Source organism: Oerskovia sp. NPDC057915 (genome assembly GCF_042887685.1).
Taxonomy (GTDB): domain Bacteria; phylum Actinomycetota; class Actinomycetes; order Actinomycetales; family Cellulomonadaceae; genus Oerskovia.
Genome location: NZ_JBHVOS010000004.1, coordinates 1 through 113,629, shown reverse-complemented (window position 1 = coordinate 113,629; position 113,629 = coordinate 1). Strand labels below are relative to the sequence as shown.

Below are 113,629 nucleotides of genomic sequence, written 5' to 3'. Positions count from 1 at the left end.
CACGGCCCCCTCGCCACCTCGGACGCCCACCTGGGCGACTCGATCGCGGTCGACGGCGTGTGCCTGACCGTCACGGGCGTCGGACCGGACGGCACCTTCACGGCCGACGTCATGCCCGAGTCTCTGCGCCGCACCGCCCTGGGCGACCTGCGCCCCGGGTCTCCCGTGAACCTCGAACGGGCCGTGCGCGCCGACACGCGCCTGGGCGGGCACATCGTGCAGGGCCACGTCGACGGCGTCGGGGCCCTCGTGAGCCGGGCCCCGGGGGAGCGGTGGGACGACCTCGTCCTGTCCGCACCCCCGGGCCTGACGCGCTACGTCGCGGAGAAGGGCTCGATCACCGTCAGCGGCGTGTCCCTGACGGTGACCCACGTGGACGACACCTCGTTCGGGGTGTCCCTGATCCCCACGACGCTCGAGGCCACGGTCCTCGGCTCCCTGGCCCCCGGGGACCGGGTCAACCTCGAGGTCGACGTCCTCGCGAAGTACGTCGAGAGACTCCTCACGGCCGGTACCACCACCCGCCTGGCAGACCCGGACGGTCGGGCGCTCGCGGGCGCCGACGAGCCCGCGAGCGCCAACGGCCCGGCGGGCGCCCTCAGGGCCCGCGCAGCACAGGAATGAGCACCACCATGAACCCCCAGCCCGACGCCGGCCGGCCCGGCGAGGCCACCCCCCACCCGCCCGAGCACCCCGGGCACGTGCGCACCGGCACCATCGAGGAGGCCCTCGACGCGATCCGCGCCGGGCGCCCCGTCCTGGTCGCCGACTCCCCGGACCGCGAGAACGAGGCCGACGTGGTCTTCGCGGCCGGGACCGTGACCCCCGAGTGGGTCGCCTGGACCATCCGGCACTCCTCCGGCTACCTGTGCGCGCCCATGCCGGCGGCGCGGGCCGACGCCCTGGACCTGCCCCTCATGGTGCCCCACAGCCAGGACCCCCGGCGCACGGCCTACACGGTCACGGTCGACGCCGCCACGGGCGTCACGACCGGGATCTCCGCCGTGGACCGGGCCAGGACCCTGCACGTCCTGGCCGACCCCGCCTCGGGCGCGGTCGACCTCATCCGTCCCGGGCACGTCCTGCCCCTGCGCGCCGTCCCCGGCGGGGTGCTGCACCGTGCCGGGCACACCGAGGCGGCCGTGGACCTGGTCCGCCTGGCCGGTGCGGGCGAGGTCGGCGGCATCGCCGAGCTCGTCAACGACGACGGCACCATGATGCGGCTCGACGACGCGGCCCGGGCGGCCGAGGACGCCGGGCTGGTGCTCATCACGATCGCGGACCTCATCGCGTGGCGCCGCGAGCACGACCCCGCCGTCCCCGAGCAGGACACCCAGCCCACCACCGCGCCCCGCGTGCAGGCCACGAGCGTGGCCGACCTGCCCACCGCGCACGGGCACTTCCGCGTCCACGGGTACCGTGACCTGCGCACCGGGGCCGAGCACGTGGCCCTCGTGCCCGTCGCCGTCCCCGCCGGGGGAGGTGCCCCGACCGGCCCCGGGCAGGACGGTGCGCCCCCCGCGCCCCTCGTGCGCGTGCACTCCGAGTGCCTGACCGGGGACGCGTTCGGGTCGCTGCGCTGCGACTGCGGCCCCCAGCTCCAGGCCTCCATGGAACGCGTCGCCGCGATGGGCGGGGCCGTGGTGTACCTGCGCGGGCACGAAGGACGCGGCATCGGCCTGCTCGCCAAGATCGGCGCCTACGAGCTCCAGGACGCCGGGTTCGACACCGTCCAGGCCAACCTCGAGCTCGGCTGGCCCGTCGACCGGCGCGAGTACGGCGCCGCGGCCGCGATCCTGCACGACCTCGGCCTGGACCGCATCACGCTCCTCACGAACAACCCCGCCAAGGTCACCGGGCTCGCCGCGCACGGCATCGACGTCGCCGACGCCCACCGGCTCGAGGTCGGGCACGGCCAGCACAACCACGGCTACCTCATGACCAAGAAGGTCGCCATGGGCCACCTCCTGGACAGCCTCGAGATCACCCCCGACCACACCACCCCCACCACGAAGGAGAGCGACCGATGAGCGGCGCAGGAGCACCCCAGATCACCGTCGACGGCAGCGGGCTGCGGATCACCGTCGTGGCCGCCAGCTGGCACACCGAGGTCATGGACGGCCTCCTCGCCGGGGCCCGCCGGGCGCTCGCGGCCGCGCACGTCACGCACGTCACCGAGATCCGCGTCCCCGGGTCGTTCGAGCTGCCCGTCGCGGCCGCACGCGCCGCCGAGCACGGCGCGGACGCCGTCGTCGCGCTCGGCGTCGTGATCAGGGGTGGCACCCCGCACTTCGAGTACGTGTGCTCGGCCGCCACCACCGGCCTGACCGACGTCTCGGTCCGCACCGGGGTGCCGGTCGGCTTCGGGGTGCTCACGTGCGACGACGAGCAGCAGGCCCTCGACCGGGCGGGCCTGCCCGGGTCGCGCGAGGACAAGGGCGCCGAGGCCGTCGAGGCGGCCGTCGCGACGGTCGTGGCGCTGCGCGACCTGTGAGCACCCGCTGACGGCGCACGGCCCGACGGCGCGGTGCGCCCCTCGACGCACCGGTCACCGAGGGGCGCACCGCGCCGCCCGGTGACCGGTGGGCGGGACAGGTCGGCCCACCCACCGCGGGGCGACTACCCTGGTCGGGTGAAGACGTTCGAAGGGCTGTTCGCCGAGCTCACCGAGAAGGCCACCACCCGACCCGCCGGTTCCGGCACGGTCGCGGAGCTGGACGCCGGTGTCCATGCGATCGGGAAGAAGATCGTCGAGGAGGCCGCCGAGGTGTGGATGGCGGCCGAGTACGAGGGTGACGACAAGACGGCCGAGGAGGTCTCCCAGCTCCTGTATCACGTGCAGGTGCTGCTCCTGGCCAAGGGCCTGACCCTGCAGGACGTGTACAAGCATCTGTGAACCCGGCCAGGTCCGGGTCCAGGGGGAGGCGCACGGAGGCTCACGCCACCGGGTCGCTTCCCTCACGCATGTCCGTCGTCCGCAGTCGTCCACCGTCCGTCCCTGCGCGCCCGCCGTCGCCGGCGCGCCGACCGGGTGATCGGTCGCCCTGACCGCCCCGTCCCCCCGAACTCCCCAAGAAACGCGAGGACCCCGTGCTCCGCATCGCCGTTCCCAACAAGGGCTCCCTGTCCGAGCCCGCCGTCGACATGCTCCGCGAGGCCGGCTACCGCCAGCGCCGCGACACCCGTGAGCTCGTGCTCGCAGACCCGGACAACGACGTCGAGTTCTTCTTCCTGCGCCCCCGGGACATCGCCGTGTACGTCGGCACCGGGACGGTCGACGCCGGCATCACCGGCCGCGACCTGCTGCTCGACTCCGGCGCCGAGGCGGTCGAGCACATGCAGCTCGGCTTCGCCGGCTCCACGTTCCGCTACGCCGCCCCCGTCGGCACCATCACGTCCCTCGACCAGGTCGACGGACTGCGCGTGGCCACGTCCTACGAGGTCCTGGTGGAGAACCACCTGCGCGCCAACGGCGTCACGGCGTCCGTGGTCCACCTGGACGGCGCCGTCGAGTCCGCCGTCCAGCTCGGCATCGCCGACGTCGTCGCCGACGTCGTGTCCACCGGCACGACCCTGCGCGGAGCCGGCCTCGAGGTCTTCGGCGAACCCATCCTCAAGTCCGAGGCCGTCCTGATCCGCCCGGCCTCCGTGACCGACGACGCCGTCTCCGCAGGCCTGGAGACCCTCACCCGTCGCCTCCTGGGCGTCCTCACGGCCCGCCAGTACGTCCTGATGGACTACGACGTGCCCGCGCACCTCGTCGAGGCCGCAGTGGCCCTCACGCCGGGCCTCGAGTCCCCGACCGTCTCACCGCTGCACGACCGCGACTGGGCAGCCGTGCGCGCCATGGTGCGCCGCGACCAGACCAACAAGCTCATGGACGCCCTCTACGAGGTCGGGGCACGCGCCATCCTCGTGACCTCCATCCACGCCTGCCGCCTCTGAGCCTTCCCTCCAGGGGCCCGCAGCCCCCGGGAGGGAGCCAACGGACCGGGCCGGCCCGACCGGCCCCCTACGCCCCGAGGAACCGGTCGACAACACCCACCGCCCGGGTACCACGCGTCAGCGCGTCGGTACCCGGGCGACGTCGTCCCCGGCCGCTCGCGTGCCCGACGCGGGCGGGGAAGCAGGTCACGGGGTGCTCGCCGCGCCGGGGACCGTGCAGAGGCTCTCCTGGTGGAGCACCACCCGCGAGCATGGACCGCTCCCCGGAACGCTCGGGCAGGGACAGAGGGAGGATAGGAACGTGAGCAGCAACGTCGCACCACCCCCCGAACCCCTGACCGGCGACCCCTACGCCACCTTCCGCCCACGCTGGGGCACCGCCGCCGCCTACACCGCCGCACTCGTGATCCTCGCCGGCTGCACCTTCGTCGCCCTCGTCGCGACCGGCCCCGGCACCGACTCCGGATGGAACAAGGCAGCCACCATCGGCGTCGGCGCCTTCTGCGCCCTCGTCCTGTGGCGCCTCGGCCAGGTCCGCGCCACCGTCACCCCCGAGCACCTCACCGTGCACAACATCGTCTTCACCCGCCACCTCGACTGGCCCCAGGTCGTCTCCGTACGCTTCGGCCCCGGCGACCCCTGGGTACGCCTCGACCTGTCGGACGGCAAGGCGCTCGCGGTCATGGGCATCCAGCGCGCGGACGGGGCCCGGCGCAGCGAGAACGAGGCGGCTCGCCTGGCGGCCCTCGTCGCAGCCCACGGCGAGGCGCACGAGGACTGACGCGACGCCGTCGGGCACGGTGCGCCGCTCCGGTGCGGCACACCACGATCCCGACGACCCGACGAGGAAGGGCCCCCGGAACCAGGTGGTTCCGGGGGCCCTCTCGTCGTGCTCAGCAGGCCCGTTCAGGACCCGACGGTGCGCTCAGCGCTCACCGGCGCGGAACCGGGGAGCCTTGCGCTCCCCGCCACGCTCGCCACGCTCGTCGTAACGACCGGCCGGGCCGTGACCCGAGTGACCACCCGAGTAGCCGCCCGAACGAGGCGCCGAAGCACCCGCACGCGGGCCACGAGCACCCTGAGGCGCACCCTGGTCCACCTGGATCCGCAGCGACTTGCCCGCGACACGGGCACGCGAGATGCGGTCGATCGTGGCGGCGTCGAGCGGCGTGGCGATGTCCACCAGCGAGAAGCTCGGGAAGATGTCGATCTTGCCCAGGTCCTTGCCGTTGAGGCCGCCCTCGTTCGTCAGCGCGCCGACGATGCCCGACGGCTGCGCGCCGTGCGTGTGCCCGACGGCCAGACGGTAGCGGGTACCGACGGCGTCACGACGGATGCCGCGCTCCCCGCCACGCCCACCCTCACGGGGGCCGCGCGAGTCACGCTCACCATAGGGGCGCGACTCGCGCTCACGACGGGCGTTCTTCGCCTCGGCACGCTGCGCCTCGAAGAGCTCCTGCTCCTCGCGCGCCTTGGGGCCGTCGTCACCGACCGACAGGGCGACCAGCACAGACGCGAGGTCGATCGGGTCGATGCCCGACTCCGCGACGTGCGCCGCGACCAGGTCGCGGTACATCGACAGACGACCGGCAGCCTGACGCTCGGCGACCTGCCCGAGGATGCGACGAGCCTTGTGCGCGGAGACGTCCGCGGGGGAGGGCACGTCGACCTCCTCGAGGCTCGCACGGATGGTCTTCTCGATGAACTTCAGACGGTTGCGCTCACCCGGGGTCACGAAGCTCAGGGCCTCACCCGTACGCCCCGCACGCCCCGTACGGCCGATGCGGTGCACGTAGGCCTCCGGCTCGCCCGGCAAGTCGAAGTTCACGACCAGGCCGATGCGGTCCACGTCCAGGCCACGAGCCGCGACGTCCGTCGCGACCAGCACGTCCAGAGCGCCCGAGCGCAGACGCTCGACGATCTTCTCGCGGTCCTTCTGCGCCACGTCACCCGAGATCGTCGCCGCCGAGATGCCGCGCTCGACGAGAGCCGACCCGACCTCCTCGGCCGCGCCACGGGTACGGGTGAACACGATCGCCGCGTCGGCGTCCGACGTCGCGAGGACACGCACCAGGGCACCCGTCTTGTGACGGAACGGCACCACCGAGTACGTCTGGCGCACCGACGTGACCGTCGAGGACTGGCGCGTCACCGCGATCTCGACCGGGTCGTTCAGGTGCTGGGCGGCCACCCGACGGATCGGGGCCGGCATCGTCGCGGAGAACAGCGCGACCTGACGCTCCTTGGGAGCCTGACCGAAGATCTTCTCGACGTCCTCCGCGAAGCCCATGCGCAGCATCTCGTCCGCCTCGTCCAGGACGAGGTAGCGGATGTCGTCGAGCACGAGGCTGCGACGCTCCAGGTGGTCCATCACACGGCCGGGGGTACCGACGACGATCTGGGCACCGCGCTGCAGCGCACGCTGCTGAGGCTGGTACGGCGACCCGCCGTAGACCGCGACGACCTCGATGCCCGGCACATGCTTCGCGAACGACTCGATGGCCTCGGCCACCTGCATCGCGAGCTCACGGGTCGGGGCGAGGACCAGGCCCTGGACACGACCCAGGTTCGGGTCGATCGCAGCGAGCATCGGCAGACCGAACGCGGCAGTCTTGCCCGTACCGGTCTGGGCGACGCCCGTGATGTCGCGACCGGAGAGCAGCGCGGGGATCGCACGCTCCTGGATCGCGGAGGGGATCGTGAAGCCGAGGTCCGTCACGGCCTTCAGGATGTTCGAGGGCAGACCCAGGTCTGCGAACGTGGGGCCCGACTGCTCGGCCGGAGCCGGCGTCTGGGCGGCCTCGACCTGGTCGAGGGCGTGCGAGGGCGCAGAGGTGTCAAGAGACATGGAGATGTGTTCAACCGTTTCGCTGAGGGTGGGAGTTACGCGTGGTCGCCAAGTCGGCTCTCCACTGGCCGCACTCCCGAACACACACCGGTGACTCGCCCGCGCAAAGACAGCGGCGGGCCACACTCACACGAACACACGGGAACAGCGACGAACTCCAGATTGTGCCGCCAGTCTACGCGACACCCGCCCTCGAGGGAGAACCTCGGCCCGGTGACGTCGAGCACAGAGCCCTCCCCGCCAGGGCAGCGGCACGGTCGGACGCACCGACGCCCCAGAGGCAAGCCTCTGTCACGCACGCCACCCACGGGCAATACACCACGAACCGGAAGAACCGACCACAACGCCCCGCCCGAACCCCCGAAATGCCAGCACTCCACACCCACCCGGCCCTAGGATGGCCCACCGTAGGATGAAGACAGCAACAGGACGCACGAGACGCACGGAGCAACGGACGGTGGGCGTGGCAGCAGATCAAGAGGTCAGCTCACGCATCCTCACGATCCCCAACGTCATCAGCCTGCTCCGGCTCGCCCTCGTCCCCGTCTTCGCCGTCCTCATCGTCCGCGGCAACGACGAGTGGGCGCTCGCGGTCCTCGCGATCTCCGGAGCCTCCGACTGGCTCGACGGCGTCCTCGCCCGACGCCTCGACCAGGTCACCAAGCTCGGTCAGATGCTCGACCCGGCGGCCGACAGGCTCTTCATCCTCGTCACCCTCGTCGGCCTCGCGTGGAGGGACGTCGTCCCGCTCTGGGTCCTCGTCGTGATCCTGCTCCGCGACGTCACCCTCCTGTGCCTCCTGCCCGTCCTCACCCGCCACGGGTACGGCCCCCTCCCCGTCAGCTTCGTCGGCAAGGCAGCGACCTTCGCACTCCTCTACGCCTTCCCGCTCCTCCTGCTGGCCGAGGCCCCCGGCGCCCTCGGCGCGACCGCCTCCATCATCGGCTGGGCCTTCACCGGATGGGGGATCGGCCTCTACTGGCTCGCCGGCGTCCAGTACATCCGTCAGACCCGTCAGCTCGTCGCACCCCGCACCGACCCCCAGGAGACGGCCGCAGGATGACCTCCGCCCCCCGCAACGACGCGCACGGCTCCCGGCACGGGAAGCCGGCCCTCGACGCCTCCATGACCCTCCTCACCGAGGTCATGGACCGCCCGCTCGACGCCGGATACGCGGAGGCCGCCGCACGGCGCGCCGCCGGGGACGAACCACCGCGCAAGACCCGCACCTGGATCCTCGTCACCGCGCTCGCGATCCTGCTGGGCTTCGTGACGACCGCAGCGACGATCGACCTGCGCGCACCCCAGGGCGCCGCGATCGAGGCGCGCAAGGTGCTCGAGAAGGAGATCCTGAGCCGGCGGGACGACGTCGACGCACTGTCCGCGCAGGCCACGGCCCTCAGCGAGGAGATCGACACCCTGCAGACGGACGCCCTCGCCGACGTCGACCCCGTCCTGCTCGAGACCCTCCAGACCGACGGCGTCGCCAACGGGTCGATCGCGGTCACCGGACCGGGGCTCGTGATCACGCTCAACGACGCTGCGGCGGGCGTGGGCGCGGACGACCAGTCCCACAACAAGAAGGTGCAGGACGGCGACCTGCAGCGCGTGGTCAACTCGCTCTGGGCCTCCGGCGCGGAGGCCATCGCGATCAACGGGCAGCGCCTCACGCCGCTCAGCGCCGTGCGGAGCGCGGGCGAGGCGATCCTCGTGGACCTCCAGCCCCTGATCGCCCCCTACAAGGTCGAGGCGATCGGGGACCCCGCCACGCTCGAGACCGAGTTCGCCCGCTCGGCGGCCCCCGGGTACCTGAGCACCATCAGCTCGACCTGGGGGATCCAGTACAGCCGGATCGCGCAGAGCAAGCTCTCGTTGCCCGGCAACGGGATCCAACGTCTGTTCTACGCGCACGCCGTAGACTCCACGGCAGCCACAGGTGACGAGCCTGCGGCGCCGACCGGGCAGGACGGCGCGTCGACGGGGGAGACGGAGAGCCCCGCGTCGACGACCGGTCCCACCGGAGCCGACAGTTCACTCGCAGGGCAGGAGAGCACGGAATGATCGCAGTCGTCGGACTGGTCCTCGGAGTCGTGGCGGGGCTCGTGCTCCAACCCACGGTCCCCGTCGCCCTGCAGCCCTACCTGCCCATCGCGGTCGTCGCGGCGCTCGACGCGCTCTTCGGCGGCCTGCGCGCCATGCTCGACGGGCTCTTCAACGACAAGGTCTTCCTCGTCTCGTTCCTCTCGAACGTGGTCGTCGCGGCGCTCATCGTGTTCCTCGGAGACCAGCTCGGCGTGGGTACGCAGCTCTCGACGGGCGTCGTCGTCGTCCTCGGGATCCGCATCTTCTCCAACGCGGCCGCGATCCGTCGGCACCTGTTCAAGGCGTAGGTGACGCGATGACGACGAGCCCGCCCCCCGAGGGCAACGGTCCTGCGGACCCCGAGACCTCCGAGGCCCCCGAGGAGGCTGCGGTGCCCGTGACCGACGTCCCCGCCGGAGGGACGGAGCACCTCGACGAGGACGCCGCGGCGCAGACCGCTCCGGCCGCTTCGACCGCTTCGACCGTCGACACGGAGGAGACCGGTCCCGGCGACCCGTCCGGTCCCGACGTCGAGGAGGCTGCGGCCGAGGCGCCCGTCGCACCAGGTCCTGCCGCTGTGCCTGAGGCACCTGCTGCGCCCTCCGTGCTTCCCGTGGTGCCCGCCGCGCACGACGCTCCCGACCGCGCCGCTCCCGGGACCGGGCGCGGGGAGGCCGCGCGGGACGACGCGCCGCCGATCGACGGTCCGATCGCCGACACGGTCGCCTCTGTCGCCTCTGTCGCCTCTGCCGAGGCGACACCCCCCGCTCCCGACATCACCGACGTCGCTCCCGGCGCCGGGAGCGAGACCCCTGCCACTTCTCGGGCCGCGGCTGCTCCGCCCGTGGGACCGGACAGGCCGCACGGGCGGCACGAGGCGAGCGGAGACGCTCCTGCCACGCCCGCGGCGACGCCCACCGGCTCCTCGGGCGGCTGGGCGAAGCTCGGTCGCGCCATGAGGCCGACGGTCACCCGTTCCCAGCTTCTCGCCGGTCTCCTGTGCGCCCTGCTCGGGTTCGCGCTGGCCGTGCAGGTGAGCCAGACGCAGGAGCAGCAGCTCTCGTCGCTGCGTCAGAGCGACCTGGTCCGCCTCCTGGACGACGTCACCCAGCGCGCGAACGATCTCGAGAGGCGCGTGGAGGGGCTTCAGGACACGCGTGACGAGCTGAGCTCCGGGTCCGGGCAGCAGCGCGCCGCGCTCGAGCTCGCCCAGCGTCAGTCGCAGACGCAGGGGATCCTCTCGGGTCGCCTGCCCGCGGAAGGCCCGGGGATCACGCTCACGATCACCGAGTCCGACCAGCGGATCCCCGCGAGCAAGCTCTTCAACATCCTCGAGGAGCTGCGCAACGCCGGTGTGGAGGTCGTCGAGGTCAACGGGGTCCGCCTGGTCACGAGCAGCTACTTCGAGGAGACGAACCGGGGGATGGTGGTCGACGGGCAGAAGATCTCGTCCCCCTACACGTGGCAGGCGATCGGCGACCCGTCGACGCTCGAGACCGCTCTCGAGATTCCCGGCGGAGCGATGTCGTCGGTCCGCAACGAGGGCGCAGACCCGAAGATCACCCAGGAGGACCTGATCACGATCTCGTCGACGCGTGAGCCGGAGACCCCCGAGTTCGCGACACCCGTGCCCGCAGAGGGCGGAAGCTGACCCCTCGGGGGCTCGTGACGTGGGCGGATACTTTTCTCCGACCCGCCCGGCGGGGTAGGTTGGACGGGTTGGACGGGTATTGCCCGCATCCCCACCCTCAGGAGGGGCGCGCGGGAGCGTGCTGTACCTTTCAGCCCAACGCATTTTGCTCTGAATGCGTCAAAACTCCCGAGGAGGCGAGATGACCACTCCAGGTGAATCTGCGGAGCCACGCCGGGGAGGCAGCGACACGACCGTCACGTTCGGGCGGATCGAGCTGCCGATCGAAGAAGGTGCGCAGCCCGGAGGCCTGACCGCCGAGGAACAGGCTGCGATCTCGGCGTTGCCGCGCCACTCTGCGCTGCTCGTGATGCAGCGCGGCCCTTCGGTCGGCTCGCGCTTCCTCCTCGACGCCGAGCGGACCGTCGCCGGCCGGAGCGAGCACGCGGACATCTTCCTCGACGACGTCACGGTCTCGCGCAAGCACGCGGAGTTCGTCCGGGACGACGATCAGTTCGTCGTCCGTGACATCGGCTCGCTCAACGGGACCTACGTCAACCGCAACCGCGTGGACGCCGTGGCTCTGGTCACTGGCGACGAGGTGCAGATCGGCAAGTACCGCCTCACCTTCTACACCAGCCCCGTCCTCGGGCAGCCCGTGGGGTCGGCGGAAGGCGCGGCAGAGCACCCGTGAACCAGCCGGCACGCTCCCCGTGGGGACATGAGAACCGGTTCGACGGCACGGGCGCGCTGACCGCACGACCGACCGACGAGGACGACGTCGAGCAGTCCGCCGAACCCTGGCCGCAGGGCATCTCGCGACGCGCCACGATGCGTATCTCGGACGTCCTGCGCGCCTTGCGCACGGAGTTCCCCAGCGTGAGCCACTCCAAGCTCAGGTTCCTCGAGGAGCAGGGGCTCATCGACCCGGAGCGGACACCGTCGGGGTACCGGCAGTACTCTCCGGCTGACGTCGAGAGGCTGCGGTACGTCCTGCTCGAGCAGCGCGACCGCTACCTGCCGCTCAAGGTCATCAAGGAGAACCTCGCTGCGCTCGACGCCGGCGAGGTGATCGAGAACCCCGCTCTCCGGCTGGCGGCGAGCGACGGCGAGACCGAGACCACGACCGTCCGGCAGCGGTACACCGTCGAGTCGCTCGCGAGCGCCGCAGGGGTGGACGGCTCGCTGGTCGAGGGGCTGATCTCGGCCGGAGTCCTTCGTCAGGCCCCGGGCGGACAGCTCGACGCGTGGTCCCTCGAGGTCGTCCAGCTCGCGGCAGCGCTCGGTGAGTACGGGATCGAGCCGCGTCACCTCCGCCTGCTGCGCACGTCGGCGGACCGTCACGTGGGCCTGGTCGAGCAGGTCGTCGCCCCGTGGCGCAGCCAGCAGTCCTCCTCGGCGCGCGCCCACGCGGGAGCCCTGGCCGGTGAGGTGGGGGAGCTCTTCGCCAAGCTCCACACGGTGTGGCTCCGGCAGGGCGTGGGAGACCTCACGAGCTGAGTCGCACCCGTGCGTCCTTGGACCGCACGGACATGGGGACGTACGGTCCCGGGGCCGGGCGTGCGCCTCCTCCTGACGGACTGCGCCCGCCGTCGTACGGTGGACGGGTGAGCAACGAGGTGCCGATGGTCCCGGTCGAGGTCCTCGGCGTGCGCCAGCAGCAGGGGGCCGGGCAGGAGATCGTCGTGCTGCTGCTGGACCCCGCGGCCGAGCTGGTCGTCCCGATCATCATCGGCCCCCGTGAGGCGAGTGCGATCGCGATGGCGCAGGCACACCTGACGGCACCCCGACCGATGACGCACGACCTGCTCCGTGACGTCCTCGAAGCGGTGCACGTCGGCCTGCTGCGGGTGGAGATCGTGGCTCTGGACGACGGGATCTTCTTCGCCGAGATGGTCCTGAGCACGGGGGTCCGGGTCGACGCCAGGGCGTCGGACGCGATCGCCGTGGCCGTGCGCACGGACAGCCCCGTCATGTGCTCGGCGGAGATCATCGCCCTGGCGGGGGTGGAGATCGTCGACCCGGAGCAGCAGCGCGAGGTGGCCGAGTTCCGCGACTTCCTCGAGCACGTCTCGCCCGAGGACTTCGGGCCTCCGGAAGCGGGGGAGGGGCCCGGGGGGCGGTAGCCGGTCTGCGCGACACGCTCACCCTCTTCGGGGCCCCGGTCGTTGACGCTCCCGGGCCCCGGGCCTAGCGTGGAGTCCACATCATCCTTGGAGGCACAGTGAACAGCAGCGGCAGAGCTGGAGCGGAGCCGGGGGCTCCCGCTTCCCACGCGGCCCAGGGACTGCTGTTCGGCGAGGACATCACCGAGCACGACACCACGACCGGCTACCGCGGCCCCACGGCGTGCCGCGTCGCGGGCATCACCTACCGGCAGCTGGACTACTGGGCCCGTACCGGCCTGGTCGAGCCGACCGTCCGCTCCGCCTCGGGTTCGGGGACGCACCGGCTCTACGGCTTCCGGGACATCCTCGTCCTCAAGATCGTCAAGCGGTTGCTCGACACCGGGGTCTCTCTGCAGCAGATCCGCACCGCGGTCGAGCACCTGCGTGAGCGTGGCGTGAACGACCTCGCACAGATCACGCTCATGAGCGACGGTGCGAGCGTGTACGAGTGCACGTCTCCGGACGAGGTCGTCGACCTGGTCCAGGGCGGTCAGGGAGTGTTCGGCATCGCCGTCGGCCGCGTCTGGCGCGAGGTCGAGGGGACGCTGAGCGACATGCCGGCCGAGTCCCTCGGGGATGACGAGACCCCGGGTGTCCCGACCGAGGACGAGCTCGAGCTCCGCCGTCGGGCACGAAGCGCCGGCTGATGCGCCCTGCGCCACCCAGGCGCCCGTGACCCCAGGACCCCGCCCTCGGCGGGGTCCTCTCGTGTGCCGACCGGGGCCGGCCGCCGCGTGGCGATGAGCACCTTTTCTCCCGCTCGCCCCCTTCCGGTGACGTCCTGCCCGTGCGGCCGTGCGAAGATCGCCTGTGGGCGTCCTGGCTCGTGCCGGAGCGACGCCCGTGACGAGCGGGTGCGTGGACCTCTTCTCGCGACGGTCCCGTACCCGACCCACGATGACGGATGGGGTACTTGGTGTTCTCGAAAGTTCTGGTCGCCAACCGCGCGGAGATCGCGGTCCGGGCGTTTCGCGCAGCGTACGAGCTCGGCTCCCGGACGGTGGCCGTCTTCCCCTACGAGGATCGAAACTCCGAGCACCGGCTGAAGGCCGACGAGGCGTACCGGATCGGCGAGGAGGGGCACCCCGTCCGGGCCTACCTCGACATCGAGGAGATCGTGCGCGTCGCCAAGGACGCGGGCGCCGACGCGATCTACCCCGGCTACGGCTTCCTGTCGGAGAACCCGGAGCTCGCACGGGCCTGCCAGCAGGCGGGCATCGCGTTCGTCGGACCGCCCCCGGAGGTCCTCGAGCTCGCGGGCAACAAGGTGCGCGCGCTCAAGGCCGCCAAGGAGGCGGGCATACCGGTCCTGTCGTCGAGCGAGCCCTCGTCGGACATCGACGAGCTCATCGCTGCCGCCGACGAGATCGGTTTCCCGATCTTCGCCAAGGCCGTCGCGGGCGGTGGCGGGCGCGGCATGCGCCGCGTCGACCGCCGCGAGGACCTCCCCGAGGCGCTGGCGGCCGCGATGCGCGAGGCGGACGGCGCGTTCGGCGACCCGACCATGTTCCTCGAGCAGGCCGTCCTGCGCCCGCGTCACATCGAGGTGCAGATCCTCGCCGACGGTCAGGGCAACGTCGTCCACCTGTACGAGCGCGACTGCTCGGTCCAGCGGCGCCACCAGAAGGTCATCGAGATCGCGCCGGCACCGAACCTGGACCCGGCGATCCGCGACGCCCTGTGCGCCGACGCGGTGAAGTTCGCCCGGTCCATCGGGTACCAGAACGCGGGGACGGTCGAGTTCCTCCTCGACACCGTGGGGGAGCGGGCCGGTCAGCACGTGTTCATCGAGATGAACCCGCGCATCCAGGTCGAGCACACCGTGACCGAGGAGGTCACGGACATCGACCTCGTGTCGTCGCAGATGCGCATCGCGGCGGGAGAGACCCTGGAGGACCTGGGGATCCGTCAGGAGGACGTGCATGTCAACGGCGCGGCGCTCCAGTCCCGCATCACGACCGAGGACCCCTCGAACGGGTTCCGCCCGGACACCGGCCGCATCGTGGCCTACCGTTCGCCGGGCGGCGCGGGCGTCCGTCTCGACGGTGCGACCGCGACCGCCGGGTCGGAGATCTCGGGCCACTTCGACTCGATGCTGGTCAAGCTCACGTGCCGTGGCCGGGACTACCCGACGGCCGTGCGCCGCGCCCGGCGTGCCCTGGCGGAGTTCCGCATCCGTGGCATCCGCACGAACATCCCGTTCCTGCAGGCCGTCCTCTCGGACGCCGAATTCATCGCCGGGAACCTGTCGACGTCGTTCATCGACGAGCGTCCCGAGCTGCTCGCCGCACGTGAGAGCGCCGACCGCGGCACCAGGCTCCTGAGCTACCTGGGAGACGTGACCGTCAATCGTCCGCACGGACCGGGCACCGGCGCGATCGACCCCGTGGCCAAGCTCCCGGCCGTCGACCTGTCGGTGGCGCCCGTCCCTGGCAGCCGCCAGCAGCTCCTCGAGCTGGGACCTGAGGGCTTCGCCCGGGCGCTGCGCTCGGAGACCGCGGTCAGGGTCACGGACACCACGTTCCGCGACGCCCACCAGTCCCTGCTGGCGACCCGGGTCCGCACGCACGACCTGCTCGCCGTCGCCCCGTACGTCGCTCGCCTGACGCCGCAACTGCTCTCGGTCGAGGCCTGGGGCGGCGCGACGTACGACGTCGCGCTGCGTTTCCTCGGCGAGGACCCGTGGGCGCGCCTCGCTGCGCTGCGAGAGGCGATGCCCAACGTCGCTCTCCAGATGCTGCTGCGCGGTCGTAACACCGTGGGCTACACGCCGTATCCGACCGAGGTCACCGAGGCGTTCGTCCGTGAGGCGGCGGCCACGGGGGTCGACATCTTCCGGATCTTCGACGCGCTCAACGACGTCGAGCAGATGCGCCCGGCGATCGACGCGGTCCGCGCGACCGGCACGGCCGTGGCCGAGGTCGCGCTGTGCTACACGGGCAACCTCCTCGACCCGACCGAGTCCCTCTACACGCTCGACTACTACCTCGAGCTCGCCGACCGCATCGTCGACGCGGGCGCCCACGTGCTGGCGATCAAGGACATGGCGGGCCTGCTGCGCCCCGCTGCTGCGGCGCGCCTGGTCACGGCGCTGCGCGAGCGCTTCGACCTGCCCGTCCACCTGCACACGCACGACACGTCGGGCGGGCAGATGGCCACGCTCATGGCCGCCGTGGCCGCGGGGGTCGACGCGGTCGACGTCGCGAGCGCCGCGATGGCGGGCACCACGAGCCAGCCCTCGATGTCCGCGCTCGTGGCGGGCCTCGAGCACACCGAGCGTGACACGGGTCTGTCCCTGCGCGCGGTGTGCGACCTGGAACCGTACTGGGAGGCCGTGCGTCGCCTCTACGCCCCGTTCGAGTCGGGCCTCTCGAGCCCGACGGGTCGTGTCTACGAGCACGAGATCCCGGGTGGTCAGCTCTCCAACCTGCGCCAGCAGGCCATCGCGCTCGGGCTGGGCGACCAGTTCGAGCAGATCGAGGCCACGTATGCCGCGGCCGACCGCATCCTCGGTCGCCTCGTGAAGGTGACCCCGTCCTCGAAGGTCGTGGGCGACCTGGCGCTGCAGCTCGTGGCCCGCGGCGCGGACCCGGCGGACTTCGCCGAGAACCCTCAGGACTACGACATCCCCGACTCGGTCATCGCGTTCCTGGGCGGCGAGCTCGGGGACCCGCCCGGCGGCTGGCCAGAGCCCTTCCGCAGCAAGGCCCTCGCGGGCCGCGTCGTGCGCACGCCCGTGACGCCGCTCAGCGAGGAGGACCAGGCGGACCTCGACGGCGACTCGGCCGCTCGCCGCAACCGCCTCAACCACCTGCTGTTCGCCGGGCCGACCAAGGACTACGAGACGACGCGCGCGGCGTTCGGTGACGTGTCCGTCCTGGGCACCCAGGCGTACCTCTACGGGCTCATGCCCGGCCAGGAGGTCGAGGTCTCGCTCGAGCGTGGCGTCAAGCTCCTCGTGGGCCTCGAGGCCGTGGGTGTCCCCGACGAGCGAGGGATGCGCACCGTCATGTTCACGCTCAACGGCCAGCTGCGCCCGCTCCAGGTGCGTGACCGTTCGATCGAGGTCGACGCGTCGCTCGCCGAGAAGGCCGACCCTGCCGCGCCGGGTCAGATCGCCGCCCCCTTCGCGGGCGCCGTGACGCCCGTCGTGCACGAGGGCGAGGTCGTGACGGCGGGGCAGACGGTCGCGACGGTCGAGGCCATGAAGATGGAGGCCGCGATCACGACCCCTGTCGGGGGCACCGTCCAGCGCGTCGCGATCGGCGCGGTCCAGCAGCTCGAGGGCGGGGACCTGGTGCTCGTCATCGTGTGACCGCGTGCCGGGCAAGCAGCTTGAGGCACGGCGGTCAGCGGGCCGGGCGGGAGGCGCAGAGCCTCCTGCCCGGCCCGTCGCCGTCGGCGGGGATGTCAGTCGGCGACGATCCGTGCCGCGAGGCGTGGCGCCACGCGATGGATCGCGAGCAGAGGCTTCACGGCGCCCACGTGGACCCTGTCCTTGCGTCGGGCGAGCGCGGTCAGGATGGCGGCAGCGGCGGCGTCGGGCGTGATCTTGCGTGCACCGCGGCCCGCCGTCATCGCGGTGTCGACGAGGGGGAGCGCGACCTCGATCGCACGGACGTGGGAGGCCGTGGCGCGGAGCTGGTACCGGAGCGACGTGGTGAAGGCGCTCAGGCCGGCCTTGGCCGCGCAGTAGACGGGCGCCGAGCGCTTGGGGACGGTCCCGAGCGCGGACGTGACGGAGACGACCGCCGCACGCGGTGCCTCCGCGAGGACCGGCAGGAGGTGCGCGGTCAGGTGCAGGGGGGCGCCGAGGTCGGTGGCGAGCTCGGTGGTCGCGTCCCGCACGAGGGGGCCGGTCTCCCCGAGCCGCGGTGTGACGACCCAGTCACGGTCGAGCTGGACGGCGGCGTTGTGCACGACGAGGTCCAGGCCGGGCAGGTCGGCTGCCGTGCGCGCGAGGCGGGCGACGTCGTCGGGGTCGGAGAGGTCCGCGACCAGGGTGCGCAGGCCGGGGACCTGTGTCGCGGCGTCCGCGAGGCGCCCGGGATCGCGCCCGCACACGAGGACGGTCGTGCCGTCCGACACGAGGCGTCGGGCGAGCGCCAGCCCGACGCCGGAGCTCCCGCCGGTCACGAGGGCTGCGGTCCAGCGAGGGCCGGGGGAGTCGCGTCGGGTGTCGGCCCCGCTGTCAGGCGACTTATCTGTAACGCGCGTTACACTCATGGAGTCAACGTAGGCTCGCACCGTCCCACCGTCAACCCCTCGGAGCGCCCGTGCCACGCACCCCCGACGAAGAACGCCGCGCCCAGCTCGTCTCCGGTGCGCTCGACCACCTCCAGACCACGGGCCTCGGCGGCTTCACGCTGCGATCCCTCGCACCGACGCTCGGTACGAGCGCGCGGATGCTCGTGCACTACTTCGGGACCCGGGACGCCCTGCTCGACGCCGTGCTCGCCGAGCACCGTCGCCGCATGATCGAGGCCCTCGACTCCGTCCCGACCGCAGACCCGCGTGTCACCGCGCGCTCCGCCTGGGCCGGTATGACCGATCCTGCCCACGCCGGACACTTCACGCTCATGCTCCAGGTGCTCACGACGTCCCTCGAGGACGGCAACCCGCACCACACCGTCGCCCAGGACGCCGTGGACGCGTGGGTCGAGCACGTCGAGGGACTCCTCGTGGGCATCGGCCGCTCGCCCGACGCCGCCCGCATCGACGCCACGCTCCTCACCTCCGGCCTCAAGGGCCTCCTGCTCGACCGCCTCGTCACGGGCGACCTGGAGCGGACGGACGCGGCGGCCTGGCGGCTCGTCGACCTCCTGCTCGCCCCCTGACCTGTCGCGCGGCACACTGGAACCACCCCCAGCCGACCCACCGAAGGCGACAGATGCGCATCACGTTCCACGGTCACTCCTGCGTCACGCTCGAGCACGCAGGCACGATCCTCACCCTCGACCCCGGCACCCTCGCGGACACCGCCTCGGCGCTCGCCAGGCCCGGGACGCTGCTCGTGACGCACGCGCACCCCGACCACCTCGACGTCGACGCCGTTCGCGCCGCGCTGGCGACGCACCCCGGGCTGCGCGTCCTCGGACCGGAGGCCACCTTCGAGCAGCTGGGGGAGGCCCCCGACGGCGAGCGGTTCCAGGTCGTCGAACCGGGCGACGTCCTGACGATCGGGTCGTTCTCGGTGCTGGTCGGGGGAGGGCAGCACGCGCTGATCCACCCGGACGTGCCACGAGTCGCCAACGTCACGTACCTGGTGGCCGGCGACGGGGTGCGCACCTACCACCCGGGCGACTCGTTCAGCCCGCCCCTGACCGACGACCGTCTCGACGTCCTCCTCGCCCCGGTGGCCGCGCCCTGGATGAAGGTCGCCGAGGGCATCGACTTCGTCCGGTCGCTCGATCCGCGGACCGTGATCCCGATCCACGACGCGGTCCTCTCGTCGGCGGGCCTCAGCCTCGTCCACCGGTTGTTCGGCGTCGGACGCACGGGCGGCACCTACGACTACCGCCCGCTCGAGGTGGGCGGGCATCTCGACGTCACCACGAGAGGCGAGGAGCGCACCATGACCCACGAGCCCGTCCCGCACCGCGATCCCGACGCGGTCGCCGACGCGATCCTGCGCGAGCACCCCGAGTTCGACGAGGTGCCCACCATCGAGGTCGACGAGACGGTCCCTCCGCGCCCCGAGGAGGAGGTCGCGGACGCGACGCGGGAGTAGGTGCCGTGGGCGGCTACAGCAGCGGCCGCAGCGGTGAGAGCGCGACCTCGCCGAGCTTCGCCGCGAGCGACCGCCCGGACCACTCCTCGAGCGTGAGCTCGCGGCAGTTGCTGAGGTCGACGTCGTAGACCTTCTCCATCTGCGCCGCGATGCCGGCATCGACGATCTCGAGGTTGACCTCGTAGTTCCCCGTCAGGCTGAGCCGGTCGATGTTGGCCGTGCCGATCGTGGTCCACCGGCCGTCGATGGTCGCCGTCTTCGCGTGGACCATGGCGTCCTTGTAGAGCCAGATGGTCACGCCACCACGCAGCAGGGTCGTGTACAGGCCCTTGGAGAGCCAGTCCGCCACGACGTGGTTGGAGCGCTCGGGCACCAGGACCCGGACGTCGACGCCGCGCTGCGCCGCCATGAGGAGGGCGTCGAGGATCTCGCGGTCGGGGATGAAGTACGCCTGCGTGATGTAGATGTGGTCCGACGCCCGGTCGATCGCGTCGAGGTAGATGCCACGGATCGGGAAGACCAGGTGGGCGGGGGCGTTGCGGGCCGCGCGGAGCTCTGGCAGCCACAGCCGTGACCCCGGGTCCTCGAGGAGGGGCTGGCCCGGCTTGCGGTTCGAGTTCCAGAAGTCGACGAACGCGTTGCGCAGCTCCCAGGTCGACGGCCCCGCGAGCCGGATGTGGGTGTCGCGCCACTGCGTCGCGTACATGGCACCGATGTTGTACCCGCCGACGAACCCGATCTCGTCGTCGACGACGAGGATCTTGCGGTGGTCGCGGCCCGACTTGCGGACGTTGAGGACCAGGACGCCCGGACGGAAGACCGGGTAGCGGATCACGTGGATCGGCGCGGGGAACGTCAGGAACTCGCGGGGGACGACGAGGTTCGCGAAGCCGTCGTAGATCACGAAGACCTCGACGCCGCGCTCGGTCGCCTCGACGAGCGCGTCCTTGAACTCCTTGCCGAGGTCGTCACCCTTCCAGATGTACGTCTCGAGCATGATGCGCTTCTTTGCCCCGCGGATCGCCGCGAGCATCTCGCGGTAGAGGTCGTCGCCGTAGGTGAAGATCGTCGTCGTCGTCTCGCCGATGCTCGCCTCGGCCGGGGCGGAGCGGGGGAACTTGCTGGGGTCGGTGACGCGTCGCTTGCGGATGGCGTCGGCGATCACCAGCCCGGTCGCGACGGTCACGGGGACCGCGACCGCGAGCACTGCTGCGCGGGCCATCACCGTTCGGGCGAGCTGGACGGGAGAGGTCTTCGAGGGGCGCACCTGCTCACCGTAGCCTCAGGTCGCCGTGAGCACCCGGAGAAATGGGGTGACTTTGGTCGTTTGGGTCGCCGGGCCCGCTCGTCACGTCTCGGGCGTGGCGTTTTCTTCGCCTATGTCCGTTTCTGGGAGTCCTTCGCTGCCCATCTCCGCAGGCAGGCCAGTCGACAGGGGGTGGGAGCGGATCGCGGCCGCGAGCTCGCCCTCGATCCTGTCGAGGTAGACGCCCGTCGTGGCGATCGACGCGTGACCCAGGAGCTCGGCGATGACCTTGACGTCCCAGCCCTGGGCGACCAGGAGGGTGGCGGTCGTGTGTCGCAGGGCGTGGGGGGTGGCGGCCCGGCGGTACTCCTCGGGCATGCGGGCCACGCACCGGTTGAGCAGTGCGCGGATCGCCTGGGCATCGATGCGTCGGCCTCGCCAGGTGAGCAGGAGAGCCCGGGCGGCATCGGCGTCTCCCGGCCTGCGCGCGAGGAGCGAGGGGCGGAGCGCGGCGAGGTACTCGTCGAACGCCCGCGCGAGGGGTTCGGACAGGCTGACGGTACGGACCGTGCCGCCCTTGCCCTTGATGCGCCAGCGGGTCTGGTCGGGTTCGCGGACGAAGTCGTCGACGTCCGCGCGGGCGACCTCCGAGACCCGCGGGCCCAGGATCAGCAGGAGCGCGATGATGAGCCGGTCCCGCACGGCGAGGTCATGGTCGGGTCGAGGCCGACCCGCACCGCTCGTCACGGTGGGGGACGCGCCTTCCGCCGGTCGCGGCTTGGTGCTCGCGGTCACGAGGAGCGCCTGTGCTGCCGTCGCCGACAGCGCGGTGCGGGCGACGCGCAGGCCGCCGCGGAGCCGGGCCGGGGGAGCGGCCCACTGCATCGGGTCGGCTTGGACCCATCCGTCGCGGGCCGCGTGCGTGAAGAACCGGGAGATCGACTGGCGAAACCTGTTCACGGTCGCGGCCGAGCGGCCCGGGCCGTCGGGCTTGGTCCGTGGGTCGGTGTACCGCCCGTCCGGGGTGATCTGGTACCGCAGAAGGAAGTCGTCGATGTCGGCGCCGGTGATGTCGTCGAGGACGGTCTCGGCACCGGCGAGAGAGGAGAACTCCCGCAGGTCGCGCTCGTAGTTGCGCTGGGTCGTGGGGGAGAGGACGCCACGGAGCGTCTCCGCCGACACGGAGGAGAGGTACGTGGAGACCGCCTCGGCGACGGTGACGCGGCGAAGGCGAGGAGGGGCGACCACCGAACAGCTCCTGAGGACGGGACGAGACCGGACATCCGGAGCATAGGGGGCGGCACTGACACGACAGCGAGCGGTCGAGCGTCGAGTGCACGAGGTCTCACCACGGTGTTGTGCTAAACACAATGGTTTGTTACGTATGTCCCAATTGAAAGAGCGTACCGCAGCGCCGTGACATCACGAAGGAGCGTGGGCCACGTGTCCTCAGGTGCCCGACGGCGCCGCGACGGCTCGCTGCTCGTCTCGCCCCGTCGAGGCGAGCAGCAGAGCACCGGACCCCGAGGGGGACCGGTCGAGCAGCGGGGCCAACCACAGGCGACAGGCCCACCAGGGTGCCGTGACGACGGCGACGACCGCTGTGAGCACGGCCGTCAGCACCGTGACGGCGAGCACGGCCGCCAGGAGCGTCGCCAGGAGGACGCCGCGTGCCGCGCGGCCGACGACCGAGGCGCCGGAGCCGCGCACAGGACGTCTGAGCGAACCGAAGGATCCTGCAGGATCCACGGGACGTGTGGCCACGAACGGTCCTGAGCTCATTCTCGACTCCAGGTCTCGGCGGGCGCTCCTGGTCGACGCCCTTGCGATGCAGGGAGCGCGTGACCGTCCCGTGTGATGCAGTACCGCCGCGGCCGGGGCGGTGCCGGATGGCGCGCAGGCGGTCGATCGGCGCGAGATCAGCCGCAGATCAGCCGCTCTCGGCGGGGTTCTCATGTCGGAGAGGGGCGGGGCCAGATCGTCGTAATGACATAATGTACATTATCGGCGTCACGTCGACGTGCCCGAGAGGGGCTCACGGTCGCACGGCGCGGGACCTCACGGTGTCGGTCTAGTCGCCGACGAAGTGCAGCTCGCGCGCCCGGTCCGCCGCGCAGCGTGCGGCGAGCTCGCGGACCTCGGCGACGATGCCCGACGCCTGCCCGTGAGTACCGCCGTCGAGCGACCGCAGCTCAGCGATGAGCTGCTCCATCTCCGACGACGTCAGCACGAGATCCCCGTACGGGTCGATCTTCGTCAGCATCGGCCGACCGCTCGTCGCACATCGGCGGACGAGCTCGCCGTCGTTGTCGGTGGCCGCTGCGAGCGTCGCCACGGTGCGATGGCGAGTGCTCGACCCGCGCTGCGAGACGGCGACCAGGAGGATGTCGAGAGCCATGGGAGCCATTCTCGCAGCAGATTCCCTGCGCGGCCCGAGCCCGGGGAAATGTGTCTCCCACTCCCCCGGGCAATCCTCTGGAATCATGCGTCTCCGCAGGTCAGAGGTGGTTTTTGGGCACTTCTGCAGAGGCTGCGTACTGCGGCGAACGCCCGGCGTGCGATCAGCCCGCGGCCTTCTTGACGAGGTCCGCGATCTTCGTCTCGTTCTCCGGTGTCAGCTCCGTGAGCGCGTACGCGACGGGCCACAACGTCCCGTCGTCGAGCTGTGCAACGTCGTTGAAGCCGAAGGTCGGGTAGCGCGCCCCGAACTTCTCCGCAGGCTGGAAGAAGCACAGGATCTTGCCGTCCTTGGCCCAGCCAGGCATCCCGTACCAGGTCTTGGGTGCGAGCGAGGGCGCGTGCTCGGCGACCAGCTCGTGGATCCGCGAGGCCATGGAGCGGTCGGGTTCGGAGAGCTCTGCGATCTTCTCGAGCTGGGCCTTCTCCGCGTCGGCCCTGTTCGCGGACGCCTTGAGCTCCTTGGCCCGCTCCTTCATCGCGGCGCGCTCCTCGGCCGAGAAGCCTTCGTAGGCCTTGCTGGTCGTGGTCGACTTCGTGGTGCCGGTCATCGCGTTTCCCCTTCGTGGTGTGTCTGCCCGGTGTCTGCCGTCAGGATCGACGCTACTGAGGGGCGACGGTGCGCGCTTCTCCAGATCTGCTCGATCCCGCTGCCGCGACACCGTGGTCGATTCTCCGCGAGCGTTGATTCGTGTGGTCGGGCCTTTTCGATCGGTGCGGTGGACGGAGAAGGATGACGTCGAGGAATGCATCCCGTGCCGTCCGGAATTCCGGGCGGCACGGCGGCTCCCGAATTCTCGGTGCTCTCTGCGGTGAACGCGCCGGGCGCGGCGGACGAGGCGATGCACTGCGATCAGCAATATTCCCTCCTCACGTGCGGGGGTGCCGTGCTAGCGTCGCGGTGATCGTGAACCGTCGAGGAGGTGAGCCCCGTGAACGCAGCATCAGTACCGGGTGCTCCCCCGCAGCCCACGATCGCGCGACGGCGCTAGTCGCCACCGGGAGCGCTCGCCAGACACCTCGCGAAAGGCGACTCCCATGAACACCTCTCCTTCTTCATCCTCCCGCTCCCCCGCAACGACCGGCCTCGGCCTGCCAGGACGTCCCTCCGGCGGACGGGCCCTGGTCCTCGGCGGCGGCGGCTCGACCGGCAACGCGTGGCTGATCGGCGTCGTCGCCGGCCTGTTCGAGGGCGGTGTGGACGTGACCGCTCCCGACCTGACCGTCGGCACCTCGGCCGGATCGACCGCCGCAGCGCAGCTGGCGGGCGCGGCCCCGGCCCACCTGCTGTCCTCCCTTCTTGATGCCACCCCTCCGGAGCGACGGGTCCCGGCGGGAACCGGCCGCGAGAGTGCCTCGACCAAGCCGGTCGTCGACCACCTGGAACGGATGCATGCCCTCATCGCCTCGGCACACGACCCGGCTGACCTGCGCAGACGTGTGGGTGCGACCGCGCTCGAGCGGGCGGCGGCGTCGGACGGCTCGTGGCAGGAACGGTGGCGCACCACGGTCGCGTCGCGACTTCCCAGGCAGGCGTGGCCGGGGCGAAGGGTCCTGCTCACGGCCGTCGATGCCGAGACCGGCGACCCGGTCGTGTTCGACCGGGACAGCGGGGTCGACCTGGTGGACGCCGTCGCGGCGAGCTGTTCGAGCGGGTTCCCCTACGAGATCGCGGGTCGCCGGTACCTCGACGGAGGCTACCGGCGCAACGAGAACGCCGACCTCGCCGAGGGGTACGGACGGGTGCTCGTGCTGTCTCCGTTCGGCGGCCGGTCGCTCACGCCTCCGGCGTGGGGCCTGCAGCTCGCGGCGCAGGTCGACGAGCTGCGCGCGCAGGGCAGCGAGGTCGAGACGATCTTCCCGGGTGCCGGCTCCGAGCATCTGTTCGGTGCCGACGCGATGAACCTGTCCCTCCGTCCGCCGGCTGCCCGCGCCGGGTACGAGCAGGGCCTGGCGGAGGCGGAGCGACTGACGCCTTTCTGGCTCTGACTCCCCGAGAAGAATGTCGTGTCCTCGGTCGCGTGGTGCTTTTCGCGCCCCGCGACCGAGGAATGCCGAGCATTCACCGGGAGAATTCAGGTCAGCCGTTCGGACAGGTGGACGTTCACCGTGTCCCCGACCTCCTTGCCGAGCTTCTGACGGAGCTTTGCGCTGATCGAGAGCATGTGGCCACCGCTCCCGGTCGGCATGAGTCCGGCCGTCAGGTCGTGGCCGTCCACGGTCGCGACCACGCGCACGGCCTTCCCCGTGCCCAGGAGCTCCACCGAGTCGGGCACCTCGACGCACGACCACACGTCGTCGCGCACCCTCACCCCGATCGGTGCGGAGAATGTGACGTCCATCGGACCCGGACCTGTGCTCACCATGCGATCCCCTCGTCGTCGACGGAGCACTGCGCGCCCGTCGTGCGTCGTCCGACTCTACCGAGCGCCGCCGGGCACGAGACAGGCCGATGCCCGATCAAGTCTCTTGATGTCGACAGACTTCTCCAGGAAGCCCTGAGAGCGGCGGTGCGTCTTTCGCGTTCGGTGCATCTCGGGCGCCGCGCCGCACGTGCGGGACCGGTCGCGAATGTCCGTTGTGCGCCTGGGGACAATGTGCCCCGTGAGTTCTAGACCCACGGGGCGGGAGTGACCACTCCCTCGCAAACCGTTGCCATGTCAACGATCTGTGGAGCATGCGCGCACCGCCGAGGAGCCTCGTGGGCACATGATGGGCACTAGCCGGACGAGACCGCGCGCAGTCGAGCCGTCTCCAGGGCGACCGCGACGCCGTCGAGGTCCTTCTCGAAGAGGTCGGCGTAGACGTCGAGCGTCATGCTCGCCGAGGCGTGTCCCAGCATGCGCTGGACGGCCTTGACGTTCGCCCCGGCGGACACTGCGAGGCTCGCTGCGCTGTGGCGGAGGTCGTGCGGGGTGAGGTGGTCGTCGATGCCCGCGTCGCGGGCCGCGCGGGAGAACCAGCCGGTGCGCGACTTGGATCGCTTGAGGTAGGTGCCGCGGTCTCCGTCGAAGACGACGTCGTCGCGGCCCTTGCCCTCGCACGCCGCTGCGAGGGGCAGCGAGAGGAACGCGGGGAACGGGACGGAGCGCCGCTCGTGGGTCTTGGGGGTTCCGACGACGATCGCGGAGCCGACCTCGACCGCGTTCTGGTTGATGCGCAGGCGCTGCCGGAGCATGTCGAGGTCTCGGACGCGCAGGCCCGCGGCCTCGCCCCAGCGCAGCCCGCAGTAGGCGAGGACCAGGACGAGGGTCTCGTGCCGGCCGGCCGCGGCGGCGAGCGTGGCGACCTGCCGGTGGTCGAGGTAGGTGTGCTCGCGCCGGACCTTGCGGGGCAGGTTGACCCCGCGCGCCGGGTTGGTGAGGATGCGCCGGTCGTCGACCGCGTCGTCGAGCAGCGACGCGAGGGCGCCGTGCGCGCGGGCGACCGTCGTGGCGCTGTAGGTGGCGCTCAGGTCGGAGACCCAGGCCTGCACCGCGGTGCGCCGGATCTCCGCGACGGGCACGCTCCCCCACCGGGGCACCACGTGCAGCCGCCACGAGCTCTCGATCGCGCGGGCCGTCGAGGGCTTGAGGTGGGTCTGGCGTCCGAGCCACGCTCCGCCGAGCTCGTGCACGGTCGAGCGGGCCGCCGTCGGGTCGATGAACTCGCCGCGGAGGATGGAGACCTCGAGCGAGGACGCGAAGGCCTCGGCGCTGCGCTTGGTCTTGAAGCCGCGCTTCTTGGTCTGCTTGCGCTCGGGGGTGCGGTAGCGAACCATGTACCGTCGCCCGGCGGTCGTCTCGTACGCCTCAACGGTCGCCATGTCGTTCCGTCCCCTGTGCGCCGTCTGCCTGGTTCCTCACAGCACGAACGGTACCGCGATCCGTCGCATCGGTGACGATCCGGACAGTCGTGCGGCGCACGGTGAGGCAACGGAGCGACGGGCGTCCCGCTGTGCGAGGCCTCCGGAGGGCGCGCACAGGTCCCCTGACGCACCTCGCGTGCCTTGCCCCGGGCAACATCACACCGTCGATCATGCGTGTGGAGTTGCGCCGCCCTGCGAAAACCGGAAACCTGGTCGGTGGTCTCGCGGGTGTGCGCGTCCTTCCCGATGCGTGCGGTCTGCTGGGCAGCCTCGACGGGTGGGTTCGGCGTGCTTCCCCGCGTTCACCGGACCTTCACGCCCCTCCGGAACACGCGCATCCGGTGGGACGTTGACCCCCATAGACAACCCCTGCCGCTACCCCTTGGAGGACGACATGCCAGACCGGTCCCTACGTGGAATGAGCATCGGTGCGAAGAGCATGGAGTCCGACGCGGGCGTCGACTTCGCCCCTCGTTTCCAGGCGCACTACGACTGCCCCAACGGGCACACCATCATCCTGCCGTTCTCCACCGAGGCCGAGGTGCCCGCGGTGTGGGAGTGTCGCTGCGGCGAGGAGGCGCTCCTGCGTGACGCGGAGCGCCCCGAGCCCAAGGCGGGCAAGCCTGCCCGTACGCACTGGGACATGCTGCTGGAGCGTCGCACGATCAAGGAGCTCGAGGAGCTGCTCGACGAGCGCCTCGGTCTCCTGCGCGCCGGCAAGCTGCGCCGCAGCGCCTGACCTGCTGACGCGAAGGGCCCGGAACTCCTCGGAGTTCCGGGCCCTTCGTCGTCCCCGGGGTCGCGGTCCGCTCCCCCGCGCACCTGCCCACGCCCCGCAGGTGCCTCGTCCCGGCCGACGGCGCCGCGCACCCGACCGGTCCGTCGCACCCGGGTGGTGCTCGCCGTCGGGCAGGACGGGCCGGCGGGGGCCGCCGGCCCCGCGGGGAGGCTAGCGGCGCGCTGGCCTGGGCGCCGGGCGCTTGGCCGCAGGCTTGCGCGCGGGAGCCTTCACGGCCGGGCGCGAGACGTGGGACACGACCCCGGCGACGACGAGCAGGACCGTGAGGCCGCCCGCGATCCACCCGGGCCAATATCCGGCACGCACTGCCGGGGTCAGGGAGTCGCGCAGGGGCAGCGTCGCGATCATCTGGTCGGCCGTGAAGAGGTCGGTGCTCTGCAGGAGCGCGCCGTTGGGGGCGATGACCCCGCTGACGCCGACGGTCGAGATCTGCACGGTCGCCCGCCCGGTCTCGATGGCGCGCAGGCGCGACATGGCGAGCTGCTGGGTGGACTCGGCGCTGTACCCGAAGGACGCGTTGTTGGTCGGGACGACGAGCATCTCGGCGCCGGCGTTCACGGCGTCGCGGATGAGCTCCTCGTACGCGACCTCGAAGCAGATGACGGTGCCGAGCGGGACGGTGCGCCCGAGGCGTTCGGAGGGCAGGTCGACGACCGCGACCTCGTCGCCCGCGATCATGTCGGTGGTGACGCGGTCCACCTGGTCGGAGAAGATGCGCACGAAGCTGCGCATCGGGATGTACTCGCCGAACGGTGCGGGGTGCTGCTTGGCGTACCGGTCGATGACGCCCTGCCCGGGCGCCCACAGCAGGGACACGTTGTACCGCCCACCGGTCTCGGGGAACTCCTGCGCCCCGACCAGGATCGGCGCGCCGACGGCGGTCGCGGCCGCATCGATGTCGGCGGCGACGTCGGGGGTGGTCTGCGGGTCGAGGTCGGAGCCGTTCTCGGGCCACAGGACGACATCGAGCTCGCCGGGGTCGACCTCGTCGAGCAGGGCGAGCGTGCCGTCGACGTGGTTCTGCAGGACCTCGCCACGGTTGGCGAACGACCCGAGGCCCGGCTCCCCGACGTTCCCCTGGACCGCGCCGATCTTCAGGGTCCCGGTCTCGGCGCGGGTGTCGAGCGGGACGACGAGGCCCGTGCCGAGGAGCACGGCGGCCGTGCCGAGCGCGCACAGCGCGGGCAGGGCGCGGACACGGCGGGCCTCGAGCAGGAACACGGCGACCAGGACGCCGATCGCGGCGGTCAGCAGGGAGACGAGCAGCCCCCCGCCGAGCCAGGCCGTGCGCCCCAGCAGGGAGTCGACCTGGGAGAACGCGAGCCGGCCCCACGGGAACCCGCCGAAGGGGAACTCGGACCGCCACTGCTCGACCGCGACCCACAGCACCGAGAACGTCACGACCTGCCACGCGAGGTTGCGGGCGACCGCCCCGATCCGCCGGACCCACGTCCACATCGCGCCGAACAGCGCGAGGAAGACCGCTTCGAGGACGCTCAGGGCGAGCCAGGGCACGGTGTCGGTCGCGATCTGCGCCCACTGGATGTGCGGGAGGAAGAACGCGAGGCCCCACACGAGCCCGACGAGCGCGTTCCACCAGACGCGGTCCCGCCGCAGCGCCAGGAAGAGGGCCGCGACCCCGACGAAAGCCATGGGCCACCACCCACGGTCGGGGAAGGCGGTGTTCGTCAGGAAGCCGCCACCGGCGGCGAGAAGGATCAGCAGCCAGCGGCTCGGCTCACGGGTCGACACCAGTGCAGGGTACGCCACGTACCTGCAGGTCGGCCGGGAGATGTGGGCCGACCCGCGCGTCCTTCGGACCACGTCGCACCGCCACCGGTGAGGCCGTGTTGTCTACTGAACGCGCGGGTCGAGCCGATGCACGTCAGAGCACGCAGGACGAACGGTGAGATGGTGGCTCGAACCCCTGCGGCCCTGACGGCCGGAACACGTCATCGAACTTACCGCCCCTCACGGAGGTGTCAATCCGAAGGCTTGCCCTGGCCCGGCGCGACCCCGGTCGCGCCCCGGTGACCCGCCGGGGTGCGACCGGTCTCACCCGCACGAGGGCGCGGCGCACGACGCGCACGTGGCGCGACCGGCCCGGCCGGTGGCTCAGTCGAACGTGTCGTACAGCACGACGCCGTCGCGCACCGTCTGCAGGCACGTCGGGTCGGGCGCGTCGTCGGTGAGGTCCGGCAGCAGGGGCGTCCCGGAGCGGGCGTCCGTGCTCCAGGACGACACCGACGTGCCCGTCCCCTGCACGGCGAGGTGCTCGGCACGCCAGACCGCGAGGTGGGCGGGCGCCCCGACGCGCAGCTGGCCCGCTCCCGTGTGGTCGAGGCCCGCGATGCGCCAGCCCCCGCGCGTGTGCGCACGGAACGCGGCCCGCGCGGAGATGCGCTGGTCGGGGTCGGCGTGCGACATCGCGGCCCGGACCGCGGACCAGGGGTCCATCGCGGTCACGGGAGAGTCGGAGCCGAACGCGAGCGGGACGCCAGCCCCGGCGAGGTCCGCGAACGGCGAGAGGCCGGCGACACGCGTGGGCCCCAGGCGTGCGGCGTACATGCCGTCGGGGCCGCCCCAGGCGGCGTCGAACACCGGCTGGATGGACAGCGACACCCCGAACAGCAGGAGCGTCGAGAGGGCGTTGGTGTCGACGAACAGCGCGTGCTCGACGCGGTGCGCCGCACGACGGTGCGCGGCCGCGCCGTCCGCCTCGGCCGCGGCGCGCAGGCCCACGAGGAACTCGTCCATGGCCCGGTCCCCGATGACGTGGAACCCGCCCTGGGTGCCCGCAGCGGCGACGGCGGACAGGTGCGCCGCGATCTGCTCGGCGGTGAGGTACTGGTTGCCGCGCCCGTCGGGCCCCGCCTCTCCGGGAGTGCCCGTGAGGTCGGAGTACGGGTGCCGCAGCGCCGCGGTGCGGGACCCGAGGGACCCGTCGACGTTCAGGTCCCCCGCGATGCCCGCCAGGCCCGGCAGGTCGGCGAGGAGTGCGCGCGCGTCGTCGGGGGTGGTGCACAGCTCGCCCCGGTACGCGACCAGGTGCGGCAGCGCGCCCTGCGGGTCCCCCGTGAGGGCCATGAGCTCGCGCAACCCGTCACGGGTGTCGATCGAGGGGGCGCTGTTCTCGTGCACCGACACGATGCCGCGCCGCGCGGCCGCGTCCAGCGCCGCACGGTAGACCGCGGTGCGACGCTCAGGGTTCATGGCACGGGCCGCGTCCCGGGCGGCATGGTGCGCGTCCAGCGTGACCCAACCGCTCTCCGTCCACCCCTGGCGCCCCTCGAGGCCCGCCCGCTGCGCGAGCGACGTCGAGACCACGGCGGAGTGCACGTCGACGCGCGCCGCGTACACGAGCGCTCCCCCGCACGCCGCGTCGAGCTCGTGCCGCGTCGGGGCCCGGTGCTCGGGCCACTCCTGCTCGTCCCACCCGAACGCGAGGACCACGTCGTCCGCCTCGGAGGCCGGGCGAGCCTCGACCGCGGCGTGCAGCGCGTCGAGCGCACCGGCCAGGGACGTGACGCCGGCGCTCGCGGACAGCTCGACGCCCGCGAGGGCGAGGCCGGTCTCGAGGACGTGGACGTGGGAGTCGACGAACCCGGGGGCGACGAGTGCGCCGTCGAGGTCGACGACGCGGTCGGCGCGGGCGGCGAGCCCGGCGGCGGTGTCGTTCGCGCCGATCCAGGTGATCACCCCGCCGTCGACGAGCATCGCCTCGGCGAAGGGGTCGGTCGAGGAGTGAATGACACCGTTGCGGTACAGGGTGGAGGCCACGAAACCACACGATAAGCCACGCCGTGCCCGGCGCGCCCCTTTCGCGGGGTGCGCCGGGCGTGCGTGACGCGAAGGTCACACGCTGGAGTAGGCCACGACCCCGCGGCGGACGGCCTCGATGGCACGGACGGCGGTCTTGCGCATCGCCGGGGTGGGGGCGGCGGTCGCGAGCTGGTCGAGCACGTCGATGATCTGCTTGCACCAGCGCACGAAGTCCCCGGCGGCGAGCTCGGAGCCGCGCAGGACGGCGTCGAGGCTGCGGCCGCTGGCCCACCGGTGCACGGCCGCGACGATGCCGAGGTCGAGGGTGCCGGTCGCGTCGATGTGGTGGGACTCCTCGAGGTCGTCGACCTCGGACCACACGACGACGGTCTGGTCGAGGGCGCGCGCGAGCTTCCCCTGGGGGCCGCCGGGGACGTAGGGCTCGCCCGCCTCGTCGCGGCGGGCGGAGAAGACGAGCGTCGAGACGACGGCGGCGAGCCCGGCGGGGTCGAGCTCGTCCCACACGCCGCGGCGCAGGCACTCGGCGAGCAGCAGGTCGTTCTCGGCGTAGAGCCTGCGCAACCACTGCCCGGCGTCGGTGATCCGGACGTCGGGTGCCGGGGCGCGCCCGGCCCGGGGGCGCGGGGTGGCGGGTTGGGCGCCGTCGACCGGGGCGTCCACGAGCGCTCCTCCGCCGGCCGGGTGGGGGTCGATCTCCAGGTACCCGAGGCCCGTGAGGATGTCGCAGATGCGGTCGAAGACGCGCGCGATCGAGCCGGTGCGTCCTTCGACGCGCCGCACGAGGGCGTCGTGCTCCTTCTTGAGCTTTGCCCACCGCTCGGACCAGCGGGCGTGGTCCTCGCGCTCGGGGCAGTCGTGGCAGGGGTGGGCGCGCAGGGCCGCGCGGAGGCGGCTGAGCTCCTTGTCGTCGGCCGCGGCCGACCGCACGGTGGGCGCCGCCTTGCCGCGGGCGGGGGCGCCGGGGGTGTCGACGAACGCGCCGAGCGCGTTGCGCAGCGAGGAGGCCAGGTCGCGGCGGGCGGCGGGCACGCGCGGGTTGAACGACTTCGGGATGCGGACGGTGCCGACCGTGCGGATCCCGGAGGGGGCGTCGGCGACGGTGAGCTTCTTGACGTGCTTGTCCTCGGTCAGGACGGTGGGGCGGGGGCCGTCGAAGCCGCCGTCCTTGCCGGGGTCGAGCACGACGACGTACCCGGCGCGCCGCCCCGTGGGCAGCTCGACGACGTCGCCGACGCGCAGGTTCTCGAAGTCTGCGACGACCTGGGCGCGCCGCGCCCGCTGCGCAGACTTCGACAGGTCGGCCTCACGGGTCGCGATCGCACGCCGCAGCCTGGCGTACTCGCCGAAGTCGCCCCGGTCGCACGTCATGGCCTGCGCGTACCCCTCGAGGGCCTCGGCGTGCGCCTGCGCCTGCTTGGCGAGGCCCACGACGCCACGGTCGGCCTGGAACTGCGCGAACGACGTCTCCAGGACGTCGCGGGCACGCTCCCGGCCGACCTGCGCGACGAGGTTGACGGCCATGTTGTACGTGGGGCGGAACGAGGACTTGAGCGGGTACAGGCGCTTGGACGCGAGGCCCGCGAGGGCGACGGGGTCGAGGCCGGGGTGGTCGACGACGACGGCGTGCCCCTCGACGTCGATGCCGCGGCGCCCGGCGCGGCCCGTGAGCTGGGTGTACTCCCCCGGGGTCATGTCGACGTGCGAGGTCCCGTCCCACTTGACCAGCTTCTCGAGGACGACGGAGCGGGCGGGCATGTTGATGCCGAGGGCGAGGGTCTCGGTCGCGAACACGACCTTGACCAGGCCCCGGCTGAACAGGTCCTCGACGATCTCCTTGAAGATGGGCAGCATGCCCGCGTGGTGGGCGGCGACGCCGCGCGCGAGGGACTCGCTCCACGTCCAGTACCCGAGGACGTCGAGGTCCTCGGCGGGCAGCGTCGCGCTGCGGGCCTCGACGGTCGCGCGGATCTCGGCCTCCTGCGCGGGCGTGGTCAGGCGCAGCCCGGCGGCCAGGCACTGGGTCACGGCGGCCTCGCACCCTGCGCGGGAGAAGATGAAGAAGATCGCGGGCAGCAGCCCGTCGGCGTCCAGGGCGTCGACGACGGCGAACCGGGGCGGGGTACGGCGCCCGCCCCCCTCGCCCGGTCCTCCCCGGTGGCTCCCTGACCCGCCGCGGCTCCCCCGCCCCCGGTAGCCGCGGTCACCGCCGCGCCCGCCCCGCCCCGGGTACCCGCCGTCGCGCGCCCCGCTGCGGAACGCCGCGAGCAGGTCGGGGTTGATGGGCGGGTTGACGCCCGGGTCGGTGGGGTCGACGTGCCCCGCGTACAGGTCGATCAGGTCGGCCCCGGTGCCGGGGCGCACGACCTCGCCCGGGGTGCGGGGGCCGCGGTGACGTGAGCCGACGAGGACGTGCTGCCACAGCGGGACGGGGCGGCGCTCGCTGACGATGACGGCGGTGTCGCCGCGCACCATCTCGAGCCAGTCGCCGAACTCCTCGGCGTTGGACACCGTCGCGGACAGGGACACGAGCTGGACGTCGTCGTCGAGGTGGATGATGACCTCTTCCCACACGGGTCCGCGGAAGCGGTCGGCGAGGTAGTGGACCTCGTCCATGACGACGAACGCGAGGCCGTCGAGGGCGCGCGAGCCCGCGTAGAGCATGTTGCGCAGGACCTCGGTGGTCATGACGACGATCGGGGCGTCGCCGTTGATGGACGTGTCGCCCGTGAGCAGGCCCACCTGGTCGGGTCCGTGGCGGCGAGCGAGGTCGGCGTACTTCTGGTTGGACAGCGCCTTGATGGGGGTCGTGTAGAAGGCCTTGCGGCCGCCGGCGAGCGCGAGGTGGACGGCGAACTCCCCCACGACGGTCTTGCCCGCGCCGGTGGGGGCGGCGACGAGGACGCCGCGTCCTTCTTCGAGGGCCTGGCAGGCGCGGACCTGGAAGTCGTCGAACGGGAAGCCGACGACCTCGCGGAACGCGGCGAGCTGGGTGCGGGAGGCGGCCTGGAGTGCGCGCGAGGCCGCGTACCGCTCCGCGGGGCTCGTCAGGCCGTCGGTGTCGTCGTGTCCTGCGGTGCCTGCGGTGCGGGGTGCTGCGGTCATGCCACCACCCTACGGTCCGGGGGTGTCGGTCCGTGGGGCTTTTCGGCGTCAGGTACCCGGAGTGCCGGTGACGCGCCCGTCGAGGACGTGCAGGGCGCCGGGGGCGATCGTGACGCGCACGGGCAGGTGGGAGATGCGTTCCCCGTCGGCGAACGCCGGGGGTGGTGGTCGGCCGTCGTCGGTGGCCTCGAGGAGGACGGTCGTGGCGCGTCGGACGTCGACGGCGGGGTGGTGCACGTGCTTGCCCTGGTACATGCCGGGGAACACGCGGGCGGCGCCGAGGCGGGTCAGGGGTCCGGCGGTGACCAGGTCGAGGAGCCCGTCGTCGACCTGGGCGTCGGGAGCGATCTGGACGCCGCCGCCGAAGCGGTGCCCGTTGGCGACGGCGACCACGGTCCCCGGTGAGGTCCACACGAACGGGTGAGCGACGTCGTCGGGCGCAGTGCCCGGGGCGAGGTCCGCGGTGATGCGGTACCCGTAGGGCCGGAACCGGGCGAGCTCGGACGCGACGGCGCGCACGTACTTGGCGCTGCCCCGCGGCCACGTCAGGGCGTTGGCGTGGGCGTTGACGGCGGCGTCGAGGCCCGCGGACAGGACGCCGCAGAACCAGCGGCCGCGCCCGGGGCGCGGGTTGAGGTCGGCGTCGAGGGGTTCGGCGCGGGCGGCGTCCACGACCCGCACGCCGCCCGTGCCCGTGCTGCGGGCCGACAGGGCGTCGAGGAGGAGCGTGACGGCGGCGGGGACGTCGTGCACGGGCAGGTCGAGGGCTGACGCGAAGTCGTTGCCCGTGCCGGCGGCGACGACGCCGAGGGGGATGCCGGTCCCGGCGACCGCGTTGACGCCGAGGTGGACCATGCCGTCCCCGCCGACGACGACGAGCGCGTCGACCGGGGCGGTGCCGCCCTGCCCGGCACCCTTCGTGCGCCCGTTCGTGCGCCCGGCGACGGCGTCGCGGGCGTTCTCGAGGGCGAGGGGCGCGTTGGGGGCGCTCAGGTCCAGGACGTGGTGCCCGGCCTCGCGCAGGAGCGCGAGGGTGCGCGCCCCGTCGCCCCGGCCCCGCCCGCGGTCGGCCGTCGGGTTGACGACGACGGCGAGGCGGGCGGGGCGGGGCTGTGCCCGGTCAGGCACCGGAGAGCGCGGCGGCGCGGCGCTTGTCGGTGCTGCGGTCGCGCAGGATCGCGATCCCGACGGCGCCGAAGTACAGGACGCAGATGGGCAGCGCGACGAAGATCATCGTGAGCGCGTCGGGCGTGGGGGTCATGACGGCCGCGAAGACGAACGCGATGAGGACGGCCCAGCGCCACCCGGCGAGCAGGGCCGTGGAGCGGACCAGGCCCGCGAAGTTCAGGGCGACCAGCACCACGGGCAGGACGAACGCGAGCCCGAACGCCAGGACCAGGCGCATCACGAAGCTCAGGTAGCCCTGCGCGTCGGTGAGGTTCGTCGCGCCCTCGGGCACGAACGCCGCGAGGATGTCGACCGCGTGCGGCAGGACCCACCAGGCCAGGGCGACACCGCCGAGGAACAGGGGCACCGATGCCCCCAGGAAGCCCACGGCGTAGCGGCGTTCCTTGCGGGTCAGGCCCGGCGTGATGAAGGCCCACAGCTGGTACAGCCACCACGGGCACGTCACGAGCACACCGAGGAACAAGGAGACCTTGATCTTCATGTCGAGCGCGGTCGCCATGCCCGAGTAGTTCAGGTTGATGACCTTGTTCTGCGCGGCCGCCGCCGCCTCGAGGGGCGCCTGGAGCGCAGACAGCAGCGGCTCGTACAGGAACCAGCCGCCGATCGCGCCCACGACGAGCCCGCACGAGACCAGGAAGAGCCGCTTGCGGATCTCGAGCAGGTGCTCGCGCAGCGGCATGCGCCCCTCGGAGGACCTGGCCGTCTTCGTCGAACCGGCCACGGATCAGGCCTTGGGGGCGTCGTCATCCTTGACGGCAGGCTCCGCGGGCTTGTCGTCGTCGCGCAGGTCCTTGACCTCGCTCTTGAAGATCTTGAGCGACTGACCCACGCTGCGGGCCAGGTCAGGAAGTCGCTTCGCCCCGAACAGGAGCAGGACGACGACGACAAGAACGATGATGTGCCAGGGCTTCAGCATGCCCATGAGATGGCTCCCTTGGAGTCGGACGCAAGTCTTGTTGTCGCAGATCCTACGCGTTGAATCGGCGCCACCGGTCCCACGTCACCTTGTTGCGGGTCCTGCGTCCCACCCGGCGCTCCGCGCGCTGCGCGCGCAGCTCCTCGACCCGCTCGTGCAGGAGGACCGGGTCGTCGAAGAGGGTGGGCGCCGTGCTGGGCGCCGACGCCGCCAACGACGCCGTGATCTCGTCCGTGCGCCGCACGAACCGGTCCATCACGAGCGCCGACTCCGACATCTGCGCGAACAACGCCCTGGCCTTGCGCCACAGGTCGCGCCCCAGGAAGAACGCGCCGACGAGCGTGCCGACGACCAGGACCGACCAGATGGTGAACCACATACGACCCAGCCTAGTTCGCCGATGCGCCCGCGGACCCCGCCGGCCCGGTCGCGCCGTCCCCGTCGCCCGTCCCGTACGCGGCCAGGGCGGCGCTCGCGGCCTGCGCGACGTCGTCGGCGACCTCCTGGGGAGCCACGGCCAGGACGTGGCGGGCGTGCTCGAGGAGCAGGCGGCGCAACCACACGGGATTGGTGACGCGCAGGGAGACCTCGAACGCGCCGTCGGGCAGGTTGCGGACCTTCTCGACGGGGACCTGCTCCGCGACCCAGCGCGCCGGGCTCGCGAACGTGATCGTCGCGAGCGGCGCGTCACCCGTGGGCGTGAAGTCGACCTCGGTCGGCAGGTCGTGCTCGCCCGCGGGGACGTCGAGCTCGGTCGCGGCCAGGAGCCGGTCGAGGCGGAACGTGCGCTGCCCCTGCGCACGGTGGCACCACGCGAGGAGGTAGGAGTACGCGTCCTGGGTGTGCAGCGCCACGGGGTCGATCTCCCGCTCGGACACGACGTCGGCGCTCGTCACGTACCGCACGCGCAGCCGGTGCCGGTTCGCCAGCGCCGAGGACACCGCCGCGACGACCTCGGGGGCGCCGTCAGGAGACAGGCGCACGTCCAGGGCCGCGGCCGCCTCGCCCGTCGCCCCGGTGAGCTTGTCCAGGACGGACGCGACGACGTCGGCCCGCGCCCGGTCCGAGCGCACCGCCGGGGTCTCCCCCATGGCACGCAGGGCCGCGATCAGCGCGACCGCCTCCCGCGTGCCCAGCCGCAGGGGCCGCGTCATGCCACGCGCCTCCGTGAGCCGCACCACGCCCCGCTCGAGGGAGTCCGCGTCGAAGTCGATCAGGTCGTCCGGCCAGTACCCGGGGGTGCCCGAGACCCACAGGGCGTCGACGTCCTCCACGATCTGCCGGGTCGTCACCCCGAACCGGGAAGCGAGCTCCTCGACCGGGACCCCACCCGCACCGTCCAGATAGCTGACGATGCCCAGCAGTCGCACCAACCGGTCGTCCGCGCGCTCAGCCACGCTGCTCCTCCGTGCTCGTCGTACCGTTCCCCTGCGCCCCCGCGCCCGGCGCCCGCCCCAGGCGGGCCGCCGCCACCAGCCGGCGCACCACCGCGTCCCGCAGCCCCGCAGGCCCCGCAGGGCTCAGGACCACGACCGCGTCCCCGTACCCCGCGATCTCGTCCGCGAACGCGTGCTGGTTCGTGAACGACACGTGCACGACGTCACGCCCGTCCGCGCGCGGCCCCGCGCCCGGACCGTCACCGTCGCTGCGCCCACGCGCCCGCAACGCCTCGGCCCGCTCCGGCCCGATCGCCAGGGCCGCCACCTGCTCCTGCCCGGCCCGCGCCCCCAGGAGCGCGTCCACGTCCACCCCGTCCGGGATGACGAACGCTCCCGCACGCCCCAGCAGACGCACCCGGCCCTCGATCCGGCTCAGCCGGTACGCACGCGGTGCCCGGCGCTCGCGGTCGAACCCGAGGAGGTACCACCCTCCGCGGCGGGCCGCGATCCGCCACGGCTCGACCGTGCGGTCCCGCACCTCGCCCGTGGAGGCCGCCCGGTACGTGAACGACACCGGGCGCAGCGCCTCGATCGCGTCGAGCAGAGGCCCGTACGCGTCACCCACCGCCCGCACCCGCGGAGCGAGGCCCGCGACCGCGTCGTTCGCGACCTCCCCCGCACCCGCCGCCCGCAGCTTCGTCAAGGCGCGCGAGATGTCCGTGCGCAAGGTCTTGTCCTGCCAGAACTGCGCCGCCAGGGACAGCACCCCGAACTCCGCCGGGGTCAGGTCGACCGCAGGCAGCGCGTACGCGTCCTGGTCGATCCGGTACCCGACGTCGTCGCTGTGCCCCCCGGCGTCGACCGTCACGATCGGAATCCCGAGGTCGCGCAAGGAGTCCTTGTCGCGCTCGAACATCCGCTCGAACGCCTCAGGGGACGGCGCATCGCCATACCCCGCGACACTCGTCCGGATCTGCTGCTTCGTCATCGACACGCTCGTGTTCACGAGGGCGATCACGAGGTTCAAGAGCCTCGTGGCAGGGTTGACTGGTTGACTCGTCTGATCAGGCATCGGCACCCACGCTAACGAACGCTATCCTCACCCGTGTGATGACGTGGCGTAGTGCAAGGGTGATCTCCCGCGGCAGGGCATGGCAAGGCGCGCAGGAAGTGACCGTCGAGCTCGACGAACCCCTGCCCGCCACCACCGCCCCCGGCACCGAGGAACGCCCCCGCACCGTGCGCGCCCTCGCCTACCCGCAGCTCGTCGGCGAACCCCAGGTCGGCGACCAGGTCCTCCTCAACGTCTCCGCGCTCGCCCGAGGCCTCGGCACCGGCGGGTACGCCCTCGTCGTCGCCCTGCCCGGAACGCTGCCCCCCGACCCCGCCCCCGGGCCCGGACACCTCGTCAAAGCCCGCTACACGCCCCTCCAGGCCCTCGTGCTGGGCGTCGACGAGCAGGAGTCCCCCCACCACGACACCCTGCGCGACGCCGACGACCTCCACGGCATGCCCGTCGTCGTCGCCGACCTCCACTCCGCCCTGCCCGCCATCGCCGCCGGCGCCCGCCTCGCAGCCGCCCAGGACGGACGCCCCACCCCACGCATCGCCTACGTCATGACCGACGGCGGCGCCCTGCCCGCCGCGTTCTCCCGCACCATCGCCGCACTGCGCGACGCCGACTGGCTCCACACCTGCCTCACCGTCGGCCAGGCCTACGGCGGAGACCACGAAGCCGTCACCGTCCACACCGGCCTCCTCGCCGCCCGCCACGTCACCGGCGCCGACCTCGCCATCGTCACCCAAGGCCCCGGCAACCTCGGCACCGGCACCCGCTGGGGCTTCTCCGGCGTCGCCGCCGGTGAAGCCCTCAACGCCGCCGCCACCCTCGGCGGACGCCCCGTCGCCTCCCTGCGCGTCTCCGGCGCAGACCCCCGCGACCGCCACCTCGGCATCTCCCACCACTCCCTGACCGCCTACGGCCGCGTGGCGCTCGCGGCCAGCGACGTCGTCGTCCCCCGTCCAAGCGCCGACATCGAGGCCCTCCCCGGGTGGGGATCCGCCCTCACCGCACGCATCACCGAGCAGGCCGCGCACCTCGCCGCACCCCACGGACGCCACCACCTCGTCCACGCCGACGCCGACGCCCCGCTCCTCGGAGCGCTGCGCACCACCCCCGTGGGCCTGTCCACCATGGGACGCGGGCTCGACGACGACCCCGCCGCCTTCCTGACCGCCGCAGCCGCCGGCGTGCACGCCGAGAGGAACCGACCAGCATGAGCAACCGGACGCGACTTGGGGGTGTCGTCGTCCTGATCGCCCTCGTCCTCGTCGGCGCCGCCGCCGGGAACCGCTGGAGCTTCCGGCTCGAGCCCGTCACGACCATCCCCAGCACCGTCGCACCCACCCCACCCGTGCTCCGCTCCGAGGACACCGCGCTCTTCCGCGAAGGCCTCGACGAGCGCGCGACCGGCCTCAGCATCGGCGAGTACATGACCTACCTGGCGATACTCGTCGCCGTCGTGCTCGCCGTCCTCGCGATCGTGCACCTGCGCCGCCGCACCCGCGAACCCGCCGCGCCCGCCCCCACCCCCCACGACCACGTCGCCACCGGCGCCAGCATCACCACCACCCCCGACCTCACCGTCCAGCTCCCCGCACTCCGCCGCGGCGTCCAGCACGCCCAGCACCTCCTCGACACCGCCGCCACCCCCCGCGACGCCGTCACCGCCGCCTGGATAGCGCTCGAGGACGCCGCCGCCGACACCGGCCACCGCCGGCACCCCGCACAGACCCCCACCGAGTTCACCACGACCGTCCTCGACGCCACCCCCGCCGACCCCGACGCCGTCACCACCCTCCTGAGGCTCTACCAGCGGGCACGCTTCACCACCCACCCCCTCACCCCCCACGACGTCGACGCCGCCCGCGACTGCCTCGCACGCCTCGCCGTCGCCTTCACGCCCCCCGTCACCCACCACAGCGACGAACCCCAGGACCACGCCACCACCGGCACACAGGCCCCCCGAGGAGAGACGCGATGAAGCTCCGACCCACCACCGACAAGAAGATCCTCACCCCCGCGACGCTCCTCGTCGCCACCGGCATCACCCTCGCCTACCTCGGACTCGACCTCCCCCACGCCATCGCCCTCACCGTCGCCCTCCTCATCGCCCTCGTCCTCGCCCGACGCACCGACGCCGGACACGACCCCCAGCACCACGCACTGCCCGACACCAACCGCGACGGCGCACGCCGCGACCTCTCCGACCTCACCTGGGCCATGCACGGAAGCCACGGACGCGTCAGCGAACGCGCACACCAACGCGTGCGGGCGCTCGCGGCCACGGCTCTCGCCGGCGAGGGCATAGACCTCCGCAGCACGGACCCCGACCAGGTGCGTGCGGCCTCGGCGAGGCTCGGCGAGCAGGTCCACCGGCAGATGACCTCCGACCTGCGCCCGCCGACCATGAAGGTCCTGCGCTCGTGGGTGGGCGCGATCGAGAACCTCGCGGACGGCACGCCCGTCGGAAGAGGTCGAGGCGCTCACGAGCAGCAGACCCGCGCCGACGCCTGACCAGCACGACGGTCGGCCGCAGCAGCCGACCCGCACGTCCAGCGCACGAACCAGCTCCCCGCACCGAGAGGCGAACCCGATGACGGACTCCCCTGCCCCCGCGCTCAGCATCCCCGAGGTGGCCGCGCACGGCCGCCGCATCCTCGACGAGGTCGGCACGGCCGTGGTCGGCATGCGGGACTCGCTCGAGCTCGCGCTCGCCACGATCCTGGCGGGTGGGCACGTCCTGTTCGAGGACGTGCCCGGGCTCGGCAAGACGCTCGCCGCACGGAGCCTCGCGACCGCCCTGGGGCTCGACTTCGCGCGGCTCCAGTGCACCCCGGACCTGCTGCCCGCGGACATCACGGGCTCCTCGGTGTACGACCCGGCCACGACCGACTTCGTGTTCCGACCCGGTCCGGTCTTCACGGGCATCTTCCTGGCGGACGAGATCAACCGGACGGCACCCAAGACGCAGTCCGCCCTCCTCGAGGCCATGGCCGAGCGGCAGGTGTCGATCGAGGGGAGCACGTACCCGCTCCAGCGGCCGTTCCACGTCCTCGCGACGTCGAACCCCGTGGAGTACGAGGGCACGTATCCGCTGCCCGAGGCCCAGCTCGACCGGTTCATGGTGCGCCTCGGCGTCGGGTACCCGGGCCGCGACGAGGAGCGCGAGGTGCTGCGTCGTCGTCTCGACCGGCGCGACGAGCAGGCGGAGGTCCGCCAGGTCGTCGACGCCCGGACCGTGCTCGCGATGCAGTCCGGGGTCGAGGCGACCGACGTCGACCCCGACGTCCTCACGTACTGCGTGGACCTCGTCGCGGCCACGCGCGCCGACTCCCAGCTCGAGGTGGGCGCGTCGCCCCGCGGGTCGCAGAACCTGGTGCTGCTCGCCCGCGCCGTGGCCGCGCTCGACGGCAGGGACTACGTGCTGCCCGAGGACGTCAAGCGGGTCGCGGTCCCGGTGCTCGCGCACCGCCTCACGCTGACCCCGACGGCCTGGGCCTCGAACGCCCAGCCGCAGACCATCGTCCGCGCCATCCTCGACCGCGTCCCCGGCCCTGCTGCGGTCGCTTCCGCGACGCGATGACCTCGCTCGCCACGGCGACGCGCCCGACGAGCTGGCAGCAGACGACGAGCCTCGCCGCCGGCGTCGTGCTCGGTCTGGTGCTCCTCGCCACGGGCCTGCTCGCGGGTCGCGCGGACATCGCCGTCCTGGGTGCTCCTGCGCTGCTCAGCGCGGTGTGGGGGTGGAGCGTCAGGCCGCAGGGCGAGGCCGTGGTGGCGACGTTCGAGCCCGTGCTCGACGCAGACACCCGTCCCGGCGACCTCAGGTCGCGGCTTCGTCTCGACGCGCCCGACGGCTCCACACCGGTCCGCCTGCGCGTCACCAGCCCGGGGAACGAGGACGCCGACGTCACGGTGCTGGTCGACGGGACACGGACGCTCGACCTCACGACGCACTCGGCGAGGACCGGACCGCACCGGATGTTCCGGGTGGACCACGTCGCGTCGGGAGCGGAGGGGGTCGTCGAGTCGGTCCCGGCGGCGGTCCAGTCCCCGGGGACGCTGGTCCTGCCGACCGCCCAACCTCTCGGCCTGCTCCCCCTGCCGCGCCAGCTCGCCGGGCTCACGGGTCCGCACACGACCCGGCGTCTCGGCGACGGGACCGAGCTCCGCGACGTCCACCCGTTCGCCCCCGGCGACCGTCTGCGCCGCATCGACTGGCGTGCGACCGCACGCAGGTCGCCCGGGCTCGAGACGCTGTACGTCCGGCGCACCCAGGCGACGGCCGAGGCGACGGTCGTCCTCGTCCTGGACTCGCGGGACGAGGTGGGTCCGGACGTCACGACGTGGCGGGGGCGAGGTCCCCTGCCGATGGATCGGGCGACGTCCCTGGACATCGCCAGGCATGCCGCGGCGTCGGTCGCCCAGGCCGCGCTCGACGGCGGGGACCGGGTCGGTTTCGAGGACCTGGGATGGATCCGACGCCCGCTCCCGCCTGCGGCGGGCAAGCGGCAGCTCCAGCGGATCGTCCACGCACTCGCCCTCGCCCATCCGATCGGGGAGCCTCGTCGGCGCATGCGGCCACCGCAGATCCCGGCGGCGGCGCTGGTGTACATGTTCTCGACGTTCCTCGACGACGAGAGCGCCATGATCGCGCAGACCTGGCGGGCGACAGGGCACCCCGTCGTCGCGGTCGACATCCTGCCGACCGTCGACGTCCCCCGGGACGAGCCGGGCGTCGTGCTCGCGTGGCGCATCACGCGCCTCGAGCGGGAGCAACGCCTCGAGGCCATACGACGCGACGGCGTCCTGGTCGTCCCCTGGACCTCCTCGATGAGTGCCGGTGGCGGGGCGCGTGCCGCGCTCGAGCTCGCCGCCCGCCGCCAACGCCGCAACCAGCGAGGGACGACCCGATGAGCGCGCCCATCACCGCCACGCCCGAGAAGCCTGCGGGCCCACCGGTGACAGAGGTGACCACGGGGCCCGCCGTCTCGGGGGACGTCCTGCGCGCCTTCATGACCGGGGCGACCTTCCTGTTCGGCGTCCTCACCGTGCACAGGCTCGTCCCGTCGCTGCTGGGGAGCATGGCCGTCGCCCTGGTCCTCGCCGCCCTCGTCACGGCACGCCCCCACACCCCGGTACCGCAGGTGGTGCTGTTCGTCGGTGCCCTGGCGATGCTCGGGGGCGGCGAGTCGTTCGACCCGCTCGTCTTCCTGCTCCTCCCGCTCGCGCACCTCGTGCTGCGGTCGTCGTGGTGGGCTGCCCGCGTGCCTCGCAAGGGCCGCGTCGAGCGCGCGGTCCTCGTCCCGGAGCTGCGCCGCGCGGCCGTGATCCAGCTCGTGTGCCAGGGGCTCGCGCTCGTCGGGCTCGCGGCCTCGAGCCTCGGCAGGAACGGGTTCTTCCTCGTCGTGGCCACCGTCGCGCTCGTCGGCCTGGTCGCCCTCGCCGTCCCGCGGACCTGGTGGCGCTGACCGACCGTGACCTGCACGACGAGGCCCCCTGCTCCCCGGTCGGAGCAGGGGCCTCGTCGTCCGGCCGAGGGTCGACCCCGCTCCTCCGGGCTGTTCGGTGGGTCGACGGACCAGGTGGGATGTGTCGTCTCTACGCTTGGCACACTATTTTAACCAGTGAAGAGATCGACGAGCAGTCCGCCACGGGCTGACCTACCGTGGCCGCATGGCCGACAACCCGACCCGTCCCGTCCTGCAGCTGCGCTTGGTCGTCGAGGCGCAGGACTACGAGCAGGCGCTCGCCTTCTACCGCGACGCCCTGGGCCTCCCCCAGCTCGAGGCGTACACCGGTGACGGCGACGCACGGGTCGCGATCCTCGACGCGGGTCGCGCCACCCTGGAGATCGCCAACCCCGCGCAGAAGCGCATGATCGACGACGTCGAGGTCGGCAGGCAGGTCGCTCCCCGGCTCCGCGTCGCGTTCGAGGTGACCGACGCGGCCGGCGTCACGACCGACCTGGTCGACGCCGGGGCGTCGCTCGTGGCAGCACCTGTCCGCACCCCGTGGGACTCGCTCAACGCGCGACTCGACGCCCCGGCCGGACTGCAGATCACGGTCTTCCAGGAGCTCGGCCCCTCCCCCGCGGACGATCCGCACGAGGGGTGACCTCCCCCGTCGGGCCGCGCCCTGCTACCCCTGCACGGGCTGGGCCGCCGGCTCCGCCGCAGCCTCCGCGTGCCACGCCCGACGGACCTGCTCGAAGCGCGTCGGCAGCGGCGGCCGCACGCCGCCGTACCGCGCGTTGGTGCGCTGCACGAAGCGCCGCCAGGACAGCACCAGGCCCTGCTTCGTGATGGGCAGCCCGCTCGCGACGGTGATGCCGTTGTCGTGCGTGTGGTGGACCGTCAGGAGCAGCGCACGCGGCACGGACCCCTCCAGCTCGGAGCACAGCTCCTCCCGGACGTCCATCCAGCGACGCAGGACCATGACGACGCCCGGCTCGAGCCGGTGCTCGCGCACGGTGCGGTGCTTGCCGTGCTGCACGACGACGCTCCCCTCCCCCGCCTGCGCGCCCGTCGGCCCCAGGTCGAGCGAGTCGACAGTGCAGCGCAGCAGGTCCGAGTACCTGGCCCCCGTCGCACGCGTCAGGCCGACGATGACCGCCAGGCGCACCATCTCCGGCTTGGTCGAGGCGTGCATCGCTCCGACCGACAGCTCCCGCCAGACCCACTCGGCCTCGTCGCGGGTGACCGGCGGGCGCGGGTAGCGCGGCGCGAGCCCCTGCGCCGGGCCGACGTCCGGGCGTCCCTCGCTCGTCGAGGCTTCGAGGGGTGAGTCGGCGGCGTCGGTGACCATGGAGCGAACCTAGCCGCTTGGCATACTATTTTCAACCGTGACGGAGGGTGCGTCGCCTTCGAAGACCCCCCGCACCGCTCGCCCTGCACGCCTGCCGGTCGCCTAGGCTGGTCGTCGATGGCCCCCCTCCAGCACTCCTCCGAGAACGCGCCGCTCCCGTCGACGATCGCCCGCCCCGTCGAGCACGAGCTCGTGGTCAAGAAATCCCGCTTCCTCACGCTCCTGCACCCCGTCGCGTCGGTCTCCGACGCCGAGTCCGTGATCGCGCGGGTCCGCAAGGAGCACTGGGACGCCCGGCACCACTGCACCGCGCTCGTCGTCGGCACGCACGCCGACCAGCAGCGCTCGAGCGACGACGGCGAACCCTCGGGCACGGCAGGTATCCCCATGCTCGAGGTCCTGCGGCACCGGCACGTGACCGACCTGGTCGCGGTCGTCACGCGCTACTTCGGCGGGGTGCTGCTCGGCGCGGGAGGCCTCGTCCGCGCCTACTCGAACGCCGTGAGCGAGACCCTCGACCTCGCGCCCGCGCTGCGCCGCGAGGTCATGGTCGAGGTCACGGTCGACGTCCCGCACGCCGAGGCCGGCCGGATCGGCAACCTCCTCCACGAGTGGTGCCAGGCCCACGGTGCGATGCTCGAGGGCACCGACTACGCGGCCGTGGCCACGTTCCGGCTCCTCGTCCCGCCCGGACGGCTCACCGAGCTCGACGCGGACGTCGCGTCGGCGTCGAGCGGGGCGATCTCCCCCGCCGTCGGCGACAGCCGGGTCGTCGACGTCCCCGCCTGAGCGCCCTGAGCCCACGGAAGAGGCCCTCCCGGGCCGCGTGGCGCCGTCGGGCGGCAGGAACCCGTCCGACGGCGCCACGCACCTCTCACGGGCCGTCAGCGGTCTCGTGGGCCCCCAGCGGGTGCGGCCGCGCCGCCCCGTCCGGGCAGGAGGCGCCGGGCACCCGCCGCGTCTCCGTCAGCGGGTCGCGATCCCCTCGGGGCCGACGTGCGCCCCGTCCGGGACGGTCGAGGGCTCGCCCGCGTCCTCCAGGACAGCGTCGCCCTCGGCGACCACCCCGCGGCCGAACGTCCAGTCCCCGCGCACGGTGAGCCCGCGAGCCCCGCGCAACGACGGTGCACCCTGGCCGAACCGCGCGTCGAAGTCGCCGACGAGCTTGTAGTGCGCACCGTCGAGGTCGACGAGCGGCGCGTCGACCTGGGCCACGAGCGTGAAGTCGTCGCCGAGCTCGTACACGTCCGAGCGCAGCAGCAGCAGGTCGCTCGTCGCCTTGACGGGCAGGAAGCGGCTGCGGTCGACCTCGATGACGGTCGAGCCCTCGAAGACCTCGATCGCGGCGCCCATCGCGGACTCGACCTGGATCACGGGCGTCGACGACGGGTCGGTGGGATCGACCGTCTTGGGGTTGCGGATCAGGGGCAGCTCGAGCACTCCCCCGGTGCGGTCGAGCTCGGCGGACAGCGCGCGCAGGTCGAGCCACAGGTTGTTCGTGTTGAAGTACCGGTGACGGTCGATGTCCCCTGCTGCGGCAAGGTCCTCGTGCGGCGTCTGAGCGGTCTCGCGCAGCACCAGGCGCCCGTCCGAGCGTCGCACCACGAGGTGACCGCCCTTGCGGTCCGCGGGGGTCCTGCGTGCCACCTCGGCCGCGAACGGGGCGCCGGACGCCGCGAACCAGCCGGCCATGGCCGCGTCCGGGGCAGCGCCGAGGTTGTCCGAGTTGGAGACGCTCGCGTACAGGTAGCCCGCGTCCAGGAGCTGCTGGAGCGCCCCCGACGTCACCAGGGCCGTGTACAGGTCGCCGTGCCCGGGCGGGCACCACTCCAGGTCGGGGTCCGCGGGCCACTCGACGGGCTCGAGGTCGTCCGCGCGCAGCTTCGGCTCACGGTTCTGCAGGAAGTGGAGCGGCAGACCGTCGACCGCGAGGTCCGGGTAGGCCGCGAGCGCCGCGAGCGTGTCGTCGCGGGTGCGGAAGCTGTTCATGAAGAGCAGCGGGAGGCGTGCGCCGGTGGCGGCGCGGGCGGCGCGGACCTGTCCGGCGATGATGTCGAGGAACGTGAGCGGTCCGTCGCTCGTGTCGCGGACGGTGAGGAGCGACTTGGCGCGGTCCATGCCCATGGAGGTGCCGAGTCCTCCGTTGAGCTTGACGAGTGCTGTGCGGGAGAGGGCGGTGGCTGCGTCGTCGGGGGTGACGTCGAGGTCGTGGCGGTGGGTGACGCCGGTGAGGGGTTCGACGTCGGCCTCGGGGACGGTGCCGGTGGCACCGCCGTCGAGGAGCTCGTAGAAGCGGCTGAAGACGTCGATCGCGGTGGGGTGGACGCCCGCGTCGGCCATCTTGTGCTGGGAGTGGGTGAGGCCCTGGCTGCTCATGGTGTCGATGCTAGGGGTGGTGGGGGTGGTCGCGCCGGGTGGCCGGTGGGGCGTTGCTCACGCGGTCGGTCACTCGAAGCGGGTGGGGTCTCCTGCGCCGACGCGGACGACCTCGGCGACGCCGGAGGAGAAGTCGACGACGGTGGTGGGTTCGGTGCCGCAGTCGCCGGAGTCGACGACGGCGTCGACCTGGTGGTCGAGGGCTTCCTTGATCTCCCAGCCCTGGGTCATGGGTTCGTCCTCCCCGGGCAGGAGGAGCGTGCTGGACAGCAGGGGTTCGCCGAGGGCTCGCAGGACGGCCTGGGTGACGGCGTGGTCGGGGATGCGGACGCCGACGGTCTTCTTCTTGGGGTGTGCGAGGCGTCGGGGCACCTCGGCGGTCGCGGGCAGGATGAAGGTGTAGCTGCCGGGGGTGGAGGCCTTGATGGCGCGGAAGGCGGCGTTGTCGATCTTGACGAGCTGGCCGAGCTGGGCGAAGTCGGCGCACACGAGGGTGAAGTGGTGCTTGTCGCCGAGGTGGCGGATGTCGCGGATGCGTTGGGTGGCGCTGTGGGAGTCGATGCGGGCGCCGAGCGCGTAGCAGGAGTCCGTGGGGTAGGCGATGAGGGCGTCGTCGCGCAGGAGGGTGACGATCTGGTCGATCGCGCGGGGCTGGGGGTCGACGGGGTGGACGTCGAAGTACTTGGCCATGGCGTGAGCCTAGGCCTGCCGGGGTGGGGCTGCCGCCGGGGGCGGGTGCGCGTTCCGGTGCGGCGAGCGTGGTGGCGCGTGCGGGGGGACAATCGGTGCGATGCGACTCGTGACCTTCAACATCTTGCACGGCCGGTCCACGGTGGACGACCTGGTGGACGTGGACCGCTTCGCCCGTGCCGTGGCGGATCTCGACGCGGACGTCCTGGCGTTGCAGGAGGTGGACCGCAACCAGCGCCGGTCGGGGCGGGCGGACCTGGCGCGAGTGGCGGCCGAGGCGATGGGGGCGGTCGACCACCGGTTCGCTCCCACGTTGGACCAGCGGTCGGGGGGCGGGCGGTCGCAGTACGGGGTGGCCCTGCTGTCGAGGTTCCCGGTGCTCGAGTGGAGGGTGCTGCCCTTGCCGCGCCGCCCGTGGTGGCGGCCTCTGCCGCGGGCCTCCGACCAGCGGGCGCGTCGGTGGCGGCTCGACGAGCCGCGTACGGCCGTGGTGGCGGTCGTGCTGACTCCGCAGGGGCCGTTGACGGTCGCGGCGACCCATCTGAGCTTTCTCGACGGGTGGGGCGAGCACCAGCTGGCCCGGCTGGTGACGGGTCTGGCGGGGGCGCCGCGCCCGCTGGTCCTGCTGGGGGACCTGAACCTGCGCTCCGAGGTGCCGGCGACCGTCACGGGGTGGAGCCCGCTGGCCGTGGCGCGGTCCTACCCGGTCTCGCACCCGACGCTGCAGATCGATCATGTCCTGGCGGACGGTGGGGTGCGTCCGCTCGGGCCGGGGCGGGCTGTCGACACGGGGTTGTCGGATCACCGGGCGGTGGTCGTGGACGTCGAGCTCGACGGCGCGGCCCCCTCCTGACACCGCCTCTCCCCTACAGGATCGAACAGGCGTTCGATCCCTGTGGTCGCACCGCCCGCCTCGACTCGAACACCAGTTCGACCACCATCGGCACCTCGAGCAGAAGCCGTCGAACACGTGTTCGACTTCTTGCCCGCCCGTGGGGCGAGGGCACCTCTCCCCCGCCCTGACCTCGCGTCAGGGCGTGCGGCCGTGCGTCACCCGGACCACGGGAAGGCGCAGGGCCGCGGGGGCGTCCGCCGGGACGAGCGGGGAGCGCGGCGCGACCGGGGCCACCCGTCGGTAGCCGCTCCCGAGAGGCGGCCGGGGGTCCTGATCGCCGCGGTTGGGCCACAGCGCCACCGCACGCTCGGCCTGTGCCGTGATCGTCAGCGACGGGTTGACGCCCAGGTTCGCGCTCACGGCCGACCCGTCCAGGACGTGCAGCCCCTCGTGGCCGAACACTCGCTGGTAGGCGTCGAGCACCCCAGTCTCCCGTGAGGCCCCGATCGCGCACCCACCCAGGAAGTGCGCCGTGAGCGGCATGCCGAAGGGTTCCCCGATGCTCCCGCCCGGCGCCCCGCCCATGACCCGGGCCAGCCGCCGGGCCGCCTCGTGGGCGGCGGGGATCCACCCGGGGTTCGGCGCCCCGTGCCCCTGCCGCGAGGTCATGCGCCGCCGCCCCGTCCAGGAGCGACGCGTGTACGTCGTCAGCGAGTTGTCGTGGCTCTGCATGACCAGGGCGATCACGGTGCGCTCGGACCAGCCCCGCAGGTCGAGCATGCCCGGCAGACGGCGGCGCTGGGTCCACAGCTCGCGCAACCATCCGGCGGGCGAGGGCGACGGGCCGGGGTGAGCGGCGCCGTCGGGCCGTCCGCTGCGGGCCCCGCGCAGGCCGCGAGCGCCGCGGGGTGTGACGAGGACGGTCTGCAGGAGCGCCATGGCGTTCGATCCGCGGCCGTAGCGCACGGGTTCGACGTGCGTCTGGGCGTCGGGGTGGAAGGACGAGGTGATCGCGACGCCGCGCGTGTAGTCGGGCACCGGGGCGGCAGGCGGGCGTCGCCGGTCGGCCGTCGCGCCCAGGAGCGCCTCGGAGTTGGTGCGGGTGAGCATGCCGAGCCGTGGTGAGAGGTCGGGAAGGGTGCCGGCGTCGCGCTGGGCGTGCAGGAGGCGCTGCGTGCCGTGGGCGCCCGCGGCGAGGACGACGTGCTCCGCGGTCCACCGGGTGCGCCGGGCGAGGAGCTGGTCGGTGCGACGAGAGGTGATCTCGTAGCCGCCACCGGGCAGCGGGGCGATGCGGGTGACGGTCTCCAGGGCGTGGATCGTGGCGCCGCCTCGCTCGGCGAGGTGGAGGTAGTTCTTGACGAGGGTGTTCTTGGCGCCGTGGCGGCACCCCGTCATGCACTGGCCGCACTCGAGGCAGCCGCGTCGCTCGGGGCCCGCGCCGCCGAAGAACGGGTCGGGTACCCGGGCCCCGGGTTCCCCGAACAGCACGCCCACGGGAGCGGCGGTGACGGTGTGCGCGACACCCATCTCGCGGGCGACCTGGGCCATGGCGTCGTCGGCGGGGGTGCGCCCCGCGTACGTGACCACGCCCAGCATGCGCCGCGCCTGGTCGTAGTAGGGCGCGAGCTCGGCCTTCCAGTCGGTCAGATGCCCCCACGCTGGGTCGGTGTAGAACGCGTCGAGGGGCTCGTACAGGGTGTTCGCGTACACGAGCGAGCCGCCGCCCACGCCTGCGCCCGCGAGGACCAGGACGTCGCGCAGGCGGTGGACGCGCTGGATACCGAGGCAGCCGACGCGCGGGGCCCACAGGAATTCGCGCAGATGCCACGACGTCGCGGCGAAGTCCTCGTCGGCGAAGCGTCGGCCCGCCTCCAGGACGGCGACGCGGTAGCCCTTCTCCGTCAGGCGCAGCGCCGCGACGGACCCGCCGAAGCCGGACCCCACCACGAGCACGTCGACGTCGTGCGCGGACCCGTCCCGGGGAGCGGCGTGCGTCGCGCCGACCGGACCCGTGCGAGGGGCCCGCGTGCCCCGGCCGTCGTCCGCCCGCTCGTCGGCGCGCTCGTCGGCGCGCTCGTCGGCGCGCTCGTCGGCGCGCTCGTCGGCGCGCTCGTCCTGGGTCATCGTGGCCACCTCGATCCTCGGGCGCTCCGTCGCGCCCGGCAGGTGCCATCCTGCCACCGGGCGCGCACGCCCCGGCCGTACGGCACGGCCGCTCGCGGTGCCTCGCGCCGCGCGACCGCCATCGCGACCGCGGGGTCGTCCGCGCCGCAGGGTCGCTCGCACTGCGAGTCCGCGAGCGCCGTCCTAGCGTGGACGGGACCCGAGAACACCTCGCCCGCAGCGGGCCGCCGACCGGCGTGCGCTGCACGGCGACCTGAAGGAGGATCCCGTGCCCGACCAGACCCCCGCCTTCCCCGCTCAGCAGCAGGAGCCTCCGGGCCTGACGTCGCCCATGGACCCGCTGCCCGACCACGGCGAGTCGTCCTACCGGGGCTCGGGCCGGCTCACGGGCCTGCGGGCGCTGGTCACCGGTGGCGACTCGGGCATCGGGCGTGCGGTCGCGATCGCGTTCGCCCGTGAGGGGGCCGACGTCGCGATCGGCTACCTGCCCGAGGAGCAGGTCGACGCCGAGGAGACCGCGCGCTGGGTGCGGGAGGCGGGCCGCTCGGCCGTCCTGCTGCCCGGGGACCTGCGGGAGGAGCCGGCGTGCCGCGCGGTCGTCGCCGGCGCGGTCGAGCAGCTCGGGGGCCTGGACGTGCTCGTGAACAACGCGGGATTCCAGATGGCGCGGCGGTCCTCGATCGCCGACGTGACGAGCGAGGACCTTGACCGGGTGCTCAAGACCAACCTGTACGCGCTGTTCTGGGTGACGCAGGCCGCGCTCGAGCACCTGGGCGAGGGCGCGTCGATCATCAACGTCTCCTCGATCCAGGCGTACCAGCCGTCCACCTCGCTCCTGGACTACGCGTCGACCAAGGCCGCGATCAACAACTTCACGGTCAACCTCGCGGCCGAGGTCGGTGCGCGGGGCATCCGGGTCAACGCCGTAGCGCCGGGGCCGATCTGGACGCCGCTGCAGCCCGCGACGCAGCCGCCGGAGAAGATCGAGCAGTTCGGGGCCGATACCCCGCTGGGGCGCGCCGGGCAGCCCGCCGAGGTCGCGCCGGCCTTCGTCTTCCTGGCCTCGCCCGCCGATGCGGGCTACGTCTCGGCGACGGTGCTCGGTGTCACGGGCGGCAAGCCCGTGTTCTGACGCCGCACGCGCGACGCGCAAGGGCCTGTGAGCGGCGCGCCCCGGCCGGGCCCGGCCGGTCCCGCCCCGTGCGGGGCTAGGGTGAGAACCGGGCCGGGGAGCGACCGACGTCCTTGGCAAGGATCCCGGAGGCGACGATGCCGACGACCATCGCACAGCTGATGTCCACGGCGTTCTGCACGGTCGAGCGCACCGCGACCGTCGCGCAGGCCGCACGCACCATGATCGACGACGACTCCGGCGACGCGGTCGTGCTCGACGACGGCGACGTGATCGGCATCCTCACGGACCGCAGCATCGTGCGGGCGCTGGCCGCCGACGCCTCGCCCGACCATCCCGTGGGCGACCTGTGCACCGAGGACCTCGTGGTCCTCAGCCCCCAGGACCCGGCCCGGGAGGCCGTGCGGATCATGGAACGCCACGCCCTGCTGCGGCTGCCCGTCATGGTCGGGCCGGACCTGGTGGGCATCGTCCGGCTCTCGGACCTCGTCACCGCGGTCGAGCGCGGGCAGGTCACGGTCGGCGCCCGCGACACGGTCGACGCCCGCGACACCGGGGGCCTGCAGGACGCGTGAGCCGGCCCTGCCCGCCCGTCGGGCACCTGCACGGGGACCGTCGTCGACGGACCGCGTAGCGTTGTCCTCGACAGGTGGCGGAACGGCGCGGACGTGCGCCGTCGACCGTCCACCCCCGAGCACGAACGGGAACGCACGATGACGCAGGATCTGCAGCAGACGAAGGACGACGCTCTCGACGTCCCCACGAGCGCCGAGTACGGCACGGGGGCGACCCCCGCCACGGCCATCGAGTCCTCGATCGCGTCGGCCGCGCGGACGCTCGCCGAGGAGCCCAGCCTCCAGGAGACGCTCGACCGTACGGTGGAGCTCGCGGTCGCGATGGTCGACGGGTGCGACGCCGCCGGGATCTCGCTCGTGACCCGCAAGGGGCGCATCGAGACCCCGGCGGCGTCGCACGAGCTCGCCCGACGCGGGGACGAGCTCCAGTACGAGCTGAACGAGGGGCCGTGCCTCGACGCGATCCGGGAGACCGACCTGGTGCGCACCAACGACCTCGCTGCCGAGCCGCGGTGGCAGCGGTGGGCCGACCTGGTGCACGAGGAGCTCGGGGTCCGCTCGATGCTGTGCGTGCAGCTCTTCACGAGCGAGACCTCGCACGGCGCCCTGAACCTGTACTCGCGCTCCACGGGCGCGTTCCCCGCCACCGCGCTGTCGATCGTCTCGACGTTCGCGGCGGTCGCCGCCGCGGCCCTGACCGCCGCGCGCACCGAGGAGCAGCTCACGAGCGCCGTGCAGACCCGCACCGTGATCGGTCAGGCCCAGGGCATCCTCATGGAGCGCTACCAGCTCTCCGCGCAGCGCGCGTTCTCCGTGCTCAGCCGCGTCTCGCAGGACTCGAACGTCAAGCTGTACGACCTCGCCCGCGAGGTCGTCGAGACGCGCCGGTTCCCGACGGCGTGACCCACCCGGCGCGGCGGGCCACCGGTCGGTGCGCCCGCCGCGGGCCGGCCGACGGGGACTCGGGCGCCCGGGGACTCAGCCGGTGACGGCTCCCTTGCGCCGGAACAGCTGCGCCCCACCCGGTCGGCTCACGCTGCCGGGCTCGAGCGCCGCCAGGCACGCGTCGACGCGGTCCTTGGCGCGACCGCCCAGCCCGCCGCCCGCCGCGATCGCGTCGATCAGCTCGCGTGCCACGTCGGGCAGGCGGCGGCTGCTCTCGCTCGCGTGCACCACCAGGAGGTCGAGCGCGCCGTCGGGGTCCAGGCCGTGCGAGGCCATGATGACGCCCTTGGCCTGGTCGACGACGGCACGGTCCTGGAGACCGACCGCGACCTGGCGGGTGACCTCTCGGCGCAGCGCGTCCTCGTGCGCCGCGGACGTGTCGATCATCATGCCGATCACCTCGACCACGGCGCCCGACGCGTCGCGGCGGGCCTGGCCCGTGACCGTGACGGTCTTGGTCCGGCCGCGCGCGTCCACGATGCGGTGGCTGGTGCTGAAGGGGCGTCCCGTGGTGCGCAGCAGCGCGAGGTCGCGCAGGACCGTGTCGCGGTCGTCGGGGTGCTTGTGCTGGGCGAGCAGGCCCGCGCTCGGGGTGACGGAGTCGGGGGCCAGACCGTGCAGCAGGTAGATCTCCTCGGACCACCACCACTCACCGGTGCGCAGGTCGACACGGTACTGGCCCGTGGGATGGGCTCGCCCGAGGCTCAACGCCTCGGCGAGCGGGTCGCGGCGACGCCTGCGAGGGGACGGGTCGGTGGGCATGATGGCTCGCTCTCAGCACGTGCGTGTCGAGGGGCCGCTTCCTGACTCCTAGGAGCCCCACCCTAGTCCGCCCCGCGCACCGGACCAACCCTCGCCCGTGGGACGAGACGCGTGGGATCCTGGAGCCGTGTCCGACCTGACGTCCCGTCGCATCCCGCCCGGCCCGATCCTCGACGCGCTGCGCACGCACCGGTACCTGCCCGACTGGGCCCTGGACGTGCCACGGCTCGCGCTCGAGCACGCCCTGGTCCTCGCCGACGGCGACCCGCACCGGCTGGTCCTGGACGACGACGGGACCATCAGGGTCGAGAACGCCCCGCAGCCCTGAGGCTCAGCGCTTGCCGTACGGGTAGACGTCGGCGAGCACGGGCTCGAACGGCCGCGAGCGCAGTGTCATGCCCGCTTCCTGGGGAGTCCGGCCGGCCTTGGCGCTGTTGCACGGCTCGCACGCCGCCACGGCGTTGAGCCAGGTCGTGGTCCCGCCCTGGCACCGGGGCACCACGTGGTCCATGGTCGTCGCCGGAGCCCCGCAGTAGCCGCAACGGTTCCTGTCACGGCGCATCAGCGCGGCACGTGAGTACGGCACGCGGCCCGTGCGCTCGTAGACCCAGCGGGAGTGGACATAACGGACGAGCTCGACCGAGACGGGGCGCTGGTAGGGGCCGAAGGTCTCCCCCTCGACGGCCTCGCGCACGGCCGCGACCCGGCGGTGCAGCATCCGGATCGCGTGCCCGAGCGAGACGCGGCCCAGGACCTGCCCGCCGCCCAGGTTGTAGATGACGACCTCGCTCATCGACCGACTCCCTGTCTGCGACCCGCGGAACCGAGATCCTCGGCGCCGCGGGCCACCCACGTCGTCTGCGGAGAGGGCGGGAATCGAACCCGCCCCACGAGGCGCTGGTGCGCCCCGTCGCCGACCTTGGCACATGCCTCTCCAGGGGTGCCGCCCGACTGCAGTCCGGGCGACTTGGGACCTCCACGCACACCACGGGTCCCCGTCGTGGCCAGGTTCATGTGCCTGGCTCGCCGCGCTACCACTGTGGCGCGGTCTCGTGTGCGTCAGCTCGTGCGGGCCGCCGGAGCGGCACCTCATGAGAACGGGTCAGGAGCGGACTCCGTGCGGGCTGCCCCGACCGGCGACCGGCCTCCTGACCGGACGTGCACCACAGTAGCGGCCCGCCCCCGGGCCAGGGCAAGGGTTTTTCGGGGAGATCGCGCGCGGGTCGCGCGGACGTCCACCTCACAGCGCCGTGATCCCGTCGCCGACCATCTTGGTCCCGAGCACCAGGAGGAGCACGGCCATGATGACGGCGTTGTTCTGGATCATCCAGGCCTTGAGCCCGTCGAGGAGCGTCGCGGCCCGGGACCCCATGGCCAGGTAGATCACGACGGGGGCCGCGACGCCGAGGCTCGCCACGACGACGAACACCGCGAGGGCCCCGAGCTGCTCGGACGTCTGGGACGTCGCGGCAGCGATGGCCGCGGCGCCCGAGACGACGAGCAGCAGGTTCTTCGGGTTGACCGCCCCGAGCAGGACCGCGAGGCCGAACGCCTTGACGGGGGTGAACGCGTCGATCGCGCTCATCCACCCCGGCGTCCGCGGGCTCACGCCCTCGCGCGGTCGCCCCCGCCACTGGCTGACCGCGAGGAGCAGCAGCAGGACGCCCAGGACGATCTTGACGACGCTCGCCCAGGCGGGCGGCCCGGACGCGTCGGGCGTGGCCGCACCCGCCACGAGCAGCACGACCGACCCGAGCGCCGCGATCCCCACGACCCACCCCAGGAGGAACGAGAAGCCGTTGGCCTTCGCCTTCCTGCTGACGAGCATCAGCACGACCGCCACGATGGGCATCGGGCTGACGAGGACTCCCACAGCGATGGGCAGGGACTGACCGACGGCTGGACCCACGGCACTTCCTCTCGTCGTGCGCCGCCGCTCTCGCGGCACCGCGCCCCGGTCTCGCGAGGGCTCACGGGACAGGTCACCCCGACCGTAGTGCCGTGCCCTGCCGACCGCGCGCGAAGGGCTGCGGGCCGCCGGGGGCGAGCGGCGCCGTCGGGCGTGCGGCGGCCTCAGGCGGGCGGCGTGGTCGCCGGGGCCTCGCCCGCGGTCCCCGCCGCGGCCGGCAGGAGGGCGCTCAGCGCGGTGTCCACGTCGGGGTAGGTAGGCGGCAGCTCGTCCGGCCCGACGGCGCCGCGCAGCACGTCGCGCACCTGGCCCACGTCCCGGGCCAGGGCCAGGCGGGCACCGACCCGGTCGAGGTCGCGGGCCAGGGTCACGAGCATCTCGGCGGCCTCGACGTCCACGAACGGCACGGTCTCGGCGTCGAGGACCACGACGCGCGGTGAGGCGTCCGCGGCCAGGCGGCGCACGGCCGCGCGCACGGTGTCCGCGTTGGCGAAGAACAGGCCCGACTCGACGCGCACCACGAGCGCCCCCTCGACGCTGGTGCCCCCGTCCTTGCCCGTCGCGACGCGCCGCGCACGGTCGACCCACACGCCGTGCGAGTTGCGCACGAGCACGGCCACGTGGGGGCGCGAGGCGCGGCCGAGGAGCAGGAACAGCGAGAGCACGATCCCGAGCACGAGGCCGGGCAGCGTGTCGAACACCAGGACGCCGACCATGGCCGCGAGCGCCGCCCAGAAGTCGTGCCGGGCCGCTCCCCCGTACAGGGCCTTGGTGCGCGGGGTCGCGAGGCGGTACAGGCGGCGCAGGGCCTTGACGTCGACGAGCTCGATCACGGCCGCGATGACGACGGCCGCGAGCGTGGCCTCGGGCAGGGACTCGAACACGGGCGTGAGGAACAGCAGGGTCAGGATCGTCAGGACGGCCGCGACCAGGCCCGAGACCTGGCTCTTGGCGCCCGCGCCGCCGTTGACCGCGGTCTTGGACAGGCTGCCGTTGACGACCATGCCGGACGCGAGGCCCGAACCGAGGTTCGCGGCGCCCATGCCGACGAGCTCCCGGTTGGCGTCGATGTCGTACCCCTCGCGCGAGGCGTACGTCTTGGCGGCCCCGAGGGCTTCGGCGAAGCCCACGAGCATGACGCCCGCAGCCGGGCCGATCAGGTCGGTGTAGGTGTTCCAGTCGACGCCCGTGGGCAGCCCGAGCGCGGGGAGCCCGGCCTGGATGGGGCCGACGATGTCGACGCCGTCGTCGTCGAGCCCGAGCAGCAGGACGAGCGCGATCCCGATCCCGACCACGACGAGCGAGCCGGGCACCTTGGGGAGCCAGCGCCTGATCGCGAGGACCGCCGCGAGGGACCCCAGGCCGAGCACGACGGTCAGGGGGTGGGCCGTGCCGAGCTCGGTGACGATGGCCCAGAGCTTCTCGAAGAAGTTCCCCTCGCCCTTGTCGACGCCCAGCAGGGCGGGCACCTGCCCGATGACGATCGTGAGCGCGAGGCCCACGATGAAGCCCTTGAGCACGGGCTCGGAGATGAACGAGGCCAGGAACCCGAGGCGCGCGATGCCCGCGACGAGGCACAGGACGCCGGTGACGAGCGCGACGGCCGTGGTCAGCGCGACGAACGCCGCGTCGTCGCCGGGCCGGAAGGCCGCGACCACGCTCGCGGACAGGGCCGCGGTCGCGGACATGGGCCCCACGATCAGGTGGCGCGAGCTGCCGAACGCCGCGTACAGGATCAGCGAGGGCACCGCGGCGTACAGGCCCACGACGGGTGAGACGCCCGCGATGGTCGCGTACGCGAGCGACTCGGGCACGAGGACCGCCCACACGGTCAGCCCCGCGATCACGTCGCCCCGCAGCCAGGCCCCGCGGTAGCCCTGCAGGGACGCGAACACGAACCACGGTCGCTGCGTCGTGGTCGCCGTGGTCGCCCTGGTGCTCGTCGGCATGTGCCCGCCTCTCGCCCGTGGGCGCCGAGCGCGCCTCACGGGCGAACGTATCCGCGCAGGACGCGGTCGGCATCAGGAAGCCCGCCCTGCCCGACGGCGCCGCTCCCCCCTCGCACGCCGTCCCACGTCGCGCGCCGCCTCACGTCTCGCGGGGCGCGGGCGTCTACGAGGTGAGCGCACCCGACCCCGACCCCAGGAGCACCCTCGTGACCACGACGCCACGCACCCCGACGACCACCGTCCCGGTCTCGGAGGAACCCACGGCCGGTCCGCCCTCGCGGCTCTACCGCCTGCTCGGGCCCGACCGCGCCCCGACCCTCAGCCCTGTCCCCGGGACCCTCGGCGGCCACCGACGCTCCCGGATCTACGGCCGGCTCGATTGTCCGGGCGCGGCACGGGCGATCGCTCGTGGGGGCTACGTGACCCATCGGGTGTTCTTCGCCGACGAGGAGACCGCGATCGCCGCGGGGTACCGCCCGTGCGCCGTGTGCCTGCGGGAGAGGTACCCGTGCGCCGTGTGCCTGCGGGAGAGGTACCTGCGGTGGAAGACGTCCCAGGTGGCCTCTGCCGCAGCGGGCTGAGCACCGCACCGGAGACCGTCGAGGCGCCGTCCGCGCGCACGAACGGCCGGGTGACGGCACAGTGGACCCGACCCGTCCTTGCCCGACCACCCGGGAGGTCCCGTGCGCGCTCGACGGTTGACCACGCTCCTCGTCGCGCTCACGACCGTCGTGCTGACGGTGCCGGTGGGCCTGGGCACGAGCGCCCCGGCCCGCGCCTCGGGGGCCGGGGACGTGGCGGGGCTCGTGAACGGCGCGCGGACCTCCGCCGGTCTCGCACCCCTGGCGCACGACCCCGGGCTCGCGGGCGTCGCCCAGGCGTGGGCCGAGCGGATGGCCGCGAACGGCTCGATGAGCCACAACCCGTCGGCCGGCGCCCAGATCCCGGGCGGGTGGTCGTCGTGGGGCGAGAACGTCGCCTGGTCGAGCGACCCGTCTCCGTCCGGGCTCCACGCGAGCCTCATGGGGTCCTCGGGGCACCGGGCCAACATCCTGTCCTCGGCGTTCACGTCGATCGGCGTCGGGTACGCGACCGACGCCGCCGGGGGTGCGTACGTCGCCGAGGTGTTCGCGGCCTACCCCGGCGCCGCTGCGTCGGCGCCCGCACCGCAGCAGGCACCCCCGCAGGCCGCTCCCGGCCGGTCCGAGCGCTCGTCGGCGGCGCCCGGGGCCGCGAGCGGACCGGGCACGGCGGGCAGCACGGCGCGACGTCCTCCCGTGGGCCTCGTGCCCGGTGCGTCGGGCGCCGAGGTCCAGGCCCTCCAGGAACGCCTGCGCCTCCACGGCCAGGACCTCGCTGCCGACGGCGCGTACGGTCCCGCGACCGCCGCCGCGGTCGTCTCGTTCCAGGGCGCACGGGGTCTGGCCCCGGACGGCGTCGTGGGCCCGGCGACCACGGCAGCGCTCGCCCTCGAGCCGCCGCCCGCCCCGGTTCCCGCACCCGCACCTCCCGACGACACCGGCACGGGGTCGCCGGCGACCGACCAGGACGAGGACGCGACCGACACCCTGGCCGCGGTCGCGCGGGAGACGGGAGCGACGCCGTCGGGCAGCCAGACCCCCTCCGGGAGCCCGATCCCGCCGGGCGAGGACGCGACGCCCCCGGTCCCGGCCTACGGCTGGGTGGTCGCCGCCCTCGCGGTCCTGGCCGCGATGTCCCTGAGCGTCGTCGGAGCGCGCCGCCGCTCCGCGCAGGTCCGCGGGGCCCGGCCCCCGCAGGACTGAGCGACGGCCCGAGGGCTGGTCAGATGCCCAGGACGACCTTCGCGACCGAGAAGTAGATGACCAGCCCCAGGGTGTCGACGAACGTCGAGATGAAGGGAGCCGCGACGATCGCCGGGTCGATGCCCACGCGGCGCGCCAGGATCGGGATGCTCGACCCGACGGTCGTCGCGAGCAGGCACACGCCCACGACCGTGATCGCGAGCACCTGAGCGATCGACACGCCCGCGACCCACGCCGCCGGACCGAAGCCGACCGCGGCCAGCACCGTCCCGAGCAGGAGACCCGTGAGCATCTCGCGCCCCACCACGCGCAGCAGGTCGCCACGACGGATGTCCCCCACCGCCAGGGCGCGGACCACGGTCGTCGCGGCCTGGGACCCCGCGTTCCCGCCCGTGCCGATGAGCAGCGGGATGAACAGGGCGAGCGCCACGACCGCGTCGAGCTCGGCCTCGAAGTAGCTCTGCACCCCGACCGTGAGGCTCGCCGCGACGATCAGCAGCAGGAGCCAGACCACGCGCGCACGCACCAGCCCCAGGACCGAGACGGTCAGGTACGGGCGACGCAGCGGCTCCGAGCCGCCGACGCGGGCCGAGTCCTCGTCGTCCTCGGCCTCGAGGATGCGCATCGCGTCGTCGACCGTGAGCACGCCCAGGAGGCGGTGCTCGTGGTCGACCACGGGCACCGCGACGTACCCGCCGTCGCGCACGACGTTGGCCGCGTGCTCCTGGTCGTCGGTCGCCTCGACCGTCACGGCCGGGGACATGACGTCCTCGACCAGGGTGTCCGGGTCGCTCACGAGCAGCCGGCGCAGCGACACGACGCCCTCGACGACCCGTCCGGCACCGAGCACCGGCACGGTGTAGATCGTCTCGACGTCGTCGCCCGCCCGGCGCAGCGCGTCGAGCGCCCCCGCGACGCTCGTCCCGCGCCGCACCGAGGCCACCCGGGGCGACATGCGCCGGCCCGCGCTGTCCTCGGGGTAGCCGAGCAGCGCGGTCGTCTGTGCGCGCTCGTCGGGCCCCAGGCCGCCCAGGAGACGGGCCGCGACGCCCGCGGGCAGCTCGTCGAGGAGCGATGCCCGGTCGTCGGGGTCGAGCGCCGCGAAGATCTCCGCGGTCGCCTCGGACCGCAGCGCCTCGACGAGCTCGGCCTGGATCGCCGGGTCGAGGTCCTCGAAGACCTCGACCGCACGCCCCTTGGGCAGCAGGCGGAACGCGACCGCGCGCCGCTGGTCGCCCAGGCGCCCGAGCTCGTCGACGACCTCCTGGGTGTCCATGCTCACGATGCGGTGCTGCAGGTCCTCCAGGTCGTGGGGTCGCTCGGTCCGGGGCTCGGAGTGTGCGCGCATGGCCCCACCTTCTCAGGGCGGCCGACGCGCGGCCCGGCGGGGACGGCGCGACGTGACGAGGGCCACGACGGGGGGCCGGCCTGCGTGGTGCCGGCGTGGTGCCGGGAGGGCACGGTGCACGCCTCGGGCGCGCGGGCCACGGGCGCGCGCACCCCGGCCTCACGGGCCTCAGGCGCGCCGGCCGACCCAGGGGCTCAGCGCGCGACGCGGTACCTCGTGTACACGACCCCGCCCGTGAAGCGCCGCTCGTCGACCAGCTCGAGGTCGAGCCGGACGCCCGCGGGGTAGAAGGACGTCCCGCCGCCCACGAGCACGGGGTGCACGAAGACGCGCAGCTCGTCGACGATCCCCGCCGCGAGCGCCTGCGCCGCGAGGGTCGGCCCACCGATGCCGACCTCACGCTCGGCGCCGTCGACCAGGGCGCGAGCAGCGACCGGGTCGAACGACCGCTCGACGCGGGTCCGCGCCACGCCCGGGTCGTCGAGCGTGGTCGAGTACACGACCTTGTCCACGTCGCGCCAGATGCGCGCGTAGTCGCGGATCGCGGGTGACTCGTCGTCGAGCATGGCGGGGTCGTCCCAGACGCGCATGACCTCGTAGACGCGGCGTCCCAGGAGGAAGGTCCCGACGGGACGTTCGAGGTCGTCCACGAACGCGTGCACCTCCTCGTCGGGGGCGCTCCACGCGAACGAGCCCGAGGCGTCCGCGACGTAGCCGTCGAGGGACATGATGCCGGTGCAGGTCAGCAGTGCCACGGTGCGCTCCTGGGGAGTCGGCGGGGTCAGCGAGGGTCAGCGGGGCTGGGCCACGCCGGACGAGCCGTGGCCCGGCGGGCCGTGGTGCCGGGAACGCAGGTAGCGCGTCAGCCCGACCACTCCCCACATCACGGCCAGCACGAACAGCAGGAACGGCAGGACGGGTGCGCCGGTCGCGATCAGCACGGCCGCGAGGGCGAACGCGCCGAGCGCGAGCCAGAGCACGTTGCCGACGGGTCTGGGTCCGCTGGGACTGGACATGGTCCCCTCCTCGGGCAGGCGCGTTCTCAGCCTACTCCGGGCGGGTCGACCCGGGGTCGGGATCAGGCCGTGGGGTCCTCTGGCCAGTCGTGCTTGGGGTAGCGGCGTCGCAGCTCGGCGCGCACCTGCGCGTACCCGGTGCCCCAGAACGACTCGAGGTCCGCGGTGATCGCGGCGGGGCGCCTGGCCGGGGACAGCAGGTGCAGCAGCACGGGCACGCGGCCGTCGGCGACGCGGGGCGTGGCACGCCACCCGAACGCGTCCTGGACCTTGACGGCGAGCACGGGCTGGTCGCCCGTGTAGTCGAGGCGGGCGCTGCGGCCCCCGGGCAGGTCGACGCGCACGGGTGCGAGCTCGTCGAGCCTGCCCGCGGCGGGCCACGGCAGCAGGCGCCGCAGGGCGCTGGTCACGTCGAGGCGCTGGAGGTCGGCGGCCTTGCGGACCTTGGCGAGGTCGGGGCCGAGCCACGTGTCGAGCCACGTGAGGAGGGCCTCGTCGGACACGTCGGGCCACGGGTCGCCCAGGGCGCGGTGCAGGAACGCGAGGCGGTGCCGCAGCTCGCGTGCGGGCTCGCGCCAGGGCAGGACGTCGAGGCCCTCGCGCTCGAGCCCGGTCCGCAGCGCTGCGACGACCTGGGCCGCGGGCGGGTCGGTGACCTTCTGCGAGGCGATCTCGATCGCGCCGAGCCGCGTCGTGCGCCGCGCCTGGATGCGCCCGTCCGTCCACGTGACGGTCTCGTCCTCGCGCAGGGCCGCGGACGCGGCCTCGTACGCGAGGTCCTCGTCGACGGGCGCGGCCGACCGGATCGTCGCGTCGCGCCTGCCCGCGCCGCGGTCGGCGTCCGCGACGGCGAGCCAGTCGTAGCCGGCGAGCGGGGAGCCCGGTGGCAGCGCGGCTCCCGTGCCCGACGTCATGAGGTACGTGGACCCGTTCGGGCGCCTGCGCGCGACGCGGTCGGGGTGCGCGAGCGCGACGACGAGCCCGACCGCGAGGTCCAGGCTCAGGTCCTCCCGACGGCCCCGTCCTGGCGCGCCGACGAGCCCCTGGAGGCGCTCGGCCTGCGTGCGCCAGGCCCCGCTCGCCGGCCCACCCCGCCGGGCGTCCCGCAGGGCCGCGACGAGGTCCGCCCCGGGCGCGCGCACGTCGTCGGACAGGAGGGCGACCACCTCGGCGGCGAGCCGCGGCCCGACGACGTCGCTCGCGTCCAGGAGGGCGCGCGCCAGCCGGGGGTCGGCCGGGACGCGCGCGATCTCGCGACCCCGGGGCGTGACCGTCCCGTCCGGGTGGACCGCTCCGAGCGACTCGAGCGTCGCGCGCGCGACAGCCATCGCGGCCGCGGGCGGGGCGTCGAGGAGCGCGAGGCCCGACCCGTCCGGGCTCCCCCAGCACGCGAGCTCGAGCGCGAACGCGACGAGGTCGGCGGTGAGGATCTCGGGCGTCGGGTGCGCGACGAGCTGGGCGTGCTCGCCCGGCGACCAGCAGCGGTACACGGCCCCCGGGCCCTCACGCCCCGCACGCCCGGCGCGCTGCTCGGCCGCGGCGCGGCTCACGCGGACCGTCACGAGACCCGCGAGGCCGCGCCGGTGGTCGGTGCGCGGCTCGCGGGACAGGCCGGCGTCGACGACCACCCGCACCCCGGGCACCGTGAGCGAGGACTCGGCGACGGCCGTGGAGACCACGACCCGACAGCGCGGCCCGGGCGTCAGCGCCAGGTCCTGCTCGCGCGCGGGCAGCCGCCCGTGCAGAGGACGGACGTCGGCGTCCACGCCGGCCAGGCGGCGCGCGACGCCGTCGACCTCGCCCGCGCCGGGCACGAAGACCAGCACGTCGCCGGACTGCTCGGCCAGTGCGCGGCGCACGGTCGCCGCGACGTGGTCGAGGAACGCGCGCGGCACGCCGCGCTCGTCGAGCCGCGGACCAGGCGACGGCGCCCACACCTCCTCGACTGGGAAGAGGCTGCCGTCCGCGACCACGACCGGCGCCGGCGTCCCGTCCCCCAGGAGGCTCGCGGTGCGCCCGGCCTCGATCGTCGCGGACATCGCGACGAGGGCCAGGTCGGGGCGCAGCGTCGCCCGCACGTCGACGAGCAGCGCGAGGGTCAGGTCGGCGTCGAGGTGACGCTCGTGGACCTCGTCGAGCACGACGACGCCCACGCCCGCCAGCTCCGGGTCGCGCTGGAGGCGGCGCAGCAGGACACCGGTCGTGACCACCTCGATGCGAGTCTCGGGCCCCGTGCGGGACTCGCCGCGCACCGAGAAGCCCACCGTGCGCCCGACGGGCTCGCCGAGCAGGTGCGCGAGCCGGCGTGCGGCGGCCCGGGCCGCGATCCTGCGCGGCTGGGTCACGATCACGCGCCCGGGCAGTGCGGCTGCGAGCGCCGGCGGGACGAGGGTCGTCTTGCCCGTGCCGGGAGGGGCCTGGAGCACCGCGACGCCCCGGTCCTGGACGGCGCCCGTGAGGTCGGCCAGGTGGTGGCGGACCGGGAGATCGGGCGGGGAGGCGAGCAGGCGGGCGATCGGGTCCGGGTCCACGCGGCCATTGTCCCCCGCGTCTCGACCGAGGTGGCTCCCTACCGGGCCCTCGGCTCTCACCCGGTCGTGGGTGCGGGCGCCTCGGGCCTGGTCCCGCGCCCGGTCGGTCCGGGCGCGAGACCGGGGCGCCGAGTCGTCTGCGGATCCTCTACACGCGACGATCCGTCGCCGGGGAGTCGACCGCAGAGGCTCGCAGGGCTGCCAGCCGACGTCCGACGAGATCCGGGTCCTGGGCGTCGACCGAGGCCGCGACGAGCGAGCCCGCGATCTGGAAGGCGGCCCGGGCCGCTCGTGCTCCCTGGGCAGGCCGGGTGAGCGGCAGGGCGGGCCGGCGCGACCCCGTGGCGAGGTCGTCGACCAGGACCCGGGCCGAGAGCGCGCCGAGGACCCCCTGGACGGAGCCGGGAGGAACGCGGGCCCAGGCCTCACGGAAGCTCTCCTGCCCCTGGGTGGCGGCCTCGACGAGGTCGAGCGCCACGAGGTCGGCCATGGTGCGCCGCACGCTCAGCCCCGGCGCAGCCGTTCGTCCGGGTGGTGTGGCGGGAGCGGTGGGCATGCATCCATGCTGGGTGCGGCGTGCCCGGCGGCGGATCTGCCGGGCGTCCGGCGACGGGTACGACTTTGGTGGGTGTCCGACCCGGGACCATGCTCCTTCCGAGACCGCCGCGCGCCCGGGCGCTAGTCTGGGCGCACGAGGAACCTGACGATGCGGGAGGTGGGGAACGTGCGGGCAGGCCATGTCGTGCGGGGCGCCCCCTCGCTGCGCGAGCGCTACGACCGGCTCACCTCCACGTCCTCGGCCCGGGCCGTGGCCATGGTGCCGCTCCTGCTGGTGCTGGCGCTCGCCGTCGGGCAGTCGTTCGGCTCGTCCTCCCTGGGCGGCGTGCTCTCCCTGCTCGGTGCCGCGACGCTCGCGGCCACCGCCGGGGCGCTCGGCGTCGCGCTCGCGTGCGTCGCGGTCGCGGTCCTGCTGCTGCTCGCGGTGCCCGTGAGCCCCGAACCCGTGCCCCTGCCTGCCCCGGCACGCCAGCACAGCCCCACGACACCCGGGCGGCCCCAGCCGCGAGCGCCGGGAGCGAGCCCGCTCCCGCGCACCGCCTGAACCTTCAGCACTCCTCGAGCCGTCGCCGGCCCGGGGCGCTGCCGGTACCTGCGCGGGAGCCCTACGCTCCCCTCCCCTCCGTCCGCAGGAGTCCGCCGTGCCCGTCGTCGATGCCCTCACCCGTGCCCTGTCCGCGCTCGTCCACCCGATCCAGCTCGTGGTCGCCTGGATCCTCGTCCATCTCCACTCCGCGCTGACCACGCTCGGTCTCGACCCCGCCGGAGGCGCTGCGTGGAGCCTCGCGATCGTCGGCCTGGTCGTGATCGTCAAGGTCCTGCTCGTGCCGCTCGTCGTCGTGCAGGTCAGGGGCATGCGTGCGATGCGGCTGGCCTCGCCCGAGATCCGCCGGATCCAGGAGAGGTACCGGGGCAAGAGCGACCCGGCGAGCCGGGACGCCGCCCGCCGCGAGCAGCAGGAGCTCATGGCTCGCACGGGCGCCAACCCGCTCGCGGGCTGCCTTCCGGTGCTCGTGCAGGCACCGATCCTCTTCGCGCTGTACTCGGTGCTCTCGGGGATCGGTCGTCAGGTGCCCGTCGGGGCGCTCACCGGCGACCTGGTCCGCGAGGCCGACGCCGCGACGCTCCTCGGCGCCCCCTTGTCCGGGACCCTGACCGGGGCGTTCACGGGCGGCGGCGCGGCGGGTGGCCTGGCCGGGGTCCTGGTGCCCGCCGTGCTGATCGTCCTGATGTACGCCGCGCAGGTCCTGACTCAGCGCCTGAGCGCACGCGCCAACCCGGTCGACCCCACGAGCCCGCTGGCACGGCAGCAGGGCACGTTCGCGTTCGTGCTGCCCGCGGTCTCCGCGGTCGTGGCCGTGGGCTTCCCGGTGGGCGTGGTCCTCTACTGGGCGACGTCGTCGCTGTGGGGGCTCGGTCAGCAGCTCGTCGTCGGACGTCTCGTGCCGCCGGTCCCCAGCGCGCCGTCGGCTCCGGCCGCCCCGCGGTCGGCCACCCCGTCCGCTCCGGCCACCCCGTCCGCGCGTGCCGCGCGCGGAGCCGCGGCGGGCCCCGCGACCGGGGACGTGCGTCCACGGCGACCGGGCGGCCAGCGTCCTCAGCCGAGGCGCACCAGGTCGCGCGGCCGCCGCACGTGACCGGGCCGCGCGCGACGGCGGGTAGGGCATCAGCCGCGCGAGACCACGACGCTCACGCTGTGCCCGCCGAACCCGAACGCGTCGACCAGGGCGTGGCGCGCCGTCGTCGGGCGGGCGGTCCCGTGCACCACGTCGAGGTCGATCGCGGGGTCCTGGGTGTCGACGTTGAGCGTGGGCGGCACCACGCCGTCACGCAGCGCGAGCAGCGCGACGACGACGCCGAGCGATCCCGAGGCCCCGAGGAGGTGACCGGTCGCCCCCTTGGTCGAGGTCACGGGCGGCGGGTCGGGCAGGGCCGAGCGCAACGCGTCGGCCTCGTTGCGGTCGCCCACGGGGGTCGAGGTCGCGTGGGCGTGGACGAGCCCCAGGTCTCCGGGCGACAGCCCGGCCGAGCGCAGCGCGAGCGTCACGGTGCGCGCCTGGTTCTGGGGGTCACCACCCACGATGTCGTAGGCGTCGGACGTCAGCGCGGCCCCCGAGACCACGCCCAGGACGTGGGCGCCGCGTGCCCGGGCGTGCTCCTCGGCCTCCAGGACGACGACCGCGGCCCCCTCTCCCATGACGAACCCGTCCCGCGTGACGTCGAAAGGGCGCGATGCCCGCCCGGGCTCGTCGTTGCGCGTCGACATGGCCCGCGCCTGGGCGAAGGCCGCGAGGGAGAACGCCTGGACCCCCGCCTCGACTCCCCCGCACACGACGACGTCCGCGGTCCCCGCGAGGATCATCTCGCGCCCCGTGGCGATGGCCTCGCTGCCGGCGGCGCACGCGCTCACCGGGGCCCGGGCCCCGCCCCGGGCTCCCAGGTCGATCGAGAGCCAGGCGGCGGGGCCGTTGGCCATGAGCATGGTCACGGCGTGCGGGGAGACCTGGCGGTGGCCGTGGGCGTCGAAGAGGCGGCTCTGGGCGAGGGTCGTCGCGATGCCGCTGTTCGCGGAGCCGACCACCACGGCCAGCCGTTCCGGGTCGACGTCCGGGCTCCCGGCGTGGGCCCAGGCCTCCCGGCCCGCGACGAGCGCGAGCTGTTCGGCGCGGTCGGTGCGGCGCAGCAGGCGGACGCCGAGCGGTTCGGCGAACGCGTCGTCGACCCGGGCGGCGATCCGCACGGGGAGGTCCTGCGCCCATTCGTCGGTGATCTCCCGGACCCCCTGGTCGCCGCGCACGAGGGCGTCCCAGGTCCCTGGCGCCGTCGATGACAGCGGTGTCACCACGCCGATCCCTGTCACCACTGCTCGTGTCATGGTGCCTCCCCGGTCGTGCACACGGCCCCGGCCAGGTCCCCGCGTGCGCCTGCCTGCACTGTAGGACGCACGTCCCAACCCCGCTGCCCACGGGCCCCCGGGTCCGTGGGTCCGTGGGTCCCGTAGCGGTGCGCACCGCGCGACAGGCCGTCGACGGGCCCGCGCCTCGCGACGCGTGCCGCTCGCGACGCGTACCGCCCGAGCGCGTACCGCCCGAGCGCGCGCCTCCGCTAGAGCGCGTGCGCCATCGCGCGCTGCGGTCCCGCGTCGCCGCCGAGGTAGCGCCCGCGGTCGACGAACCCGCCGCGCGCGTAGGCGCGCAGCCCCGCGGCGTTCTCCTCGTTGACCGTCAGCACGACTGCCGCGAACAGCTCGCGCCCCAGGCGCTCGGCGAGGCGGGCCGCGAGCGCCGGCAGCGCGGCGGCCACGGCCGTGCCGACCCCCTGTCCCTGGTGCGTCCGGTCGACGAGGAACCCGCGGAACAGCACCACGTCGCCGGTCGCGGGCCCGTCGAGCAGCGCGACGACCTCGGCGGGCGCGCCGCCGGGGTGCAGGACGCCGAGCCCCGCGACCTCGTCGCCGCGCGTGACGACCAGGAGGTGGCGGCCGGGGTCGGCCTCGGCGAGGGCGACGATCTGCGCGGCGGACGAGACGAACCGGTCCTGGCCCGGTGCCGAGGTGACCGCGCGCAGCCGGTCCAGCATCGTCTCGCGGGCCACCGGGTCCCGCGCGAGGTCGTCGAGGAGCGTGCTGCTGGTGCGCCCGGTCTGCGTGTCCACCCGGCGACGGTACCCTCGCCGCCGGGTCGCCGGGTACGGGCCGTCCGGTACGGGACTCGTGGCACCCGCCGCCCGCCGCACCTAGTCTCGGGGGATGACAACGCCGTCACCGGGCAGCGAGCGCCCGCTCGAGCCCGACATCGTGACCGACCTGCGCGAGCAGATGACGTACGGCTCGTACCTGCACCTCGACACGCTCCTGGACGCGCAGGCACCGGTCAGCGAGCCCGCGCACCACGACGAGATGCTCTTCATCGTGCAGCACCAGACGACCGAGCTGTGGCTCAAGCTGGTCCTGCACGAGCTGGTCTCGGCGCGCGCGCTCATCGCTGCCGACGACCTCCAGTCGGCGCTCAAGCGCATCGCGCGGGTCAAGCACGTCCAGCGCACGCTGACCGAGCAGTGGTCCGTGCTCGCGACGCTCACCCCGAGCGAGTACGCGCAGTTCCGCGGGTTCCTGGGTCACGCGTCGGGGTTCCAGTCGTGGCAGTACCGCGCGGTCGAGTTCCTGCTGGGCAACAAGAACGCGCGCATGCTCTCGGTGTTCGACGCCGAGCCCGCGGCGCGCGCCGAGCTCGAGCGCCTGCTGCACGAGCCGAGCGTCTACGACGAGTTCCTGCGCTACCTCGCGCGGCACGGGCACGACGTGCCCGCCCGGGTGCTCGAGCGCGACGTCACGCAGGGCTACACGCTCGACGAGGACCTGGTCGAGACGTTCCGCGCGATCTACGACGACCCCGAGGGCGACTGGCTCGCCTACGAGAGCTGCGAGGAGCTCGTCGACCTCGAGGACAACTTCCAGCTCTGGCGCTTTCGCCACATGAAGACCGTGCTGCGCATCATCGGGACCAAGCGCGGCACGGGCGGGTCGAGCGGCGCGGGTTTCCTCGAGAAGGCGCTCGACCTGACGTTCTTCCCCGAGCTGTTCGCGGTGCGCACCGAGATCGGCCGGGCGTGAGCACCGGACCGGAGGAGCGCGCCGGCGTCACCGTCACGGTCGACGCCCGCTGGGAGCGGGGTACGGGATGGACCGGCCCGACGGCGGTCGTCGCCACCCCGGGCGGGTTCCGGTCGCGCGCGGGCACCGACCCCGCCCCGACCCGCCACCTCACGGGCGTCCTGCTCCCCGGCTTCCGCGACGCCCACGTCCACCTGTCGCTGGTCGACGCCGAGGCCCTGCACCGCGGCGGCCTCGCCGCGGTCGACGACCTGGGCGGTGACCCTGCGGTCCTGTCGGCGCTCGCCGCGCGCTCACGGGCCGCACGCTCAGCACGGTCGGCACGGTCGGCACGGTCGGCACGGTCGGCGCGGTCGGCGCGGTCCGACCGTGCCGCACCCCTGCCCGAGGTCCGCTTCGCCGGTGCCTTCCTCACGGCCCCGGGCGGCTACCCGTCGGACCGGTCGTGGGCGCCACCAGGGTCGGTGGAGGAGGTCGACGGCCCCGACGAGGCCGTCGCCGCGGTCGACCGGCAGGTCGACGCCGGGGCGAGCTTCGTCAAGGTCGCCCTGCACACCGGCGCGGGTCCCGTGCCCGACGACGCGACGCTCCGCGCGGTCGTGGGGCGGGCTCACGAGCGCGGCCGGACCGTGGTCGCGCACACCGAGGGCGCCGGCCAGGCCGAGCGGGCCCTCGTGGCGGGCGTGGACCGGCTCGCGCACTGCCCGTTCAGCGAGCGGCTGCCCGAGCGTCTCGTGGCGGCGGCGGCGCGCTCCCAGACGTGGATCAGCACGCTCGACGTCCACGGCTGGGGCGCCCCGACGGACCAGCACGCGGTGGCTCTCGACAACCTGACGCGGTTCGTCGCCGCGGGCGGGACGGTCGTCTACGGGACGGACCAGGGCAACGGGCCGCTGCCCGTCGGGGTCGACGAGCGCGAGCTGGTGGCGCTGCTCGACGCCGGGCTGACGCTGGACCCCCTGCTGCACGCCCTGACGTCGGGCCCGCCACCGGCTGCGCTCACGCTCCTGCCCGCGACCCGCCCGGGGCAGGGCGCCCCGCCCGAGGAGGTCGCCGCGTGGCTCGCGAGAGCGCGCGTGCTCACGGCCCACGACCTGCTGGGTCCCGCACCCGTGCCCAGCCCCGACCAGCCCCTGGAGGTCCGTCCATGACCAGCACGACCCCGCCTCTCGGCCCCTCGCCGGTCCGTCCGGCCAGTCCCGCCGCACGCGCGGCCGCCCTCGACGCAGCCGACCCGCTGGCCCGCTTCCGCGAGGAGTTCGTGCCGTCCGACGACGTGGTCGCCTACCTCGACGGCAACTCTCTCGGGCGACCCACGCGAGCCGGCGCCGAACGGCTCGCCCGTTTCGCGACCGGGCAGTGGGCCTCTCGTCTCATCCGCGGCTGGGACGAGTCCTGGTACGAGCTGCCGCTCGCGATCGGCGACCGGATCGGGGCGAGCGTGCTCGGCGCCGCGCCGGGCCAGACGTTCGTGGGCGACTCGACCACCGTGATCCTCTACAAGCTCGTGCGCGCGGCGCTCGACGCCCGACCGGGCCGTACCGAGATCGTGGTCGACACGGGGAACTTCCCCACGGACCGGTTCGTGCTCCAGGGCATCGCAGCCGAGCGTGGCGCACGGCTGCGCTGGATCTCCCCGGAGCCCGACGCGGGCGTGACCCCGGACCAGGTCGCGGACGTCGTCGGGCCGAGGACCGCGCTCGTGGTCCTCAGCCATGTCGCCTACCGCTCCGGGTACCTCGCCGACGCCGACGCGATCACACGCGTCGCGCACGACGCCGGGGCCCTCGTCCTGTGGGACCTGTGCCACTCCGCGGGGGCCGTGCCCGTCGCGCTCGACGACTGGGGCGTGGACCTCGCGGCGGGCTGCACCTACAAGTACCTCGACGGCGGACCCGGGTCGCCCGCGTTCGGGTACGTGCGCACGGACCTCCAGGCGGCGCTGACCCCACCGATCCAGGGCTGGATGGGCAGCGACGCCCCGTTCGAGATGGGGCCCGACTACGCGCCGCACACGGGGGTGCGTCGATTCCTCAGCGGGACGCCCTCCGTCGTCGGGATGCTCGCGATGCAGGACATGCTCGACCTGCTCGACGAGGCCGGCAGGGTCGCGGGGGCCGGTGCCGTGCGGGACAAGTCGGTCCGGCTCACCGAGTTCGCGCTCGAGCTCGTCGACGAGCTCCTCGTGCCCCTCGGGGTGCGCGTCGCCTCGCCCCGCGACCCGACCAGGCGCGGCAGCCACGTGACGATCGACCACGCCGCGTTCGAGCACGTCGTCAGGCGGCTGTGGGCGCAGGGCATCATCCCCGACTTCCGCCGACCCGACGGCCTGCGGCTCGGGCTCTCGCCCCTGTCGACGAGCTTCGCCGAGGTGCAGGTCGGGGTCGAGGCGATCCGCGCCACCCTGCTCGAGGAGCCCGCGAGCGCCTGAGGTCCGGGCGGGCCCGGGTGGTGCAGGTCGCCTGCCGGGCCGGCCACCGGTTGTCGCCACCGGGCACCGGTGCCACGCTGGAGTGGTCGTGGACCCGGGATCTCGCCAGGGAAGGCGCCCCCATGTTCGGCAGCATCGCACGGTCGGTGATCGCTCACCCGTGGCGCGTGATCGGCGCATGGGTGCTCCTCGCGGCCGCGGTCGTCGTCTTCGCCCCGAGCCTCGACGACTACACGACGGGCAACCAGCAGTCGTTCCTGCCCGCGTCCTTCGAGTCGGTCAAGGCGCAGGACGCGGGCGACGAGAGCTTCCCTGCGCAGTCGGGGGCGACGGGCAGCCTGGTCGTCGTCCGGTCCGACGGCGCGGCGCTCACCGCGGACGACCAGTCGGCCGTCGCGGGCCTCGCGACGACCCTGCAGGGGGACGCGATCCCCGGGGTCGTCGCGGTGCAGGAGACCCCGCAGTCCCTCTCGCAGGACGGCCTGACCGCAGCCCTGTCCGTCGCGTTCGACGGCCAGCCCGGCGACGAGGCGGTCGACGACGCGGTGCCTGCGCTGCGCACCGCGACCGACGCGGCCCTGCAGGGCACGGACCTGACCGGCGCGCTCACGGGCAACGCCGCGATCGCGGTCGACACGACCACGGCCTACGCAGCGGCCGAGCGGACCATCACGATCGCGACCGTGCTGCTCATCGTGGTCCTGCTGGGCCTCGTGTTCCGCAGCCCCGTGATCGCCGTGATCCCGATCGTCGTGATCGGCGTCGTGCTCTCGGTCGTCACGGGCCTGACCGCGTGGCTCGCGGACCTGCTCGACTTCCAGGTCAGCGACACCCTGCAACCGATCCTCGTGGTGGTCCTGTTCGGGATCGGCACCGACTACATCGTGTTCGTCCTGTTCCGCTACCGCGAGCACCTGCGCCGGGGCGAGAGCCACCACGAGGCGCTCGAGGGCTCGGTCGGGGTCGTGGGCAGGGTCGTCGCGTCCTCGGCGCTCACCGTGATCGGTGCGTTCGCGGCGCTGCTGTTCGCGCAGCTCGAGTCGCTGAGCACCCTCGCACCAGGGCTGATCGTGGCCGTCGCGGTCATGCTCGTCACGGCGCTGACGCTCGTCCCGGCGGTCTTCGTGCTGCTCGGCCGGGTGCTCTTCTGGCCCCTCGGCCCGGGCCACGACGCCCGGCGCAGCCCGTTCGCGGCCGTCGGGTCGTTCACGGCCCGCCGACCCGTGGTCCCGGCGCTCGCCGTCGGGGCCGTGCTCGTGGTCCTCACGCTCTTCGCCTCGGGGTACAAGGCCACCTACGACACGCTCGACGAGCTCCCCGCCGACACCGCCTCGCGCCAGGCCTACACGACGCTCGACGCGTCCTTCCCCGCGGGAGCCCTGAGCCCCACGCAGGTGTACGTCGTGGGGACCACCCCGCTCGACCCGGCCGCGCTGTCCACGCTCGCGACGAACCTCGCGGCGGTCCCGGGCGTCACGTCGGTCGCACCGCCCACGACGACGACCGACGGGACGGCCGCGCTCGTCACGGTGGTGCTCGCCGACGACCCGTACTCCGACGCCGCCATGGCCACGGTCGAGGGGCCGCTGCGCGACGCCGCGCACGGGTCGGTCCCCGGCGCGCAGGTGTACGTCGGCGGGCAGACGTCGGCGTTCGTCGACGTGCGCGACCAGCTCCGCGCCGACACCGAGCGCGTGTTCCCGATCGCGGCCGTGATCATCGTCGTGATCCTCGGCTTCCTCCTGACGTCCCTGCTCGGCGCCGTCAACCTGCTCGTGTGCGTCGCGCTCACGTTCACCGCGACCCTCGGCGCGGTCGTCCTGCTCTACCTGCACGCGCTCGGGTACGCCGGCATCGACTTCTCGATCCCGATCGTGCTGTACCTGTTCGTCGTCGCGATCGGCACGGACTACAACATCCTGGTCGCCGCGCGCATGCACGAGGAGTACCGCGCGGGCGCGACCTCGCGGGAGGCCGCGCGCATCGCGATCACCCAGGACGCGCCGACCGCGGCCGCCGCCGGGATCATCCTGGCCTGCACGTTCGCCTCGCTCATGCTCACGGGCATCGCCAACCTCGCGCAGCTCGGGTTCGGCGTCGCGGTCGGGATCGTCGCCGCCGCGTTCCTCATGGCGCCGCTGCTCGTCCCCGCGCTCGCCGCGCTCGAGGGTCGGGCGTTCTGGTGGCCCACGCGGCGGGCCGTCGTCGGCCTCCCGCAGGCCGAGCCCGGACCTGCGCCCGGGGCCGGGGCGGGACCGGGTCCTGCCGACGCTCCCGCGGACGTGGCGCCGTCGGGCTGACGCCGGTCCCGCGACGCCGGTCCCGCGACGCCGCGCCCCCTCGCCCCGTCGGTGGCGGGACCTAGGCTGGGCGGACGAGAGACGACATGCCCGGCCGCAGGCTCTCGCGCGCCTGCCGACCCGACAGATGGAGAGACCATGACCACGGTCACGAGGACGGACGAGTCGTCCGCACTGCCCCTTGCCGACAGCCACGACATGATCCGCGTGCAGGGCGCGCGAGAGAACAACCTCAAGGACGTCAGCGTCGAGATCCCCAAGCGCCGGCTCACCGTCTTCACGGGGGTCTCGGGCTCGGGCAAGAGCTCGCTGGTGTTCGGCACGATCGCGGCCGAGTCGCAGCGCATGATCAACGAGACCTACAGCGCGTTCCTGCAGGGCTTCATGCCCTCGCTCTCCCGGCCCGAGGTCGACCACCTCGAAGGGCTGACGACGGCCATCATCGTCGACCAGGAGCGCATGGGGGCCAACCCGCGCTCGACGGTCGGGACCGTCACGGACGCGAACGCGATGCTGCGCATCCTGTTCAGCCGCCTCGGGCAGCCGCAGATCGGCTCGCCCCAGGCGTACTCGTTCAACGTGCCGTCGGTGTCGGGCAGCGGCGCGATCACGATCGAGCGGGGCGGCAAGACGCAGGCCGAGAAGGCGACGTTCCACCAGCTCGGCGGCATGTGCCCGCGCTGCGAGGGCATGGGCAACGTCAACGACTTCGACCTGACCGCGCTCTACGACGACAGCAAGTCCCTCGACGAGGGTGCGCTCACGATCCCCGGCTACTCGATGGACGGCTGGTACGGGCGCATCTACCGCGGCTCGGGGTTCTTCGACGCGACCAAGCCGATCAGCACGTTCACGAAGCGCGAGCTGCACGACCTGTTGTACAAGGAGCCGACCAAGATCAAGGTCGACGGCATCAACGTCACGTTCGAGGGCCTGATCCCCAAGATCCAGAAGTCCTTCCTGTCCAAGGACGTCGACGCGATGCAGCCCCACATCCGGGCGTTCGTCGAGAAGGCCGTGACGTTCCAGACGTGCCCCGAGTGCCACGGGACGCGACTGAGCCCCGAGGCCAGGTCGTCGAAGATCGCGGGCAAGAGCATCGCCGACGCGTGCCAGATGCAGATCACGGACCTCGCGGAGTGGGTCCGCGACCTCGACGAGCCGTCGATGGCCCCGCTGCTCAAGGGCCTGCAGCACCTGCTCGACTCGTTCGCGGAGATCGGGCTGGGGTACCTCTCGCTCGACCGGCCGTCGGGGACGCTGTCGGGCGGCGAGGCCCAGCGCACCAAGATGATCCGCCACCTGGGCTCCTCGCTCACCGACGTCACGTACGTCTTCGACGAGCCGACGATCGGCCTGCACCCGCACGACATCGAGCGCATGAACTCCCTGCTGCTCCAGCTGCGGGACAAGGGCAACACGGTCCTGGTCGTCGAGCACAAGCCCGAGGCCATCGCGATCGCCGACCACGTCGTCGACCTCGGCCCCGGCGCGGGCACGGCGGGCGGCGAGATTGTCTTCGAGGGCACGCTCAGCGGCCTCCGCGCGTCCGACACGACGACGGGCCGCCACCTCGACGACCGGGCCACTCTCAAGGAGAGCGTGCGCTCCCCGCGCGGGCAGCTCGAGATCCGGGGCGCGACCGAGCACAACCTCCGCGCCGTCGACGTCGACGTGCCGCTCGGCGTGCTGTGCGTCGTGACGGGCGTCGCCGGGTCGGGCAAGAGCTCGCTCGTCCACGGGTCGGTCGCGGGGCGCGAGGGCGTCGTCGTGATCGACCAGGGCGCGATCCGCGGCTCGCGGCGCAGCAACCCCGCGACGTACACGGGCCTCCTCGACCCGATCCGCAAGGCGTTCGCCAAGGCCAACGGCGTCAAGCCCGCGCTGTTCAGCGCCAACTCCGAGGGCGCGTGCCCGGTCTGCAACGGCGCGGGCGTGATCTACACGGACCTCGGTGTCATGGCCACGGTCGAGACCACGTGCGAGGAGTGCGGCGGCAAGCGGTTCCAGGCGGCCGTGCTCGAGTACACGCTCGGCGGGCGCAACATCGCCGAGGTGCTCGCGATGTCCGTGACGGACGCGGAGAAGTTCTTCGCCGAGGGCGACGGGCGCATCCCCGCGGCCCACTCGATCCTGAGCCGGCTCGTCGACGTCGGGCTCGGGTACCTGAGCCTGGGCCAGCCCCTCACGACCCTGTCCGGCGGCGAGCGCCAGCGCATCAAGCTCGCGACGCAGATGGGCGCCAAGGGCGACGTCTACGTCCTCGACGAGCCGACCACGGGCCTGCACCTGGCCGACGTCGAACAGCTCCTGGGGCTCCTCGACCGGCTCGTCGAGGCGGGCCGGTCGGTCATCGTGATCGAGCACCACCAGGCCGTCATGGCGCACGCGGACTGGATCATCGACCTGGGTCCTGGCGCCGGCCACGACGGCGGGCGGATCGTCTTCGAGGGCACCCCGGCGGCGCTGGTCGCCGACCGCTCGACCTCACGGGCGAGCACCTCGCGGCGTACGTGGGCGGCTGACCGCCCCGCGCGAGGGGCGAGCACGACCCGCGGCACGAGAGTGGCGGGCAGGTCCCCGGACCTCCCGCCACTCTCAATCTATAGCGCACCGGGGGGCTTGCGGCAAGGCCCCGGTGGAGGCGGAAGATGGTCGGCCCGAGGCCAGAACGACGGAACGAGCCACAGCCATGACCCCCTCGAGCACGAGCGTGTTCGCCCTCCCGCCCCGCCTCTCCCCCAAGGCCGCCCCGGCCCTGGTCGACCGCGACGAGGAGCACTTCGCGGCCATCGCAGCCAGCCTCGACGAGACGACCAGGGACGTCTCGGCGCGCCTCGACGCGGCGCGCAGGTCGCCCGGCGGCAGCGGGACGCTCGCCCTGGAGCGTGACCAGGAGATCCACCGCCTGTCCTCCCGGCTGCGGACGCTGCGCCGCTACGGCGTGGACCTGTGCCTGGGACGCATGGTCGCCCCGGACGGCTCCGAGCCCGTGTACGTCGGGCGGCTGGGCCTCACGGACCGCGCCGGTCGCCGCCTGCTGGTCGACTGGCGCTCCCCGACCGCCGCACCCTTCTTCAGCGCGACGAGCGCCCACCCCATGGGCCTCGCGAGCCGACGCCGGTACCGCTGGACGCAGGGCCGCATCAGCGACTACTGGGACGAGGTCTTCACGACGGACGGCACGGCCGCCGGCCTCGCCTCCCACGTGACCCTCGACGACCAGTCGGCGTTCATCGCGAGCCTGGGCGCCGAGCGGACCCCGCGGATGCGCGACGTGCTGGGCACCATCCAGGCCGACCAGGACGCCGTCATCCGGGCGGGCTCGGACGGCGCCCTCGTGGTCGACGGCGGTCCCGGCACGGGCAAGACCGTGGTGGCCCTGCACCGCGCGGCGTACCTGCTGTACGCGGACCCGCACGTCGGACAGCACCGGGGCGGGGTGCTCGTCGTCGGGCCGCACCAGCCGTACCTGGACTACGTCGAGGACGTCCTGCCGAGCCTGGGAGAGGAGGGCGTGCAGACCTGCACGCTGCGGGACCTCGTCCCCGAGGGCGCGAAGGCCGTGGTCGAGGCCGAGCCCGACGTCGCCCGGCTCAAGGCCTCGGCGCGCATGGTCGCGGCCGTCGAGCCCGCCGTGCGGCTGTACGAGCGTCCGCCCCGGACGGGCACGACCGTCGAGACCCCGTGGCTCGACCTCTGGCTCAGCGCCGACGACTGGGCCGAGGCCTTCGACTCCCCGGACCCCGGCACGCCGCACAACGAGGCGCGCGACGTGGTCTGGGAGGCTCTGGTCGAGATCCTGATGGACAAGGTCGCGGACGACGCAGACCTGCCGCTCGACCTCGTGCGCCGCTCCCTGACGACGAACCGCGACCTGGCGCAGACCCTCAACAGGGCCTGGCCGCTCCTCGAGCCGACCGACCTCGTCGGCGACCTGTGGGACGTGCCCGCCTACCTGAGGATGTGCGCCCCCTGGCTCACGGCGGACGAGGTCCGGTCGTTGCAGCGCGACGAGCCCCAGGCCTGGACGGTCTCCGACCTGCCCCTCCTGGACGCGGCGCGGCAGCGGCTCGGCGACCCCGAGGCGTCGCGGCGGCGCCGGCAGCACGAGGCGCGGGTCGCGGCGGAGCGCGAGGAGATGAGCAACGTCGTCGACCACCTCGTCGCGACCGACGACTCCGAGCTGCAGGTCATGTCGATGCTGCGCGGCCAGGACCTGCGCGACGCCCTGGTCGACGACGCGTCCCTGCCGGGCGTGACCCCCGACCGGCTCGCGGGGCCGTTCGCGCACGTCGTGGTCGACGAGGCGCAGGAGCTCACCGACGCCGAGTGGCAGATGCTGCTGCTGCGCTGCCCGTCGCGGAGCCTCACGGTCGTCGGCGACCGTGCGCAGGCGCGGCACGGGTTCACCGAGTCGTGGCGCGAGCGGCTCGAGCGCGTGGGCCTGTCGCACGTCGACGTGGCGTCGCTGACGATCAACTACCGGACGCCGCAGGAGGTCATGTCGGAGGCGGAGCCGGTCATCCGGGCCGTGCTGCCGGACGCCAACGTGCCGACGTCGGTCCGCAGCGGCCACGCCCCGGTCCTGCACGGGGCCCCCGAGGACCTGGACCAGGTCCTCGGGACCTGGCTCGCCGAGCACCAGGGCGTCGCGTGCGTGGTCGGGGACCCCGCGTTCCGGGCTTCCGAGCGCGTGCGGTCCCTGACCCCGGTGCTCGCGAAGGGGCTCGAGTTCGACCTCGTCGTCCTGGTCGACCCGGCGTCGTTCGGCGACGGCGACGACGGCATCGCGGGCGCCGTCGACCGCTACGTCGCGATGACGCGCGCGACCCAGCAGCTCGTGGTCCTCACCCCCGGGGCGGTGCCGCTGTCGGCGTGAGCCGCGAGCGCCGGCAGCAGGTCCACGGCCCGACGGCGCCTCCCGGACCTGCGCGGGACGGCCACCGGTCGCGGGGGCGAGCGACGTCGTCGGGCCACGGGCGTCCACGGTGCGGACAGCAGGGAGCCCCTCTCCCCGTGCGGGGAGAGGGGCTCCGTGCCGGTCGGTCAGGCTTCCTTCTTGGCTGCGGTCTCCGCCTTGCGGGCCGCGCCGGTCTCGGTCGTCGCCCCCGAGGTCGAGAGCTCACCACCGGAGGACTCGAGGTGCGCCCGGACGAACCAGTGGAAGAGCTCGAGCTCGTGCAGGTGACCGACCAGGAGGTCGTTGGTCACGGTGTCGAGCTCCTCGGTGTCGGCAGCCGCCTTGCGGTGGTCGGCGATGACCCCCTGGTAGACCTCGTCGAGCGCACCCAGGTGCGCGATGGTCGACGCGCGGCCCAGGCTGTAGTCCTCCCAGGTGCGCTCGGCCACGATCGCGCCCGGCGTGCCGCGCGGCGGGACGCCGAGGGTCGCGATGCGCTCGGCCGTGGCGTCGACCATGGCACGCACGGCGTCGACCTGCGGGTCGATCATCTCGTGGACCGCGATGAAGTGCGGCCCCACCACGTTCCAGTGGATGTGCTTGAGGGTCAGCGCCAGGTCGTTGAGCGCGTGCAGCCGCTTCTGCAGGATCGCGGCGACCTTCCCCCCGTCCTTCAGGGTCAGCGACGGGACGGTGTACTCGGGCAGCTCCTTGCGGACAGCCATGAATTCCTCCTCGATGCTCGGTCCATCAGCGCCTTGCGCTGCTTCCATCGTGGCCCGGGGGCCGTGCGCTCGCAGGTCGAGGCGTCGTGATCGCCGTCACGCTCGGCCGTCGGCGCCCGTGTCCGCGGCACGGGTGCCGACGCTCACGGTTCGGCCCGGCGGTCGATCCCGAGCGTCGCGACCAGGTCCTCGTGCAGCTCGAACCAGACGCGGTGGCACGAGTCGACGTCGATGCCGTCGACCCACCCGCTCTCCCCCGCACGGGCACGCCGCAGGGCCGTGGAGAAGCGGTCGTCGTACCCGTCGAACCGGACCAGGACGTCGCCGAGCCGTCGTACGAGCGGGGCGAGGGCGTCGTCGATCGCGCCGAGCTCGTCGAGGACCGCGGCGTCCCACGCGGGGTCGGTGTGGTCGTTGGGGAGGAGCCGGGCCCCCGGGGCCGGCCGCAGCTGCCAGTCGGTGCATGCCCGCCGGACCCGCGCGTTGAGCGGCAGGAACTCGCGATGGGCGGCACAGACGTCGTCGGCCCGTCCCGTGGCGGCGAGCTCCGCGGCGAGCCTGCGCTCGTCCTCGCCCCGTCCTGCCTCGGTCAGCGACCAGCCGCTGACGTCCGCGAAGGCGGACCGCTGCACCCACCCGTACGCCTCGACGTCACCGAGCACCTCGTCGGTCTCGGCCGGGTCGAGGTCGAACCGACGGGCGAGCGTCGCGGCGTCGGCGAACCCGCAGAGGCGGACCGCGTGCAGGACGAGCAGGACGGTGGTCGGGGAGGTCACGAGCGGCCCTCGTGCCGGGCCGTGAGGCGGTGGAAGTGCTGCTGGCACGCCTGCGGGGAGTTGAAGCCCATCGCGTCGGCGATCTGGGCCCAGGTCAGGCCGGCGCTACGGGCCGTGAAGAGCAGGCCGCTCTCGAGGCCGTCGACCTCGGCGCGTGCGGCGGGCAGCAGCGCGAGCGCGTCGAGGACGTGCTCGGGCGGCAGCTCGCCGGACCGCCAGAGCGCGAACCGTGCCAGGTCCACGGCGGACGGCGGCACGGACGACGGCTGCCACGGCCGGGGGGCGAGCGTGTCCGCGCCCCGCGCGAGAAGGTGGCTGCGGGCGTCCTGCTCGCGGCGGGCCTGGTCGTGATCCGCACGGGTGGCTCGCACGGCGCGGATGTCCTGCTCCGCGCGAGCGGTGTCGTCGTTGCGTGGCATGCGACGATCTTGCACAATCAACGAAATGTTGTCAACGATCTGTTGAGGGAGGTCGAGGTGCTCGTTCCACTGCAGGAGGCAGCGCGCGAGACGTGCGGCGGCAAGGCCACGGCGCTCGGGGCGCTGCTGCAGGCAGGCCTGCCGGTCCCCGACGGCTTCGTGGTGCCGTTCGACGCGGCCGCGGCCGACGACGAGGCGCTGAGAGACGCGCTCGGCCCCGCGCTGCGCGCGCTCGGCTCACCGCCCGTCGCGGTCCGGTCCTCGGCCTCCGGCGAGGACACCTCCCAGGCCTCGGCGGCAGGGCAGCACGAGAGCGTGCTCGCGGTCCAGGCTCCCGACGACGTCGCGCGCGCCGTCCGCACCTGCCGGGCCTCGCTCCACTCGCCCCGGGCGGTCGACTACCGGGCGGGGCTCGAGGACGAGGTGCGCGGCGACGCGGCCGACGAGCCCGCCATGGCCGTCCTGGTGCAGCGCCTCGTCGACGCCGAGGTCTCCGGGGTCATGTTCGCGCCCGACGATCCCGGCGACGCGACGGTGATCGAGGCGTCCTGGGGTCTGGGCCCCTCGGTCGTGGGCGGCACCGTCACACCGGACACCTACCGCGTCGTGGCCCACAAGATCCTCGGTCGCGGGGCCGTCCGCGTTGCGGATCGCGTCATCGCCGACAAGCGGACCCGTCTCGACCGGGACGGCACCCGTCTCGTCGCGCACGACGTACGCCCCGACGACCGGCGACGGCCCACGCTCGACGACGACACCGCCCTGCGCCTCGCCCGGCTGGGGTGGCGCGCCGCAGCTCTCCTCGGCGGGCCGCAGGACGTCGAGTGGGCGCTCGCGGGCGGCACGCTCTGGATCGTGCAGGCCCGTCCGGTCACGGCCCCGCTCCCGGCCCCGCACCCGGCCCCGTCGACCGACGTCACGGGGAGCGCGCCGCGGCTCAGCACCGGGAGCCTGCTGCGCGGGACCGCGGGCAGCACCGGGATGGCGACGGGACCGGCCCGGGTCGTCCGCGGCCCGGACGACTTCTCGCGCGTCCGCCCCGGCGACGTCCTGGTCTGCCCCTTCACGGACCCCGCCTGGACTCCCCTGCTGCGCATCACCGCGGGCGTCGTCACGGAGACGGGAGGAGTCCTGTCCCACGCGGCGATCGTGGCCCGCGAGCGCCGCATCCCCGCCGTGCTCGGGGTCGTCGGCGCCACCGGGCTGATCGTCGACGGCAGCGTGGTGACCGTCGACGGCGAGGCCGGGACGGTGACGCTCGCGGAACCCACCGTGTCGGTGCCGCCCCGGGGCGACGACGGCCCGTCGACCCCAGAAGAATCCCGATGAGCACCCGACACCTCTACCTCGCCCGTCACGGCGCGGCCGACGCCTTCGGTGAGCTGACGGACGTCGGGCGCCGACAGTCGGACCTGCTGGGCCGACGTCTCGCACGCGTGCCCGTGACCGCCGTCTGGCACTCGCCGCTCCCCCGTGCTGCCGCGAGCGCCGCCGTGGTCGCGCGGCACCTGCCGGGCGCGCGGGTCGCCGAGGCCCCGGAGCTCGTGGACCACGTCCCGTACGTCCCGGCGCCCTCCGAGACCCCCGCGTCCTGGACGGGGTTCTTCGACGGTTGGGACGAGGGCGAGGCAGCAGCAGGACGCCGGACGGCCGACGCGCTCGTCGCCCGCTTCGGGACCCCACCGGACCCGGGCACGGGCAGCGCGGGCGACGTCCACCAGGTCCTGATCACGCACGACTACCCGATCGCCTGGCTCGTGCGCCACACGCTCGGTGCGCCGCCCGCGCGGTGGCTCGGCCTGAACAGCGCGAGCACGGCACTGACGGTGATCGACCTCCGGGACGGCCTGCCGCCGACGCTCGTGATGTTCAACGACCAGAGCCACCTGCCGGACGGGCTGCGCTGGACGGGGTTCGGGGGCGCGGCGCGACCCTAGCTCGCGACGTAGACGTACCGTCGCCCCGGGTCGGCACGCTCCCACGAGCGAGGCATGGACGCACGGCCCGCGCGACGCCGTCGGGCCTCACGGCCTCGCGGTGACGAGCCCCGACTCGTAGGCGAGGATCACCAGGTGCGCGCGGTCGCGCGCGTGGACCTTCGCCATGATGCGGTTCACGTGCGTCTTGGCGGTGTGGGCCGAGATCACGAGCTCGGCCGCGATCTCCTGGTTCGTCAGGCCGCGTGCGACGAGGAGGAACACCTCGCGCTCACGCTCGGTGAGGCGGGCGAGCCCCTCGTCCTCCCACGCACCCGCCCGGGGTGTCTGCGCGCGCACGAAGCGCTGGACGAGCGCCCGCGTCGCGGCCGACGACAGCAACGCCTCCCCCAGGTGGATCGTGTGCACGGCACGCACGATGTCCTCGGGCTCGGCGCCCTTCCCGATGAACCCGCTCGCGCCCGCGCGCAGCGCGGCGACGACGTACTCGTCCTCCTCGAAGGTCGTCAGGACGAGCACCCGCGTCGTGCTCGCCGCCGGGCCCGCGCAGATCTGCTCGGTCGCCGCGATCCCGTCGAGCTCGGGCATCCGGATGTCCATCAGCACGACGTCGGGGGCCGACGCCGCGGCGGCCCGGACGGCCTCCCGCCCGTTCGACGCCTCGCCGACGACCAGGATCCCGCCGCTGTCGGTGAGGATGTCGCGCACGGCCTGGCGCACCAGCGGTTGGTCGTCGACGACGAGCACGGTGATCATCGCTGCGCCTCGCTCGGCGCGGGGACCGGGGTCCGCTCGGCGGGTACCTCGATGACGAGGCGGAACTCGCCGTCCTCGCTCGTCGTCCCGACCCGACCTCGCACCGACGCGACCCGTTCGCGCAGGCCGCGCAGTCCGTGCCCACTGGCGGGGACCTCGGCGGCGCCCGCGCGCAGCGGGCTCGTGACCATCAGGACGAGCATGCCGTCGCGAAGGCGGACGTCCACGACGGCCCGGTCGCCCGCCCCGTGCTTGTGGGCGTTCGTGAGCCCCTCCTGCAGGGCGAGGTAGGCGACGTGGTCGCTCGCCGGGGAGAGCGCGCCGCTCCCCGGCTCTCGCCGCACGTCGACGTGCAGGCCGACGTCCGCGAACCGTGCGACCAGGGCGTCGAGCTGGTCGAGCCCGGCCTGCGGGTGGAGATCCTGCCGCTCGCCGCCGCCCTCCGCTCGCAGCAGGGCCATGAGCCCGCCGATGTCCGCGAGGACCGTGCGCGACGCGCTGCGGATGGTCGTGAGCGCCTCGCGCGCACGCTCGGGCCGGGTCTCGAGCGACGACGACGCGACGCCCGCGCTCAGGCTGATCACCGAGATCTGGTGCGCGACGACGTCGTGCAGGTCACGAGCGATACGCACCCGCTCCTCGACCACACGGCGTCGGGCCTCCTCGTCACGCCCCTGCTCCGCACGCTCCGCCCGCTCCGTGACGGCCGCGAGCGCCTCGCGCCGCGACCTGGTCGCGTCGCCCATGGCTCCGGCGAGGACGACGAGCGTCACGAACTGCGTCGCCCCAGGGTCGAAGTACTCACCGTCGAAAGGGACGGCGCTCACGAGGAACACCACGAGCGCGGCCACGCCCACGCACGCGAGCCCGACAGTGCGGCGCGTCCTGTTCGCGACCGAGAAAGCCGTGATCATCACGGCGACCAGAGCACCCGGGGCCATCGTGCCCGCGAGCGCGACGGCGACGGTGCAGACCACGCTCACCCCGAGCGAGACGATCGGCCGTCGTCGGCGCAGCGGCATCACCGCGGCAGGCACGAGCGCGATCAGGACGAGCAGACCCCGCGTGCGGAAGTCCTCGTCAGGGAACGGCAGGACACCGAAGAGCACGACGACGGCGATCGCGACGACGTCGCCGACGGGGACAGCTGCTGCGGCGGAACGAGGTGACGACACTCCCCCAGTATCCCGGCCGACCCTGCCCGGCGGATCGCCCCGGAAGGTGACGTGCGCGTACTGCGATCGCGGTACGCAGGTGTGCGCGGCGGGCTGACGCGCGCGGTCGGCCGGCGCACGATGCTGGACGAGAAGGCGGGGCGCACCGTGTGCCGCGTGGAGAGGAATGCGTGAAGAAGCCTGTGAAGAGAGCGCTCGTGACCGTGGCCGCGATCGGTGCCGTGGTCGCGGTGACCCTGGCCACGACGAGCGTCGTGAACGCCGTCGCGACCGGCCGCGAGAGCGACCGGATCGAGACCTACGGCCAGAAGGTGACGGTCGACGGACGACAGATGAACGTCCTCGTGACCGGGGACGGCCCGCTCGACGTGGTCCTCCTGCCAGGGTTCGGGACCCCCTCGCCCGTCCTCGACTTCGAGCCGCTCGTCGCGGACCTCGCCCGGGACCACCGGGTCGTCGTCGTCGAACCCTTCGGCTACGGCCTGAGCGACGGCACCGACGTGGAGCGGACCACCGAGAACGTCGTGACCGAGGTGCACGCGGCGCTCCAGGAGCTCGGCCTCGACCGCTACGTCCTCATGGGGCACTCGATCGCGGGCATCTACGGCATCGAGTACACCGCGCGCTACCCCGACGAGGTGACGGCGTTCGTCGGGGTCGACACGAGCGTGCCCGGACAACCGCACACGGACACGGCGTTCCCCACGGGACTCATGGCCGCGGCCAAGAACCTCGGCCTGCTCCGTGTCGTCACGGCGTTCGGCGACGGCGCGCTCGACGGCTCCGTGTACTCCGAGCACGCGCGCGAGCAGATGACGATGTTCACGCACCGGAACACGATGCGTCCCACGTACCTCGACGAGATGGAGCACATCGGCCCGAACTTCGAGCGCGCGCTCGGGACGACGTTCCCCGCGGACCTGCCGCTGCTGCTGTTCGTCGAGGCAGAGAACGCGAACAACCCCGACTGGCTGGCGCTGCACGAGGAGCAGGCCGCGACCGTCGCCGACGGCACCGTGGTCCCCGTCCCCGGAGAGCACTACCTCCACCACACGCACGCGCCGGAGATCGCCGCCGGGTTCCGCGAGTGGTCGGCGGACCGCGGGCTGACGACGGACTGACGGCTCGGCGACCGCCGCGAGGGCGCCGCGACGGCGCGGGGCGCTCGCGGCACGGCGGGTACCGTGTGCGGGTGAACGCACGATCGCCCCGACGGGGAACGAGACGAGGTGGCCGCATCGGTCGACGACCGCTCGCCACCGTGTCGCAGACACGCCGGGCCGGTCTGGTGATGGCTGCGGCCTGTGTGGGCCTCGGCGCACTCGTCGTCTGGCGCGGCGGGGACGAGATCGCGTCGGGCAACTTCGCGGTGCTCTTCCTCCTCGGCCTCTGCCTGGTCGGGACGACCGGCTCGGTCGCGCTGACGCTGCGCTCGCCGCAACGCGAACGCCTGTACCGGGTGGCGGAGTTCCTCGGGCGAGCATGCGTCGTGGCGTTCTTCGCCTGCATCGTCGTGTTCGGTCTCGTCGTGCCGGCGCTCCTCGTCTCCCCGGGCTCGGGCAAGGCGCCCGACACGGTCGGCGAGGCCCAGATGCTCGCGCTGTGGACCCTCGTCGTCTTCGTGGCCGTCACGGTCTCGGCGGTCCTGGACCGACGCCGGGCACGGTCGGCGAAGCAAGCGACGGCCTCGCGACCGACGAGCGGCCGGGTCGGCGAACGACCATGAACCACGCGACGACATGGGCAGGAGGAGACGCATGACGTTCCAGCCAGGGTGGTATCCCGACCCCCAGGATCAGCGGCGGGTGCGCTGGTTCGACGGGAACCGTTGGACCGAGCACTGGCGACCGGCTGCCGTCGCGCACCCCACGTCCCCCCGGACGATGAGCGGCGGCACGATCGCGCTCATCGTCGTCGGCGTCCTCGTGCTCCTGGTGGCGATGGTGCTCGTGGTCGTGGTCGTCGTCGCCCTGGTGGGCGGTTTCGTCGGCACCGTCCAAGGGGTCATGTGCGGCGAGGCGCCGCACTACTGCACCTAGGAGCTGTCCGACGGCGTCAGGCTCTCCCCACGGGCGCTGGACAGCGCCGACCGCGAGCGCTCCACCTTGTCGATGATCGATACCGACCGGTTATTATCGAGCCATGTCGATCACTGTTGATGAGTGCGGAGCCTCGACCGAGGGCATGGAACCAGGTGTGGCACTGTTCCGGTCGCTGGGCGATCCGGCCAGGCTGGCGATCGTGCGAAGGCTCGCAGCGGGCGAGGCGCGCGTCGCCGACCTGACCGCTGACCTGGGTCTGGCGCAGTCGACGATCTCCTCGCACGTGGCCTGCCTGAAGGACTGCGGTCTGGTGGCGGGTCGGATGGACGGCCGGCGAGTGTACTACTCCTTGGCCCGCCCGGAGCTGCTGGAGATGCTCGCGGCGGCCGAGGTACTGCTGGCCGCCACGGGGAATGCCGTGGTGCTGTGCCCGAACTACGGCACCGATGCACCGGCCAGGACGGCGGACGTCGCGCGATGAGCGATGCGTGCGGCTGCTCGGACGAGACCGACGGCACCGACGCCCCCGAGAGCGACGAGGAAGCCGTGAGCCTGTGGCAGGTCGGCGAGATCCGCGCCGCGCTCCTGGCTGCGGTCGTGCTGCTGGCCGGTTGGCTGCTGTCCAGGACCACCTCCCCTGAATGGGCCGTGCTGGGGCTCGAGGGTCTGGCGTTGGTGATCGCGGCGACCACGTTCGTCCCGGGCACCGTGCGGCGCCTGCTCACGGGCAGGATCGGCGTCGGGACGCTCATGACGATCGCGGCGGTCGGTGCGGTGGTCCTGGGGCAGGTCGAGGAGGCCGCGATGCTCGCGATCCTCTACTCGATCTCCGAAGGGCTCGAGGAGTACTCCCTCGCCCGCACCCGCCGTGGCCTGCGCGCCCTGCTGGACCTCGTCCCGTCAGAGGCCACCGTGGTGCGCGGCGGCGAGCACCTGACCGTCGACCCGTCCGACCTCGTGGTCGGCGACGTCCTGCTCGTGCGTCCTGGCGAGCGCCTCGCGACCGACGGAGTGGTCCGCACCGGGACGACCGCGTTGGACGTCTCGGCCCTGACCGGTGAGTCGGTCCCGGTCGAGGCCGGGCCTGGCGCACGGGTGATGGCCGGCTCGATCAACGGTAACGGCGCACTGGAGGTCGAGGTCACCACGACCTCCGAGGACAACTCCCTGGCCCGCATCGTGCACATCGTCGAGGCCGAGCAGGCCCGCAAGGGCGGCGGGCAGCGGCTCGCCGACGCGATCGCGTCCAGGCTCGTGCCCGGCATCCTCGTCGCGGCCGCGCTCATCGCGGTCGTCGGCTCCCTGGCCGGCGACCCGGTCCTGTGGATCGAACGCGCGCTGGTCGTGCTCGTCGCCGCGTCCCCGTGCGCGCTGGCGATCTCCGTACCCGTGACCGTGGTCGCGGCGGTCGGCGCCGCATCGAAGGGCGGTGTCCTCATCAAGGGTGGCGCCGCGCTCGAGGAGCTCGGCAGGATCCGCGCGCTGGCGCTCGACAAGACCGGCACCCTGACCGCGAACGACCCCGTCGTCGTCGACGTCGTACCTGCCCCGGGAAGCACGCGCGCCGCGGTGCTCGCGGTCGCAGCCGGGCTCGAGGCGCGCAGCGAGCACCCGTTGGCCCGCGCGATCCTGGCCGCGACCGCCGACCGCCCCGACATCACCGACGTCACGGCGGTCACTGGCGCCGGGATCACGGGCACGTCTGAAGGCCGCCAGGTCCGCCTCGGGCGACCCGGATGGATCGACGCCGGCCCCCTCGCCGCGCAGGTCGCACGCCTGCAGGAACAGGGCGCCACCACCGTCCTGGTCGAGGACGGCGGCTCGTTGCTCGGCGCGATCGCGGTCCGCGACGAGCTCCGCCCCGAGGCCGCCGCGGTCGTCCGCGCCCTGACCCGCGACGGGTACACCGTGGCGATGCTGACCGGCGACAACGAGCGCACCGCGCGCGCCCTGGCCGCAGAGGCCGGGATCCGCGACGTCCACGCCGACCTGCGCCCCGAGGACAAGGCCACGATCGTCCGCGACCTGTCGAGCCGTCACCCCGTCGCGATGGTCGGCGACGGCGTCAACGACGCCCCGGCGCTGGCCACCGCGAACGTCGGGATCGCGATGGGCGCGATGGGCACCGACGTCGCGATCGAGACCGCCGACGTGGCGCTCATGGGCAACGACCTGCACCACCTGCCCCAGGTCCTGGCCCACGCCCGTCGCACCCGCGTCATCATGTGGCAGAACGTCGGGTTCTCCCTCGCGCTGATCGGCGTCCTGATCCCCCTGGCACTCTTCGGCGTGCTGGGCCTGGCGGCGGTCGTCCTCGTCCACGAGGTCGCCGAGGTCTTCGTCATCGCCAACGGGGTCCGCGCCGGCCGATACAGGGCCTCGACCGGCCAACCCGCCAGCGCCTCACCGACTCAGGAGCACGCCCATGTCTGAGCACACCCTGACGATCCTCCTCGTCCCCGACTGCCCCCACGCCGCACCCGCCGTCCACCTCGCCCGACACGCACTGGCCTCAGCCGGTGTGGAAGCAGCCGTCGAGACGTTGGAGGTCGACGACCAGGCCCAGGCCGACCGGCTCCGGTTCGTCGGCTCGCCGTCCTTCCACCTCGACGGGAAAGACCTGTTCCCGACCAGCTCGCCCCCTGCGATCGCCTGCCGCGTCTACCCCACGCCGTCAGGTCTACGAGGTGTCCCGACCGTCGACGGGCTCACACGGGCCATCGAGGCGGGCGTCGGCAACTGACCCTGCTGGTCCGCTCCGACTGCCTCGCTCGGCCGACGGATGCTCGCCCGCGCGGGGTGGTCCGGAGTGCACACCTCGTCCACTTCCGGATACGACAAGAGGCTAGGAATCGTTGCGATTCCTAGCCTCTCTCTGTCGGGCTGACAGGATTTGAACCTGCGACCCCTTGACCCCCAGTCAAGTGCGCTACCAAGCTGCGCCACAGCCCGTGAGCCCCGGAGGGCTTCACCAGCCCTTCCGGGCCGAGAGAAACAATACCCCACTTTGGGCGTGGTCCGTGCATCGTTGCTGGTGAGTGGCACGGGTCACGCACGTCCGGGCGTTCCTCGGGCCTCCCTCAGCCTGCTCCGAGAGCGCGCCGAGGTCGCGCCCAGCCCACCACCAGCGAGAGTCCAGCCACCGCCGGGCAACCGTCCGGAGCATCGCCCGCACCCACGCCCGCCGGCGCCGCCGGACGGACCCAGGGACGCCCCCACGAGCCTCTCCGCTGCCAAGCGCCCCCCGGCACACCCAGAGGCCCCACCACGCCCCGGAAACGCCCAGGAGGGCCGTGCGCGCCTTCCGGCACGCACGGCCCTCCCGTGGGTCTCTCGACGCCTCGTACGCCCCGCCGGAGCCCCACGGGCTCCAGCGGGAGGTGCGTCAGCGCTTGCGCTTCTCGCGCACGCGCACCGAGATCTCGATGGGCGTGCCCTCGAAGCCGAAGGTCTCGCGCAGGCGACGCTCGATGAAGCGCCGGTAGCCGGCCTCGAGGAAGCCGGTCGCGAAGATCACGAAGCGCGGCGGGCGCGTGGACGCCTGGGTCGCGAACAGGATGCGGGGCTGCTTGCCGCCGCGCAGCGGGTGCGGGTGGGCCGCGACGAGCTCGCCCAGGAACGCGTTGAGGCGTCCTGTGGGGATGCGCTTGTCCCAGGACTCGAGCGAGCGCTCGAGCGCGGGCACGAGGCGGTCGGTGTGCCAGCCGGTGCGGGCCGAGACGTTGACGCGCGGCGCCCACTGGATCTGCACGAGGTCCTTCTCGATCTCGCGCTCCAGGAAGGGGCGGCGGTCCTCGTCCATGAGGTCCCACTTGTTGTAGGCGATGACGAGGGCGCGCCCGGCGTCGACGACCTGGGAGATGACGCGCGTGTCCTGCTCGGTGAGCGGGACGGACGCGTCGACGAGCACGACGGCGACCTCGGCCTTCTCGATCGCGGCCTGGGTGCGCAGCGAGGCGTAGAAGTCGGCGCCCTTGGTCTGGTGCACGCGGCGGCGGATGCCGGCGGTGTCGACGAACCACCACGGGATGCCCTTGAGGAGCACGAGCTCGTCGACGGGGTCGCGCGTGGTGCCGGCGACGGAGTCGACGACGACGCGGTCGGCGCCCGCGACCTTGTTCAGGAGCGAGGACTTGCCGACGTTGGGGCGGCCGACGAGCGCGACGCGGCGCGGGCCGGACGGCAGGACGACGGCGTGCTCGGAGACGAGGGGCAGCGCCTCCATGGCGGCGTCGAGCAGGTCGCCCGTGCCGCGGCCGTGGAGGGCGGAGACGGGGTGCGGCTCGCCGAGGCCCAGGCTCCAGAGCTCGGTCGCGTCGGCCTCGCCGCGCGCGCCGTCGACCTTGTTGGCGCACAGCACGACGGGCTTGCCGGACTTGCGGAGCAGCTTCACGACGCGCTCGTCGGTGGCCGTGGGGCCCACGGTCGCGTCGACGACGAACACGACGGCGTCCGAGAGTGCGATAGCGACCTCGGCCTGCTCGGCGACGCGCGCCTCGATGCCGGCGACGTCGACCTCCCAGCCGCCCGTGTCGACGAGCGTGAACTGGCGTCCGGCCCACTCGGCCGGGTAGGAGACGCGGTCGCGCGTGACGCCGGGCTTGTCCTCGGTCACGGCCTCGCGGCGGCCGAGGATGCGGTTGACGAGCGTCGACTTGCCCACGTTGGGGCGGCCGACGATCGCGAGGACAGGCAGCGGGGCCTCGGGCTCGAGGTTGCCCTCGTCGTCGTAGTCGCCGGACAGGAGGGCCATGTCCTCGTCGGCGAGCTCGTAGTCCTCGAGGCCGGCGCGCAGGGCGCGCTCGCGGCTCTCGTCGTCCTGCTCGTCCCCCTCGGCGGCGAGCAGTGGTTCGGTGGTGTCCTCGGGCTGCCCGACGACGTCGCTCGCCTGGTCGATCGTCTCACCGGGGGTCTGCGACACCTCGTCGAGGGATGCCTGGGCATCGGGCTGTGCGTGGTCGGGTGTGGTCATGGCGACCATTCTCCCAGCAACCGGGCAGTTCTCCGAACGAGGACCGTGCGCGACACGCCCGGAGTGCACGACGTCACTGCGCGGGGCGTCCTCTGGGGACGGGTCGCTCGGGTCCGTCGACCGGCAGAGCGATGCCCGAGCGGTCCACGGCGCCGGTCACGAGCGTCGCGAGCGCGGCCCGGATCTGCTCGTTGGCGGCGTCGAGGGCGGCCTTGCCGCGCACGCCCTCGGCCTTCCCGACGAGGACGGGCTCGCCGAACTCGACGTACAGGCGGCGACGGAACCCGGGGATGCGGTTGACGCCGTCGCCGGTGCGGCGCGTGCCGAGCACAGCGACGGGGACGACGGGCGCGTGCCCGTTGAGCGCGAGCCACGCCACGCCCGCGCGCGCGGACGTGGCGTCGCCGCGCCCGCGGTTGCCCTCGGGGAAGACGCCCACTCCCCCGTCGCGCCGCAGGACCGCGAGCGCCGTCACGAGGGCCGCACGTCCACCGCGGCGGTCGACGGGGATCTGCCCGGCCGCGCGCAGGATCCACCCGACGGGGCCGACGTACATCTCCTCCTTGACGAGGACGTGCAGGGGCCGCGGTGCGACGCCCAGCACGAGGGGCCCGTCGACGAGGCCCGTGTGGTTGGCGGCCAGGAGGACGGGTCCGGTGGCGGGGACGCGCTCGGCCCCGACGACCCGGGTGTCCCAGACCACGCGCGCGAGGAAGCGCCCCACCCACCGGGACCAGGCGGGCCCGGCGGGTGAGGGGACGTGCGGGGTGCTCACCGAGCGGTCCCCTCGCCCCCTGCGGCGGTGGCCGTGGCGTGCTCGACGACGTCGAGCACGGCCTGGACGGTCTGCTCGAAGTCGAGGTCGGACGAGTCGACCGTCACGACGCCGTCGGCGGCGACGTGGAACTGCGAGACGGTCGAGTCGTCGCGGTCGCGGCGCAGGACCTGGTCCTTGGTGGCCTCGACGGCGGCCGCGTCGGCGGCGCCGTGCACCTCGAGCGAGCGACGGGCCAGGCGCGCCTCCTCGCTCGCGGTGAGCAGGATGCGCACGTCGGCGTCGGGCGCGACGACGGTCGTGATGTCACGCCCCTCGGCGACGATGCCGCGCCCGCCGGAGAAGCTCGTGCCGGCGCTCTCCGAGGATGCCGACGACTCTGCCGCGATGACGACGCGCTGCAGGCGGCGCAGCTCGGCGCGCACCGCGAGGTTCGTGGCGACCGCGCTGACGGCCGTGGAGATCTCGGTGGTGCGGATCGCCTCGCCGACGTCGGTGCCGTCGACGTGCACGGTCGGTGCGGCCGGGTCGATACCCATGACGAGCGGCATGACGTCGACTGCTGCGGCGACCGCGGCCTGGTCGGCGAGGTCGACGCCCTCCTGGAGGCACCACCAGGTCGCGGCGCGGTACATCGCGCCCGTGTCCAGGTAGGCGGTGCCGAGGCGCTGTGCGACGGCCCGTGACACGCTCGACTTGCCGGACCCCGAGGGCCCGTCGATCGCGACGACGATCCCGTGCACGTCGGCACGGGTCCCGGCGCCCTCGCCGGTCACTGGGCCAGGTCCTTGCGCAGCGACGTCGCCCCGTGCAGGTAGACGTGCTGGACGTCGGCCCGCGGCACGTCGATCTCGGCGTGCGCCATGAGCCGCACCACGCGGGGCAGCGCCCCGGGCACCCCGATCTCGACCGCGCACATGAGGGGCACGTCGCCGAGGCCCATCTCGCGGGCCGCGGCGGCCGGGAAGTCGGCGACGAGGTCGGGCGTGCAGGTGAAGAAGATCGAGATGAGCGACGCGGTGTCGATCTCGTTGGCGTCGAGGACGGCCTGGACGAGCTCGCGCGTGCGGTCGAAGAGGTGCTCGCGCTCGTCGACGTCGAGCTGCGTGGCGCCCCTGATGGCCCGGACGGGCATGGGTACTCCTTCGTACGGGAGGGTCGGGTCGAGCGTAGCGCCGCCCCGGGAGCACGTGAAGACGCGGTTCCCGGGGCGGGAGGGGTGCTAGAGGCCGACCTCGGACATGAGGGTGCCGAGCTCGGTGCGGCCCAGGACACGGGTCGCACCGGGGCGCAGGTTGCCCAGGTGGATCGACCCGATGCGGGTGCGCACGAGCCGGGTCACGGGGTGGCCGATCTCCTCGAACATGCGGCGCACGATGCGGTGGCGGCCCTCGTGGAGCACGACCTCGACCATGCTGGCCTGCGGGGTCGTGTCGACCACGCGGTAGCGGTCGACCTTGGCCGGGCCGTCCTCGAGCTCGATGCCGTGGAGCAGCTTGTTCGCGACGTTGCCCGCGACGCGGCCCTCGACCGACACGAGGTAGGTCTTGGAGACCTCGTACTTGGGGTGCGAGAGCCGGTTGGCGAGCTCGCCGTCGTTCGTCAGGAGCAGCAGGCCTTCGCTGTCGGCGTCGAGGCGTCCGACGTGGAAGAGGCGCTCGGGGCGCGTCGCGACGAACTGGGTGAGCGCGGGGCGCCCCTCGGGGTCGTGCATCGTGGAGACGACGCCGAGCGGCTTGTTGAGCGCGATCGTCACGAGCGACTGGTCGAGCTGGACGCGCATGCCGTCGACGTGGATCACGGCCTTCTCGGGGTCGACGCGGACGCCGAGCTCGCGCACCACGACGCCGTCGACCTCGACGCGGCCCGCGGCGATCAGGTCCTCGCACGCGCGACGCGAGCCGAGGCCTGCGGTCGCGAGGACCTTCTGGAGGCGCACGCCGTCGGCGACGTGCACGTCGCGCTGCGGGCCCTTGGGGGCGGCGGGGCGACGCGGCGGCTTGCTCTTGCCCGCCTGCGGGTCTCCTGCCCACCCGCGGCCGGCTCCCGAGCGGGGGGCCGAGGAGCGCTGACCTGCCGGCCGGCCACCGCCTGCGTGACCACTGCCCGGTCGACCGGTGCCCGAGGAGTTCTCGGACCGCTGTCCTCGGGCGGCCGGTCGGCCGCCCTCGCGTGCGCTGCTCATGATGTTCCTTCGTCGTTCGTGCTGGGTCGAGCGCCGTCGGGCAGGGCCGGCGACCGCGGCTGTGCGCGGTCGCTCCCACCCCCGGACGCTCCGAGTGTGCTGTCGGCGGCGTCGACGATGGAGTCGACGTCCGGCAGGTGCGGCGCGAGGGCGGGGAGCTCGTCGAGCGACGAGAAGCCCATGCGCTCCAAGAAGTATCCCGTGGTTCCGTACAGGACCGCACCCGTCGAGGGATCCTGGCCGACCTCCGCGACGAGCCCGCGGGTCGTCAGCGTCCGTACGACGCCGTCCACGTTCACGCCGCGCACGGCCGAGATCTGGCCGCGCGTGACCGGTTGACGGTACGCGACGACCGCGAGGGTCTCCAAAGCGGCCTGCGTCAGGCGTGCGCTCTGCCCCTCCAGGAGGAAGCGTCCGACGACGTCCGCGAACACCGGTGCCGAGTACACGCGCCACCCGCCGCCCGCCTGGCGCAGCTCGAATCCGCGGGGTCGCCCGCCCAGCTCGCCGCGGTACTCGGCCGACAGCTCGCCCAGCAGGTCCTCGACCTCGCGCTGCGGCAGGCCGAGCGCGGTCGCGAGCTGGACCGCGGGGATGGGCTCGTCGGCGACCATGAGGACCGCCTCGAGGGCGGCGAGGGCCCCGCCGGGCAGGTGCTCGGCGCTGAACGCGGGCGGGGCGTCGACCTCGGCCACCCGACGGGCGGCCCCCTGCGCGTCGGTGGTCTCCGCGGGGTCGACGCGGTCCGCGGTGTCCTGGGTCATGCTCTCCTCGTTCATGGGTCCGTCCGTGTCGTGAGGTGCACGTCGGAGGCCGAGGCGATCGCCTCGGCGTCGTCGTCGGCCACCGCGCCGGGGGCGGCGACCGGCTCGTCGAGGGCGACGTCGACGTCGACGTCGCCCTCGTCGAACTCCCCGCCCACGCCGTCGAGCGCAGTGCCGTCCGTGCCGTCCAGGGCGTCCGGTCCCGTCCAGCGGACCGTCAGCTCGCCCAGTGCCTCGACCTGCTCGAACGCGACGAGCCCCTCGCGGAACAGCTCGAGCAGCGCGAGGAAGCGTGCCACCACGACGAGCGTCTCGCCCGCGTCCGCGACGAGCACGCGGAACGAGGCGGCCCCCTCGCGCCGCAGCAGCCCGACGACGAGGCTCGCCTGCTCGCGCACGCTCACCGCGGGCGCGTGCAGGTGGGTCAGGGACACCCCGGGCGGTGGCGGCTTGGGCTCCATGGCCTTGACCGCGAGCGCCGCGAGCTGGTCCGGGCCGAGCTTCCACACGAGCTCGGGCAGCATGGCCGCGAGGTGCGGCTCGAGCTGGACGATGCGCGGGAAGCGGCGCCCTTCGGTCGCGAGCCTGTCCGCGATGACCGCGGAGACCTGCTTGTAGGCGCGGTACTGCAGGAGCCGGGCGAACAGGAGGTCGCGGGCCTCGAGCAGCTCGAGGTCCTCGGCGCTCTCGACGTCGCCCGTGGGCAGCAGGCGTGCGGCCTTGAGGTCGAGCAGGGTCGCGGCGACGAGCAGGAACTCGCTCGCGGTGCCGAGGTCCCAGCCGGGGTGCCCGCCCCGCCCCGGACGGGGGCGACGGGACCTGGCGAGGGGTGCTCCGCCGTCGGGCGCGGTGTCGCCGGGCGCGGTCTGGTCGGCCTCGGCGCGTACGACCTCCTCGGCCTCGCGCGCGAGGCGCTCGGCCGTGCGGATGTACGCGATGAAGTCGTCGGTGACCTGGGCGAGCGCGATCTCGGTGATGTCGAGCTTGTGCTTGGCGATGAGCGAGAGCAGGAGGTCGAACGGGCCCGAGAAGTTCTCGAGGTGCACCTCGAACGCGGGGTTGCCGTTCCGGTCCGTCGACGGGGGCGCGGGCGGTGTCGCCGTCACGTCCTGCGCGTCGGTCGACGGTGGGGCGGGCTGCAGGTCCTGCGGGTCGGCGGCCAGGGCAGCCGCCGGTGCGGTGTCAGGCAGCGTCGCCACGGGCGACCAGCTCGCGGGCGAGCTGACGGTAGGCCACCGCACCCGGGTGGGACGGCGCGTAGACCGTGATGGGCTCGGCCGCGACGGACGCGTCGGGGAACTTCACGGTGCGCCCGATCACGGTGTGCAGCAGCTTGTCGCCGAAGGCCTCGTGCACGCGCGCCACGACCTCGCGCGAGTGCAGGGTGCGCGAGTCGAACATGGTCGCGAGGATCCCGTCGACCTCGAGGCGCGGGTTGAGCCGGTCACGGACCTTCTCGATGGTCTCGACGAGCAGCGCCACGCCGCGCAGCGCGAAGAACTCGCACTCGAGCGGGATGAGGACCCCGTGCGCCGCGGTGAGGGCGTTGACGGTCAGCAGGCCCAGGGACGGCTGGCAGTCGACGAGGATCACGTCGTACTCGTCCTGCACGGGACGCAGGACCCTGGCCAGGACGGACTCGCGCGCGACCTCGCCCACGAGCTGGACCTCGGCCGCGGACAGGTCGATGTTCGCGGGCAGCACGTCGAGCCCCTCGACGGCCGTCGGCACGATGACCTCGCGGATGTCCGCGCCGCGCTCCATGAGGAGGTTGTAGACCGTGCGGTCGAGCTCGTGCGGGTTGACGCCCAGGCCCACCGACGCGGCACCCTGCGGGTCGAAGTCGACGAGCAGGACCTTGCGCCCGTACTCGGCCAGCGTGGCGCCCAGGTTGATGGTCGTGGTCGTCTTGCCGACCCCGCCCTTCTGGTTGCACATCGCGATGATGCGTCCCGGCCCGTGCGTGGCGAGCTGCGCCGGCACGGGGAAGTCGGGGATCTCGCGGCCGACCGGATCGATCCGGGGGGCGTTGTCGGGTGCGACGGACGCACCACCGTCGGCGGCGCCCGCGGCCGTGGCGACGCGTGCGTCGTACGGTCCGGCGGCGTCCTGGATCTCGCTCGGGGCCTGGCTGCTCACGTCCGCCACGGTACCCCAGGGGTCGGCGCGCGACGCGTGCACGCGCCGGAGTGGCGCGAACCCGCGCGACACGCCGACGCTCAGCCCAGCGCCCGCGGATGGGCCGACGAGTAGACCTCGCGCAGCGTCTCGCGCGTCACGAGCGTGTAGATCTGCGTCGTGGTGACCGAGGCGTGCCCCAGGAGCTCCTGGACGACCCGCACGTCGGCGCCGCCCGCGAGCAGGTGCGTCGCGAACGAGTGGCGCAGCGTGTGCGGCGAGATGCGCTCGGGGTGCTCGAGCCCCGCACGCTCGGCCGCGGTGCGCAGGACCGCCCAGGCGCTCTGGCGGCTCAGCCGCGCGCCGCGCGTGTTGAGGAACACCGCGGGCGTCCCGCGCCCTGTCGCGGACAGCGCCGGGCGCCCCCGCACGAGGTAGGCGTCGAGGGCTCGCACCGCGTACGACCCGACGGGCACGACACGCTCCTTGGCGCCCTTGCCGAACAGCCGCACGGCCCCGGACCCGAGGTCCAGGTCGTCGACGTCGAGGCTCACGGCCTCCGAGATGCGGGCCCCCGTGGAGTAGACGAGCTCGAGCAGCGCGCGGTCCCGCAACGGTCCCGGCCCCTCCCCCGCCCCGGCGGCCTCGAGGATCGCCTCGACCTCCTCGGTCGAGATGGCCTTGGGCAGCCGCTTGCCCTGCGCGGGCGGGCGCACGTCGGCCGACGGGTCGGACTCGGTGTGCCCCTCGAGCGCGCAGAAGCGGTGCCAGCCGCGCACCGCGGCCACCGACCGGGCGGTCGACGACGGGGAGAGGAGAGCGGCGCCGTCGGACCCCGTGCGGACCGTGGTGACGAACTCCGCGACGTCGGCCGGGGTCACGTCGGCGGGCTCCGTGCGGCCGCGGGCCGCGAGGTAGGCGGCGTACCGGGCGAGGTCGCGCCGGTACGCCGAGACCGTGTTCTGGGACAGCCCGCGCTCGACCGTCAGGTGCGCGAGGTACTCGCGCACGGCACGGTCGAGCGCCGCGGGCAGCGGCGGCGGGGCGGGGGTCTGCGGGCTCGCGGGGCTCTCACGCCCGTCCTGCCCGACGGCGAGCGCGCGCTCCCCCGCAGCGGCGCGCGTCATCGCGCACCGGCTGCTCGTCGAACGATCATCCCGTGGGTCCCGGGCCGACCGTCAGAAGGGGAGGAACACGTCGACCGCGACCGCGACGAACAGGAGGGTCAGGTACGTGATCGAGGCGTGGAAGACCTTCATGGCCCCGAGCTTGCCCTTGGTCGGGTCGTTGGCCCGGCGCAGCATCATGACGCACAGCGCCAGGAACCAGGCACCGAGGCCGACCGCGACCACGCCGTAGACCCAGGTCATGGGCGCGAGCCACCACAGCGCGAGCGACGAGGCGATCATCGCGACCGTGTAGCCGATCATCTCGCGGGCGACCTTGCGGTTGTCGGCGACGACGGGGAGCATCGGGACGCCCGCGTTGGCGTAGTCCTTCTTGAACTTGATCGACAGCGGCCAGTAGTGCGGCGGCGTCCAGAAGAAGATCACGAGGAACAGCGCGACCGCGGACCAGCTGAGCGAGCCCGTGACCGCGGACCAGCCGATGAAGACCGGCATGCAGCCCGCGATGCCGCCCCACACGATGTTCTGCGGCGTGCGGCGCTTGAGGATCATGGTGTAGCCCACGACGTAGATCGCGATCGCCGCGAACGTCAGCCAGGCCGAGGGCGCGTTGACGAGCAGCGCGAACCACAGGAGCGCGACCACGCCCAGCGCCGTCGCGAAGACCAGCGCGGCGCGCGGCGAGATCTCGCCCGTGACGAGCGGACGCCGCTTGGTGCGGTTCATGAGCTCGTCGATGTCACGGTCGATGTAGCAGTTGAAGACGTTCGCCGACGCCGCGGCGAGCGTGCCGCCGACGAGCGTCTTGACGACCAGCCAGAAGTCCGGGAAACCGCCCTGGGCGAGGATCATGGTGGGCAGCGTCGTCACGAGCAGGAGCTCGATGATGCGCGGCTTCGTCAGGGCGATGTACGCACCGATCGTGCTGCGGACCCCCGCGACGGCGCTGCCGTCCGCGGCGACCCGGGACTGTCCGGCGACCTGCGCGGTCGCGGCAGGACGAGACGGAAGACCCGTCTCGTCGATCGGTGCCTGGCTCGTGGTGTGCACGCGCTTCGGGGTTCCGTTCTGGCGAGGAAAGCTGGGGGGCGTCGTCCGGCAGTCGGTGCGTGTCGGCTCCGACCCGCTGGACATCCGTCCTATGTTACGTCGAGCCCTCCGCCGCCGCCGCCCACCGGGTCGTACAAAAGTGTGAGATCCGACCGAAATCCACGTGGTGGGCGGGGCAGGGCGCCGTCCGGGGGTCCACGTATAGGCTGGGTGGAGCAACCGACGGCCTGGTGCCCCGGTGGGCACCCCGAGGTCTCCGACCCCCTGGCACCCACCGTCGCGACCGGCCGGTCGCCTGCCCGGCCCCCCGCTCCACCTGTGAGCGACCGGGTGCGTGCGACGGAATAGTTCATCGGTTGATCTTTGTTGTTCCGACGATGATCCGGGGCCAGGCTCCGGACGGGAAAGAGGTCCGGTGAACGCGTTCGTTCCTGCCAACCAGCCCCTCGAGTGGTCCCCCCTGGACGACCAGGCTGTCAAGACCATCAAGGCCCTCGCGGCGGACGCCGTCGAGAAGGTCGGCAACGGCCACCCGGGGACCGCGATCTCCCTCGCCCCCGCCGCGTACCTGCTCTTCCAGAAGGTCATGCGCCACGACCCCGCCGACTCCCACTGGGTCGGCCGCGACCGCTTCGTGCTCTCCGCGGGCCACTCCTCCCTCACGATCTACCTCCAGCTCTTCCTCGCCGGCTACGGCCTGGAGATCGAGGACATCGAGGCGCTGCGCACGTGGGGCTCCAAGACCCCGGGCCACCCCGAGTACAAGCACACCAACGGTGTCGAGATCACCACGGGCCCCCTCGGCCAGGGCCTCGCGTCCTCGGTCGGCATGGCCATGGCGGCCCGCCGCGAGCGCGGCCTGCTCGACCCGTCGACCGCGCCCGGCGAGAGCCCGTTCGACCACCACGTCTACGTCATCGCCTCGGACGGCGACCTGCAGGAGGGCGTGACCTCCGAGGCCTCCTCGATCGCGGGCCACCAGCAGCTCGGCAACCTCATCGTGATCTGGGACGACAACAAGATCTCGATCGAGGACGACACCGACATCGCGTTCACCGAGGACGTCCTCGCGCGCTACGAGGCCTACGGCTGGCACACCCAGAAGGTCGACTGGACCCAGGGCGGCACGGGCTACGCCGAGAACGTCGACGAGCTCGCCGCGGCCGTCGCCGCCGCGCAGGCCGAGACCGGCAAGCCCTCGATCATCGCGCTGCGCACGATCATCGGCTGGCCCTCGCCCACCAAGCAGAACACCGGCGGGATCCACGGCTCGGCCATGGGCGCCGACGAGATCCGCGGCCTCAAGATCGAGCTCGGCCTCGACCCCGACGCCACGTTCGACGTGCCCGCCGAGGTCTTGGCCTACACGCGCGCCGTGGGCGAGCGCGGCGCCGAGCTGCGCGAGCGCTGGGACACCGCGTTCGAGGCCTGGAAGGTCGCCAACCCCTCGGGCCACGCACTCCTGCAGCGCCTCGAGGCACGCGAGCTGCCCGCCGGCTGGACCGAGTCCCTGCCGACGTTCGAGGCCGGCAAGGACGTCGCGACGCGCGCGGCGTCGGGCAAGGTCCTCTCGGCCCTGGCCGACACGCTGCCCGAGCTCTGGGGCGGCTCGGCCGACCTCGCCGGCTCGAACAACACGACCATGGACGGCGAGCCCTCGTTCGTGCCCGCCGAGCACGCGACCAAGAAGTTCCCGGGCCACGAGTACGGGCGCACGCTGCACTTCGGCATCCGCGAGCACGCCATGGGCTCGATCCTCAACGGGATCGTCCTGCACGGCGGGACCCGCGCCTACGGTGGGACGTTCCTCACGTTCTCCGACTACATGCGCCCCGCGGTCCGCCTCGCGGCCCTCATGGAGATCCCGTCGACGTTCGTCTGGACGCACGACTCGATCGGTCTGGGCGAGGACGGCCCCACGCACCAGCCGATCGAACACTTCGCCGCGCTGCGCGCCATCCCCGGCCTCGACGTCGTCCGCCCGGCCGACGCCAACGAGACCGCGTGGGCCTGGCGCACGATCCTCGAGCACACCGACCGCCCGGCAGGCCTCATCCTGACCCGCCAGAACGTCCCGACGTTCCCCCGCGGCACGGACGGCTTCGCCGACGCCTCGGGCACCGCGAAGGGCGGCTACGTGCTGCTCGACACCGAGGGCACGCCCGACGTGATCCTCATCGGCACGGGCTCCGAGGTCCAGCTCGCGGTCGAGGCGCGCGAGCAGCTCGCGGCCGAGGGCATCGCGGCGCGCGTCGTCTCGCTGCCGAGCCGCGAGTGGTTCGACGCGCAGGGCCCCGAGTACCGCGAGAGCGTGCTCCCGGCCGCCGTCAAGGCGCGGGTCTCGGTCGAGGCGGGCATCGCCCAGGGCTGGCGCGACCTGGTCGGCGACGCCGGCCGTTCCGTGAGCCTCGAGCACTACGGCGCGTCCGCGGACTACAAGATCCTCTACCGCGAGTTCGGGATCACGTCCGAGGCCGTCGCGGCCGCCGCCAAGGAGTCCATCGAGTCGGCTCGTACCGGCGCCGCTCCCGGCGGTGTGGCGATCCCCTCGGTCGGTGGCACTGGCGACCAGCTCTGACCATCCGTAGATTCCAGGAGGGGGCGGGTCCCGCCCGCCCCCTCCTGGGACGTCCGTGAGGACGGACGCCAGACGACGAGAGGGAGAACCGTGACCGTGCACCACAGCGCAGCACCAGCACCCGTCCGCGAGCTGTCGGAGGCGGGTGTCTCCATCTGGTTGGACGACCTCTCCCGAGAACGGCTGCGCAGCGGTGGGCTCGCCGACCTCACGACCTCACGTGCCGTCGTCGGCGTCACGACCAACCCCACGATCTTCGCGGGCGCGCTCGCGAAGGGCGACGCCTACGACGCCCAGCTCGCCGAGCTCGCCGCCGCGGGCGCCGACGTCGAGGTCGCGGTCGAACGGATCACGACCGACGACGTGCGCGCCGCGGCCGACGTCCTGCGTCCGGTGTACGACGCGACCGACGGCGTCGACGGCCGCGTGTCGATCGAGGTCGACCCGCGCCTGGCGCGCGACAGCGACGGCACGGTCGCGACCGCCGTCCGCCTGTGGGAGACGGTCGACCGCCCCAACGTCCTCATCAAGATCCCCGCGACCGTCGAGGGGCTCGACGCGATCGAGCGCACCCTCGCCCAGGGCATCAGCGTCAACGTGACGCTCATCTTCTCCCTCGCCCGCTACCGCCAGGTCATGGACGCCTTCCTGTCCGGCCTCGAGCAGGCGCGCGACGCGGGGCACGACGTGACGCGCATCGCGTCGGTCGCGTCCTTCTTCGTCTCGCGCGTCGACTCGGCCGTCGACGCCGCCCTGACCGCGATCGGGACCCCCGAGGCGCACGACCTGCGCGGGCGCGCCGCGATCGCCAACGCACGGCTCGCGTACGAGGCCTACGAGCAGGTCGTCCAGACCGACCGCTGGCGCACCCTCGAGGCCGCCGGCGCCCACCCGCAGCGCCCCCTGTGGGCCTCGACGGGCGTCAAGAACCCCGACTACCGCGACACCATGTACGTCGACGAGCTCGTCGCCCCCGGCGTCGTGAACACCATGCCGCAGGCCACGCTCGACGCGTTCGCCGACCACGGCGTCGTGCTGGGCAACACCGTCGCGGGCACGTACACGGCCTCGCGCTCGGTCCTCGAGACCATCGAGTCCTTCGGCGTCTCGCTCGTCGAGGTCACCCAGCGTCTCGAGGACGAGGGCGTCGAGAAGTTCGAGGCGAGCTGGTCCGACCTGCTCGCGACCGTCGACGACGGCCTGGCCCGCGCGCGCGGCAGCGCGTCGTGAGCCGGTCCCGCGCCCCCCACCCGGGGCCTGCGGCGGTCGACCCGGTCGTGGACGCCCACCGGGCACGCGCCGACCACCGCCTAGGCTCTATCCCGGTCCGCAGGACGGACCTTTCGACCATTCCAGCCCACGCCGACGAGAACGGTGACATCAGTTGAGACCGGCAAAGATCAGCGCAGAGCACAACCCGCTGCGCGACCCGCGTGACCTTCGACTCCCCCGCATCGCCGGGCCCTGCGGCCTGGTCATCTTCGGAGTCACTGGCGACCTCGCCCGCAAGAAGCTCATGCCCGCCGTGTACGACCTCGCCAACCGAGGGCTCCTCCCGCCCGGCTTCGCGCTCACGGGCTTCGCCCGCCGCGACTGGGAGGACCAAGACTTCGCCCAGGTCGTCCACGACGCCGTCAAGCAGTACGCGCGCACCCCGTTCCGCGAGGCGACCTGGAAGCAGCTCGCCGAGGGCATCCGGTTCGTCCAGGGCGAGTTCGACGACGAGCAGGCGTTCGAGCGTCTGCGCGCCACGGTCGAGGACCTCGACAAGGAGCGCGGCACCGGCGGCAACCACGCGTTCTACCTGTCGGTCCCCCCGAGCGCGTTCCCGCTGGTCTGCGAGCAGCTCTCACGGTCGGGCCTGTCGAAGTCGAGCGAGGACGCCTGGCGTCGCGTGGTCATCGAGAAGCCGTTCGGTCACGACCTGCACAGCGCGCGCGAGCTCAACGACGTGGTCTCGAAGGTCTTCGACCCCGACTCGGTCTTCCGCATCGACCACTACCTGGGCAAGGAGACCGTCCAGAACATGCTGGCGCTGCGGTTCGCCAACCAGCTCTACGAGCCCATCTGGAACGCGAACTACGTCGACCACGTGCAGATCACCATGGCCGAGGACATCGGCATCGGGGGCCGCGCGGGGTACTACGACGGGATCGGCGCCGCGCGCGACGTCATCCAGAACCACCTCGTCCAGCTCCTCGCGCTCACCGCGATGGAGGAGCCCGTGTCGTTCGACGCCGAGTCGTTGCGCGCCGAGAAGCTCAAGGTCCTGTCCGCGGTGCGCCTGCCCCGCGACCTGGGTCGCCACACCTCGCGCGGCCAGTACTCGGCCGGCTGGCAGGGGGGCGAGGAGGTCGTCGGGTACCTCGAGGAGGACGGCATCTCGCCCGACTCCACGACCGAGACGTTCGCCGCGATCCGCGTCGACATCGACAACCGTCGCTGGGCAGGGGTCCCGTTCTACCTGCGCACGGGCAAGCGCCTGGGCCGCCGCGTGACGGAGATCGCCGTCGTCTTCAAGTCGGCACCGCACCTGCCGTTCGAGACCTCCGCGACATCCGAGCTCGGGAAGAACGCGCTCGTCATCCGCGTCCAGCCCGACGAGGGCGTCACGATCCGCTTCGGCGCGAAGGTCCCCGGCACCGCCATGGAGGTCCGCGACGTCACGATGGACTTCGGGTACGGGCACGCGTTCACCGAGTCCTCCCCCGAGGCCTACGAGCGCCTCATCCTCGACGTCCTGCTGGGCGACCCGCCGCTCTTCCCGAGCCACGAAGAGGTCGAGCTCTCCTGGAAGATCCTCGACCCGATCACGTCGTACTGGGAGTCCAAAGGCACACCGGACGCGTACCGCTCCGGCACGTGGGGCCCCGGGTCGGCCGACGAGATGATGGCCCGCGACGGCCGCACCTGGCGGCGACCGTGACCGCGACCGCACCGATCTCCCGCCTGTCCCGGATCCCCGGCCGGACCTCGAACTGGAGCCTCACCTCATGATCATCGATCTCCCCGAGACGACGACCAATGCGGTCAACAAGCGCCTCGTCAAGCTGCGTGACGAGGGCGGCGCAGTGGCCCTCGGCCGCGTCCTGACCCTCGTCGTCCTGGCCGAGGAGGCCGACGTCGAGGACGCGGTCGCCGCCGCCAACGGCGCCTCGCGCGAGCACCCGTGCCGTGTCGTGGTCGTCGCGCCCGCGAACAAGCGCACATCGGCCCGGCTCGACGCCCAGATCCGCATCGGCGGCGACGCGGGCGCGAGCGAGGTCATCATCCTGCGCCCGTCGGGCCCGCTCGTCGCGCACACCGACACCCTCGTGATGCCCCTGCTGCTGCCCGACGCGCCGATCGTGGCCTGGTGGCCCCGTGAGACGCCCGACAACCCGTCCGCGGACCCGGTCGGCCAGATGGCCCACCGGCGCATCACCGACGCGGTCAACGCGGGCAAGTCGCTCCAGACGCTCCAGCGCCTGAGCAGGAGCCACCACCCGGGCGACACGGACCTCGCGTGGACCCGCGTGACCCTGTGGCGCGGCCTCATCGCGGCGGCCCTCGACCAGCCGCCGTACGAGTCCGTCACGGCCGTCGAGGTCGAGGGCGAGGAGCACCACCCGTCGGTCGACGTCCTCGCGGCGTGGCTCGCCCAGCAGCTCAGGTGCCAGGTCAAGCTGGTCCGCCGTCGCGGCGTCTCGGGCATCACGAAGGTGACTCTCGAGCGCAAGGGCGGCGCGATCGTGCTGTCCCGCCCGGACGGTCGCATCGTGACGCTGACCCAGCCGGGTCAGCCCGACCGTCGCATCTCGCTGCCGCTGCGCCAGCTCGAGGAGTGCCTGACCGAGGAGCTGCGCCGCCTCGACCCCGACGAGGTCTACGGCGAGGTCCTCACCAAGGGTCTCGCGAGGATCGGCGAATGACGGCCGACGCGGGGACCGACGCCCGCGCGCACGGGGCGCGCCTCGTCGTCGTGCACCCCGACGCGGGCGTGCTCGCCGAGGCCGTCGCCGCCCGGCTGCTGACCCGCATCCTCGACATCCAGTCCGTCCGCACGCCCGTCCACGTCGTCCTCACGGGCGGCACGGTCGGGATCCGGTCGCTCGCGGCGATCGCCGCGCACCCCGTGCGCGACGCCGTCGACTGGACCGGCGTGCACCTGTGGTGGGGCGACGAGCGCTTCCTGCCAACGGGCGACCCCGAGCGCAACGAGACGCAGGCGCGCGAGGCACTCCTCGACCACCTGCCGACCCTGCCCCCGCAGAACGTGCACGTCATGCCCGCGCCGGGCGACGGCGTCGGGGCCCCGGAGGAGTCGGCCGCGCTCTACGCGGACGAGCTCTCGCGCTTCACGCCCGACGGCGGCGCGCACCTCGCGTTCGACGTCCTCCTGCTGGGCATGGGCCCGGACGGGCACGTCGCGTCGCTCTTCCCCGAGAACGCGGCGCTCGACGCCGACGGGGCGACGACGGGGGTGCACGACTCCCCCAAGCCGCCGCCCGAGCGCGTCTCCCTGACGTTCTCCGCGATCCAGGCGGCCCAGGAGGTCTGGGTCGTGGCCGCGGGAGCGGAGAAGGCCCCCGCGGTCGCGTCCGCCCTCGCGGGCGACCCCGTCACGACGACACCGGCGGCCGGCGCCCTGGGGACTCAGCGCACGCTGTGGCTCGTCGACCTCGCGGCGAGCCAGCACCACGCGCTGAACCGCTGAGCCGCCGCTGACCCCGTGCCGGCGCAGCAGACGACGGCAGACGACAGCACAGCGGGCCCCGTCCTTCTCGGACGGGGCCCGCTGTGCTGTGTGCCGCCCCGTGCGGGGCCTTGCTGTGGGTGCGGGCCGGTCCCGGCCGCACCGCCGTCCTAGCGGCCGCGACGCGCCCGGAGCGCGGCGAGCGCCTCGTCGAGGAGGGCCTCGCCGTCCTCGTCGCTGCGGCGCTCCTTCACGTACGCGAGGTGCGTCTTGTAGGGCTCGTTGCGCAGCGCGCTCGGCGGGTTCGCCGGGTCCTGCCCTCCGGGGAGCCCGCAGCGCGGGCAGTCCCAGGTCTCAGGAGTGACGATCTCCGCCTCGGACGAGAAGCTCGGACGCGTCTCGTGTCCGTTGGCACACCAGTAGGAGACCCAGACTCGGGGGGCGACGTCGCCCCTCTCCGTCTCTCCCAGCGGGCCGGCACCGACGCGCGACCCCTTGATAGCACTACCACCAGCCACGACTTCACTCCCCTGACTCACACGACCGCCCGCGTACCGGAACGGTTCCACACCCTGTGCCGACGGCGTCGGCGCCGGGTCAGCTGACCTTCTGGATGAGCCCCAGAAGGATGATCACGACGGTCCAGGTGATCGCGAACGTGATGGTGATGCGGTTCAGGTTGCGCTCGGCCACGCCGGAGCTGCCGGCGCTGCTCGAGATGCCGCCACCGAACATGTCGGAGAGGCCGCCGCCCTTGCCCTTGTGCATGAGCACGAGGAGGGTCAAGAAGCCGCTGGTGATGACCAGCAGGATCTGGAGGATGATGCGCAGCGCGTCCACGAGTACGTCCTTGGCTCTGGGTCCACGTCGAGAAGTCGAGGGCGGACCGCAACGGGTGTCCTGGACCGACCTGAGGCACAGGTACGGCACCGAGGACAAGGGTAGGCGACGCGGGCCCGATCCGACGAACCGTTCCGCCCGGTGGTCGATGCTGCCGGTCGGGACGTCAGGTCGGGCGGGCTACCGCGAGAAAAGGCCACCGCTCGCGCGGTGGCCGCGCTGCCGGGTCGCGCCGAACGGCGCGACCCGGCAGCAAGGGGACTCAGGCCCCGTGGTGCGACTGGAAGCGCGCGATCTTCGCGAACTCCTCGGGGTCCAGGCTCGCGCCACCGACCAGGGCACCGTCGACGTCCTGCTCCTTCATGAGCTCGGCGATCGACGAGGACTTGACCGAACCGCCGTAGAGCACGCGGACGGCGTCGGCCACCTCGGCCGAGTACAGCTCGGCGAGACGGGCACGGATCGCGCCCGCGACCTCCTGCGCGTCCTGCGGCGTGGCGACCTCGCCCGTGCCGATGGCCCAGACGGGCTCGTACGCGATGACGACCTTGGCGGCGTCCTCCGCGGACAGGCCCTCGAGCGCACCGTCGACCTGCGCGAGCGTGTACGAGACCTGCTCGCCCGCCTTGCGGATCTCGAGCGCCTCGCCGACGCAGATGATCGGGATCAGGCCCTGCGCGAGCGCGGCCTTCGACTTGGCGTTGACGAGCGCGTCGTCCTCGCCGTGGTACTGCCGACGCTCCGAGTGGCCGATCGCGACGTAGGTCACGCCCAGCTTGCTCAGGAACACGGGCGAGATCTCACCCGTGTAGGCGCCCGAGACGTGCTGCGAGACGTCCTGCGCGCCGTAGGTCAGCTCGAGCTTGTCGGCGTCGACCAGCGTCTGGACGCTGCGCAGGTCCGTGAACGGGACCAGGACGGTGACCTCGACGGCCGAGAAGTCGTGCTTGGCGTCCTTGAGGGCCCAGGCGAGCTTCTGGACGGTGTGGATGGCCTCCTGGTGGTCCAGGTTCATCTTCCAGTTGCCCGCGATGAGCGGGGTACGTGCATCAGTCATGGTGTGTCTACCTTCTGTGAGCCGTGAGGCTGCGGTGGTGGGGTCAGGCCTCGAGGACTGCGAGCCCCGGGAGGGACTTGCCCTCGAGGAACTCCAGGCTCGCGCCGCCACCGGTCGAGATGTGGCTGAAGCCGGCCTCGTCGAAGCCGAGGATGCGCACGGCCGCGGCGGAGTCGCCACCGCCGACGATCGTGAACGCGCCGTTCGCGGTCGCGTCGACCAGGGCCTGCGCGACGGCACGGGTGCCGCCGGAGAACGCCTCGAACTCGAAGACGCCCGCAGGACCGTTCCAGACGACCGTCTTGGCGTCCACGATCTTGCTCGCGAAGAGCTTGGCGGACTCGGGGCCGATGTCCAGGCCGATCTTGCCGTCGGGGATGGCGTCCGCGGGCACGACCTCGTAGGGAGCGTCGGCGGCGAACGAGTCCGCGGCGAGGATGTCCGTGGGCAGGACGATCTCGACGCCGGCCTTCTCGGCGTCCGCGAGGTAGCCCTTCACGGTGTCGATCTGGTCCGTCTCGAGGAGCGAGTTGCCCACCGAGTAGCCCTTGGCCGCGAGGAACGTGAAGACCATGCCGCCACCGATGAGCAGGCGGTCCGCCTTGGTCAGCAGGTTGGCGATGACACCGAGCTTGTCGGAGACCTTCGACCCGCCGAGCACGACGACGTAGGGGCGCGCGGGGTCCTCGGTCGCCTTCTTGAGGGAGTCGACCTCCTTGAGGACCAGCTCGCCGACCGCGGACGGCAGCACCTTGGCGATGTCATAGACCGAGGCCTGCTTGCGGTGGACGACGCCGAAGCCGTCGGACACGTACGCGTCCGCGAGCGAGGCGAGGTCCGCTGCGAGCGACTCGCGCTCGGCGTCGACCTTCGAGGTCTCGCGCGCGTCGAAGCGGATGTTCTCGAGCAGCGCCACCTCGCCGTCACCGAGCGCGGCGACCGTGGCCTTGGCGGACTCGCCGACGGTGTCGTCCGCGAGCGTCACGGGAGCGCCCAGCAGCTCGCCCAGGCGGGCCGCGACGGGGGCGAGGGAGTACTTGGCGTCGGGCTCACCCTTGGGACGCCCGAGGTGCGCGGTCACGACGACCTTCGCGCCGGCGTCGGTCAGCCGCTTGAGCGTGGGGAGCGCGGCGCGGATGCGGCCGTCGTCCGTGATGGTCGTCCCGTCGAGGGGGACGTTGAAGTCCGAACGGACGAGCACGCGCTTGCCGCGCAGGTCGCCGAGGGAGTCGATGGTCTTCATGAGCACACTCCTGGTCTGAACAGGGTCGAAACAGGTCACGTCACACATGACTGCGTCCGCGTGCATGGGCGGCCAACCGGGCCGGCCACGCACGCGGACGCAGAATTCACCTCACGTCGCAGGGACGGAGATCAGAGACGAGCACCCACGTACTGCGTGAGCGAGACGAGCGAGCTGGAGTAGCCCCACTCGTTGTCGTACCAGGCGACGACCTTGACCAGGTCGCCGCTCACCTTGGTGAGCTTCGAGTCGAAGATCGAGGTGTGCGGGTCCGTGACGATGTCCGAGGAGACGATGTCGTCGTCGACGTACTTCAGGACGCCCTTGAGCGGGCCCTCCGCGGCAGCCTTGACCGCAGCGTTGACCTCCTCGACCGTGACGGTCTTCGAGGCGGTGAAGGTGAGGTCCGTGGCCGAACCGGTGATGACGGGGACGCGCATCGCGAAGCCGTCGAGCTTGCCCTTGAGCTCGGGGAGCACGAGGGCGACGGCCTTGGCCGCACCGGTCGAGGTGGGGACGATGTTCTGCGCGGCCGCACGGGCACGACGCAGGTCCTTGTGGGGGCCGTCCTGGAGGTTCTGGTCACCCGTGTACGCGTGGATCGTGGTCATGAGACCGCGCTCGATGCCGATCGCGTCGTTGAGGGCCTTGGCCATCGGGGCGAGGCAGTTCGTGGTGCACGACGCGTTGGAGATGATGTGCTGCGTCGCGGGGTCGTACTGCTCGTGGTTCACGCCGACGACGAAAGTGCCGTCCTCGTTCTTCGCCGGAGCGGAGATGATGACCTTCTTGGCGCCGGCCTCGATGTGAGCCTTGGCCTTGGTCGCGTCGGTGAAGAAACCGGTCGACTCGATGACGATGTCAGCACCGAGCTCGGCCCAGGGAAGGTTCGCGGGGTCGCGCTCCTCGAGGGCACGGATGGCCTTGCCGTCGACGATGATGTTGTTCTCGTCGAAGTCGACGCTCAGCGGGAAACGACCCAGGACGGTGTCGTACTTCAGCAGGTGCGCGAGCGTCTTGTTGTCCGTGAGGTCGTTGACACCCACGATCTCGATGTCCGCCCCCGACGCGATGATTGCGCGGAAGAAGTTACGTCCGATACGACCGAAGCCGTTGATACCGACGCGGATGGTCACAATGCCCTCCTCAGGGCGCGCCGGTGTTTCCGACGCACACGGTTGATGCCGAACGATCACGTACTACGGCGTACGTAGGTGGTAACGGCGAAGTACTCCCCCACTGGATGCCTCGCGGCGTGGACTCCGGGAATCTCGCAGGGCCACAGCGACAGCTGCGACTCAACAGGGTCCCGAAGACCTCAGTGAAGGAGCACGTCTTTGTCACCTGACATCCCCGATCCTATACCCAATGCTCCCCATCCCGTGACCTGGAGGCGGATCTGAGACGCCCGTGGACACACCGTGAGAGTGTGACGGGGGTCCGAGACCGACGTCACACCGAGGAGTCGGCCGCGACGGTACGGCGAGGGCGTCCGGGCCGCACGAGCGGTGGGCAGCGGAACCACGACGCCTGCGCCGGAGGGCGCACTCGGAACCGCCCGGCGTCCTCACGGAGGAACCGGAGAGGGGCGCGCACCTGTCTCTTATACACATCTCCGAGCCCACGAGACCTTCTGGCATCT

General features: G+C 73.1%; 107 protein-coding genes, 1 tRNA gene and 1 pseudogene (1 of these 109 cut by a window edge). 55 read left to right on the top strand and 54 right to left on the bottom strand.

Annotation, left to right across the window (positions count from 1 at the left end; translation table 11 throughout):
• From ACFVQ3_RS04100 to ACFVQ3_RS04075, 6 genes are all read left to right on the top strand, one after another.
• Positions 1-624 carry the 3' portion of a riboflavin synthase gene (locus ACFVQ3_RS04100; protein WP_387635405.1) on the top strand. It extends 87 nt beyond the left edge of the window, so only the last 624 of its 711 coding nucleotides appear in the window; its start codon lies off the left edge, out of view; its stop codon occupies positions 622-624.
• An 8-nt stretch (positions 625-632) separates the two neighbouring features.
• A complete protein-coding gene (ribB, locus tag ACFVQ3_RS04095; protein ID WP_387635402.1) occupies positions 633-2,030 on the top strand; it encodes a 3,4-dihydroxy-2-butanone-4-phosphate synthase in 1,398 nt (465 codons plus the stop codon).
• Positions 2,027-2,494, top strand: coding sequence for a 6,7-dimethyl-8-ribityllumazine synthase (gene ribH, locus ACFVQ3_RS04090; protein WP_387635400.1), 468 nt, complete (start codon positions 2,027-2,029; stop codon positions 2,492-2,494). The genes ribB and ribH overlap by 4 nt, the downstream gene beginning before the upstream one ends.
• A 138-nt stretch (positions 2,495-2,632) precedes the next feature.
• Positions 2,633-2,896 (top strand): phosphoribosyl-ATP diphosphatase, encoded by a 264-nt coding sequence (locus ACFVQ3_RS04085; RefSeq protein WP_056651951.1) that lies wholly within the window; start codon positions 2,633-2,635, stop codon positions 2,894-2,896.
• A 194-nt stretch (positions 2,897-3,090) separates the two neighbouring features.
• Positions 3,091-3,945, top strand: coding sequence for an ATP phosphoribosyltransferase (hisG, locus tag ACFVQ3_RS04080; protein ID WP_387635396.1), 855 nt, complete (start codon positions 3,091-3,093; stop codon positions 3,943-3,945).
• 301 nt (positions 3,946-4,246) lie between these two features.
• Positions 4,247-4,726, top strand: coding sequence for a PH domain-containing protein (locus ACFVQ3_RS04075; protein ID WP_387635393.1), 480 nt, complete (start codon positions 4,247-4,249; stop codon positions 4,724-4,726).
• 144 nt (positions 4,727-4,870) lie between these two features.
• Here the strand turns inward: ACFVQ3_RS04075 and ACFVQ3_RS04070 are convergent, their stop codons facing one another.
• Positions 4,871-6,793 carry a DEAD/DEAH box helicase gene (locus tag ACFVQ3_RS04070; protein WP_387635391.1) on the bottom strand — a complete coding sequence of 641 codons (1,923 nt, stop codon included), beginning with the start codon at positions 6,791-6,793 and terminating at the stop codon, positions 4,871-4,873.
• Positions 6,794-7,256: 463 nt separating this feature from the next.
• On the opposite strand from ACFVQ3_RS04070, the gene ACFVQ3_RS04065 reads away from it, so the two are divergent.
• From ACFVQ3_RS04065 to ACFVQ3_RS04025, 9 genes are all read left to right on the top strand, one after another.
• Positions 7,257-7,856, top strand: a complete 600-nt coding sequence (locus ACFVQ3_RS04065) for a CDP-alcohol phosphatidyltransferase family protein (protein ID WP_387635389.1) — start codon at positions 7,257-7,259, stop codon at positions 7,854-7,856.
• On the top strand, positions 7,853-8,854 hold the full coding sequence (locus tag ACFVQ3_RS04060; protein WP_387635387.1) for a DUF881 domain-containing protein: 1,002 nt from the start codon (positions 7,853-7,855) through the stop codon (positions 8,852-8,854). The genes ACFVQ3_RS04065 and ACFVQ3_RS04060 overlap by 4 nt, the downstream gene beginning before the upstream one ends.
• A complete protein-coding gene (locus ACFVQ3_RS04055; protein WP_030151349.1) occupies positions 8,851-9,183 on the top strand; it encodes a small basic family protein in 333 nt (110 codons plus the stop codon). The genes ACFVQ3_RS04060 and ACFVQ3_RS04055 overlap by 4 nt, the downstream gene beginning before the upstream one ends.
• 8 nt (positions 9,184-9,191) lie before the next feature.
• Positions 9,192-10,526: a DUF881 domain-containing protein gene (locus ACFVQ3_RS04050; protein ID WP_387635384.1), complete on the top strand. Its 1,335-nt coding sequence runs from the start codon at positions 9,192-9,194 to the stop codon at positions 10,524-10,526.
• Between the two features lie 181 nt (positions 10,527-10,707).
• Complete coding sequence (locus ACFVQ3_RS04045) at positions 10,708-11,199, top strand: FHA domain-containing protein (protein ID WP_387635382.1); 492 nt, start codon at positions 10,708-10,710, stop codon at positions 11,197-11,199.
• The gene (locus ACFVQ3_RS04040; protein WP_387635379.1) at positions 11,196-12,005 is read left to right on the top strand and encodes a MerR family transcriptional regulator; all 810 of its coding nucleotides are present in this window, start codon (positions 11,196-11,198) and stop codon (positions 12,003-12,005) included. The genes ACFVQ3_RS04045 and ACFVQ3_RS04040 overlap by 4 nt, the downstream gene beginning before the upstream one ends.
• A gap of 125 nt (positions 12,006-12,130) precedes the next feature.
• Positions 12,131-12,631 (top strand): bifunctional nuclease family protein, encoded by a 501-nt coding sequence (locus ACFVQ3_RS04035; protein WP_387635633.1) that lies wholly within the window; start codon positions 12,131-12,133, stop codon positions 12,629-12,631.
• 98 nt (positions 12,632-12,729) lie between these two features.
• Positions 12,730-13,320 carry a MerR family transcriptional regulator gene (locus tag ACFVQ3_RS04030; RefSeq protein ID WP_377675631.1) on the top strand — a complete coding sequence of 197 codons (591 nt, stop codon included), beginning with the start codon at positions 12,730-12,732 and terminating at the stop codon, positions 13,318-13,320.
• A 269-nt stretch (positions 13,321-13,589) separates the two neighbouring features.
• A complete protein-coding gene (locus ACFVQ3_RS04025; RefSeq protein WP_387635631.1) occupies positions 13,590-16,988 on the top strand; it encodes a pyruvate carboxylase in 3,399 nt (1,132 codons plus the stop codon).
• A gap of 95 nt (positions 16,989-17,083) precedes the next feature.
• Here the strand turns inward: ACFVQ3_RS04025 and ACFVQ3_RS04020 are convergent, their stop codons facing one another.
• On the bottom strand, positions 17,084-17,899 hold the full coding sequence (locus ACFVQ3_RS04020) for an SDR family NAD(P)-dependent oxidoreductase (protein ID WP_387635375.1): 816 nt from the start codon (positions 17,897-17,899) through the stop codon (positions 17,084-17,086).
• A gap of 50 nt (positions 17,900-17,949) precedes the next feature.
• Between ACFVQ3_RS04020 and ACFVQ3_RS04015 the strand changes: the two genes are divergently transcribed.
• Together ACFVQ3_RS04015 and ACFVQ3_RS04010 are read left to right on the top strand one after the other, a co-directional pair.
• Positions 17,950-18,510: a TetR/AcrR family transcriptional regulator gene (locus ACFVQ3_RS04015; RefSeq protein WP_387635373.1), complete on the top strand. Its 561-nt coding sequence runs from the start codon at positions 17,950-17,952 to the stop codon at positions 18,508-18,510.
• A 53-nt stretch (positions 18,511-18,563) separates the two neighbouring features.
• The gene (locus ACFVQ3_RS04010; RefSeq protein ID WP_387635371.1) at positions 18,564-19,403 is read left to right on the top strand and encodes an MBL fold metallo-hydrolase; all 840 of its coding nucleotides are present in this window, start codon (positions 18,564-18,566) and stop codon (positions 19,401-19,403) included.
• A 13-nt stretch (positions 19,404-19,416) separates the two neighbouring features.
• Here ACFVQ3_RS04010 and ACFVQ3_RS04005 read toward each other — a convergent pair whose 3' ends face one another.
• The 5 genes from ACFVQ3_RS04005 to ACFVQ3_RS03985 all read right to left on the bottom strand — a co-directional run bounded on the left by ACFVQ3_RS04005 (position 19,417) and on the right by ACFVQ3_RS03985 (position 23,657).
• Complete coding sequence (locus ACFVQ3_RS04005; RefSeq protein ID WP_387635368.1) at positions 19,417-20,670, bottom strand: phosphatidylserine/phosphatidylglycerophosphate/cardiolipin synthase family protein; 1,254 nt, start codon at positions 20,668-20,670, stop codon at positions 19,417-19,419.
• A gap of 81 nt (positions 20,671-20,751) precedes the next feature.
• Positions 20,752-21,897, bottom strand: coding sequence for a tyrosine-type recombinase/integrase (locus ACFVQ3_RS04000; protein ID WP_387635365.1), 1,146 nt, complete (start codon positions 21,895-21,897; stop codon positions 20,752-20,754).
• 201 nt (positions 21,898-22,098) lie between these two features.
• Positions 22,099-22,431: a hypothetical protein gene (locus tag ACFVQ3_RS03995; RefSeq protein ID WP_387635362.1), complete on the bottom strand. Its 333-nt coding sequence runs from the start codon at positions 22,429-22,431 to the stop codon at positions 22,099-22,101.
• 289 nt (positions 22,432-22,720) lie between these two features.
• On the bottom strand, positions 22,721-23,047 hold the full coding sequence (locus ACFVQ3_RS03990; protein WP_387635359.1) for a hypothetical protein: 327 nt from the start codon (positions 23,045-23,047) through the stop codon (positions 22,721-22,723).
• Positions 23,048-23,210: 163 nt separating this feature from the next.
• Complete coding sequence (locus ACFVQ3_RS03985; RefSeq protein ID WP_387635356.1) at positions 23,211-23,657, bottom strand: iron chaperone; 447 nt, start codon at positions 23,655-23,657, stop codon at positions 23,211-23,213.
• A gap of 487 nt (positions 23,658-24,144) precedes the next feature.
• Between ACFVQ3_RS03985 and ACFVQ3_RS03980 the strand changes: the two genes are divergently transcribed.
• Positions 24,145-25,095 (top strand): patatin-like phospholipase family protein, encoded by a 951-nt coding sequence (locus tag ACFVQ3_RS03980; RefSeq protein ID WP_387635354.1) that lies wholly within the window; start codon positions 24,145-24,147, stop codon positions 25,093-25,095.
• Positions 25,096-25,181: 86 nt separating this feature from the next.
• Here the strand turns inward: ACFVQ3_RS03980 and ACFVQ3_RS03975 are convergent, their stop codons facing one another.
• Together ACFVQ3_RS03975 and ACFVQ3_RS03970 are read right to left on the bottom strand one after the other, a co-directional pair.
• A complete protein-coding gene (locus ACFVQ3_RS03975; protein ID WP_387635351.1) occupies positions 25,182-25,448 on the bottom strand; it encodes a DUF1905 domain-containing protein in 267 nt (88 codons plus the stop codon).
• A 377-nt stretch (positions 25,449-25,825) separates the two neighbouring features.
• Positions 25,826-26,911, bottom strand: coding sequence for a tyrosine-type recombinase/integrase (locus tag ACFVQ3_RS03970; RefSeq protein WP_387635348.1), 1,086 nt, complete (start codon positions 26,909-26,911; stop codon positions 25,826-25,828).
• 436 nt (positions 26,912-27,347) lie between these two features.
• Here ACFVQ3_RS03970 and ACFVQ3_RS03965 point away from each other — a divergent pair, with 436 nt between their 5' ends.
• Complete coding sequence (locus tag ACFVQ3_RS03965) at positions 27,348-27,692, top strand: RNA polymerase-binding protein RbpA (RefSeq protein ID WP_138824427.1); 345 nt, start codon at positions 27,348-27,350, stop codon at positions 27,690-27,692.
• A 210-nt stretch (positions 27,693-27,902) separates the two neighbouring features.
• Here the strand turns inward: ACFVQ3_RS03965 and lnt are convergent, their stop codons facing one another.
• The 9 genes from lnt to ACFVQ3_RS03920 form a co-directional block, all read right to left on the bottom strand.
• Positions 27,903-29,504, bottom strand: a complete 1,602-nt coding sequence (lnt, locus tag ACFVQ3_RS03960) for an apolipoprotein N-acyltransferase (protein ID WP_387635345.1) — start codon at positions 29,502-29,504, stop codon at positions 27,903-27,905.
• Between the two features lie 363 nt (positions 29,505-29,867).
• Positions 29,868-31,532, bottom strand: a complete 1,665-nt coding sequence (locus ACFVQ3_RS03955) for an amidohydrolase (RefSeq protein ID WP_387635342.1) — start codon at positions 31,530-31,532, stop codon at positions 29,868-29,870.
• 75 nt (positions 31,533-31,607) lie between these two features.
• Positions 31,608-34,637: a DEAD/DEAH box helicase gene (locus ACFVQ3_RS03950; protein WP_387635339.1), complete on the bottom strand. Its 3,030-nt coding sequence runs from the start codon at positions 34,635-34,637 to the stop codon at positions 31,608-31,610.
• A 48-nt stretch (positions 34,638-34,685) separates the two neighbouring features.
• Positions 34,686-35,765, bottom strand: a complete 1,080-nt coding sequence (locus ACFVQ3_RS03945; protein WP_387635337.1) for a diacylglycerol/lipid kinase family protein — start codon at positions 35,763-35,765, stop codon at positions 34,686-34,688.
• Positions 35,758-36,546: a twin-arginine translocase subunit TatC gene (gene tatC / locus ACFVQ3_RS03940; protein ID WP_387635335.1), complete on the bottom strand. Its 789-nt coding sequence runs from the start codon at positions 36,544-36,546 to the stop codon at positions 35,758-35,760. The genes ACFVQ3_RS03945 and tatC overlap by 8 nt, the downstream gene beginning before the upstream one ends.
• Before the next feature lie 3 nt (positions 36,547-36,549).
• The gene (gene tatA / locus ACFVQ3_RS03935; protein WP_036571710.1) at positions 36,550-36,747 is read right to left on the bottom strand and encodes a Sec-independent protein translocase subunit TatA; all 198 of its coding nucleotides are present in this window, start codon (positions 36,745-36,747) and stop codon (positions 36,550-36,552) included.
• Between the two features lie 46 nt (positions 36,748-36,793).
• Entirely contained in the window at positions 36,794-37,120 is a 327-nt protein-coding gene (locus ACFVQ3_RS03930) for a hypothetical protein (protein WP_387635333.1), read from the bottom strand.
• A 10-nt stretch (positions 37,121-37,130) separates the two neighbouring features.
• On the bottom strand, positions 37,131-38,138 hold the full coding sequence (locus ACFVQ3_RS03925; protein WP_387635331.1) for a helix-turn-helix transcriptional regulator: 1,008 nt from the start codon (positions 38,136-38,138) through the stop codon (positions 37,131-37,133).
• Positions 38,131-39,108 carry a helix-turn-helix transcriptional regulator gene (locus ACFVQ3_RS03920; protein WP_387635328.1) on the bottom strand — a complete coding sequence of 326 codons (978 nt, stop codon included), beginning with the start codon at positions 39,106-39,108 and terminating at the stop codon, positions 38,131-38,133. The genes ACFVQ3_RS03925 and ACFVQ3_RS03920 overlap by 8 nt, the downstream gene beginning before the upstream one ends.
• Before the next feature lie 119 nt (positions 39,109-39,227).
• Between ACFVQ3_RS03920 and ACFVQ3_RS03915 the strand changes: the two genes are divergently transcribed.
• The 7 genes from ACFVQ3_RS03915 to ACFVQ3_RS03885 all read left to right on the top strand — a co-directional run bounded on the left by ACFVQ3_RS03915 (position 39,228) and on the right by ACFVQ3_RS03885 (position 45,300).
• Positions 39,228-40,400, top strand: coding sequence for a DUF3866 family protein (locus ACFVQ3_RS03915; protein WP_387635326.1), 1,173 nt, complete (start codon positions 39,228-39,230; stop codon positions 40,398-40,400).
• The gene (locus tag ACFVQ3_RS03910) at positions 40,397-41,164 is read left to right on the top strand and encodes a DUF4129 domain-containing protein (RefSeq protein WP_387635323.1); all 768 of its coding nucleotides are present in this window, start codon (positions 40,397-40,399) and stop codon (positions 41,162-41,164) included. Before ACFVQ3_RS03915 ends, ACFVQ3_RS03910 begins: the two co-directional genes overlap by 4 nt.
• On the top strand, positions 41,161-41,697 hold the full coding sequence (locus ACFVQ3_RS03905) for a hypothetical protein (RefSeq protein WP_387635320.1): 537 nt from the start codon (positions 41,161-41,163) through the stop codon (positions 41,695-41,697). The genes ACFVQ3_RS03910 and ACFVQ3_RS03905 overlap by 4 nt, the downstream gene beginning before the upstream one ends.
• Positions 41,698-41,776: 79 nt before the next feature.
• Entirely contained in the window at positions 41,777-42,766 is a 990-nt protein-coding gene (locus ACFVQ3_RS03900) for an AAA family ATPase (protein WP_387635318.1), read from the top strand.
• Positions 42,763-44,100, top strand: a complete 1,338-nt coding sequence (locus ACFVQ3_RS03895; protein ID WP_387635315.1) for a DUF58 domain-containing protein — start codon at positions 42,763-42,765, stop codon at positions 44,098-44,100. The genes ACFVQ3_RS03900 and ACFVQ3_RS03895 overlap by 4 nt, the downstream gene beginning before the upstream one ends.
• The gene (locus ACFVQ3_RS03890; protein WP_387635312.1) at positions 44,097-44,654 is read left to right on the top strand and encodes a hypothetical protein; all 558 of its coding nucleotides are present in this window, start codon (positions 44,097-44,099) and stop codon (positions 44,652-44,654) included. Before ACFVQ3_RS03895 ends, ACFVQ3_RS03890 begins: the two co-directional genes overlap by 4 nt.
• A 205-nt stretch (positions 44,655-44,859) precedes the next feature.
• A complete protein-coding gene (locus tag ACFVQ3_RS03885) occupies positions 44,860-45,300 on the top strand; it encodes a VOC family protein (protein WP_387635309.1) in 441 nt (146 codons plus the stop codon).
• A 24-nt stretch (positions 45,301-45,324) separates the two neighbouring features.
• Here the strand turns inward: ACFVQ3_RS03885 and ACFVQ3_RS03880 are convergent, their stop codons facing one another.
• Positions 45,325-45,990: a tyrosine-type recombinase/integrase gene (locus tag ACFVQ3_RS03880; protein WP_387635306.1), complete on the bottom strand. Its 666-nt coding sequence runs from the start codon at positions 45,988-45,990 to the stop codon at positions 45,325-45,327.
• Between the two features lie 117 nt (positions 45,991-46,107).
• Between ACFVQ3_RS03880 and ACFVQ3_RS03875 the strand changes: the two genes are divergently transcribed.
• Positions 46,108-46,779: a YigZ family protein gene (locus tag ACFVQ3_RS03875; RefSeq protein ID WP_387635303.1), complete on the top strand. Its 672-nt coding sequence runs from the start codon at positions 46,108-46,110 to the stop codon at positions 46,777-46,779.
• A 177-nt stretch (positions 46,780-46,956) separates the two neighbouring features.
• Here ACFVQ3_RS03875 and ACFVQ3_RS03870 read toward each other — a convergent pair whose 3' ends face one another.
• Positions 46,957-48,366, bottom strand: a complete 1,410-nt coding sequence (locus ACFVQ3_RS03870; protein WP_387635301.1) for a UTP--glucose-1-phosphate uridylyltransferase — start codon at positions 48,364-48,366, stop codon at positions 46,957-46,959.
• Between the two features lie 69 nt (positions 48,367-48,435).
• Positions 48,436-49,056, bottom strand: coding sequence for an L-threonylcarbamoyladenylate synthase (locus ACFVQ3_RS03865; RefSeq protein ID WP_387635298.1), 621 nt, complete (start codon positions 49,054-49,056; stop codon positions 48,436-48,438).
• 100 nt (positions 49,057-49,156) lie between these two features.
• Here ACFVQ3_RS03865 and ACFVQ3_RS03860 point away from each other — a divergent pair, with 100 nt between their 5' ends.
• Positions 49,157-49,909, top strand: a complete 753-nt coding sequence (locus tag ACFVQ3_RS03860) for an endonuclease/exonuclease/phosphatase family protein (protein ID WP_387635295.1) — start codon at positions 49,157-49,159, stop codon at positions 49,907-49,909.
• A gap of 177 nt (positions 49,910-50,086) precedes the next feature.
• Here the strand turns inward: ACFVQ3_RS03860 and ACFVQ3_RS03855 are convergent, their stop codons facing one another.
• Entirely contained in the window at positions 50,087-52,018 is a 1,932-nt protein-coding gene (locus ACFVQ3_RS03855; RefSeq protein WP_387635292.1) for an FAD-dependent oxidoreductase, read from the bottom strand.
• Positions 52,019-52,349: 331 nt separating this feature from the next.
• On the opposite strand from ACFVQ3_RS03855, the gene ACFVQ3_RS03850 reads away from it, so the two are divergent.
• From ACFVQ3_RS03850 to ACFVQ3_RS03840, 3 genes are all read left to right on the top strand, one after another.
• Positions 52,350-53,150, top strand: coding sequence for an SDR family oxidoreductase (locus tag ACFVQ3_RS03850; RefSeq protein WP_387635628.1), 801 nt, complete (start codon positions 52,350-52,352; stop codon positions 53,148-53,150).
• Between the two features lie 137 nt (positions 53,151-53,287).
• Positions 53,288-53,725: a cyclic nucleotide-binding/CBS domain-containing protein gene (locus ACFVQ3_RS03845; protein ID WP_387635289.1), complete on the top strand. Its 438-nt coding sequence runs from the start codon at positions 53,288-53,290 to the stop codon at positions 53,723-53,725.
• Positions 53,726-53,863: 138 nt separating this feature from the next.
• Complete coding sequence (locus tag ACFVQ3_RS03840; RefSeq protein ID WP_387635286.1) at positions 53,864-54,628, top strand: GAF and ANTAR domain-containing protein; 765 nt, start codon at positions 53,864-53,866, stop codon at positions 54,626-54,628.
• A gap of 75 nt (positions 54,629-54,703) precedes the next feature.
• Here the strand turns inward: ACFVQ3_RS03840 and ACFVQ3_RS03835 are convergent, their stop codons facing one another.
• On the bottom strand, positions 54,704-55,432 hold the full coding sequence (locus ACFVQ3_RS03835; RefSeq protein WP_387635283.1) for a PAS and ANTAR domain-containing protein: 729 nt from the start codon (positions 55,430-55,432) through the stop codon (positions 54,704-54,706).
• A 127-nt stretch (positions 55,433-55,559) separates the two neighbouring features.
• Here ACFVQ3_RS03835 and ACFVQ3_RS03830 point away from each other — a divergent pair, with 127 nt between their 5' ends.
• Positions 55,560-55,760: a hypothetical protein gene (locus ACFVQ3_RS03830; RefSeq protein ID WP_387635281.1), complete on the top strand. Its 201-nt coding sequence runs from the start codon at positions 55,560-55,562 to the stop codon at positions 55,758-55,760.
• Between the two features lie 3 nt (positions 55,761-55,763).
• Here ACFVQ3_RS03830 and ACFVQ3_RS03825 read toward each other — a convergent pair whose 3' ends face one another.
• The 3 genes from ACFVQ3_RS03825 to ACFVQ3_RS03815 all read right to left on the bottom strand — a co-directional run bounded on the left by ACFVQ3_RS03825 (position 55,764) and on the right by ACFVQ3_RS03815 (position 59,290).
• Positions 55,764-56,225 (bottom strand): HNH endonuclease, encoded by a 462-nt coding sequence (locus ACFVQ3_RS03825; RefSeq protein ID WP_387635278.1) that lies wholly within the window; start codon positions 56,223-56,225, stop codon positions 55,764-55,766.
• Positions 56,226-56,672: 447 nt separating this feature from the next.
• Positions 56,673-57,341 (bottom strand): GAP family protein, encoded by a 669-nt coding sequence (locus tag ACFVQ3_RS03820; RefSeq protein ID WP_387635276.1) that lies wholly within the window; start codon positions 57,339-57,341, stop codon positions 56,673-56,675.
• A gap of 164 nt (positions 57,342-57,505) precedes the next feature.
• Positions 57,506-59,290 carry a SulP family inorganic anion transporter gene (locus ACFVQ3_RS03815; protein WP_387635273.1) on the bottom strand — a complete coding sequence of 595 codons (1,785 nt, stop codon included), beginning with the start codon at positions 59,288-59,290 and terminating at the stop codon, positions 57,506-57,508.
• 206 nt (positions 59,291-59,496) lie between these two features.
• Between ACFVQ3_RS03815 and ACFVQ3_RS03810 the strand changes: the two genes are divergently transcribed.
• Complete coding sequence (locus tag ACFVQ3_RS03810) at positions 59,497-59,871, top strand: Ada metal-binding domain-containing protein (RefSeq protein ID WP_387635270.1); 375 nt, start codon at positions 59,497-59,499, stop codon at positions 59,869-59,871.
• A gap of 117 nt (positions 59,872-59,988) precedes the next feature.
• Positions 59,989-61,074, top strand: coding sequence for a CAP domain-containing protein (locus tag ACFVQ3_RS03805; protein WP_387635268.1), 1,086 nt, complete (start codon positions 59,989-59,991; stop codon positions 61,072-61,074).
• Between the two features lie 19 nt (positions 61,075-61,093).
• On the opposite strand, the gene mgtE is transcribed toward ACFVQ3_RS03805, so the two are convergent.
• The 5 genes from mgtE to ACFVQ3_RS03780 all read right to left on the bottom strand — a co-directional run bounded on the left by mgtE (position 61,094) and on the right by ACFVQ3_RS03780 (position 66,525).
• Positions 61,094-62,422 (bottom strand): magnesium transporter, encoded by a 1,329-nt coding sequence (mgtE, locus tag ACFVQ3_RS03800; RefSeq protein ID WP_387635265.1) that lies wholly within the window; start codon positions 62,420-62,422, stop codon positions 61,094-61,096.
• Between the two features lie 194 nt (positions 62,423-62,616).
• A complete protein-coding gene (locus ACFVQ3_RS03795; protein ID WP_387635262.1) occupies positions 62,617-63,177 on the bottom strand; it encodes a dihydrofolate reductase family protein in 561 nt (186 codons plus the stop codon).
• 36 nt (positions 63,178-63,213) lie between these two features.
• Positions 63,214-63,438 (bottom strand): hypothetical protein, encoded by a 225-nt coding sequence (locus ACFVQ3_RS03790; protein ID WP_387635260.1) that lies wholly within the window; start codon positions 63,436-63,438, stop codon positions 63,214-63,216.
• A 62-nt stretch (positions 63,439-63,500) separates the two neighbouring features.
• Entirely contained in the window at positions 63,501-65,969 is a 2,469-nt protein-coding gene (hrpB, locus tag ACFVQ3_RS03785; RefSeq protein WP_387635257.1) for an ATP-dependent helicase HrpB, read from the bottom strand.
• 148 nt (positions 65,970-66,117) lie between these two features.
• Positions 66,118-66,525: a hypothetical protein gene (locus ACFVQ3_RS03780; RefSeq protein ID WP_387635255.1), complete on the bottom strand. Its 408-nt coding sequence runs from the start codon at positions 66,523-66,525 to the stop codon at positions 66,118-66,120.
• A gap of 168 nt (positions 66,526-66,693) precedes the next feature.
• On the opposite strand from ACFVQ3_RS03780, the gene ACFVQ3_RS03775 reads away from it, so the two are divergent.
• Both ACFVQ3_RS03775 and yidC read left to right on the top strand, forming a co-directional pair.
• On the top strand, positions 66,694-67,071 hold the full coding sequence (locus tag ACFVQ3_RS03775; RefSeq protein ID WP_387635253.1) for a hypothetical protein: 378 nt from the start codon (positions 66,694-66,696) through the stop codon (positions 67,069-67,071).
• A 97-nt stretch (positions 67,072-67,168) separates the two neighbouring features.
• The gene (yidC, locus tag ACFVQ3_RS03770; protein ID WP_387635250.1) at positions 67,169-68,164 is read left to right on the top strand and encodes a membrane protein insertase YidC; all 996 of its coding nucleotides are present in this window, start codon (positions 67,169-67,171) and stop codon (positions 68,162-68,164) included.
• Between the two features lie 29 nt (positions 68,165-68,193).
• Here the strand turns inward: yidC and ACFVQ3_RS03765 are convergent, their stop codons facing one another.
• Complete coding sequence (locus ACFVQ3_RS03765; protein ID WP_387635248.1) at positions 68,194-69,402, bottom strand: beta-ketoacyl-[acyl-carrier-protein] synthase family protein; 1,209 nt, start codon at positions 69,400-69,402, stop codon at positions 68,194-68,196.
• A gap of 230 nt (positions 69,403-69,632) precedes the next feature.
• Complete coding sequence (locus ACFVQ3_RS03760; RefSeq protein WP_387635245.1) at positions 69,633-70,181, bottom strand: GNAT family N-acetyltransferase; 549 nt, start codon at positions 70,179-70,181, stop codon at positions 69,633-69,635.
• A 94-nt stretch (positions 70,182-70,275) separates the two neighbouring features.
• On the opposite strand from ACFVQ3_RS03760, the gene ACFVQ3_RS03755 reads away from it, so the two are divergent.
• The 6 genes and pseudogenes from ACFVQ3_RS03755 (at position 70,276) to helR (ending at position 80,752) form a co-directional block, all read left to right on the top strand.
• On the top strand, positions 70,276-71,139 hold the full coding sequence (locus ACFVQ3_RS03755) for a tryptophan 2,3-dioxygenase (protein WP_387635243.1): 864 nt from the start codon (positions 70,276-70,278) through the stop codon (positions 71,137-71,139).
• Positions 71,136-72,290, top strand: coding sequence for an amidohydrolase (locus ACFVQ3_RS03750; RefSeq protein ID WP_387635240.1), 1,155 nt, complete (start codon positions 71,136-71,138; stop codon positions 72,288-72,290). Before ACFVQ3_RS03755 ends, ACFVQ3_RS03750 begins: the two co-directional genes overlap by 4 nt.
• A complete protein-coding gene (locus ACFVQ3_RS03745; protein ID WP_387635237.1) occupies positions 72,287-73,570 on the top strand; it encodes a kynureninase in 1,284 nt (427 codons plus the stop codon). The genes ACFVQ3_RS03750 and ACFVQ3_RS03745 overlap by 4 nt, the downstream gene beginning before the upstream one ends.
• A 122-nt stretch (positions 73,571-73,692) precedes the next feature.
• Positions 73,693-75,870 (top strand): MMPL family transporter, encoded by a 2,178-nt coding sequence (locus tag ACFVQ3_RS03740; protein ID WP_387635234.1) that lies wholly within the window; start codon positions 73,693-73,695, stop codon positions 75,868-75,870.
• A gap of 138 nt (positions 75,871-76,008) precedes the next feature.
• A pseudogene (locus tag ACFVQ3_RS03735) lies at positions 76,009-78,395 on the top strand (ATP-binding cassette domain-containing protein).
• Between the two features lie 167 nt (positions 78,396-78,562).
• Entirely contained in the window at positions 78,563-80,752 is a 2,190-nt protein-coding gene (gene helR / locus ACFVQ3_RS03730; protein WP_387635232.1) for an RNA polymerase recycling motor ATPase HelR, read from the top strand.
• A 167-nt stretch (positions 80,753-80,919) separates the two neighbouring features.
• Here the strand turns inward: helR and ACFVQ3_RS03725 are convergent, their stop codons facing one another.
• The 3 genes from ACFVQ3_RS03725 to ACFVQ3_RS03715 all read right to left on the bottom strand — a co-directional run bounded on the left by ACFVQ3_RS03725 (position 80,920) and on the right by ACFVQ3_RS03715 (position 82,693).
• Positions 80,920-81,498 (bottom strand): Dps family protein, encoded by a 579-nt coding sequence (locus ACFVQ3_RS03725; RefSeq protein ID WP_387635230.1) that lies wholly within the window; start codon positions 81,496-81,498, stop codon positions 80,920-80,922.
• Between the two features lie 143 nt (positions 81,499-81,641).
• Positions 81,642-82,274, bottom strand: coding sequence for a transcriptional regulator (locus ACFVQ3_RS03720; RefSeq protein ID WP_387635228.1), 633 nt, complete (start codon positions 82,272-82,274; stop codon positions 81,642-81,644).
• Positions 82,271-82,693: a DNA-binding protein gene (locus ACFVQ3_RS03715; RefSeq protein WP_387635226.1), complete on the bottom strand. Its 423-nt coding sequence runs from the start codon at positions 82,691-82,693 to the stop codon at positions 82,271-82,273. The genes ACFVQ3_RS03720 and ACFVQ3_RS03715 overlap by 4 nt, the downstream gene beginning before the upstream one ends.
• Before the next feature lie 57 nt (positions 82,694-82,750).
• On the opposite strand from ACFVQ3_RS03715, the gene ACFVQ3_RS03710 reads away from it, so the two are divergent.
• Entirely contained in the window at positions 82,751-84,022 is a 1,272-nt protein-coding gene (locus ACFVQ3_RS03710; protein ID WP_387635223.1) for a PEP/pyruvate-binding domain-containing protein, read from the top strand.
• A complete protein-coding gene (locus ACFVQ3_RS03705) occupies positions 84,019-84,630 on the top strand; it encodes a histidine phosphatase family protein (RefSeq protein WP_387635221.1) in 612 nt (203 codons plus the stop codon). The genes ACFVQ3_RS03710 and ACFVQ3_RS03705 overlap by 4 nt, the downstream gene beginning before the upstream one ends.
• A gap of 87 nt (positions 84,631-84,717) precedes the next feature.
• On the opposite strand, the gene ACFVQ3_RS03700 is transcribed toward ACFVQ3_RS03705, so the two are convergent.
• Both ACFVQ3_RS03700 and ACFVQ3_RS03695 read right to left on the bottom strand, forming a co-directional pair.
• Positions 84,718-85,386 (bottom strand): response regulator, encoded by a 669-nt coding sequence (locus ACFVQ3_RS03700; RefSeq protein WP_387635218.1) that lies wholly within the window; start codon positions 85,384-85,386, stop codon positions 84,718-84,720.
• Positions 85,383-86,561, bottom strand: a complete 1,179-nt coding sequence (locus ACFVQ3_RS03695; protein WP_387635215.1) for a sensor histidine kinase — start codon at positions 86,559-86,561, stop codon at positions 85,383-85,385. The genes ACFVQ3_RS03700 and ACFVQ3_RS03695 overlap by 4 nt, the downstream gene beginning before the upstream one ends.
• A 170-nt stretch (positions 86,562-86,731) precedes the next feature.
• Between ACFVQ3_RS03695 and ACFVQ3_RS03690 the strand changes: the two genes are divergently transcribed.
• The 6 genes from ACFVQ3_RS03690 to ACFVQ3_RS03665 all read left to right on the top strand — a co-directional run bounded on the left by ACFVQ3_RS03690 (position 86,732) and on the right by ACFVQ3_RS03665 (position 91,346).
• Positions 86,732-87,682, top strand: coding sequence for an alpha/beta fold hydrolase (locus tag ACFVQ3_RS03690; protein WP_387635212.1), 951 nt, complete (start codon positions 86,732-86,734; stop codon positions 87,680-87,682).
• A 170-nt stretch (positions 87,683-87,852) separates the two neighbouring features.
• Positions 87,853-88,287 carry a hypothetical protein gene (locus tag ACFVQ3_RS03685; RefSeq protein ID WP_387635209.1) on the top strand — a complete coding sequence of 145 codons (435 nt, stop codon included), beginning with the start codon at positions 87,853-87,855 and terminating at the stop codon, positions 88,285-88,287.
• A gap of 31 nt (positions 88,288-88,318) precedes the next feature.
• The gene (locus ACFVQ3_RS03680) at positions 88,319-88,600 is read left to right on the top strand and encodes a DUF2510 domain-containing protein (RefSeq protein ID WP_387635207.1); all 282 of its coding nucleotides are present in this window, start codon (positions 88,319-88,321) and stop codon (positions 88,598-88,600) included.
• A 103-nt stretch (positions 88,601-88,703) separates the two neighbouring features.
• Positions 88,704-89,084, top strand: a complete 381-nt coding sequence (locus ACFVQ3_RS03675) for an ArsR/SmtB family transcription factor (RefSeq protein ID WP_387635204.1) — start codon at positions 88,704-88,706, stop codon at positions 89,082-89,084.
• The gene (locus ACFVQ3_RS03670) at positions 89,081-91,036 is read left to right on the top strand and encodes a heavy metal translocating P-type ATPase (protein ID WP_387635202.1); all 1,956 of its coding nucleotides are present in this window, start codon (positions 89,081-89,083) and stop codon (positions 91,034-91,036) included. The genes ACFVQ3_RS03675 and ACFVQ3_RS03670 overlap by 4 nt, the downstream gene beginning before the upstream one ends.
• Complete coding sequence (locus tag ACFVQ3_RS03665; RefSeq protein WP_387635199.1) at positions 91,029-91,346, top strand: hypothetical protein; 318 nt, start codon at positions 91,029-91,031, stop codon at positions 91,344-91,346. The genes ACFVQ3_RS03670 and ACFVQ3_RS03665 overlap by 8 nt, the downstream gene beginning before the upstream one ends.
• A gap of 135 nt (positions 91,347-91,481) precedes the next feature.
• Here the strand turns inward: ACFVQ3_RS03665 and ACFVQ3_RS03660 are convergent.
• From ACFVQ3_RS03660 to ACFVQ3_RS03610, 11 genes are all read right to left on the bottom strand, one after another.
• Positions 91,482-91,555 (bottom strand) — tRNA-Pro (locus ACFVQ3_RS03660).
• A gap of 433 nt (positions 91,556-91,988) precedes the next feature.
• Complete coding sequence (der, locus tag ACFVQ3_RS03655; RefSeq protein WP_387635197.1) at positions 91,989-93,575, bottom strand: ribosome biogenesis GTPase Der; 1,587 nt, start codon at positions 93,573-93,575, stop codon at positions 91,989-91,991.
• 73 nt (positions 93,576-93,648) lie between these two features.
• Positions 93,649-94,350 (bottom strand): lysophospholipid acyltransferase family protein, encoded by a 702-nt coding sequence (locus tag ACFVQ3_RS03650; protein WP_387635195.1) that lies wholly within the window; start codon positions 94,348-94,350, stop codon positions 93,649-93,651.
• Positions 94,347-95,126, bottom strand: coding sequence for a (d)CMP kinase (gene cmk, locus ACFVQ3_RS03645; RefSeq protein ID WP_387635192.1), 780 nt, complete (start codon positions 95,124-95,126; stop codon positions 94,347-94,349). Before cmk ends, ACFVQ3_RS03650 begins: the two co-directional genes overlap by 4 nt.
• Positions 95,123-95,485 carry a chorismate mutase gene (aroH, locus tag ACFVQ3_RS03640; RefSeq protein WP_377676715.1) on the bottom strand — a complete coding sequence of 121 codons (363 nt, stop codon included), beginning with the start codon at positions 95,483-95,485 and terminating at the stop codon, positions 95,123-95,125. The genes cmk and aroH overlap by 4 nt, the downstream gene beginning before the upstream one ends.
• Before the next feature lie 87 nt (positions 95,486-95,572).
• The gene (locus ACFVQ3_RS03635) at positions 95,573-96,535 is read right to left on the bottom strand and encodes a pseudouridine synthase (RefSeq protein ID WP_387635189.1); all 963 of its coding nucleotides are present in this window, start codon (positions 96,533-96,535) and stop codon (positions 95,573-95,575) included.
• Positions 96,532-97,299 carry an SMC-Scp complex subunit ScpB gene (locus ACFVQ3_RS03630; RefSeq protein WP_387635187.1) on the bottom strand — a complete coding sequence of 256 codons (768 nt, stop codon included), beginning with the start codon at positions 97,297-97,299 and terminating at the stop codon, positions 96,532-96,534. Before ACFVQ3_RS03630 ends, ACFVQ3_RS03635 begins: the two co-directional genes overlap by 4 nt.
• An 11-nt stretch (positions 97,300-97,310) precedes the next feature.
• Positions 97,311-98,405: a segregation and condensation protein A gene (locus tag ACFVQ3_RS03625; RefSeq protein ID WP_387635626.1), complete on the bottom strand. Its 1,095-nt coding sequence runs from the start codon at positions 98,403-98,405 to the stop codon at positions 97,311-97,313.
• Between the two features lie 76 nt (positions 98,406-98,481).
• On the bottom strand, positions 98,482-99,318 hold the full coding sequence (locus ACFVQ3_RS03620) for a ParA family protein (RefSeq protein WP_377676727.1): 837 nt from the start codon (positions 99,316-99,318) through the stop codon (positions 98,482-98,484).
• A 200-nt stretch (positions 99,319-99,518) separates the two neighbouring features.
• Positions 99,519-100,544, bottom strand: coding sequence for a site-specific tyrosine recombinase XerD (gene xerD / locus ACFVQ3_RS03615; protein ID WP_387635184.1), 1,026 nt, complete (start codon positions 100,542-100,544; stop codon positions 99,519-99,521).
• Positions 100,545-100,595: 51 nt separating this feature from the next.
• Positions 100,596-101,594, bottom strand: coding sequence for a heme o synthase (locus tag ACFVQ3_RS03610; RefSeq protein ID WP_387635182.1), 999 nt, complete (start codon positions 101,592-101,594; stop codon positions 100,596-100,598).
• A gap of 415 nt (positions 101,595-102,009) precedes the next feature.
• Here ACFVQ3_RS03610 and tkt point away from each other — a divergent pair, with 415 nt between their 5' ends.
• The 5 genes from tkt (at position 102,010) to pgl (ending at position 108,868) form a co-directional block, all read left to right on the top strand.
• Positions 102,010-104,172, top strand: a complete 2,163-nt coding sequence (gene tkt / locus ACFVQ3_RS03605; RefSeq protein WP_387635180.1) for a transketolase — start codon at positions 102,010-102,012, stop codon at positions 104,170-104,172.
• 90 nt (positions 104,173-104,262) lie between these two features.
• Positions 104,263-105,402: a transaldolase gene (gene tal, locus ACFVQ3_RS03600; RefSeq protein WP_387635178.1), complete on the top strand. Its 1,140-nt coding sequence runs from the start codon at positions 104,263-104,265 to the stop codon at positions 105,400-105,402.
• A gap of 154 nt (positions 105,403-105,556) precedes the next feature.
• Positions 105,557-107,098, top strand: a complete 1,542-nt coding sequence (zwf, locus tag ACFVQ3_RS03595) for a glucose-6-phosphate dehydrogenase (RefSeq protein ID WP_387635175.1) — start codon at positions 105,557-105,559, stop codon at positions 107,096-107,098.
• 67 nt (positions 107,099-107,165) lie between these two features.
• Positions 107,166-108,083, top strand: coding sequence for a glucose-6-phosphate dehydrogenase assembly protein OpcA (gene opcA / locus ACFVQ3_RS03590; RefSeq protein ID WP_387635172.1), 918 nt, complete (start codon positions 107,166-107,168; stop codon positions 108,081-108,083).
• Positions 108,080-108,868 (top strand): 6-phosphogluconolactonase, encoded by a 789-nt coding sequence (gene pgl / locus ACFVQ3_RS03585; protein WP_387635169.1) that lies wholly within the window; start codon positions 108,080-108,082, stop codon positions 108,866-108,868. Before opcA ends, pgl begins: the two co-directional genes overlap by 4 nt.
• A 149-nt stretch (positions 108,869-109,017) precedes the next feature.
• On the opposite strand, the gene ACFVQ3_RS03580 is transcribed toward pgl, so the two are convergent.
• The 5 genes from ACFVQ3_RS03580 to gap all read right to left on the bottom strand — a co-directional run bounded on the left by ACFVQ3_RS03580 (position 109,018) and on the right by gap (position 113,123).
• Positions 109,018-109,365, bottom strand: coding sequence for an RNA polymerase-binding protein RbpA (locus ACFVQ3_RS03580; RefSeq protein WP_387635167.1), 348 nt, complete (start codon positions 109,363-109,365; stop codon positions 109,018-109,020).
• Positions 109,366-109,444: 79 nt separating this feature from the next.
• Complete coding sequence (gene secG, locus ACFVQ3_RS03575) at positions 109,445-109,687, bottom strand: preprotein translocase subunit SecG (RefSeq protein ID WP_056651589.1); 243 nt, start codon at positions 109,685-109,687, stop codon at positions 109,445-109,447.
• 262 nt (positions 109,688-109,949) lie between these two features.
• Positions 109,950-110,744 carry a triose-phosphate isomerase gene (gene tpiA / locus ACFVQ3_RS03570; protein WP_387635164.1) on the bottom strand — a complete coding sequence of 265 codons (795 nt, stop codon included), beginning with the start codon at positions 110,742-110,744 and terminating at the stop codon, positions 109,950-109,952.
• A gap of 43 nt (positions 110,745-110,787) precedes the next feature.
• On the bottom strand, positions 110,788-111,987 hold the full coding sequence (locus ACFVQ3_RS03565; RefSeq protein ID WP_191796843.1) for a phosphoglycerate kinase: 1,200 nt from the start codon (positions 111,985-111,987) through the stop codon (positions 110,788-110,790).
• A gap of 131 nt (positions 111,988-112,118) precedes the next feature.
• The gene (gap, locus tag ACFVQ3_RS03560) at positions 112,119-113,123 is read right to left on the bottom strand and encodes a type I glyceraldehyde-3-phosphate dehydrogenase (protein WP_030152463.1); all 1,005 of its coding nucleotides are present in this window, start codon (positions 113,121-113,123) and stop codon (positions 112,119-112,121) included.
• Positions 113,124-113,629: the final 506 nt, after the last annotated feature.

Coding starts and splice junctions, on each gene's coding strand:
- ribB (WP_387635402.1), top strand. CDS start 633: ATGAACCCCCAGCCCGACGCCGGCCGGCCCGGCGAGGCCACCCCCCAC.
- ribH (WP_387635400.1), top strand. CDS start 2,027: ATGAGCGGCGCAGGAGCACCCCAGATCACCGTCGACGGCAGCGGGCTG.
- ACFVQ3_RS04070 (WP_387635391.1), bottom strand. CDS start 6,793: ATGTCTCTTGACACCTCTGCGCCCTCGCACGCCCTCGACCAGGTCGAG.
- ACFVQ3_RS04060 (WP_387635387.1), top strand. CDS start 7,853: ATGACCTCCGCCCCCCGCAACGACGCGCACGGCTCCCGGCACGGGAAG.
- ACFVQ3_RS04055 (WP_030151349.1), top strand. CDS start 8,851: ATGATCGCAGTCGTCGGACTGGTCCTCGGAGTCGTGGCGGGGCTCGTG.
- ACFVQ3_RS04050 (WP_387635384.1), top strand. CDS start 9,192: ATGACGACGAGCCCGCCCCCCGAGGGCAACGGTCCTGCGGACCCCGAG.
- ACFVQ3_RS04045 (WP_387635382.1), top strand. CDS start 10,708: ATGACCACTCCAGGTGAATCTGCGGAGCCACGCCGGGGAGGCAGCGAC.
- ACFVQ3_RS04035 (WP_387635633.1), top strand. CDS start 12,131: ATGGTCCCGGTCGAGGTCCTCGGCGTGCGCCAGCAGCAGGGGGCCGGG.
- ACFVQ3_RS04020 (WP_387635375.1), bottom strand. CDS start 17,899: ATGAGTGTAACGCGCGTTACAGATAAGTCGCCTGACAGCGGGGCCGAC.
- ACFVQ3_RS04010 (WP_387635371.1), top strand. CDS start 18,564: ATGCGCATCACGTTCCACGGTCACTCCTGCGTCACGCTCGAGCACGCA.
- ACFVQ3_RS03995 (WP_387635362.1), bottom strand. CDS start 22,431: ATGAGCTCAGGACCGTTCGTGGCCACACGTCCCGTGGATCCTGCAGGA.
- ACFVQ3_RS03990 (WP_387635359.1), bottom strand. CDS start 23,047: ATGGCTCTCGACATCCTCCTGGTCGCCGTCTCGCAGCGCGGGTCGAGC.
- ACFVQ3_RS03985 (WP_387635356.1), bottom strand. CDS start 23,657: ATGACCGGCACCACGAAGTCGACCACGACCAGCAAGGCCTACGAAGGC.
- ACFVQ3_RS03980 (WP_387635354.1), top strand. CDS start 24,145: ATGAACACCTCTCCTTCTTCATCCTCCCGCTCCCCCGCAACGACCGGC.
- ACFVQ3_RS03975 (WP_387635351.1), bottom strand. CDS start 25,448: ATGGACGTCACATTCTCCGCACCGATCGGGGTGAGGGTGCGCGACGAC.
- ACFVQ3_RS03970 (WP_387635348.1), bottom strand. CDS start 26,911: ATGGCGACCGTTGAGGCGTACGAGACGACCGCCGGGCGACGGTACATG.
- ACFVQ3_RS03965 (WP_138824427.1), top strand. CDS start 27,348: ATGCCAGACCGGTCCCTACGTGGAATGAGCATCGGTGCGAAGAGCATG.
- ACFVQ3_RS03950 (WP_387635339.1), bottom strand. CDS start 34,637: ATGACCGCAGCACCCCGCACCGCAGGCACCGCAGGACACGACGACACC.
- tatA (WP_036571710.1), bottom strand. CDS start 36,747: ATGGGCATGCTGAAGCCCTGGCACATCATCGTTCTTGTCGTCGTCGTC.
- ACFVQ3_RS03930 (WP_387635333.1), bottom strand. CDS start 37,120: ATGTGGTTCACCATCTGGTCGGTCCTGGTCGTCGGCACGCTCGTCGGC.
- ACFVQ3_RS03920 (WP_387635328.1), bottom strand. CDS start 39,108: ATGACGAAGCAGCAGATCCGGACGAGTGTCGCGGGGTATGGCGATGCG.
- ACFVQ3_RS03910 (WP_387635323.1), top strand. CDS start 40,397: ATGAGCAACCGGACGCGACTTGGGGGTGTCGTCGTCCTGATCGCCCTC.
- ACFVQ3_RS03905 (WP_387635320.1), top strand. CDS start 41,161: ATGAAGCTCCGACCCACCACCGACAAGAAGATCCTCACCCCCGCGACG.
- ACFVQ3_RS03900 (WP_387635318.1), top strand. CDS start 41,777: ATGACGGACTCCCCTGCCCCCGCGCTCAGCATCCCCGAGGTGGCCGCG.
- ACFVQ3_RS03895 (WP_387635315.1), top strand. CDS start 42,763: ATGACCTCGCTCGCCACGGCGACGCGCCCGACGAGCTGGCAGCAGACG.
- ACFVQ3_RS03890 (WP_387635312.1), top strand. CDS start 44,097: ATGAGCGCGCCCATCACCGCCACGCCCGAGAAGCCTGCGGGCCCACCG.
- ACFVQ3_RS03885 (WP_387635309.1), top strand. CDS start 44,860: ATGGCCGACAACCCGACCCGTCCCGTCCTGCAGCTGCGCTTGGTCGTC.
- ACFVQ3_RS03880 (WP_387635306.1), bottom strand. CDS start 45,990: ATGGTCACCGACGCCGCCGACTCACCCCTCGAAGCCTCGACGAGCGAG.
- ACFVQ3_RS03875 (WP_387635303.1), top strand. CDS start 46,108: ATGGCCCCCCTCCAGCACTCCTCCGAGAACGCGCCGCTCCCGTCGACG.
- ACFVQ3_RS03870 (WP_387635301.1), bottom strand. CDS start 48,366: ATGAGCAGCCAGGGCCTCACCCACTCCCAGCACAAGATGGCCGACGCG.
- ACFVQ3_RS03865 (WP_387635298.1), bottom strand. CDS start 49,056: ATGGCCAAGTACTTCGACGTCCACCCCGTCGACCCCCAGCCCCGCGCG.
- ACFVQ3_RS03860 (WP_387635295.1), top strand. CDS start 49,157: ATGCGACTCGTGACCTTCAACATCTTGCACGGCCGGTCCACGGTGGAC.
- ACFVQ3_RS03855 (WP_387635292.1), bottom strand. CDS start 52,018: ATGACCCAGGACGAGCGCGCCGACGAGCGCGCCGACGAGCGCGCCGAC.
- ACFVQ3_RS03850 (WP_387635628.1), top strand. CDS start 52,350: ATGGACCCGCTGCCCGACCACGGCGAGTCGTCCTACCGGGGCTCGGGC.
- ACFVQ3_RS03845 (WP_387635289.1), top strand. CDS start 53,288: ATGCCGACGACCATCGCACAGCTGATGTCCACGGCGTTCTGCACGGTC.
- ACFVQ3_RS03840 (WP_387635286.1), top strand. CDS start 53,864: ATGACGCAGGATCTGCAGCAGACGAAGGACGACGCTCTCGACGTCCCC.
- ACFVQ3_RS03835 (WP_387635283.1), bottom strand. CDS start 55,432: ATGCCCACCGACCCGTCCCCTCGCAGGCGTCGCCGCGACCCGCTCGCC.
- ACFVQ3_RS03825 (WP_387635278.1), bottom strand. CDS start 56,225: ATGAGCGAGGTCGTCATCTACAACCTGGGCGGCGGGCAGGTCCTGGGC.
- ACFVQ3_RS03815 (WP_387635273.1), bottom strand. CDS start 59,290: ATGCCGACGAGCACCAGGGCGACCACGGCGACCACGACGCAGCGACCG.
- mgtE (WP_387635265.1), bottom strand. CDS start 62,422: ATGCGCGCACACTCCGAGCCCCGGACCGAGCGACCCCACGACCTGGAG.
- ACFVQ3_RS03790 (WP_387635260.1), bottom strand. CDS start 63,438: ATGTCCAGTCCCAGCGGACCCAGACCCGTCGGCAACGTGCTCTGGCTC.
- ACFVQ3_RS03780 (WP_387635255.1), bottom strand. CDS start 66,525: ATGCCCACCGCTCCCGCCACACCACCCGGACGAACGGCTGCGCCGGGG.
- ACFVQ3_RS03765 (WP_387635248.1), bottom strand. CDS start 69,402: ATGACACGAGCAGTGGTGACAGGGATCGGCGTGGTGACACCGCTGTCA.
- ACFVQ3_RS03755 (WP_387635243.1), top strand. CDS start 70,276: ATGACAACGCCGTCACCGGGCAGCGAGCGCCCGCTCGAGCCCGACATC.
- ACFVQ3_RS03745 (WP_387635237.1), top strand. CDS start 72,287: ATGACCAGCACGACCCCGCCTCTCGGCCCCTCGCCGGTCCGTCCGGCC.
- ACFVQ3_RS03740 (WP_387635234.1), top strand. CDS start 73,693: ATGTTCGGCAGCATCGCACGGTCGGTGATCGCTCACCCGTGGCGCGTG.
- helR (WP_387635232.1), top strand. CDS start 78,563: ATGACCCCCTCGAGCACGAGCGTGTTCGCCCTCCCGCCCCGCCTCTCC.
- ACFVQ3_RS03725 (WP_387635230.1), bottom strand. CDS start 81,498: ATGGCTGTCCGCAAGGAGCTGCCCGAGTACACCGTCCCGTCGCTGACC.
- ACFVQ3_RS03715 (WP_387635226.1), bottom strand. CDS start 82,693: ATGCCACGCAACGACGACACCGCTCGCGCGGAGCAGGACATCCGCGCC.
- ACFVQ3_RS03705 (WP_387635221.1), top strand. CDS start 84,019: ATGAGCACCCGACACCTCTACCTCGCCCGTCACGGCGCGGCCGACGCC.
- ACFVQ3_RS03700 (WP_387635218.1), bottom strand. CDS start 85,386: ATGATCACCGTGCTCGTCGTCGACGACCAACCGCTGGTGCGCCAGGCC.
- ACFVQ3_RS03685 (WP_387635209.1), top strand. CDS start 87,853: ATGGCTGCGGCCTGTGTGGGCCTCGGCGCACTCGTCGTCTGGCGCGGC.
- ACFVQ3_RS03680 (WP_387635207.1), top strand. CDS start 88,319: ATGACGTTCCAGCCAGGGTGGTATCCCGACCCCCAGGATCAGCGGCGG.
- ACFVQ3_RS03675 (WP_387635204.1), top strand. CDS start 88,704: ATGTCGATCACTGTTGATGAGTGCGGAGCCTCGACCGAGGGCATGGAA.
- ACFVQ3_RS03670 (WP_387635202.1), top strand. CDS start 89,081: ATGAGCGATGCGTGCGGCTGCTCGGACGAGACCGACGGCACCGACGCC.
- ACFVQ3_RS03665 (WP_387635199.1), top strand. CDS start 91,029: ATGTCTGAGCACACCCTGACGATCCTCCTCGTCCCCGACTGCCCCCAC.
- der (WP_387635197.1), bottom strand. CDS start 93,575: ATGACCACACCCGACCACGCACAGCCCGATGCCCAGGCATCCCTCGAC.
- aroH (WP_377676715.1), bottom strand. CDS start 95,485: ATGCCCGTCCGGGCCATCAGGGGCGCCACGCAGCTCGACGTCGACGAG.
- ACFVQ3_RS03635 (WP_387635189.1), bottom strand. CDS start 96,535: ATGAGCAGCGCACGCGAGGGCGGCCGACCGGCCGCCCGAGGACAGCGG.
- ACFVQ3_RS03630 (WP_387635187.1), bottom strand. CDS start 97,299: ATGACCCAGGACACCGCGGACCGCGTCGACCCCGCGGAGACCACCGAC.
- xerD (WP_387635184.1), bottom strand. CDS start 100,544: ATGACGCGCGCCGCTGCGGGGGAGCGCGCGCTCGCCGTCGGGCAGGAC.
- opcA (WP_387635172.1), top strand. CDS start 107,166: ATGATCATCGATCTCCCCGAGACGACGACCAATGCGGTCAACAAGCGC.
- pgl (WP_387635169.1), top strand. CDS start 108,080: ATGACGGCCGACGCGGGGACCGACGCCCGCGCGCACGGGGCGCGCCTC.
- tpiA (WP_387635164.1), bottom strand. CDS start 110,744: ATGACTGATGCACGTACCCCGCTCATCGCGGGCAACTGGAAGATGAAC.
- ACFVQ3_RS03565 (WP_191796843.1), bottom strand. CDS start 111,987: ATGAAGACCATCGACTCCCTCGGCGACCTGCGCGGCAAGCGCGTGCTC.